This is a genomic window from Aquabacterium humicola, assembly GCF_030167915.1.
GTDB classification, from domain to species: Bacteria; Pseudomonadota; Gammaproteobacteria; order Burkholderiales; family Burkholderiaceae_C; genus Pseudaquabacterium; species Pseudaquabacterium humicola.
This window is the reverse complement of record NZ_JARGNB010000007.1, coordinates 109,059-222,262: the sequence shown is the minus strand read 5'-3', so window position 1 is coordinate 222,262 and position 113,204 is coordinate 109,059. Positions and strand designations below refer to the sequence as shown.

Sequence of the window (113,204 nt, the reverse complement as noted above, 5' to 3'; positions counted from 1 at the left end):
CGAAGCTGCCGGCGCGCGCCGCGCCCGGCTGCAGCGCGACCAGCGATTCGGCATGGCGCACGGCGCTGGAGACGCCGTCGACGCAGGGCACCGGCAGCCGGCCGCGTAGGTCGCGTGCCAGGCCGGCCAGCGGCGCGCCGGCGAGCACGATCACGTCGGCGCCGTCCTCGACGACGCAGGCCTGCGCCAGCTGCACAAGCCGTTCGCCCTGGTCGCCCTGCACGGTGCCGATGTCGGCCAGCGGCTCGTCGAGCGCTCGGATGCTGGCCAGGCGGCCGGCGAGGCCGTTGCTCTCGACGGTCTCGCGGTACCAGGTGCGGATGCGCTGCGAGATCGCGACGATCGAGAAGCGCCGGCCGAGCAGGCAGGCGCTGGCCAGCGCCGCTTCGGTGAGCCCGGTGACGGGGCAGGGCAGCACCTCGCGCAGCGCCGCCAGGCCGGGATCGCCGAAGGCGGCGACGATCACCGCGTCATGACGTTCGAAGTGCTCGGCCGCCAGCTGCGCGGCCGCGTAGGCGCCGAGCATCGCCTCGAAGCGCGTCTCGATGTAGGCGACGCCGAAGGGCGCCGTCAGCACCTCGATCTGCGTGCCCGGCGCGGCGCTGCGCTGGGCCTCGGCGCGGATCAGCGCGCTGACGCTGTCGGAGATGTTCGGGTTGATCAGCAGGAGTCGGGTCACGATCAAACTCCTTTCGGCGGCACCGGCAGCAGCGACGGCGGATCGCAGCGCAGGAAGCGGCCGCGGCCGGCGCGTGGATGGAAGTGCCGGCCGTCCCACACCACCTCGCCGCCGGCGAGCGTCAGCCCGGGCCACGCGCGCAGCGTCTGGCCCTCGTACGGCGTGTAGTCGACCGCGTGGTGCAGCATCGCGTTCGTCAGCACGAACTCGCGCTCGTCCCAGACCACGAGGTCGGCATCGGCGCCGATCGCGATCGTGCCCTTGCGCGGATGCAGGCCGTAGGCCTTGGCCGGGTTGGTGGACGTCAGCTCGACGAAGCGGTTCAGCGTCATGCGGCCGGCCAGCACGCCTTCGGAATACAGCAGCGGCAGCCGCGTCTCGATGCCGGGAATGCCGTTCGGGATGTGGCGGAAGCTCACTTCCTCGCCGCCCGGCTTCTTGCCCTCCGGCGCGTCGTAGCGGAAGGGCGCGTGGTCGGAGCTGAAGACGGTGAACAGGCCGTCGTTCAGGCCGGCCCAGATCACGTCCTGGTTCGCGCGGTCGCGCGGCGGCGGGCTGCAGACGCAGCGCGCGCCGTGGTAGCTGTCGTCGAGCCCCAGGTCGGCCGCGGTCAGGAACAGGTACTGCGGGCAGGTCTCGGCGAAGACCTTCAGCCCCTGCGCGCGCGCCCAGCGGATCTGCTCGACCGCCTCGCGGCCCGAGACGTGCACGATCAGGATCGGCACGTCGACCAGCTCACCCAGGGCGATCGCGCGGTGGGTGGCCTCGCGCTCGACCAGCATCGGCCGCGCATGCGCATGGAAGCGCGGCGCGGTGCGGCCGGCGGCTTCGAGGCGCTTCGTCAGCCACTCGATGCAGTCGGCGTTTTCCGCATGGATCATCGCCATCGCCCGATGCTCGCGCGCCACGGCCAGCACGTCGAGGATCTGGCCGTCGTCGAGCTTCAGGTCGTCGTAGGTCATGTAGATCTTGAACGACGTGTAGCCGCGGTTGATGAGGTCCGGCAGCTCGTGCTGCAGCACCTGCGGCGTGGGGTCGCTGACGATCAGGTGGAAGGCGTAGTCCACATGGGCGCGGCCCTCGGCGCGGTGGTGGTAGTCGGCCACCGCGGCCAGCAGCGACTGGCCCTTCTCCTGCGCCGCGAACGGGATCACGGTGGTCGTGCCGCCGCAGGCCGCCGAGCGCGTGCCGGACTCGAAGTCGTCGGCCATGCGCAGCGGTGGCGCCATCGGCTGGTCGAGGTGGCAGTGGGCATCGACGCCGCCCGGCGTCACGGTGCGGCCGGCGGCGTCGATCTCGCGCGCGCCTGCGGGCAGGCCTTGGCCGAGCTGAACGATCCGGCCGCCGGCGATGCCGATGTCGGCGTCGAAGACGTCCGCGGCGGTCGCCACGCGGGCCCGGCGGATCACCAGGTCGAAGCCGCTCACAGGGCCTCTCCTGAAAGGATTGTCGACAAGCGGGTGGTGGTCATGGCAGCAGGTGGTGTGAATGTCGTCTTCGTTGTCAACATAATCGTCGACAATCAAGTTGTCGCATTCAGTGTTAACACTAGTGTCGACAGTTTTGACCAAAATCGGCATGATCGGATGCAGGCCGTCGCCGAAGATGGCTGCACGACCTCCACCCTTGCCTGAGACACCCATGAACACCCCCGTCCGCCTCGGCGTGCTGACGCCGTCCTCGAACACCGCGCTGGAGCCGCTGACCGCCGCGCTGGCGGCGTTGGTGCCCGGGGGCAGCGCCCACTTCGCGCGTTTCCCGGTCACCGAGATCGCGCTCACCGAGCGCGCGCTCGGGCAGTTCGACGACTCGAAGATCCTCGCCGCGGCCGAGCTGCTGGCCGATGCCAAGGTGCATGCGATCGGCTGGAGCGGCACGTCCTCCGGCTGGCTCGGCTTCGAGGCCGACCGGCGCCTGGTCGAGCGCATCCACCAGCGCACCGGCATCGCCGCGACCACCGCGGTGCTCGCGCTCAACGAGCTGCTCGCGCTGCGCGGCATCACGCGGCTCGCGCTGGTCACGCCCTACACCGCGGACGTGCAGCAGCGCATCGTCGACAACTACCGCAGCCTCGGCATCGAGGTCGTGGCCGAGCGCCACCTCGGCATCCGCGTGAACCACGACTTCGCCGGCGTCGAGCCCGAGCGCCTGCGCACGCTGATGCACGAGGTGGCCGAAGCACGACCGCAGGCGATCACGACCTTCTGCACCAACCTGCGCGCGGCGCCGCTGGCCGAACGCATCGAGGCCGAGCTCGGCATCCCGCTGCTCGACACGGTGTCGACCACCGTCTGGGGCCTGCTGCGCGCGGCCGGCCGCGACCCCGCCGCGGTGCGCGGCTGGGGCCAGCTGTTCGCCTGGGGCTGAACACCATGGACCGCCTCGGCGACGACCCGCTGCGCACCGCGCTGGACGGCACGCTTCCTACAATCGCCGCCGCCGGTGCCTCGCACCTGCGCTGCAACCGCCCGCGCTGCGGCCACCCCGATCCCGTTGCCACGCCGAACGCCACGCCGACCCCAGCCATGCCGACCCGAACCGCGTCCCGCGCTGCCAGCACGCCGGCCCGCCTGCAGCGCGAGAACGCGCAGGACGAGATCTACGAGAAGATCACCGCCGCGATCCTCGAGCACCGGCTGCACCCGGGCACCAAGCTCGTCGAGGAGCGCCTGGCGGAGATCTTCGGCGTCAGCCGCGCGCGCATCCGCGAGGTGCTGGCGCGGCTGGCGCACGAGCAGATCGTCGAGCTCTACCCGCAGCGCGGCGCCTATGTCGCCAAGCCGACGATCGAGCAGGCGCGCGACGTGTTCGAGGCGCGCCGCCTGATCGAGCCGGCGGTGATCCGCCGCCTGGTCGATACGCTGACGCCGGACAAGCTGGAGCAGCTGCGCCGCCACCAGGACCTGGAGATGGACGCCCGCCGCCGCGACGACAAGCGCGCGGTGATCCGTCTGTCGGGCGAGTTCCATTCACTGGCCGCCGAGCTGGCCGGCAACAGCGCGCTCGCGCGCAGCATGCGCGAGCTCTCGGTGCTGACCTGCCTGATGATCTTCCTCTACGACGCGCCGACGACGACCAGCTGCCGCGCCGACGAACACTCGCAGATCATCGACGCCATCGCCAAGCGGGACGCGGCGCGCGCCGAGCGCCTGATGCTCGAGCACCTGGAGCACATCGAGGGCAGCATGAAGCTCGAGGCCGCCAGCGAAGAGGTCGACCTCGAGGCGATCTTCCGCTGACCGCCGGGCACGTGCGCGGCGCGCCGCGCACGCACGCTCAGCGCAGGCCCTTCCACCACGCCTTGTTCTCGCGCGGCTTGCCGACGGTGAGCACCTCGCCGATCTCCGGCGTCGCCAGCGGCAGCGCTTGCGCCTCGGCCAGCGCCGCGATGCGGTCGAGCGGGTCGCGCCAGGTGTGGAAGGCGAGGTCGAAGGTGCTGTTGTGCACCACGTAGAGCAGCTTCGCGCGCAGGTCCTTGAACGCCTGCACCGTCTGCTCGGGCGTGCTGTGCACCGCGGGCCAGTAGGCGTCGTAGGCGCCGTTCTCCATCATCGCCAGGTCGATGCCGGCGAAGCGCTCGCCGATCTGCCGATAACCCGGGAAGTAGCCGGAGTCGCCGCTGTAGAAGATGCGCTGGCCGCCAGAATCGATGATCCAGCCGGCCCACAGCGTGCGGTTGCGGTCCCACAGCGTGCGCCCCGAGAAATGCTGTGCCGGCGTCGCGGTCAGGCCGATCGCGCCGTGGCGGCTCGCCTGCCACCAGTCGAACTCCTCGATGGCCTCCGCGGCCACGCCCATGCCGCGCAGCCGCTCGCCGACGCCCAGCGGCACGAAGTAGCGCTGCACCCGGGCGGTCAGCGCCTCGATGGTCGCGACGTCGAGGTGGTCATAGTGGTCATGCGACAGGATCAGGCCCTCGATAGGGGGCAACTCGGCCAGCGTGATCGGCGGCGGGTGGAAGCGTTTCGGGCCGGCCCACTGCACCGGCGACGCACGCTCGCTGAACACCGGGTCGATCAGCCAGTAGCGGCCGTGCAGCTTCAGCAGGTGCGACGAGTGGCCGAGGCGGATGACGTGGTTCGCCGCCGGGTCCAGCGCGTCGAGCGCGGCGCGGTCGAGCTTGCGCACCGGGATCGCATCCACCGGCACCGTGCCGTCCTTCTTCTGGAAGAGAAAGCGGCGCCAGATCGTCCAGGCATCCTGCGACGGCCGCGCGTCCGGGTTGTCGAGGTTGCGGTAGAGGCCGTCGGGCCCGCGTTGCGCCGAGGAGGCGGCCGCGGCCGCGGGGGCGGTGCCGCTGCTCGCGCAACCGGTGCTGCCGATGCCCAGCGCGGCCAGCAGCAGGACCCAGGCGGCGACGCGCCGCAGTGAACGTCTCATCGTTTCCCTTCGCGTCCGGGCGGGGACAGCGGCGCGAGCTTAACCGCGCGGGCGGCCGGGACCCGCGGGGGGGCCGATGGGCGAAGCCGCGCGGACGAGAGCGGCCCGCGGCCGATCAATGCAGCGCGCGCTTGTCCGGTGCGGGCGGCTCGTCGTCGCGCTGCAGCGGCCCGTGTTCGACGCGCACGCCCTGCACGGGCGATGCGGGTCGCGCGGGCGTGCTGCCGTCGCCCCGCGACAACGCGCGCCAGGCCAGCGCCGCACCGGCACTGCCGAGCAAACGCGAGCGAACGCCCGGGTGGCCGAGGGCCCACGCGGCGAGTGCCCCGCCGACGACGGCGGCCAGCAGGCGGGGCCCCGGGGCCCAGTGCTGCTGCAGGAACTCCGGCCGCGGTCCGCTGCGCTCGTGTGAGCCCTGCAGCGCCGGCTCGCGGCCGATCTCGGCGCGCCAGTCGACGAGGTCCAGCACATGCTGCACGCCAGGCACCGCCTGCACGCCCAGCAGCAGCTTGGCGCGTTCACGCTCGAGCGCCAGCCCTTCGAGCTGCACCGTGCCCGCGTGCGCCTGCACGGCGATCGTGTGCGGATGCGAGATCAGCCGGCCCAGCCGCGCGCGCACCCGCTCGGCGAGCACCGGATCGTCGGGCGCCGGGCCGTGGCGCCCGCGCAGATCGGCCACCAGCCCGTGCGTGCGATGCGACAGGTCGCGCCAGCCGGCGTCGGCGAAGCGCATGACCAGCCGCTGGCCGTGCTGCCAGCGGTCCACCAGCAGCGCGCGGCGGCGCCGGCCCTGCTGCGGATCGAGCAGGGCCATGAACAACGCGCCGGCGCCCGCCGCAAGCAGCAGCGAGCCCGGTCCCAGGCCATGCGGGGGGCGGTGTGCCATCGTCGTCGCCTTTCGAGGGAGTCCGGGAACCGATTGGCGCGGCAAGCCGCGTTCCCGCGGCCGGGGCGACGGCCCTCAGGCGGCGCGTCCGATGCCGGTGCTCGCGGCCGCCCGCGGCGCCGCGGCCGCCGCCGCGCCGGCCCGCTTGTGCGCCAGCACCGCGGCGAGGATCAGGCCCATGCCCAGCCACTGCAGCGGCTGCGGCCAGGCGCCGAACCAGGCCAGGTCGACCAGCAGCGCAACCGCCGGGTAGACGAAGGACAGCATCGCCAGCGACGACGCCGGCAGGCGCTGGAACGCCGCGTACATCAGCGTGTACATGAAGGCCGTGTGCACGAGGCCGAGCGTGGCCAGCGCGCCGAGCGCGACCGCGCCGGCGGGCCAGGTGAACGGCCACGCGACGGGCGCCAGCAGCACGACCCCGAGCCCCATCTGCAGCGCGGCGATCTGCGCCGACGGCAGGTGCTGCAGCTTCTGCGTCGCGATCGTCGCCACGGCGTACAGCGCCGCCGCCGCGGCGGCCAGCGCGACGCCTGACCAGCTTGCGCCGTCGAGGCCGTCGGCCCCCAGCCCGCTCGACAGCAGCACGCCGGCCATCGCCAGCGCCAGCCACGGCAGGCGGCGCCCGTCCAGCCGTTCGGTGCCCAGCGCGGCGGCGAGCAGCAGCAGCATGAACGGCTGCGTGTGGTAGACGACGGTGGCCACCGAGATGGGGGTGAAGCGGTAGGCCGAGAACAGGCACAGCCAGTTGGCGACCAGCGCCGCACCGCCCAGCAGCAACCACGCAATCGCGCGCCAGGTGAGCGGCCGCCAGCCGCGCGTCCAGGCCAGCCAGGCCAGCAGCGCCGCGCCGCCGATCGCGCAGCGGAACAGCACCACCACCAGCGGCGGCTGGCCACTCTCGACCACCAGCGCGCCGATGGTGCCGGACAGCGCCATCGCGGCCAGCATGCGCCAGGTGCCGGATCGGATCGGGTGGTCGTTCATGGGGTCGCTTCGCCGGTCGGGGAGGGTGGCCGTACGATCACACGCGGCCTTCACGCGCACAATCCGCTGCTCGGGAACATCACTGATTCCTCTCAGGCAACAATCAGGCGGCAAGAACACCGACATGGACAACCTGCTGCTCAGCGAGATGGTGGTCTTCGCGCGCGTCGTCGAAGCGCGCGGCTTCGCGCCGGCGGCGAGGGCGCTGGGGCTGACGACGTCCGCGGTCAGCCGCAGCGTCGCGCGGCTCGAGGCGGCGCTGGGCTTGAAGCTGCTGCATCGCACGACCCGCGCGGTGTCACTGACCGAGGACGGCGCCGAGGTCTACCCCGGCTGTGCGCGCCTCTTGCAGACCGCGCGCGACGTGCAGTCGCTGGCCGGCCGCTTCGCGTCGACGCCGCGCGGCAAGCTGCGCGTCAGCGCGCCGCCGGTGTTCGGCGAACTGTGGCTGGCGCCGAAGCTGCCCGGCTTCTTCGCGCGCTGGCCGGAGGTGGAGATCGAGCTGGTGCTCGTCGACCGGGTGGTCGACCTCGTCGACGAGGGCTTCGACCTTGCGCTGCGCATCGTCGCGCCCGATGCGCTGGCGCCGGGGCTGGTCGCGCGGCGGCTGGGCGTGATGGGCTACGTGCTGGTCGCGTCGCCCGGCTACCTGCAGCGCCGCGGCCGGCCGGCCACACCCGCCGAGCTGGCGTCGCACGCCTGCATCTGGCTCGGCTACGGCGCCTTCGGCGAACGACTGCAGATGCAGCGCGACGGCGAGGCGCCGGTCGACGTGCAGTTGACCGGGCCTCTGACGGTGAACAACTCGGCCGCGATCCTGGCGACCGTCGAGGCGGGTCTGGGTATCGGCCTGGTGCCGGATTTCGCCGCCGCGGCCGGCCTGCGCGACGGGCGCCTCGAACGCCTGCTGGCCGACTGGCACTTCGCCGGCGGCTACGCGACGCGGGGCGTGCACGCGGTCTACGCGCCCACGCGCCACTTGCCGCGCAAGGTCCGGGCGCTCATCGACCACCTCGCCGAAGGGGGCACGGACGCGGCGGCGGAAGCGGCGATGATTCGGCCGTGAGCTCCGAACGTCCGCCGTCCCCACCGCCATCGTCGTCTTCCGCGACGGCCGAACCCCGCGAGCCGGGCGACATGCGCGCCGGCCTGCCGCCGCCGCCGTTGCCGACACCGAAGGCGGCGCTGCCGACCGCGCCGCTGGCCGGCCGCTACCGTCCCTTCACGCCGCGCCAGCGGCTGCGATTGCTGGGCGGCACGGTGATCTTCGTGCTCGTGCTGTGGCTGCTGCTGATCTACCAGCCGGGCCGCAAGCCGCCGCGACACTACCCGCCGCCGCCCGATGTCGCCACGTGCAAGCCGGGCCAGACGACGAACTGCGTCGGCGCGCCGGCCCAGGTGCTGCTGCTGCCGACGGCCTCGGCGCCGCCGGCGTCGGCGCCGGCACGATGAGCGCCTGTTGCGGAACGACCCGCGCTGAATCTTCCGTCACGCGGGTGCTCGAACGCCCCATGCCCGCTTTCCCTCTCCAGACCTCCGGCATCCAGCCCTCGCTGTTCGCCGACGACGACCTGCTGCTGCCCGAGGGCATGAAGTTCGTCGAGAACTTCCTGTCGTCCGCCGACGAAGCGCGCTGGCTCGACGTCGTGCGCGGCATCGAGACGCATGTCGTGCGCTACAAGCAGTACATGGCGAAGCGGCGCTCGGCCGCCTTCGGCGGGCGCTTCGACTACGACACCAATACGCTGCGCGAGGCGCCGCCGATTCCGCCCGCGCTCGAGCCGCTGCGCGCGCAGGTCGCCGACTGGCTGGGCGTCGAGCCGCAGCGCTTCACGCAGCTGCTGGTGGCCGAATACCGGCCCGGCACGCCGCTCGGCTGGCACCGTGACGCACCGGACTTCGAATCGATCGTCGGCGTGTCGCTGGGCGGCCCCGCGCTGATGCGCCTGCGGCCCTATCCGCCGCCGGCCAACGATCCGAAGGCGGTGCGCCACCTGCAGCTGCCGCCGCGCTCGGCCTATGTGCTCGAGGGGCCGGCGCGCTGGGCCTGGCAGCACAGCATCGCCGAGACACCCGGGCTGCGCTACTCGCTCTCGCTGCGCACCGCGCGCGGCACGCCGCGCCTGCTGGGATGAGGATCACGCCGTCGGTGGGTCCTTCGAGCGCGTGCGCGACACGCCGGTGATCACGCCCAGGCCGACCAGGATCACGCTGGCGATGCCGATGTACAGCGCCGGCACCCCGGCGATCGACAGGCCCCAGGCGATGCCGGCGATCAGCACCAGGAAGCCGATGAGGTAGAGCGAGAAGGACATGGTCTTGGCTCCCAACGAGTCCTTGCGAAAGCGGACGTCGTGGCATCGACGCCCGCGCTTCGCGCCACTGTAGGGAGCAGGCCTGCGCGCGCGCATCGGCCTGCGCGTGATCCGCGGGTCGGACCAGGCCTACGCCGTCTGCGCGGACACGGCGTTTTCCTGTAGGTACAAGCACCCCAGCGGATCAACCCCGACCGCGCGCCGGGGCTGTGCTTCGTAGCATCGGCCAGCAGCGCGCTCGAAGAGGCGCGCGACGGAGATCCGGCATGAAGACGTCGTGGAAAACGCGCCTGCGCAGGCAGGCGCTGTGCGGGCTCGTGGCCGCCTGCATCGGCACCGGCGCACGCGCCGCCGAGCTGGTGATCGGCCAGGTGGCACCGCTGTCGGGCGTGCTGGCGAGCTCCGGCCAGCAGATGGTGCTCGGCGGCAAGGTCTGTTTCGACGCGGTCAACGCCGCCGGCGGCGTGCACGGCGCGACGCTGCGCACCATCGTGATCGACGACGGCTACAAGGTCGACGACACGCTGAAGGCCACGAAGGCGCTCGTCGCGAAGCCCGAGGTGGTCGCGCTGTTCGGCTTCGCCGGCACCTCCAACGTCGGCAAGCTGCTGGAGCAGCAGGTGCTGGCCGATGCCGGCATCGCGCTGGTCGCGCCCTACACCGGCGGCGAGCCGCTGCGCAGGCCGTTCAACCCGTGGATCTTCCACTTGCGCGCCGGTTATGCCGACGAGGCCGAGCACATGGTCAAGCAGCTGGTCACGCAGGGCATCCGGCGTGTCGCGGTGCTGTACCAGGACGACGGCTTCGGCAAGGCCGGGCTGGCCGGCGTCGAGGCCGCGCTGGCGCGGCGCGACCTGAAGCTGGTGGCCGCGGCGCCCTACGAGCGCAACACCGATGCGGTCGGCGCGGCGGTGAAGCAGGTGCTGGCGGCCGAGGCGCAGTCGGTGGTGATGATCGCGGTGAACAAGCCGGCCGCGGCCTTCGTGCGCCAGTACCGCGAGGCCGGCGGCGGCGGCCAGCTCTTCAACATCTCGGTCGTCGATCCGGCGGAGCTGGTCAAGCTGGGCGGCCTGCAGAACGTGCGCGGCCTGGGCATCAGCCAGGTGGTGCCCTACCCCTATCAGGGCGCGCTGCCGGTGGTGCGCGAATTCCACGCGGCGCTCGCGAAGCATGCGCCCGGCCAGGCGGTGAACTACACCAACTTCGAGGAATACCTCGGCTGCAAGGTGCTGGTCGAAGGCCTGAAGCGCGCCGGCCCGGCGCCGACGCGCGCGAAGCTGATCGCGGCGCTGGAATCGCTGCGCGAGTTCGACCTCGGCGGCATCCGCATCAGCTACGGACCGAAGGAGCGTGTCGGCTCGCGCTTCGTCGAGGTCACGGTGATCGGCAGCGACGGCAAACTTCTGAAGTGAGCGGCCAGGCGCCACGGGCGCTGAGGACGCTCAGCGCCGCGCCTGGCGCAGCAGCAGCGCGGTCGTCTCGCGCGCCGGCAGCGGCATGCCGAAGAAGTGGCCCTGCGCGGTCTCGCAGCCGTGCTGCCGCAGGAAGTCGGCCTGCGCGGCGGTCTCGACGCCCTCGGCGACGACCTGCAGGTTCAGCGCATGGGCCATCGCGATGATGGTGCGCGCGATCGTCGCATCGCCGCCGGGGCGGCCGATGTCGGCGACGAAGCAGCGGTCGATCTTCAGCACGTGCACCGGGAAGCGGCGCAGGTAGCTCAGGCTCGAATAGCCCATGCCGAAGTCGTCGACGGCGATGCGGATGCCGCGGCCGGCCAGCAGCTTCAGCGCGGCGATCGTGCCGTCGGTGTCCTCCATCAGCACGCCTTCGGTGATCTCCAGCTCGACCAGCTCGCAGGGCACGCCGGCCTCGTCGATGGTGCGCATGATCGCGCCGGCGAGGTCGGGCTGGCGGAACTGGCGCGACGACAGGTTGACCGCGACGCTGCAGTCGCAGCCCAGCGCGCGCCAGCGGGCCAGCTGGCTGCAGGCCTCGCGCAGCGCCCATTCGCCGATCGGCACGATCGCGCCGACCTCCTCGGCGATCGGAATGAACTCCGCCGGCGACACCGCACCCAGCGTCGGATGCTGCCAGCGGATCAGCGCCTCGACGCTGCTCGCGCGGCCGCTGGCGAGCTCGACCTTCGGCTGGTAGTGCAGCTCGAGCTGGTGGCGCTTGAGCGCGTGGCGCAGCTCGCGTTCGAGCAGGTGCACCCGCTCGGCCTGGCGGCCCATGCCCGGCTCGTAGAACTGGAAGTTGTTGCGGCCGCGCTCCTTGGCGCGGTACATCGCGGTGTCGGCGCGCATCAGCAGCTCGGCGGGCTGCGCGCCGTCGTGCGGGCAGCGGCAGATGCCGATGCTGGCGGTGACGGTCAGTTCGTAGCCGTCGACGACGAAGGGCTCGGCCAGCGCCGCGATCAGGCGCCGCGCGACGGTCTCGACCGCGGCGCGGCCCTCGAGGCGGCACAGCACGGTGAACTCGTCGCCACCGAGCCGCGCGATGCAGTGGCCGCCACTGCCGCCGGCGTCCAGGCAGCCGCGCAGCCGCTGCGCGACCGCGCACAGCAGCTGGTCGCCCAGCGCATGGCCGAGCGTGTCGTTGACGATCTTGAAACGGTCGAGGTCGATGAACAGCAGCGCCAGCGCGTGGCCGCCGGCGGCCGCGGCGGCGGCGTCCAGGTCGAGCGTCGCATGCAGGTACTGGCGGTTGGGCAGCCCGGTCAGCGGATCGGTGTGCGCCAGGTGCTCCAGGTGCGCCTGGTAGCGCTGCATCGCGTCGGCCGCGAGGCGGCGGTCGGTGACGTCCTCGAAGATCCACACCACGCCGCGCAGCGGGTCGGCCCTGTCGACCGCACTGCCGCGCACGCGGCACCAGAACAACGTGCCGTCGGCGCGGCGCAGCTGCAGCTCCTCGGTCACCACCTCGCCGCGTGCCAGCGCCGGATAGGCGCGGCCGCCGAACGCGCTCCAGTCCTCGGGCGCCTGGAAGTACACCGCCGTGCCCAGGCGCCTCACCTCGTCGCCGCTGCGCTGGAACAGCGCTTCCCATTGCGGGTTGACCCACACCGGCTGGCGGTCGACGAAGAAGCCGACGCCGACCTGCAGGCCCTCGAGGATGGCCTGCTGCTGCGCCAGCGTCTGGCGCAGCGCCGCGTCGCCGCGCGGCACGGCCGGCGCGCCGCCTTGGCGGCGTTCAGGCCGCCTCGGCGCCAGCATCCTCACGCGACGACCGGTACGGCGTCGCCTCGCTGGGGTCGGTCTGCACGGGCGCCGAACGCCGCGCGCGCCAGGCCAGGAACTCGCCGACGAAGCCGCGCCGGAACGCGAGCACGCAGACGATGAAGGTCAGGCCGATGATCACCGTGACCCAGGCGCCGACGCGGTCGGCCAGGTAGTCCTGCAGGCCGATGATCGTCACCGCGCCGACCGCCGGGCCGGCGAAGGTGCCCATGCCGCCGAGCAGTGTCATCAGCACCACCTCGCCGGACATCGTCCAGTGCACGTCGGACAGCGTCGCGAAGCCGAGCACCAGCGTCTTCAGCCCGCCCGCGAGCCCGGCCAGCGCGGTGCTGAGCACGAAGGCCAGCAGCTTGTAGCGGTCGACCGCGTAGCCCAGCGAGACCGCGCGTGGTTCGTTCTCGCGGATCGCCTTCAGCACCTGGCCGTAGGGCGAGCGCACGATGCGCACGATGGCCGCGAACACCGCGACGAAGACTGCCAGCACGGCGTAGTACATCGTCAGGTCGTCGCCCAGCGGCAGCAGGCCGAAGAGCTTGCCGCGCGGCACGCCCTGCAGGCCGTCCTCGCCGCCGGTGAAGGGTGCCTGCAGGCAGACGAAGTACACCATCTGCGCCAGCGCCAGCGTGATCATCGCGAAGTAGATGCCCTGGCGGCGGATGGCGATCGCGCCGACGGCCAGGCCCAGCAGCGCGGCAATGAGCACGCCGGCCGCCAGCGCGAGCTCCGGCGGCCAGTGCGCCGAGGCCACCAGCCAGCCGGTGCCGTAGGCCGCCGCGCCCATGAAGGCCGCGTGGCCGAAGGACAGCAGCCCGGTGAAGCCCAGAAGCAGGTTGAAGGCGCAGGCGAAGATCGCGTAGCACAGCGCCTTCATCGCGAAGACCGGGTAGACGCCGAGGAAGGGCGCGGCGGCGAGCAGCGCGAGCGCGAGGCCCCAGGCCAGGCGTTCGGTGCGGGGTGGGAGCGCTTGCATCAGTGTTCCTTGCCGAACAGCCCCGCCGGCCGGACCATCAGCACGATCGCCATGATCACGAACACGACGATGTTCGACGCTTCGGGATAGAAGACCTTGGTCAGCCCTTCGATCAGGCCGAGCACCAGGCCGGTGAGGATGGCGCCGAGGATCGAGCCCATGCCGCCGATCACCACCACTGCGAAGACGACGATGATCAGGTTGCTGCCCATCAGCGGCGTCAGCTGGATCACCGGCGCGGCGAGCACGCCGGCCAGCCCTGCCAGCGCGGCGCCGCCGGCGTAGGTCAGCGTGACGAGCTTGGGCACGTCGATGCCGAAGGCCTGCACGAGCTGCGGGTTCTCGGTGCCGGCGCGCAGCGTGGCGCCCAGGCTCGTCTTCTCGATCACGTACCAGGTCATCCCGCACAGCACGAGCGACGCGAAGACCACCCAGCCGCGGTAGTTCGGCAGCACCATGAAGCCGAGGTCGGTGGCCCCCTGCAGCAGGTCCGGCACCGCGACCTGCTGGCCCGAGACGCCGAAGCGGTCGCGGAAGAGACCCTCGACCACCAGCGCGAGGCCGAAGGTCAGCAGCAGGCCGTACAGCGGGTCGAGCTTGTAGAGCTTGTTCAGCAGCGTGCGCTCGATCGCCGCGCCGAAGGCACCGACGACCAGCGGCGCGAGCGCCAGCGCGGCCCAGTAGTTGAGCCCCAGGCGCTCGAGCGCGATCCACGCGACGTACGCGCCGACCATGTACAGCGCGCCGTGCGCGAAGTTGACGATCCCCAGCAAGCCGAAGATCACCGCCAGGCCGAGGCTCAGGATCGCGTAGAACGAGCCGTTGACCAGGCCCAGCAGCAATTGGCCGAGCAGTGCGGGCAACGGGATGCCGAGGATCTCCACGTCATTGCTCCGTTATTTCCACATCTCGCAGCGCGACTCTTCCTTCGTCGTGAAGGCGTCCTCGCCCTTGATGGTCTGCACGACGTTGTAGTAGTCCCAGGGCTCGGTCGACTTCTCCGGCGACTTCACCTGCATCAGGTACATGTCGTGGATCATCCGGCCGTCGGCGCGCACGTAGCCGCCCTTGGCGTACATGTCGTTGATCCTGGTCTTCTTCAGCTCGGCCATCACCTTGTCGCCGTCGTCGGTGCCGGCGGCCTTCACCGCCTTCAGGAAGGTCAGCGCCGCGGAGTAGTCGCCGGCCTGCACCGACGAGGGCATGCGCTTGAACTTCTCGAAGAAGCGCTTGCTCCAGGCGCGCGTCTCGGGGCTGTGGTTCCAGTACCAGCTGTCGGTCAGGTACATGCCCTGCGTGGCCTTCAGGCCCAGCGCGTGCACGTCGTTGATGAACATCAGCAACGCGGCGAGCTTCATCTGCTTGGTGATGCCGAACTCGCTGGCCGCCTTGATCGAATTGGTCAGGTCGCCGCCGGCATTGGCCAGGCCCAGGATCTGCGCCTTGCTGCTCTGCGCGCGCAGCAGGAAGGACGAGAAGTCCGCCGCCGACAGCGGATGGCGCACCGAGCCGACGACCTCGCCGCCGGCGGCGCGCACGACCTTGGTGGTGTCGGTCTGCAGCGCGTTGCCGAACGCGTAGTCGGCGGTCAGGAAGTACCACTGCTTGCCGCCGGACTTGACCACCGCGGCGCCGGTGCCCTTGCTCAATGCCACGGTGTCGTAGGCGTAGTGCACGGTGTAGGGCGAGCACTTCTCGTTGGTCAGCACCGAGGTCGCCGCACCGACGGCGAAGAAGGGCTTCTTCTTCTCGGCCGCCAGCTGCGCGAGCGCCAGGTTGACGCCGGAGTTGACGCCGCCGATCAGCATGTCCAGGCCCTGGTTGTCGAACCACTCGCGGGCCTTGCCGGAGGCGATGTCGGCCTTGTTCTGGTGGTCGGCGAAGAGCACCTCGATCTTCTTGCCGTTGAGCGTGCCGCCGAAGTCGGCGATCGCCATGCGGATCGCCTCGACGCCGCCTTCGCCGTCGAGGTCGGAGTACAGGCCCGACATGTCGGTGGTGATGCCGATGCGGATCACGTCGCCGGAATACTGGGCCTGCGCGGGCGCCACGAAGGCGGCGGCCGCGGCGAGGCCGACGGCGGCGAGCTTGGATTTCAGTGCCATGGGGCTTGTCTCCTGTTGTCGGGGGTGAAGCGGGGGAAGCGGAAGGGGGCAGGGCGTCAGACGCCCAGCAGCTGCTGCAGCTGCTTCTCGTGCGCGGGCAGCTCGGACTGGCTGAAGGCCTGCGTGATGCGGCCGTGCTCCATCACCAGGAAGCGGTCGGCCAGCGGCGCGGCGAAGCGGAAGTTCTGCTCGACCATCACGACGGTGAAACCCTGGTCGCGCAGCGCCAGCACCATCTCGGCGAGCTTCTCGACGATCACCGGCGCGAGGCCCTCGGAGATCTCGTCGAGCAGCAGCAGCTTCGCGCCGGTGCGCAGGATGCGCGCGACCGCCAGCATCTGCTGCTCGCCGCCCGACAAGCGCGTGCCCGGGCTCGCCGCGCGCTCGCGCAGGTTGGGGAACATCGCGTGGATGCGTTCGACGCTCATGCCGCCGCGTGGCGTCAGCGGCGGCGGCAGCAGCAGGTTCTCGTGCGTCGACAGGCTCGAGAAGATGCCGCGCTCTTCCGGGCAGTAGCCGACGCCCAGCCGCGCGATGCGGTAGGTGGGCAGCCCGATCGTCTCCTGCCCGCGCACGCGCACCGAGCCCTTGCGCGCGCCGGTCAGGCCGAGGATCGCGCGCAGCGTGCTGGTGCGGCCGGCGCCGTTGCGGCCGAGCAGCGTGACCACCTCGCCCGCGTCGACATGGAAGTCGACGCCGTGCAGCACGTGCGATTCGCCGTACCAGGCGTGCAGCGCACGCACTTCGAGCATCGGTGTCGACATCAGTGGGCGCCCTGCAGCGTGGCGGCCGAGCTGCCCATGTAGGCCTCGATCACCGCGGGATTGGCCGAGACCTCGGCATACGGCCCTTCGGCCAGCTTGGCGCCGCGCTGCAGCACGGTGATCGTGTCGGCCAGGCTGCCGACGACGCCCATGTTGTGCTCGACCATCAGCACGGTGCGGTTGGCCGCGACCTTGCGGATCAGCTGGCGCACCCGGTCCACGTCCTCGGCGCCCATGCCCTGCGTCGGCTCGTCCAGCAGCAGCAGCTCGGGGTCGGCCGCCAGCGTCGTCGCGATCTCCAGCGCGCGCTTGCGGCCGTAGCTCAGCTCGACCGCGGGCAGGCGGGCGAAGGGCGCCAGGTCCACCGCGTCCAGCAGCTCGAGCGCGCGCGCGTCCAGCCGCTGCAGCGAGCGTTCGGGCCGCCAGAAGTGGAACGAGGTGCCGAGCTTGCGCTGCAGCGCGACGCGCACGTTCTCCAGCACGCTGAGGTGCGGGAACACCGCGGAGATCTGGAACGAGCGCACCAGGCCGCGCTGCGCCACCTGCGCCGGCGCGTCGGCGGTGATGTCGGTGCCGTTGAAGCGGATGCGGCCCGCCGACGGCTGCAGGAACTTCGTCAGCAGGTTGAAGCAGGTGGTCTTGCCCGCGCCGTTGGGGCCGATCAGCGCATGGATGCTGCCGCGCCTGACCTGCAGGTCGACGCGATCGACCGCGACGAAGCCCCTGAAGGCCTTGCTCAGTGCCGTCGCTTCGAGAATGATGTCGTTGCCCATGGCGCCCTTGTTCATCGCGGGGCCGAATCTTGGGTGGACGCGCCCCGCAAGGGCAGTCGCACGAATACCTCGGTGGCAACCCGTCGGCAGGACTACCTCGGTGGCAACCCCATCGCAGAACTACTGCAGTGAAAGCTCGGGGGTGGGCGGGCCGCGGCTTTAGGCTCGTCTTAAGCCGGCAGGCCGACACTGCCGACCCCTGAGAGCCTGTGAAGCATTCCGCCACGCCCGCTCGTGCGCCCCAAACGGCGCCGCTCGTCGTTGCAAATGCTCGTCGTAGCACGGGCTACGACTCGCATTTGCGTCTAGATCGGCACCGTTTGGCGCGCCCGCTCGGACGCGCCGGAATACTTCACAGGCTCTGACGCAGTCTTCAGGAGCGCGCATGAACGATGTCGACACCCCGGCCACCGACGTGGCGGCCGGCGCCCTGAGCGATGCCGACCTGGTGCTCGCATTCGACCTCGCGCCGGTCGGCCTGTGCGTGCTGCGCAAGCGCGTGATCCAGCGCTGCAACGACGCCTTCGCCCGCATGTTCGGCTACACGCCGGAGGAACTCGCCGGGCAGTCGATGTCGACGCTCTACCCGTCGACCTCCGAGTTCGAGAACATCGGCGAACGCGGCATCGCGGTGATGCGCACCAGCGGCCACTACGCCGACGAACGCATCATGAAGCACCGCAGCGGGCGGCTCTTCTGGTGCCATGCCTCGGGTCGCTCGCTCGATCGCGACGACCCGTTCGGTTGCTCGGTGTGGATGTTCGAGGACATCTCGGCCAAGCGCCCGGTGACCACGCCGCTGACCCCGCGCGAGCGCGAGATCGCACAGCTGCTGGTCGAGGGCAAGACCAGCAAGCTCATCGCGCGCGCGCTCGGCGTCAGCCCGCGCACGATCGATGCCCACCGCGCGCGGCTGCTGCGCAAGCTCAAGGTCAGCACGCCCACCGAGCTGGTGTCGCGGCTGGCCGGCCTGAGCGGCTGAAGGCCGCGCGCCCACCTTCCGTGGCGGGGCGCCGCGGCGCCCCGCCTCTCAGTTCGGCAGGTTGATCGTCGAGCCGCTGAAGGTGATCGCATTGCCCGCCGCCGGCGTGGCCGCGATGGCCGGCACGTTGGCCGCGGTGATCGCCGGCGCCGCGCCGGGCGTGCCGCCGCGCGGCGTCGTGCGCACCACCTGGCTCGGCGGCAACGCGGTGCCGCTCTTCAGCTTGGCCCACATCGCGTTCATCGCCTGGTTGAAGTACGCGTGCAGCGGCACGAAACGGGTGTCGAAGCCGGACAGCGGCAGGAAGGCATCGAAGTGCTGGGCGTTGGTGACCTCGATGTAGCTCAGCTGGCTGGCGGCGCCCTCGACGCCCTTGCTGAACGCGGCATAGGCGCGCGACGAGTGGTTGATCGCCACCAGCGCGTCGCTGCGGCCGGTGACGATCAGCGTCGGCTTGCCGCGCAGGTTGCCCGACAGCCGCACCTCGGCGACACCGGCCTGCACCGCCTGGCTCTGCGCCAGCGTGGGCGTGCTGGTGGCCGTCAGCGCGGCGCCGGTCACGGTGTCGCGGCCGGTGACCAGCGCGCGCTGGCACAGCGCGGCGTCGAGCGCGAAGTCGGCGCTGCCGGTCGACGGCGATACCGCGAAGGCCCAGGACTTCGCACCGCCGACCGAGTCGTTGTAGACCACGCTGGCCGGCGCGCCGTTGGCGGTGCCGTTGCCGATCGCGAAGCTGGCGGCCTTCACCGCCGCGGAGACGGGGATCACGTCGCCGGTGGCATTGACCTGCGCGAGGCTCATGCCGCACAGGTTGTCCGTCACCGAGAAGCGGCCGTAACCCGTCGTGTACATCATGCCGATGATCGCGGCGTTGCCCAGGCCGTAGTGCGCGTTGTGCATCGTGTCGTGCTGCGGCTCCCAGCCGTACTGGCGCAGCTTCGCCAGCGCGTCGGCGGCCTGCGCGGCCGTCGTCGCGCCGCTCACGAGGCCCTTCGCCGCCAGGCCGGCACATCGATTGGCCGCGCGCGCATTCATCGCGGTCAGCGTCATGTAGTTGTAGATCGAGGCCTCGGCCATCACCACGCTGTCGGCCAGCGCGGCGCAGGGCTGGTAGAGGTTGGCGACCGTGAAGTAGTCGATCAGCGGCTTGCCGACGGTGGGCACCGGCGTGCCGCCGACGTTCACCGTGATGCCGCTGTTGGCGGACGGCTGCGCGCTGGGCTCGCTGACCACCACGCCATCGATCAGGCCTTCGGTGTCCTGCTCGGCCGCGCGCAGCGCCGCGGCACCGCCGTTGGACACCGCGCCGGCGATCACGGTGGTGTTCGCCGGCGTGAAGCGGATGGTCTTCGCGTCGCCGTAGCTCGCGGCGTATTCCTGGTTCAGCGCGTACAGCGCGTACTTCGCCGCGGCCAGCGTATCGGTGCCCCAGTCCTTCTCGGGATTGATCTGCGAGTGCACCTGCTTCAGCGCCAGCCGGTTCGGGAACGCGGCGTTGAAGGCGTTGCGGGCGGCGTCCGAGAGGTTGGCCGCGAAGTGCGCCAGCGCGCCGGCGGCGCTGCGCGTCGCGCGCGTGCCGTCGATCTTGTTGACCGTGTCGTCGGTCGGGTCGTACAGGCCCATGCCCTTGCCGGCATCGGTCAGCGCGACGGCGCACCCGCGCTTCAGGCCCCATTCGCTGGCCGCGGCCAGCGCGCCGTAGACGCCGCGCGAGCCCGACGACGGCCCGACCACGATGCACGGGTTGTCGGGGTTGAAGCTCGTGGGGATCTGCACCGCCATCGCCACGCGCTTGCGGCCGCTGCCGTCGTCGAGCGAGCCGAGGTATTCCTTGCCCGGGATCAGGCCTTCGCCGAGCGTATCGCCGCCGTTCAGGTCGATGTTCGGGCCGTAGAGCCGGCCGTAGCCGCCGTTGGCCGTCGGGTCCGCCAGGCCGCGGTAGTTGGCGAACAGCGCGTTGCGGCGCAGTTCCGCGGCGGTCGGGTTCAGCGGGTCGGCATAGGCCGGCGCGGCGGCGGCGCCGAGGCCGGTGCGGCCGAGTCCGGCGGTCAGCAGGTCCTGCGTCGCGGCGGTGCTGCCGTTGCCGACGGCGGTGGCGCCGTAGACCGTGGTCGAGTGGTGCGTCGCGCCCGCCGGCAGCACGTTCAGCGGCGGCGGGTCGTCGCCGCCGCCGCAGCCGGCCAGCGTGGCGCCGAGGGCGGCCAGCACGCCCAGCGTGATGTGGTTGATCTTCATCGATTTGTCTCCTGTTTCATTGGCCCCCCAAGTCGCTTCGCTCCTGCCCCCGAGGGGGCTCAGCCGCCTTGGGGCGGCCCGGCGGCGGCTGGAACAGACAAGGCTCCGCCCGCCGGCGAATCGGGTCGGTTGATTGCCGCGTGGCGCGCTGCTAACGTGTTATTGAGCCGTCCATCCGCCGTCGACGGGCAGCGTGATGCCGTTGATGTTGTGGGCCCAGGGCCGGCACAGCATCGACGCCAGCTCACCGATCTCGGCCGGGCGCGACATGCGCAGGCTCGGCTGCTTCTCGCGCAGCAGGTCGGCCACCGCGGTCTCGCGGTCGCCGCCGACGATCGCCGCGCGCGCGGCGATCTGCGGCTCGATCAGCGTGGTCTCGGTCCAGCCCGGGGCGATGCAGTTGGCGGTGATGCCGCCCGAGTCGCGCGTGCCCGCGGCCGCGCATTCCAGCGCCGCGACGCGCGTCAGCCCGACCAGTCCGAACTTCGCCGCGACGTACGGCGCCTTGTTCACCGAGGCCACCAGCCCGTGCACCGACGCGATGTTGACGATGCGGCCGTAGCCGCGCGACAGCATGCCCGGCAGCGCGCGCCGCATCACGTGGAAGGCCGACGACAGGTTGACCGCCAGGATCGCGTCCCAGCGCTCGGGCGGCATCTCGACGATCGGCGCGGTGAACTGGATGCCGGCGTTGTTGATGGCGATGTCCAGCGCACCGCGCCAGCCGATCGCCTCGTCCATCAGCGCGTCGATCGCCGCCGGATCGCGCAGGTCGTGGCCGAGGAAGCGCACGTCCGGCGCGCCGGCCTCGCGCAGCGCGGTGGCGGCGCGGTCGGCCTCGGCGGGTGTGGCCAGGCCGTGCAGCACGATGGCGGCGCCGGCCGCGGCCAGCCGCTCGGCCACCGCGAAGCCGATGCCCTGCACCGAGCCGGTGACCAGCGCGGTGCGGCCTTGCAGGAAGGGGGCGTTCATCTGGGGATCTCGCGGAAGTGAAAGGAAATCGGGGCGGGCGCGGCGAATCAGTCGAGCGTGGCCAGGCGCGCGCGCAGTTCGGTCTTCAGCACCTTGCCGTAGTGGTTCTTCGGCAGCGCGTCGACGATGTGGTAACGCTTGGGCCGCTTGAAGCGCGCGATGCGCTCGCGGCACAGCGCGTCGAGCGCCGCGGCGTCGACCGCCAGGCCGGGCCGCGCGACGACGAAGGCGATCACCACCTCGCCCCATTCGTCGTCGCGCTGCCCGATCACCGAGACCTCGGCGACCGCCGGGTGCGCGAGCAGCGCCTCCTCGACCTCGCGCGGGTAGATGTTCGAGCCGCCGCTGATGATCACGTCCTTCGAGCGGTCGCGCAGCGTCAGGAAGCCGTCGGCATCGAGCGAGCCCATGTCGCCGGTCCACAACCAGCCCTCGCGCAGCGTCTGCGCGGTGGCGGCCGGATCGCGCCAGTAGCCGGCCATCACCGTGTCGCCGCGCACGATCACCTCGCCGGTGCCTTCGGGCGGCAGCGGCTGGCCGTCGGCGTCGACGATGCGCACCTCGACAGGCGACTGTGCGATGCCCACCGAGGCCAGGCGCGCATCGTCCGCGGACCGGGCCGCCTCGACGATCTGCGCGCGCGACAGCGCGGTGATCGTCATCGGGCTCTCGCCCTGGCCGTAGATCTGCACGAAGCGCGGGCCTAGCACCTGAAGTGCGCGTCGGATGTCTTCGAGGTACATCGGCCCGCCGCCGTAGACGATGGTCTTCAGGCCGTCGCCGTCGGCGCCGTCGGCCGCGGCCTGCTCGACCAGGCGCCGCACCATCGTTGGCGCGGCGAACATCGAGACGTCGCGCAGGCGCCGTGCGAGCGTGAGGATCTCGTCCGGCTCGAAGCCGCGCGATTCCGGCACGACGTGGCGCGCACCGGCCAGCACGTGCGGCAGCATGTACAGGCCGGCGCCATGCGACATCGGCGCGGCATACAGCGCGGCATCGCCGGCATGCACGCCGTCGACATCGCTGAAGTAGGCCAAGGTCATCGTCAGCAGGTTGCGATGCGTCAGCATCACGCCCTTCGGATGGCCGGTGGTGCCCGAGGTGTAGAAGAGCCACGCCAGGTCGCCCGGCGCACGGTCGGCCGGCTCGGGCAGCGGTGCGTGCTGCAGCAGCGCCGCGTAGTCCGGCGAATCGAGGCCGATCAGCGCACGCAGGTCCGGCAGCGGCAGGTCGGTGTTGCCGAGTCCACCGGCGTCGTCGCCGATGAATGCAGCCGCGGCGCCGCTGTGCGCGAGGATGTAGTGCGCCTCGCGGGCATGCAGCTTCGGGTTCACCGGCACGACCGCGAGGCCCGCCCACCACGCGCCGAACATCAGCTCGAGCACGGCCGGGTGGTTGGCGGTGAACAGGCCGATGCGGTCGCCGGGCTGCAGCTTCAGCCGCTCGCGCAGCGCGGCGCCGATAGCCGCCGCGCGCCGCGCGAGGCCGGCGTAGTCGTGCAGCACGCTGTCGCCGAGCAGCACCGCGGGCCGGGTGCCTGCGGCGCGCGCCGAACGCAGCAGCAGGTGCGCCAGGTTCAAAGGGCCCCCTTGGCGCTGCGCGCCGTCCCCCCGCGGGGGCGAGTGTGGACGCATGACGGCGCCTGCGCGCCGGCATGCGCCTCGCGAGCCGCTGCGGCATGCTTGCCGCAGCGTGGGTCCTTCGGACGGCCGTGCGGACTCACGTCGTCAGGCCTTCATCGCTTGCAGGATCGTCACGTACGACGCCACCGCCGAGCCGCCCATGTTGAACACCGCGCCGAGCTCGGCGCCGGGGCGTTGCAGCTCGCCGGCGGTGCCGGTGAGCTGCTTGGCCGCCATCACGTGCATCGAGACGCCGGTGGCGCCGACCGGGTGGCCCTTGCTCTTCAGCCCGCCGGACAGGTTCACCGGCAGCCGGCCGCCGGGCAGCACGGTGCCGTCGTCGAGCGCGCGTGCGCCGCGGCCGGTCGGCTGCAGGCCCATCGCCTCGTAGGCGAGCAGCTCGGCGATGGTGAAGCAGTCGTGCACCTCGGCGAAGTGCAGGTCGTCCACCGTGATGCCGGCGGCGGCATAGGCCTGCGCGAACGCGCGCGCCGGCCCTTCGAAGCGCACCGCGTCGCGCCGCGACAGCGGCAGGAAGTCGTTGACCTGCGACGTGCTGCGGATGGCGACGGCGCGGCGGTGCGTGCGGGCCGTGTCCACGTCGGTCAGCACGACGGCCGCGGCGCCGTCCGAGACCAGCGAGCAGTCGGTCTTGCGCAGCGGCGCCGCGATGATCGGGTTCTGCGCCGAGACGGTGTTGCAGGCTTCGAAGTCGAGCGCGCGCTGCAGGTGGGCCAGCGGGTTCTTCGCGCCGTTGGCATGGTTCTTCACCGCGATGCGCGCGAGCGCCGCCGAGTGATCGCCATAACGCGCGAAGTACTGCTGCGCGATGCGCGCGAAGATGCCGGGAAAGCTCAGGCCCTCGGCGCCTTCTTCCTTCCAGTAGCTGGCCGAGGCCAGCGCGCCGGTGACCTCGGCGCCGGAGACGGCCGTCATCTTCTCGGCGCCGACCACCAGCACGTGGCGCGCGCGGCCCGATTCGATCAGCGCCTGGCCATGCGCCAGCGCCGCGGCACCCGAGGCGCAGGCGTTCTCCAGCCGCGTGGCCGGCACGAAGCGCAGCGCCGGATCGGCCTGCAGCACCAGCGAGCTCGGGAAGGCGTCGCGCACCATGCCGGCGTTCAGGTGGCCGAGCGCGATCGCGTCGATGTCGGTGAAGTCGATCTCGGCGTGCTGCACCGCCTCGCGCGCGGCGGCGACGATCAGCGCCTCGAGGTCCTGGCCGTCGAGGCGTCCGAACTTCGTATGGCCCCAACCGATGAGGGCGGTCTTCATGCGCTGGCTCTCCCTGGCGTGCCCGTCCGACGGTCCGAACGGCTGGCCGCCAGCGTAGGGCGGCAGGCCCGCCCCCGGCAATCGCGAAGGATTACCTCAGGGTTGACCCTGGGCGACCCCGGGCGTGCGGCAGGTCAGCGCCCGGCCGTGGCCCAGTGCGGCGGCCATTCGCACAGCGCGGAGCGCTCGTCGCGGCCGGTCTGCCGCAGCCGCTGCAGCATCGCTTCGACCGAGGGCTTCAGCCGCTCGCCGTGGCGCACCGCGGCATTCAGCGCCGCGCGGCACAGGCGCTCGGTCTGCGGCGCCAGCGCCAGCGCGACGAACCAGGCCTGGCGCGCGTCGCGCTCGCGGCCGGTCAAGGCACTGGCGGTGGCCAGCGTGATCCAGTCCTCGAGCCGGCCGTGCGGATGGCGCGGCTGCAAGGTGGTCAACGCATGCAGCGCCAGCTGGCGCGCGAGCTCGGGCTGCAGCGGCGGCGCGCGCAGCTGCAGCGCCGCGAGGTCGCCGGCGATCTCGCCATCGAGCGGGTTGGCGGCGAAGGCGCGCGCCATCAGCGTGCGCGCGGCGGGCCCGTCGGCATCGCGCCGGCGGAAGGCCTGGTCGGCGGCGTCGTTGAGCTCGCGCGCCTGCGCGGCGGACACGGTCGTCAGCCGATCCGGCGGCGCCAGCCGCAGCGTGCCGGCGGCATGGCGGATCGCATCGTCGTCGGCCTCGGCGCGGCCGGCGGCGAACAGCACGCGCAGCACGAGGCGTTCGGCGCGCTCCGCCACGCGCGGCATGTCGTTCGACAGCAGCGCCTGCGCCCGCGCATCGAGGTCGATCGCCGCCGGGGGCGCGGCCGGCGCCGGGGCGGTGACGGGTGGGGGCGGCGCCGGCGGCGATGCCGGGGCCGGTGACGCGGCCGCCACGGCGACGGGAGAGGGCGCCGGGGCGGCCGAAGGCGACGGCAGCGGCGGCGGCAGGATCGGTGGCGCTCGCGTGGCCGTCACCGCTGCCGGCTTCGCCGCAGCGGGCTGGGCATCGAGCCGGGCGGTGCGCCGTTCGGGCGGGCGCCTGGCGGTGGAGGACGTGGGCTTGGCCGTGCCGACCGTCGTGCCCGGCCTGGCGGCGCCGACGGCTGGCGCCGCGCCGGGCGGCGTCGCGGTGGCGTCCGCGACGCGCGCCGGCGCCCGCGCCACCTTGGCCGGGCGAGGCTCGGGCGCGGCCGCGACGGCCCGCTGCGGCGCACGGGGCGTGGGCGCGGACGCCGCTGAAGACGCCGCTGCCGCCGGCGAGGGCGACGAGGCGGCCGCGGTGGCCGACGCCGCAGCCTGAACGGCCGACGCCGCGGGCGCCGTGGCCGCCGCCGTGGGCGCGACTGCCGACGCCGCGGGCGCGGTGGCCGACGTGGCCGCCATGTCCGCATCCGGCGCCGCTGCCACGCTGGCCACCGCCGTCCCGTCGGCGGCCACCGGCGCCGGCGCCGGGCCCGCCGGGGTCCACCACGCTTCGCCGAGGATCGGAATGGCGACGGCGGCCGCGGCCGCGAGTGCGATCGCCATCGACCACCCGGCGCGGCGCGGTACGTCCGCCTCCTTCGCGGTCGGCACCGGGGCGGTCGACGCACTCACCGGCGCCGGCCCGAAGCCGGCGGCCGCCGCCATTGGCGGGGCGATGCGCGTGATCGGCGTCGGCGACGGATCGCGCGCGAACAGCGCATCGCTGGCCAGCGTCCAGCCGCGTCGCAGCGAGGCGGCGAGCGCCGGCTCGTCGAGCGCGCGCGTGGCCTGCGCGATCAGCTCGGCGTGCGGGCGGCGCGCCGATCCGGCCGGCAGCGTGGCGTCGTGCACCTCGAGCAGGCGGCGCACGAAGCTGCGCGCGGCGCCCAGCCGGGGCAGGTCCCAGCCGGCTTCGAGCGGCGCGCGGCGGTCCGGCAGATAACGCTGCAGCAGCGCGGCCAGGCTGTAGACATCGCAGCGCCAGTCGAGCCGCCGCGTCGGTGCCAGGTCGCCGCGGCGCGAGGCCTCCAGCGCCGCCAGCAGCCGCGGCGACTGGTAGTCGTAGTCGGGCTGGCGCGCCAGCGGCAGCGGCGCGGCCAGCGGATCGCCGTGCACCAGCGAGAACGCGAAGTCGATCAGCGCCAGCGCCTCGAAGCGCGGCTTCAGCGCCTGGTCGGGCCGGCGCGGATCGAAGTCGGCCGGCCACGCCGGGATGCAGACGTTGTCCGGCTTCAGGTCCAGGTGCACCAGCCGCAGTTCGTGGATCGCGTCGAGCGCGCCCAGCAGCGCGCGCGCCAGCGCCCACCAGTGGGCGCAGTCGGCGAAGACATGCGCCGATGCGTGCCCGTCGCGCTGCACCGGCAGCAGCGTGGCCCAGTGGTCGACGGTGATGCCGGCATCGTAGGTCTGCACCAGCGCGGTTTCGCTGGCACTGCCGCGGTCGAAGCGCACGACCTCGGCGACGCAGCCGACGCCGTGGCCCATCAGGCGCGCGAGCAGCCGGAACTCGCGCTCGGTCCAGTCGCGGAAGTCGCCGGCGTCGGTGGCCAGGAAGCGCTTGGTATAGCGGCGGCGCTCGCCGGGCCGGGCCGCTTCGCGGAAGACCTCGACATGGCGGCCGGTCACCATGCGCAGGCGTTCGCGGCCGAAGACGCGGTCGATGTCGGTGTCGGTCATGCCGATGGCCTCGTGTTCATCGGGGTCCCTTCGGGCTGCGGCCGCCGGCCATCGCCCTTCGAGCGGCGGCGCGGGCTCACGAATGCGCTCCGCGCCGCAGCCACGGCCAGGTGAAACCGCCGTGCTGCAGCAGCAGCGCCGTCGCGTCGTCGGCGCTGCCGTTGCGCCGCGCCAGCGCGAGCAGCGCGTCGCAGGCCGGGGCCAGCGGCGCCGGCGCGGCGAGCAGGCGGCCCAGCGCGGCCTCGTCGACATGCTTGTGCACGCCGTCGCTGCACAACATCAGCCGCTGGCCGGGTGCCAGCACGCAAGGCGCGAGGTTCGGGCCCAGCGTCGCGCCATTGCCGACCATGCGCGCCGGATCGTCGGGGGTGCTGCCGGGCGGCGGCGTCTCGTTCAGGTGGCGGAAGCTGTCGTCGCGCGTCAACGCCTGCACGGCGCCGCCGGTGTCGATGCGGTAGGCCCGGCAGTCGCCCACCCAGCCGATCAGCCAGCGCGTGGCGCGCAGGTTGGCCGGCGCCGCCAGCACCAGCGTCGCGGCGCCGGGGGCCTCGGCGCGGCGTTCGATGTAGCGGCGGATGGCGCGGTCGGCCTCGAGCACCGCCTGGCGGATGCGCTCGGCATCGATGCGCTGGCCGTCCAGGCTGCGGTGCAGCCGCGCGACGAGCTGGCGGCTCGCGGCGCGCGCGAGCGCGCCGCCGCCGACGCCGTCGGCGACGACGAAGAGCCGGCCCGCGCGTTCCGGCGGGCTGACGGCGTCCTCGTTGTGGCGGTGCAGGCTGCCGCAGCTGCTTGCGCTGGCGAAGCTGATGCGTGCCCAGGCGCTCGCATCGGCTTGGCAGTCGTCCAGCGCAGCCGCGCCCTGCGGCGGCGGCTCGAGCGGCGTGATCGGCGTGGTCTCCATGGCTTTTCGCCCGTCAGCCGCGCCGCAGCTGCAGCGTGCAGCCGGGCTCGCCGGCCACGGCGCCCAGCACCAGCGCCTGGCCGGCACGCCAGCGCAGGCGCGCGCCCGCGGCGTGGCGGATGCCGTCGAGCAGCACGCCGTTGTCGCCGTGCACCTCCAGCAGCACGCCGTCGGCGTCGAGCGCGATCACGTCGAGGTGGTGGCCCGACACGCCGTCGTGGCGGCGGTCGATCACCAGCGCCTGGTGGCGCGAGCGGCCGATGCTTGCGGGCAGCGTGTCGGCGCGCAGCGCGAGCACGACGGTCGCGCCCGAGGGCGTGGCCATCGCGATGCCGAAGGCCGGGCCGGCGGCGGCGGCGGGCGCATGGATCGCCGTCAGCGGCGTGCGCGGCACGGCCTGCACGATCGGCGTCGCCGGGGCCGATGCCGAGGCGCCGCCGGCGGCGCGCAGCGCAAGGCGCGGGTAGTCCGACGGCGGGCCATCGCCGCGTGCGGACAGCACCAGCCGCGCGCCATCGGCCAGGCGCAGCGGCGCGCTGCCCGCGGCGAGCCCGGCGGGGGCGGCGGGGGCGGCGTCGCGCTGCCCCGTGCCGCCTTCGACGCGGATGCCGTTGGTCGAACCCGCATCGCCGACCCACCAGCGGCCGTCCTCGTGCCACAGCTCGGCATGGCGGCGGCTGGTATAGGTGCCGCGCAGCACGATGTCGCAGCCCTCGCCCTGGCCGATGACGTAGCGCCGCCCCGGCAGCACCGCCGGCAGCACGATGCGGCGGCGCCCGTCGCCATCCTCGACGTCGAACTCGAAGCGGTGGCCCGCCAGCGGCGTCAGCGGCGCGGAGGACACGGCGGCCGCGCCGCGGGCCGGTGCGCCGGCGGCCGGGGCGGGGGGCACGGCGGCCAGCGGCGCGGCCGCGGCGTCGTTCTCGCTCCAGCGGCCGAGCAGGCTGACCTCGTAGGCCGGCGTGCTGCCGCCCGTGCGCGGGTCGGCCAATGCCGCGAGCAGCTCGGCGTAGTCGTCTTCGCCGTCGGCCGCGGCCAGCGCGCGCGCGTCGGCCAGGCCGCCGAACTGCGACAGGTCGATCGCCGCCGCGTTCGGCAGCCCTGCGATCACCTCGCGCGCGAGATAACGCTTGATCTGCTCGGGCCGGAACTCGCGCATGAACTGCTGCAGCCGCTCGCGCGCGGGGTGGTCGTCGGCCGCGCACTGCACCGCGATCGCGGTCAGCACGAAGCGGTCGCGGTCGGCGATCGCCAGGTGCAGCCGCAGCTGGCTGACGATGAAGTGCTCGAGCTCGCTGCGCACCGCGGCGATCAGCGGCGCGTAGGCCCCGAGGTGCTCGGCGGCGGACAGCGAGGGCTCGGCGCCGCGCTGCCCGGCCCGGCCCGCGCCGCTGGCGGCCGACGGCAGCTCGCTGTCGAGCGCGCTGAAGCCGGTGCCGGCGAACGAGGGCTCGAAGGTGGTGTCCTGCGTTCGGGTGCGTGACGGCGGCGTGGGCAGGTCGACCCGCGACAGGAGGCCGCGCAGGTTCGGCGAGCGCCGCAGGCGGCGGACCCAGGTTCGGAGCGTCATGGGGGTTCCTTCGAATCAGGTTCTGTAGGCGATCACCAGCGTGGCCAGCGGGCCGGCGGCGCGCAGGCGGCGCAGGCGTGGCGCGCCGGGCAGGCCGTAGCCCTCCAGGCGGGCGACGAAGCGGCTCCAGTGCGGCTGCAGCACATCGCCCTGCGCGACGCGGCGCTCGAGCGCCGGCAGCGACAGGTCGATCTGCAGCGCGATGCGCGACACGTCGCCGATGCCGACGATCGCGCGGCGCAGCGTGTCCTCCAGGTCGGCGAGGCAGCGTTCGAACGGGCCGTCGAAGGTCCAGACGAGCGGCATCGGCAGCGACGGCCGGGCCGGTGGGCGGGCGGTGGAGGGCGCACTCATTCGGCAGGCGTCGGGTGGGTGGGCGGGTTCATGGCGGGGGTCCGTTCGGTGCGCCGCTCGGATGCGCCGCTCGATGCGCCGCTCGGTGCGCTGTTCAATGCGCCGGTCAATGCGCCGACGTGCCGCCCGGCGATCTGCAGCGCGATCTCGGCGGCGGGATTGGGGCCGCGGTCGCCGGCACCGTGCACCTGGCCGGTGGCGCGCAGCCAGTTGCGTTCGGCCAGCACCGCGATCACCTTGGTCCACGGGCCGGCGGGGTCGCTGCGCACGGCGGCGACGTACCACTTGTACGGCCGCAGCGAGCTGCAGGCGGCCTCGCGGTCGGCCGCGGTCATTGGCTTCGCCGCCTTCGCCGCGGCCGCCGGCGCGCGGCGCTTCGCCGGTGCGCCGTGGCACAGCGTGGCCAGCTCGTCGAGGCTGGTGCCGTCGTTCGGAAAGCTCGGCGTGCCGGTCTTGCCCGCGAGCCAGTCGATCTGCCGGCAGCGCTTCGCGTCGAAGACCTGCTCGCAGGCCGTGCGCGCGGTGCCTTCGCGGTGGCTGTGGGACAGGCCGCTCAGGATCACCTCGGCGGCGTCGTGACCGATGCCGACCGGCTGCGGCGTGTCGAGGCGATAACGCGTGACCGCAGCGTCCAGCGGCCGGCCGCCGACGCCGTGGATGCGCTCGACCAGGTGCGGCCGGCGCACCGCGTCCAGGCCGTTGGCGGCCGCCGCGATGCGCGCCAGCATGCCGGCGACGCCGAGCGCCGTCGCCCGCGCATGGCCCTGTCCCCAGCCCTCGGCGACGATGTCGACGACGCGGCCGCCGCGGCACTTCTCCCAGTCGTCGTCGCTGCCGCGCGCACCGTCGGCGCCGGCGGCGCAGCGCTGCACCGTCGCCGGGTCGAGCGGACGCGGCGGCGCCAGGCGCATCGGCGCACCCAGCCGCGGCGCCGCCGGTTCGCTCATCAGCCGGCCGAAGGCGACCGGTGTCGCCAGCGGCTGCACCAGGCCGCCGTCGGCGCCGTCGGCACGCGCATCGATCGCGCGGCCGAACAGCAGGTCGTGGCGGCCGCAGTGCTCGCTGCCGGCGGCCGCGCCGCAGCCGGCGTTCCAGCCCAGTGCCGTCGCGGCCGCCTGCACGTCCCACGGACGCCGGCAGGGCTGCTCGCCGCTGCCGTCCAGGCACAGCATGCGGTCGAGGAAGCGTGCGGAATCGGACCGCAGCAACTCGCCGCGCAGGCTGCGCGGCGCGGGCGTTCCGGGCCGCTGCATCGCGCTGCGTTCGGCGGCGAGCAGGCGCCGGCCGGCCGGCGTGTCGCCGAGCAGCGCGGTGGCGATCACCGGCTTGATCGTCGAGGCCGGCATCGCGTCATGCCAGACGGCCGGGTTCAGCAGCGCATCGGGCCGGTAGCGCACGGCCCAGGGCAGCCGGCGGTCGCAGCGCGCGTCGCGCCCCGGCCCGTCGACCTCCTGGCGCGCGCAGGGCGACAGCGCGCCGGCCAGCGCGTCGATGCGGCCGCTGGCGACGTCGACCACCGCCACCGCGGCCATGCGCACCATCGCGCCTTCGAGCAGGCGCTGGCCGGGGGGCTGCCCGCCGTCCTCCGCGCGGTGGACGCCGAGCGCGCGGCAGGCGGGGGCATCGCCGGTGTAGCAGGCGGCGGTCTTCTGCGACAGCGCCTGCAGCGCCGGGTCGATCGTCAGCTGCAGCGAGAAGCCGACATCGATCGGCGTGCCGTCGAGCACCAGGCGGTTCGGTCCGAAGCGGTAGGCGGACGGGTCGGCCCCGTCGTCGCCGCCGTCGGTGCCGGGCTCGGTGTACAGCCGGTAGAGCCCGCGCGAGGGTTGCCGCAGCGCGTCCAGCGGCGCGAGCATTGCCGACAGCGACGGCGGCACGCCCCAGCGGGCGTCGCCCGCGGCCAGCGCCGTGGTCGGTTCGCCCGGCAGGTGCTGCAGCGGCGGTAGCGGCGTTGGCGAGGCCGCGCGCATCGCCGGATCGCTGCAGGCGCGCGCCTGCGCCGCGCCGGCCGCGGCGACCAGGTGCGTCGCGGCGCCGCCGGCGCCGAGGTAGACGCAGCCGGCCAGCCCGCTCCACGGGTTGCGCCGCATCACATGGCGCGCGGTGATCTGCACCTGCTGCTGCGGCGCCCAGCGCGCTAGCGTCGCCGCCGGCACCGTGCCGCGCCAGGCCAGCGCGTCGAGCATGCGGGCATCGGCACGGGCCAGCGCGGCGACGGCGCCGGCCAGATCCGCGCAACCGAGGCGGAAGCTGCGGCCGGGGTATTGCGGCGCTTCGAGCGACGCCGCGAGCGCGTCGCGTGCCGCATCGCTCCAGCGGCGTGCATCGATGCCCAGCGCCGACTCGACGCGCCGGTTGGGCCGTGTCGAGAAGCGCTGCAGCGCCGCGTCGATCGAGGCCAGCTGCGCGGCGACGCGGGCCGGCTGCGGCGTGTCCTGCCAGTCGCGGCGGCATTCGGGCAGCGCCTGCAGCAGCGCGTCGGCATCGGCCGCGCGCGGCGGCGCGAAATCCGCGCTGTCGCGGCGCACGATCGCGGACTCGAAGGTCTTCAGCGCCGCGACGTGGCGCACGCTGACATGGCGGTCGTCGGCCGCTGCGTCCCCCGTGGACAGGGTGTCGCGGCCGGGCCGGATCACCGCGACCAGCAGCAGCACGCCCAGCAGCACCGGCAGCACCGCGAGGCTGGCGGCGATCGCCAGGTCGAGCATCGAGCGCTGCTCACGCATGCGCGGTCTCCGCCGCCGGCAGCTCGACGTTGATTGCCAGCGCCAGGAACGCGAGGTTCACCAGCAGCGAGCTCATGCCGTAGCTGACGAAGGGGAAGGTCACGCCGGTCAGCGGCAGCACCGCGAGGTTGCCGGCCACCGTCACCGCGAGCTGGCCCAGCGTCAGCACGACCCAGCCCAGCACCAGCCAGCTGATGAGCGCCTGCGACTCGGCCGCCAGCCGCCCGTCGGCCTGCACCACCAGCCGCGGCTCGCCGCGCGTGACGCGACCGTGGCGGCGCACCAGACGGTGCAGCCACAGCGCGGTGCCCAGCGTCACGCCCCAGGCGACCGTGGGGCCGAAGACGCCGACCAGCGCGGTGAAGGTGTAGTCGCTGTGGATCTGCGCCGGCACGCCGCTGCACGAGGCGACCGGCGCGTGGCCGCACCATGGCACCGCGCCGAGGCCGTGGCCCTGCGGCGGCGCCGCGCGCTGGAACCACGACACCAGCGCCAGCTGGTCGTTGGCCGACGCCAGCGGCGTGCCCAGGCTCTCGAGCCGCGCGGCGGTCACCGGATCGACCTCGCCGGCCTGGAAGAGGGCCGCGGTGACGGCGACGATCCAGCCGATGAAGACCGCCAGCGCGAGCACCGCGGCCGCCGCGCCGCCACCGCCGCGCAGCTGCCACCACATCGCCAGCGCCGCGCCGACGAAGGCGCCCGAGCCGTAGGCGGCGATCAGCAGCGGGCCCATGTCGCGCGTCAGCACCATCGCCGCGACCAGCATGCCGACGACGAAGAAGAGCGGCCAGGCATAACGCCAGATCGACACGTCCATGAAACGCCGACCGGGACGTTCCGCCAGCCGCGCCGCCAGCGGCCCCGCGCGCAGCAGGAAGAACCAGGCCGCGCCGACGATCAGCCAGACGCGGCCGAGCTCGCTGGTGAACTGGCGCAGGTTCGACAGCAACCCGCCGAAGGCCGCCAGCGCCGCCGCGGCGGCCAGCAGCAGCGCGAGCGCGCCGACCAGCGGCGGCTGGCGGTTGCCGAGCCGGCGCCGCCACGTGCCGGCGGCGGCCAGCGTGCGGGAGAGCCCGCGCGCGAGCGGCCGGCGTGCGAACAGCAGCAGCGAGAACAGCAGCAGCCCGAGCCACAGGTGGCCCTGGTGGTACAGCGCGAGGTAGCGGTTCAGCGCATGGCCATGGGCCGACAGGTCCAGCAGCACCAGCCAGCCCAGGCCGGTGGCGGCGGCGAGGCCGGCCATGCCGAAGCGCGAGCTCGGGGCCATCGGCGCCGGCGCGGCGGGTGGCCGGCCACGCAGCAGCGCCATCAGAGCGCAGGCCAGCCCGAGGCCGCCCAGCACCAGCATCACGCCGGACGGCGCCCCGAACCAGCCGGCCTCCAGGCGCGCGGGCTCGAAGCCGCGCGGGCCGGCCAGGGGCCACGGCACGCGGGCGGCCCACGCCGCGAGCGACCAGGCGAGCAGCGCCGCGCCGACGCCGGCCAGCGCCGAACGCGCGCGCCGGCTCCACAGCAGGAAGCCGTAGGCCAGCGCCATCGCGCCGGCCCACTGCCAGCCGGCCGTGGCCTGCAGTGCGCGCATCGCGTCGTTCTTGCGCGCGCGCAGCAACGACTGGCGCGCGTCGGCCATCAGCGCCGCGGTGGCGGCCAGCGCGGCGGCGCCGTCGTCGTCGCAGGCGGCGGCCTGCAGCCCCGGCGCGGCCATCGCCGCCGGCAGCGCGCGGCCGTCCAGCGTGGCGGCGTAGGCCAGCAGCAGGTCGGCGTTCAGCTCGCCGGCGGCGGCGCGCTGCTGCAGCCAGGTCCACGCGCAGCGCAGCGGCCGCGGGCCGGCGTCGGCATCGATCTGGAAGCGCGCGACATAGGGCTGCAGGTCGGCCTCCAGCGCATTCACGGCATCGGCGGTGTCGCGCAGGTCGCCCAGGCCTTCATGCTGCTGCAGACGCAGCGCATCGGCGCGCTGTTGCGCGTCGCGCAGCGGCGCAGCAAAGGCGCGCTGCGCCTGCTGGGTGGCGGCCTGCAAGGGGGGCGGCACAGCGTTGGTGGGCGCGTCACCGCGCAGCCAAGGAAGCCAGCGCGGCGCGCACCAGGCGTCGGCGAGCGCAGGCGCTGCCAGCGCGCCGTGCGCCTGGCAGATCGCGGGCAGCAGCGGCGCCGGCAGGCCGTTCACGTCGACGCCGCGCTGTGCATACCGGGCGCCGCGGCCGTCGCCGAAGCCGGCGATGCGGTCGAAGGCCGGCCACAGCAGCACGATCACCCCGATCAGCGCCAGGGCCTCGAGCGCCGGCGCGAACCACGCGCGGGCGGCTCGTCCGTGCGCTCGCGCGATGCGTCCGCCGCGCGCCGGCGGCCCGGCGGTGGTCGCTGCGGCGTTCGCCATCTACGGTTCCCGGCGTGCCGTGCTCGCCGGCTCGTCGAGCAGGCGTTCGGAGCGCGCCCCGCCGAGGTTCGGGCCCAGCGGCACGATGTCGCCGACCTTGAAGGCCGGCGCCTGCTCGTAGCTGCGCAGCAGGCGTTCGCCGCTGGCCAGCCGCAGCACGACCTCGTGGCGCGGCCCGGCGCGCTGGCGGCCGACCGCGCGGTCCAGCGGCGCCTGCAGGCGGGCGAAGTGGCGGTCCAGCTCATTGGCGACACGCTCGCCGAACAGCGTCGCGATCAGGCCGCCGCTGGCGGCGCCTTCGGGCTCGATGCGGCGGATCGATTCGACGCGCGCGCAGTCGTCGCACAGCGACGGCGCGGCAGCCGGAGACGGCCTGGTGAAGGGCGGCGGCAGCACCACCGGCGGGGGCAGGGCCATCGGGGCGGGCGGGGAGTCGGCCGGCAGGGCCGCACCCGGCCGCTCGGCCGGCAGGGTCATCACCGGCGGGCCGGCGGGTGTCGCCGCGGGCGCGCGCGCCTCGACCCCGAGCAGCAGTGGCTCGGCCAGCAGCGCCTGCGTGCTGCGCTCGCCGATGCGCAGCGTGGCCACTACGCGCGCATGGGCGCCGATGCGGTCGCGCGCATCGATCACGTGGCTGCCGTCGTAGATGCCGGGCTGCAGCTCGCGCAATTCCAGCGCGCGCTGCGCACCGTCGATCTGCAGCCACGCGCTCCCGCCGGCGGTGCCGAAGAGGCTGAAGTTCAGCCGCGTGCCGGGCGCGAGCGACTCGACGCGCTCGACGTCCAGTGCATCGATGTGCGGCTGCGGCGCGCGGGGCGCGGCGGAGGCGCCCGCAGCGGCGAGGCCGGCCGCGAACAGCGCCGATGACACACCCACGACCAACCGGCGCAGCACACCCATGACCCCTCCCTTGTTGCAAGGGAACCCGATTCAAGCGTCCGCACCCGCGCGAACCGTCCTGCTTAGCGTTCGAGGGGGCCTGGCGGCCGACAGGACTTACACCGCCAACCGAAGGCGGTTGCGATCGTTCCACCGTGTTGCGGCTGCTTCACGCTTCGCTGCAATGTGTCTGCGGCGAGCGGGCCGTGCCGGGGTCAGCGCGGTGCCGTGCGGCCGGGCCAGTAGGTGCCCGCGTAGCCGCGGTACGGATTGCCGTAGACCGGGCGGCCGGCGGCGCGGTGGGCCTGCATGAACGCCTCGACCGCGTCCGGCGAACCGCCCTTGAACATCTCCTTCAGGATGCCCTCGGGCAGCAGTTCGCGGTAGCGCACCGGCAGGCCGGCGTAAGCCGCACCTTCGGCGAGGTCCGGCGGCAGCTCGGTCGGATCGAGGAAGCGCGCTTCGCCGAACTCGCTGTCGTGGTGCGCGCGCACGCGCTTCGCGGCATCGAGGATGCCGCCGATGACGTCCGACAGCGTGCGGCCGGACAGCTTCGCGCGCCACGACGCGCGCAGGAACAGCAGCTCGTCCGGATCGACGCCGGGGCATTCGCCCTGGTAGGCCGCGGTGAGGCAGTGGTCGCTCGCGGCGAGCAGGCGCTGCGTGCCGGTCGGCTCACGCTCGAGCAACTCAAGCACCTGGCCGAGCGACGAGCCGCGCAGGTAGTGCGCCGGCGTCACGTCATAACCGGCGTCGCCCGGATGGTGGTGGTCCACCCGCGCGATCGGCTCGTGGCCGCGCAGCAGGCACTCGACGAACACGGCCGGGGCTTTCGGCGCCAGCACCGCAGGGCGCGGGATCAAATCGGCCCCGACACGCACCACCGCGTCGGCCTCGTAGGCGGTGCGCGGCGTGCAGCGCCGCCGGCCGCGCGCGGCATGCACCCAGGCGTGGCCGGCGTCGCCGACGACGCGCTCGATCTCGCGCATCTCGGGGTCCTGTGCGCCGAGCACGAAGGTGGCGTCCTTGTCGATCACGAGGGGCAGGCGGGCAATCCGAGCGCCCGAGTCTGCCCCAGCGCGGCGGCGGCCGTCGGGCGCGTCGCTGGCCGCCTGGGCAGCGCTGGGGCGCCGTCAGGGGCGGTCACGGCTGGCGGCCGAGCAGCCAGCGCTGGTCGAAACGCGGCGCCGCCGCCTCGGCCGGCGGCTGCGGATCGCCCGCCTCGACGAACTGCTTCAGGCGCCGCAGGTCGCCGCGCAGCTGCTCGCGCGGACGGCGGCCGGCGAGCGAGGCGACCACATGGCCGAGCACGCCCTCGGGCGGGCGGTAACTCAGGCGAAGCCCGAGCCAGGTGCCACCGCCGGCGGCCGGTTCGAGTCGCAGGCGGCCCGACTGCTCGATCTCGGCGTCCGGCAGGCTGCGCCAGGCCAGCAGTCGCGGCGGCACCCGGTCGGTCAGCTGCGAGATCCATTCCAGCTGCACCCCGCCGGGGCCTTCGACGATCCAGTGCCAGCGCTGGTCGCCGAGTGGGCGCACTTCCTTCACATGCGACAGGAAACGCGGCAGGCTTTCGCCTTCGGACCACAGCGCGAACACGCGCTCGGGCGACGCGGCGATCAGGATCGTCTGTTCGACGTCGATGCCGTCGGGGCGTTCGTCGCGGCGCCGGCGGCCGAATGCACGCCCGCGGTCGCTGAGGCCGGCCAGCGCGAGCAACGCACCGGCGGCGATGGCCACGGTGCCGGCGTGGTCATGGCGGCGAAGGCCGTAGAACGCCAGCGCGGCGCCGCCACCGGCCAGCAGCAGGCGGGTCGAGCGCGACCAGCGTCGCGGTGCCGCGGCCACCGGCGCGGCCGAGCGCCCGAGCCGGTTGTCGATCTGTCGCACGCCGTTCAGTTCGCCGATGCCGCCCAAAAGGCGCGGCAGCTCGTCCTCGGGGACCTCGCCGCGCAACAGCACGCAGCCGCCACTGCAACGCACGTCGATCGCGCCCGGCCGAGCGGTCCAGCGGCCGAGCGACGCACGCACGCGGCGTTCGAGGATCGCATCGCTCGCGGTCTGGGAGGGGGCTGACAGGACCATGACGTTCCTTCGGCAATCGCGACGGCGATCCGGACATCAGGGCAAGCCGCGTACCGGCCTGGCGCGCGAGCGCCGCCGGGCGCGTTCGCAGCACGGTGCGCGCTCAGGCCGGCGGCTGCAGAGCGGCGGGTGGCCGGTGAATGGGCAGCCCGGGCGAATCGAGTTCGGCGCGCAGGATCGAGCCGCTGACCGATTCGGTGCAGAAGAGCGTGCGGCGCTCCGGGCCGCCGAAGGCCAGGTTGGTCAGCGACGCGCCGGCCGCGCTGCGCAGCACCAGCTCGGGCTCCGCGCGGTGGTTCAGGACCCAGGCGACGCCGAGTCCGGGGTTGGCGACGATCAGGCGTCCCTTCTGATCGACCGCCAGCCCGTCCGGTCCGCTCGGCCCGTAGGAGGTGAAGAAGAGGCTGACCTTGGCGACGCTGCCGTCGTCCATCAGCGGCACGCGCCAGACCGCATTGCCGCGTGTCACCGCGAGGTAGAGCACGCGTTCATCGGGTGATAGCGCGACGCCGTTGGGACTCGGCACGTTGCCCAGCAGCAGGTCGAGCCGGCCGTCGGGCCGCAGGCGGTAGAGGCGCCCGGTCGGGTCGTGCAGGCCGGTCTGGCCCTGGTCGGTGAAGTAGAGGTTGCCGCGGCTGTCGAACACCAGGTCGTTGACGCCGCGGAAGCGTTCGCTGTTGCGCCGCTCCAGGTAGGGCCGCACCGCGCCGCTGCGGATGTCGCAGGCCATCAGGCCGTTGCGGTAGTCGGTGACCAGCAGCTCGTGCGCGTTCAGGAACTTCAGGCCGTTCGGCTCGCCGGCCCATTCGGCGACCAGCGCCCACTCGCCCTGCGGGTCGATGCGGAAGATGCGGCCGAACGGGATGTCGCTGACGTAGAGGTGGCCGGTCTCGTCGAACACCGGGCCTTCGAGGAAGGAATCGGTCGGCTGGCCGCCGCGGTTCGCATCGGCCCAGCCGGAGCGGACGCCGGTGCGCCGGAAACGATCCGGCATCCGGGTGAAGACCTCGGTGTCGCGAACCGTCGGTGGCTGCAGCAGGAACATGGCCGGTCTCCGCGTCGTTCTGGCGCTACGGGCATTGCCGGCGTTGCAGGCTTACTGCCGTTCGAACGCCGTGTTCGCCGCGATCTTGCCCCAGGTGACGGTGCGCTCGGCGAGGTCCTTCGCGAAGGTCGCGGCATCCCAGTAGCCGGGCTCCGACGCGATGCTCTCGGCAAAGGCCTTCATCTCGGCCGAGGCCATCGCCGCGGCGATCTCCTTCTGCAGCCGGTCGGTGACGGCGGGCGGCGTGCCGGCCGGGGCCCACAGCCCGGTGAAGTTGATCAGGCCGAAGTTCTTCAGGCCCGCCTCGGCGAACGTCGGCACGTCCGGCAGCGCGGCCAGGCGCTTGCTGCCGCTGACGCCCAGGATGCGCGCCTTGCCGCCCTTGACCTGGCCCATCACGCCCGGCGTCGACGCCACCTGGAAGTCGATCGTGCCCGACAGCATGCCCAGCGTCGCTTCGCCGGCGCCCTTGAACGGCACGTGCAGGAACTTCGCGCCCGCGGCGATGCCCAGCGCTTCGCTGACGAAGTGCGGCGTCGTGCCGGCGCCGCCGGTGCCGTACGTCACCTTCTCCGGCTCGGCCTTGGCCGCGTTGAGCAGGTCGCCCAGCGTCTTGAAGCGCGATTCGGCCTTCACGACGACGCTCATCGGCGCGAAGACGAAGGCCGCGACCGGCCGCAGCCCGTTCGCATGGTCGAACGGCAGCTTCTTGAAGATGTGCGGCAGCAGCGCGTAGGTGGTGTCGTTGGCGACCAGCGTGTAGCCGTCGGCCGGCGCCTGCACCACCTGCGAGACGCCGATCGTGCCGGTGGCGCCGGGCTTGTTCTCGACGAAGAAGGTCTGGCCCGTCTGCTCCTGCAGCTTGGCGGCCATCTTGCGCGTGACCACGTCCACCGAGCCGCCCGGCGGGTAGGGCACGACGATCTTCACCGGCTTCTCGGGCCAGGCGGCATGGGCCGACAGCGTGGCGGCGGCGAAGCACAGCAGGACGGTCAGGCGGCGCAACGGCAAGAAGTGCATGCTCATCTCCAGGATGGTCGGTATGGGCCATACGCGCGACGGCCGACGAAGCCGTCGGGCCTCAGCGATGCAGCACCGCCAGCGCGTTCTGCGCTGCGGCCATGCCCATCTTCACGTAGGCGTCGGCGGTGACACCGCCGATGTGCGGGCTCAGCGTGATGCGGGCTTCGCCATGGAACGGATGCGGCGCGGTCATCGGCTCGACCGCGAAGCTGTCGAGGCCGGCGGCGGCGACCTGGCCGCTCTGGATGGACGATAGCAGCGCGGTCTCGTCGATCAGTCCGCCGCGCGCGGTGTTGACGATCAGCACGCCTTTCTTGCAGGCCGCCAGCGTCTGCGCGTTCAGCAGCCTGGCGTTGTCGGCCGTCAGCGGGCAATGCAGCGAGATCGCATCGGCTTCGCGCCAGATCGTCGCCAGGTCCACCGGCTGGACATACGCGGGCAGGTTCTTCGCGTACGGGTCGAAGCCGAGCACGCGCATGCCCATCGCATCGGCCATCTTCGCGAAGCGCAGGCCGATCGCGCCGAGGCCGACCAGGCCGATCGTGCGGCCCTCGAGCTCGATGCTCTTGTGCGTCGCCTTGTCCCAGTGGCCGGCATGCATGCGCTGGTTCAGGGGCACCACCGATTTCGCGCAGGCCAGCAGCAGCGCGAGCGCCTGCTCGGCGACCGCCGCGGCATTCGCGCCGACGGCGGCGACGACCTCGATGTCACGCGCGGCGGCGGCGGCCTTGTCGATCGTGTCGGTCCCGCTGCCGTGCTTGGAGATCACCTTCAGGCTCGGCGCCGCGTCCATCGCGGCGGCACCGACCTTGCTGTAGCGCACGATGATCGCCACCGGGTCGTGCGCGCGGCACAGCGCGACGATGTCCTCCTCGGTCGGCGTCTTGCCGGCGTAGACCACCGTGTAGTCGCCGAGCAGCGCCAGCGCCTGCGGTGCGAGGTCGGCGGCGGTGACCAGGAAGACCGGCTTCTCCGCGCTCACAGCGATTCCCCTTCCTTCAGCACGCCGGCCGCGCGCAGCGCACCGTCGAGCCAGCCCGGCCGCAGCGCCTTCTTGCTCTGGATGTCGGCGATGCGCTTCGTTTCCGCGGCCACCTTCTCGGCCGCCAGCGGCAGCATCGCGGCGGCCTTGTCGCGCTCGATCACCGTGACGCCGTCGGCATCGCCGACGACCAGGTCGCCCGGGTTCACCGTGACACCGCCGATCGAGATCGGGTGGTTGACGCGGCCGGGCACGAACTTGGTCGGGCCGTTCGGATTGAGGCCCGCGGCGTACATCGGGAAGCCGAGCGCGCGGATCGCCTCGCTGTCGCGCACCGCGCCGTCGATGACGACGGCCGCGATGCCGAGCGCCACCGCCTGCTGGCTCATGATCTCGCCCATCAGCGCGCTGCTGAGGTCGCCCTTGCCATCGACGAGGATCACGTCGCCCGGTTGGGCGATCGCCAGCGCGGCATGGATCATCAAGTTGTCCCCGGGGCGCACTTCGACGGTGATCGCCGGGCCGGCGAAGCGCATCGACGGCGCCAGCGGCGCGATGCGGCCGCTCAGCGCGCCGCGGCGGCCGGCCACGTCGGCGAGGATCGACGAAGGGTAGGCGGAGGCGGCGTGGACCGTGTCCACGTCGACACGTTCGATGTCGCGGATGACGTCCGGCAATGCGGCGGCTCGACTCATGGGAATCTCCTGGTGGCCGGCGCGGCCGGCGGCGTGAACTGGAAGGGGAGGGCGCGCGTGCGGCGCCGGGGGGTCAGGGGCTGAAGCGACCGATCAGTCGATGCGCGCGCCGGAGTCCTTGACGACCTTGCCCCAGCGCGGGATCTCTTCCTTGATCAGCGCGGCGAACTGCTCCGGCGTGCCGCCGACCGCGTCCGCGCCCTCGTCGCCGAGCTTCTTGCGCAGGTCAGGCTGCTGCAGGGCCTTGTTGAATTCGGCGTTGAGCTTCGTGATCACGTCCTTCGGCGTGCCGGCCGGCGCGAGGAAGCCGAACCAGGTGACGGCGTCGAAGCCCTTGAAGCCGGATTCGTTGATCGTCGGCACGTTCGGCAGGTCGTCGACGCGCTTGGCCGAGGTCACCGCCAGCGGGCGCAGCTTGCCTTGCTTGATCTGGCCCAGCAGCGTCGGCACCGACGACATATAGAGCTCGACGGTGCCGCTGATCACATCGGTCAGCGCCTGCGCGGCGCCCTTGTACGGCACGTGCTGCGTCTTGATGCCGGCGGCCTTCTGGAACAGCTCGCTCGTCAGGTGCGCGACGGTGCCGTTGCCGGGCGACGCGAAGTTCACCGCGCCGGGCTTGGCCTTCGCAGCGCCGATCGCGTCGGCCAGCGTCTTGTAGGGCGATGTGGTGGCGGTGACCATCACCAGCGGCGCATCGGCCACGCGCACGATCGGCGCCAGGTCCTTCTGCGAGTCGTACGGCATCTTCGCGTACAGCGTCGGGTTGATCGCCAGGTTGCTGGTCTGGCCCAGCACGATGGTGTAGCCGTCGGCCGGCGACTTGGCGACCGCGTCGACGCCGAGGTTGCCGCCGGCGCCCGGCTTGTTCTCGATCACGAAGGTCCAGCCGGTCGAGCCGGCGACCTTCTGCGTCACCTCGCGGGCAATGATGTCGGTGCCGCCGCCCGGCGGGAAGGGCACGATCACGCGGATCGGCTTCGTGGGCCAGGCCTGCGCGAAGGCACCGCCCCCAGCGCCGAGGAAGGTGGCGGCGCCGGCAAGGGCGACGAGGGTACGGCGGTTGATCGACATGGCTTTGTCTCCGGTCTGAGCCTCTGCAGCCGCGCAGGTTCACGGGCTGCTTGATGGACCGGAGTATTGGTGCCGCGACCGCCAGCGTCCAATCGATAGTTTTTCGCGATTCATTCGCGCGGCTTTGCCTGTCGGCCGCGCCGCGACAGCCCCTTGCCTAGCGCGCCGCCGTGGCGCCGAGCTGGAACACAGCCACTGCCTGCACCAGCTGCTTGGCTTGGTCCTGCAGCTCGGTGGCGGCCGTCGCGCTCTGCTGGACCAGGGCGGCGTTCTGCTGCGTCGTGCGGTCCATCTGCCCGACCGCATCGCCCACCTGCGCGACGCCCGAGCTCTGTTCGGCGCTGGCCTGGCTGATCTCGGCGACGACGTCGGTGACGCGGCGGATCGCGCGCACCACGTCCTGCATCGTCGCGCCGGCCTGGTCGACCAGTGCGCTGCCCTGCTCCGTGCGCTCGACGCTGGCGGTGATCAGCTGCTTGACCTCGCGCGCGGCCGCGGCGGAGCGCTGCGCCAGCGAGCGCACTTCGCCCGCGACCACCGCGAAGCCGCGGCCCTGCTCGCCGGCGCGCGCGGCCTCCACCGCGGCATTCAGCGCGAGGATGTTGGTCTGGAAGGCGATGCCGTCGATCACCGAAATGATGTCGCCGATGCGGCGCGCGCTGTCGTGGATGCCTTTCATCGTGTCGACCACCTGTGCCACCACCGCGCCGCCCTGCGCCGCGACATCGGACGCACCGCGCGCCAGCTGGCTGGCCTGCGCGGCATGGTCGGCGTTCAGGCGCACCGTGGCGCCCAGCTGTTCCATCGCCGAGGCCGTCTGCGCCAGCGCCGAGGCCTGCTGCTCGGTGCGGACCGACAGCTCGTGGTTGCGCCCGGCGATCGCGCTGCCGGCATCGGCCACCTGGTCGGCATTGCCGCGCACCGCGGCCACCGTGCCGGCAAGGCTGGCCTGCATCTGCGCCAGCGCGTCGAGCAGCCCGCGCAGCGGGCCGCTGCCCGCCGCCACGTGATTGCTCAGGTGGCCCTGCGCAATGCGGTGGGCCAGCGCAGTGGCGTGCGCGACCGGTTCGGTCAGCACGCGGATGATCCAGCCGGCCAGCACGCCGGCCACCGACAGCGCGACCAGGCTGGCCGCGATGACCCCCAGGCGCACGCGCGACGCCTGCGCATCCAGCTGCGTGTGCGCGGCCGCGGCGGCGCGGTTCTGCAGATCGATCTGCGCCTCGATCGCTTTGACCAGCGCAGCGCCGGTTGGTGTCGTGTGCTTTGCGCGATAGGCGCGCGCTTCGTCGTCCTGGCCGTCGAGCCGCAGCTTGAACCAGGCCGGCCGCACCTGCGCGTAGCGCTGCACCGCGTCGCGCAGCGCGGCCAGGCCCTGCGCCTCGTCGGCACCGCGGCCGGTGGCGCCGTAGCGGTCGAGCGCATCGTTGAGCGCCTTGAAGGTGCCGGCTTCGGCATCGGCGGCCTTGCGCACCGCCACCGCATCGGCCTGCGCGGCCATCGCCAGCGAGTAGCGCAGCTGCCACAGCGCGCTGTCGGCCTTGCCGAGCTCGCCGGAGCCGAGGGTATTGGCGTAGAGCGCCTGGAAATCGTGCTGCGCCTTCCAGGTGAACCAGGCCGCGACGGCACCGGCGGCGGCGACGAAGGCGATGATCAGGCCGAAGACGGCCAGCAGGCGGCGGTTGAGGGCGGCGTTCATGGGCGGGGACGCTCCGGTGGGCGGTGTCGTCCTGCTTATCGGCCGGGGCAGAGGGACCTGCAGATCGGAAGGCTTGATCGGTGCTGTCGGGAGGCCGTGACGCGGCGGTGGGGCCAGGTCGAGTCGCCCAGGACGGAAACCAAGGTGAAGACGCCAGTCTTGACTGCCGGTGGCGATGGCCTAAGGTGTGGCGGCGCGAAGGCCCGATCGCCGCGAGTCCTCTCGCGACAAGCACGTCGAATGTTCTCCATTGACGGGAAGAGCACCATGAGCACCGCCATTGCAAACCAGGTCTGCACCCAGCTCGATCAACGATTGACGGCCGCCGAGGCCGTGCTGGAAACCGGGGGCGCGGCGAGTCCGGTTCTGGCGGCGGTGGTCGCCGAGTTCCGGCGCAAGTTCGCGAAGACGCGACCCCTGATCGAAGGGGAGTCCGCCCCGGACCAGCGCGAGGCCATCGTCGAGCTCGAGCAGGCCGGCGACAGCGCCAAGTGGGCCGCGCTGGCCGACCCGGCGGCGACCGAGCAGATCAAGCTGGCGGTGGTCAGCGCGCACGACGCGATCTGCTGGTACAAGGCCACCGGAACGCTGCTGGACCGAATACGCCGAAGCGGACCCGCTGGGTCCGACAGGTTGAGGCCGCAGCGCACGCGCCATGGCGCCGGCCGCCTCGTGCTGGCGATGGCCTATGCCGCTGCACACCCCGACCGTGTCGAGCGCCTGATCCTGGTCGGCTCCGGCGGCCCGATGCTGGAATTCCAGCAGCGGTTCGGCGACAACATCGAAGCGCGCCTGCGGCCGGAAGATCTCGACCTTCGCAGCCATTGGCAGGCTGCCGCCAAGCATGGCGTGGACGCTGCCAAAGTCTCGATCGAATCGCTGCGGGAGCGCGCGGCTGCTGGCCGACGCTGCGGGCACTCGGACCCACTGCCTCACCCTTCGAGGAACTCGTCGACGCGCATCCTGAAGCTCCCCGGCAGTTCGATTCCGATCGCGCGGTGCGTGCGCAGGTTGACGACCAGGCGAAAGTGCCGTGGCAATACCACCGGCAGGTCGGCGGGCGACTTGCCGTCGAGGATCAGCGCGACGTAGCGGGCACTCGTCTCGTACTGTTCGATGTGCTCCGCGAAATAGCTCAGCAGCGCGCCCCTGCGCGCCGATCCGAGGGTCGGCATCTTGTGTTCTCTGGCCCAGGCGTATGCCTCGTCCGGGACACGGAACGGGTGGATGTACAGCGCCTGGACCTGAGCCTCGCGTGATGTCCGAAGGGATTCCGCAAGGTCTGCGGAGCGTGCGAGCGGCAGTGACGTGAACTGGATCCCCGCCTCGGCCGCGAGCCGCAGGAGTTCGGCGTGCACGAGGCTGACGGCGGGATTGCGCTGCGTCCACAGCATGCCAAGGCGGCGCAGGCCAGGGACAACTTCGCGCAGCAACTCGAGATGCTTGGCCACCATCGGCAGCACAAAATCGGCCGAACCGGTCACATTCCCGCCGGGCCGCGGCAGCGACGCCACCAAGCCCAGTTCGACCGGAGGCCCGACGAGATGCATCACGATCGGGATGGTTGTTGTCAGCGCCCGCAGCGCAAGGATCGCGCTGGACGTATCGGCCACGATCACGTCCGGGCGACTCGCCACGACATCCGCCGACACACGCGCTATCGAGTCGGCATCGCTCTCGAGCCGCACTTCCATCTTGAGGTTGCGGCCATTGATCCAGCCACGAGCGCTCAGCTCGCGGAAGAACGCGCCCCAAGGTGATTGCGGGGGTGGCGAGGGGGGCGGCGCGACAGCGCCAAGGAAGGTGATTCGGGCGGGGGCCGTGCGTTTTGCCGGCGCAGCCGCGAAACACTCGAGCGCCACACCGGCCAGTGCGACCGCAACCGTGCGCCGTGACGTGACGAGCGGAGTTGTGCGGCGCTGGGCGCTAGGCCAGTTCACGGTGCTGTTCAAGGCGCTTGGCCGACGCGGGGTGGTCGACCATCATGCTCGCGCCGGGTTGACACGGCAAGCGTCTTGGCGTTGCCGCGAAGCAGGGCCATAGCCCCTGTGCCGTCCCCCCATGACTCGTTAGGATGCCCCCGCAAGCGCAAGTACACCAGCGCACCCGCCTCGCTCGTATGCACGATCCCGGCACCAGCGACCTCGAACCCGCGGTGGTAAGTGCTGCCGAGATCCCGCCCGTGAACGTGCGCCAGGCGCTGGCCGCATTGGCGCGAACGCGGGGCGCGTCGGCGCGCGCCGAAGCGCTCGTCGGAATGGCGTTCTATGCCGACGCCAAGACCATCGACGCCGTGCTCGATGCGGTGGCAGCCCTGCGCGATCCGGTCTGGCGCGTCCGCACGCTGTTCAGTGCCATGCAGCAGATGCGTCCGGATTTCTTGCGCAAGCTTCCGGCATCGGCTCGGTCACGGGTTGTCGCAATCGTCACTTCGATCACGCGGGAGCGGCTGCGTGCCGCTGCCTTGATGGAATTGCCTCTCGACCTGCCACCGGTGTTGGAGCGCGAACTGCGAGCGATCGGTGCGGCCATGCGCGATCCGGCGCTGCGCATCGAGGTCGCGTTGCGACGATCGGCAGACCGCACGCAGCGGGCGCAACGCGCCCTTGTCGCCGATGTACTGGCGGCGCCGCCGCGCAAGCGCGCGGCGGCCTTGTTGGCCCTGGCGCCGGGGCTCGACGGGGATGCGCTCGAAGCGGCGTTCCGCGCGGCGCAGGCCATGCCGACCAGCGATGCTGCGGCACTGGCGTTGGCGCGCCTGGCATCACGCTGGAGCGAGCGCGCTGCGCAGGCGCAGCGCGACGTGCGCGATCGGGCCGCGGCGGTGACGGATCCGCGGGTGCGCTTCGATCTACTCGCCTCGGTCGACGCGCTCGATCGTTCGGAGCGCGCTGCGATTGCCAACGAGCTCTTCGGCCTTTCGGCGGCTTTCGAGAACGACGCGCTGCGGTGCCGCGCCCTGTTGACCGTAGGGGGCCTCGCCGATGAAGCCGCGCTGCGCGAGAGCGCGTCCAAGGCCGGGATTTCGGCGGCCGCTTGCGTTGTCGACGCGCGCGAGCGTGCCGAACTGCTGCTGTTGCTGCAGCCCTACGTTGCCCGACTCGGTGCCGAAGTGCGCATCGAATTGACGCAGGCTGTAGAGCGCCTGCCCGACGACTCGTTCAAGCAGAGACTGCGCACGCTGCTGGGGCGCTTCTTTGTCTACGAACGTGGCCACACCGAGGTCGAGGATGAACGGTGGGATCTGTTCGTCTCCCACTCGAGCGCGGACGCGGCGTTCGTCAGCAGTCTGGAGGACCAGTTGGCGTCGCGTGGGCTGCGCGTCTTCGTCTCCGGTCGCGATCTCGACGAGCACGTCGGCAGTCTCGGCTGGGCCGAAGCGCTGTACGCCGCTATCAAGTCCACCCGCGCCATGCTGGTGGTGGCCACGCCGCAGGCGCTGCTGTCCGGATGGGTCCGGGAAGAGTGGACCGCGTTCTATCGCCGCATCGTCGAGCGTCGGCGTGGCGCCCTGTTCACCGTCCGCCTCGGCGTCGACATGCACGCCTTGCCGGAGATCCTCCGGGGCCGGCAGGTCCTGGAGATCCTCGAGGGTCGGCCGCTCGAAGGCGATCTGCTGAATCGCATCCTGGCGCTGGTTCGCGGAGCCAATGCTGCGAATGTCAATTGACGGCTGTCTCGCGGTCGCTGCGAAGGCATCTTCGGCTTGCGCCGGCCCCATTCACCCGCACGCCCCCACATACCCACAAGCCGTACAGAACTCGCACCCATCCCGCCGAATCAACGCCGCATTACCGCATTCCGGGCAGCGTTCGCCATTCGCCTCGACCACCGCCGCATCCGGCAAGACGCGCGCCGATTCCGGCGCCTGGAGGATGCCCATCTGCCGCAGCGGGAAGCCGTCTTCGTCCAGCAGGCCGAGCATCGAATAGCGGTGGATGATCAGCCGCGCCAGATAGGCCACCGTCGACGGCCAGGTGCGCTGGCGGCGCTCGCCGGGTGGCAGTCCGGGCACGAAGGCCATGAAGTGGCCCAGCGGCTCGGCATAACTCAGCAGCTTGCGCAGTTTCATGCCGATCCACGCCGGGTCGAGCACGCGCATGTCGAGCGACAGGATGCGCGCCAGCCCGTCGAGCGCCTTCGGATAGTTGCCCGAGAAGGCGATCGCGCAGGGGCGGGTGATCGTCGCGCCGTCGGGGCTGCCGGGGCCTTCCTGGCCTGTGGGCAGCAGCACTTCCTTCAGCATCAAGGTCAGCGCCTCGCCGCTGGCGGGGTTGTGCACGTCGACCGACCAGGCCAGCGTGCCGTCGGGGCCGGTCTGCGGTTCGTCGCGGCTGAACATCGCGTCGATCACCGGGGTGGCGGCCTTGGCGTCGGCGTCGCGCCACAGGCCCAGCTGCTCGCAGCGCCAGCGGATCAGCGCCGCGGTGGCGGCGACCACGCCGGGGAAGGGCCGCGGATCGCCGTGCGGCGGGAAGGGCATCTCGAAGGCGCGTTCCTCCTGCACCGTGGCCAGCGCGTCGAGCTTGGCCTGCACCCAGGCCGCATCCTTCGTGCGCAGGTCCATCGACAGCGTCTTGGCCAGCGCACCCAGCCCGCGCGGCTGCTCGGCGCCGTTGACCCACACCTCGAACGGCCGCGCGCCGCCGCCGTCGTCATGCTCGCCGACGAAGAGCGCGAACTCGCCGTGCGGATGGCGCAGCATGTAGGTCCACGATGGATTGCCGCCGGGGAAGTTCGGCCGGCCCGGCCAGCGCAGGGATGCCAGCACCGGCTGCGGTGCGTGCGTCAGCGCCAGGCGGCGGTCGGCCGGGGCCACCTCGGCCGCGACCACCGGTGCCGTCGCCGGGGTCGGCGTGGCCGGCGCGCTCAGTACCGCGCCGAGCACGGCGTTCGGCCGGTAGGTCGACAAGCCCTTCAGCCCCGCCTGCCAGGCCTGCAGGTAGAGGTGCTGGAAGTCCTCGTACGGATAGTCGGCCGGCACGTTGACGGTCTTCGAGATCGCCGTGTCGATGAAGGGCGCCACCGCCTCGACCATCGCCAGGTGCTCGCCGGCCGACAGCTCCAGCGCGCCGACGAAGGCCGGCGTCAGCGGCGCATCGGCGCCCTTCAGGTGCCGGTACAGCCGCCATGCGTGGTCTTCCACGGCGATCTCGCGCCAACGGCCGTCCGCTTCGCGCTTGCGGCGCGTATAGCGCCAGGCGTAGGCCGGCTCGATGCCGTTGCTGGCGTTGTCGGCGAAGGCCAGGCTGATGGTGCCGGTCGGGGCAATGGCCAGCAGGTGCGAGTTGCGCAGGCCGTGGCGACGGATGCGCTCCTTCAGCGGCCCCGGCAGGCGCGATGCGAAGGTGCCGCGCGAGAGCAGCAGGTCGGCGTTGAACAGCGCGAACGCGCCGCGCTCTTCGGCCAGCGCGATCGACGCGTCGTAGGCCGCGTCGCGCATCGTCTCGGCAATGCGGCGCGCCATCGCACGCCCGTCGTCGCGGCCGTAGTGCAGGTTCAGCATCACCAGCGCGTCGCCCAGGCCGGTGAATCCCAGGCCGACGCGCCGCTTGCTGCGCGCTTCGTCGATCTGCTGCGGCAGCGGCCAGTAGCTGACGTCGAGCACGTTGTCGAGCATGCGCACCGCCGTGCGCACCAGTTGTGCGAAGCCGGTGTCGTCGAACGACGCGTCGGCCTCGAAGGCCTTGCGCACGAAGCGCGTCAGGTCGATGGAGCCGAGACAGCAGCAACCGTAGGGAGGAAGTGGCTGCTCACCGCATGGATTGGTCGAGCTGATCGCCTCGCAATACGACAGGTTGTTGTCGAGGTTGATGCGGTCGAGGAACAGCACGCCCGGCTCGGCATGGTCGTAGGTCGAGCGCATCACCTGGTCCCACAGCGCGCGCGCGGGCAGGCGGCGGTAGACCCAAAGCCCGTCCGCGCGCTGCACCACGCCGGCGGCCTGCTGCGCCGGCGACGGCTCGGCGCGGTGCACGAGCTCGATCTCGCGGTGATCGCGCACGGCCTGCATGAACGCATCGGTGACGCCGACCGAGAGGTTGAAGTTCGTCAGGTCGCCGCGGTCCTTCGCGTGGATGAACTCCTCGATGTCCGGATGGTCGCAGCGCAGCACGCCCATCTGCGCGCCGCGGCGCGCGCCGGCGGATTCCACCGTCTCGCAGGAGCGGTCGAAGATGCGCATGTACGACACCGGCCCCGAGGCCTGCGACTGCATCGTGCGCACCCACGCGCCGCGCGGCCGGATGCGCGAGAAGTCGTAGCCGACGCCGCCGCCGCGGCGCATCGTTTCCGCCGCCTCGGCCAGCGCGGTGTAGATGCCCGGGTGGCCTTCGTCGTCACCGGAAATCGCGTCGCCCACCGGCTGCACGAAGCAGTTGATCAGCGTGGCGGTCAGCGGCGTTCCCGCGGCCGAATTGATGCGGCCGGCCGGCACGAAGCCGGCGCGCAGCGCGTCGAGGAAGCGCGCCTCCCAGTCGGCGCGCACGGCCGGCGCTTCGGCTTCGGCCAACGCGCGCGCGACGCGGCGCCGCACGTCGTCGATGCTGCGCTCGTCGCCCTTGGCGTACTTCTCTCGCAGCACCTCCTCGCTGATCGGCTGCGGCGGCAGCGCGGGCGTCGATGTCGGCGGCACGGCGGGGGCGGTGGCGGGGTCGGGGTGGGCCATGGTGTCGTCGGGAACGTGGCGCGGAACGCCCAGCATAGGCGCGCGCCGAGACGCCCGCCTTGACCGCTGCCAAGGCCCGGATCGGGCCGGGGCCGGCCCAGCCCGCGGGCTCAGCCGGTGGACGACGCGCTGCCCGGCGTGCCTGGCGGCAGCTGGATCGTCAGCAGCAGCGAGCTGTCGATGTTCGCTCGCAGCCCGTGCTGCACGCTCGGCGACATCAGCAGCAGCTCGTGCGCGCGCAGCAGGCAGACCTTGCCGTCCATCGTCACCTCGACCTCCCCCTCGATGCACTGCAGCGTCAACTCGCCGCGCACCTGGTGCGGCGGCAGCACGTCGCCGGCGCGCATCACCAGGCGGATCAGCTCCAGCGACGGTGTCTTCAGCAGCGCGTGCGTGGTCACCAGCGCCAGCTGGGTACCGAGCGGCGCGACCGGCATCGCCTGCCCGGGTTTGTAGTGCATCAAGGCCATGGTTGGGGTCGGAACGGCAATCGACGGGCCCGTATGCTGCGCGGCCCGGCGGGTGGCGGGCTTTCAATCCCTTGGAGTTCGTGGGGTTCTTCCGGCCCGGTGCCGACCCCCGGGGGCTTCAAAATCCGTCCTGCATGCAAATCGATCTGTTGTGGCGACGGGCTGCGGCCCTGCTCGGGGCCGCCGGCGTGGCGGTCGTGTGCGCGCCGGCGCTCGCGGCGCCCGGGGCCGTGGTGCGGACCGACCAGGTGCGCGCCGAGCTCGTGGCGCACGCGCCCGAGGGCGTGGCACCCGGCAAGCCCTTGCAGCTGGGCCTGCTGATCGAGCACCAGCCGCATTGGCACACCTATTGGCGCAACCCCGGCGACTCCGGCCTGCCGACGACACTCGCCTGGCAGCTGCCGGCGGGCCTGGTGGCCGGGGAGATCCAGTGGCCGCGGCCCCACCGCCTGCCGGTCGGTCCGCTGGTGAACTACGGTTTCGAAGGCCGGCTGCTGCTGCCGGTGCCGGTGCAGGTGACGCAGGCCCCGGCGGGCGCGAACCTGACCATCGACCTGCGCGCCGACTGGCTGGTCTGCAAGGAGGTCTGCATTCCCGAATCGGGCGAGTTCCGGCTGCAGCTGCCGGTGCAGGCGGCCACCGCGGTGCATGGTGCGCTGTTCGAGGCCGCGCACAAGGCACAGCCGAAGATGCTGGCGGCGACCGGCTCGCAGGCGCGCATCGACGGTGCCACGCTCGCTCTGGACATCGGCGGCCTGCCTGCCGCCTGGCGCGGCCAGCCGGTCGACTACTTCGCCGGCGATGCCGGCGTGATCGAGCATGCCGCGCGCATCGAGCAGCGCTGGCAGGGCGAGCGGCTGCTGCTGCGCGTGCCGCTGTCGGCGCAGCGCAGCGCGAGCCCGGCGGTGCTGGACGCGGTGCTGGCCCGGCCCGGCTCGGACGACGCGGTGCAGCTGGGGCTGAAGGTCGCAGGCGCCTGGCCGGCGCCGGGCGCCGCAACGCCGGCGGCCGAAGCCACCGCGCCGGCGTCACCCGCCGTGCCGCCGGCCGACACCGCGCGTGTGCCGTCGCCCGCGACCGCTTCGGAAGCCGGCGGCACGTCGCTCGGGCTGGCGTGGCTGCTGGCCTTCGCCGGCGGCCTGCTGCTCAACCTGATGCCCTGCGTCTTCCCGGTGCTATCGCTCAAAGTGCTCGGCTTCACGCGGGATGCCGGCCATCGCGGCCAGCTGCTTGCCGGCGGCCTGGCGTACAGCGCCGGCGTGATCGCCTCCTTCGTCGTGCTGGCTGCGCTGCTGCTGATGCTGCGTGCCGCCGGCGCGGGCCTGGGCTGGGGCTTCCAGCTGCAGTCCCCGGGTTTCGTCACCGGGCTGGCGGTGCTGTTCACGATGCTCGGGCTGAACTTGTCGGGCCTGTTCGAGTTCGGCAAGTTCGCGCCGAACAGCGCCTGCACCATGCACGCGCGCAAGCCGCTGGCCGACCACGCGCTGACCGGCGTGCTGGCGACGCTGATCGCGTCGCCCTGCACGGCGCCGTTCATGGGGGCGGCGCTGGGCGTCGCGCTGACGCAGCCGACCGGCATCGCGCTGGCCCTGTTCGCCACCTTGGGCGCCGGCATGGCCACGCCCTACCTGCTGCTGACGGCCGTGCCGCGCCTGACCGCGTGGCTGCCGCGTCCGGGACCGTGGATGGCGCACTTCAGGTCGGCGATGGCCTTCCCGATGTACGGCACCGTCGTCTGGCTGCTGTGGGTGCTGGGCCAGCAGGTGGGCGTGGACGGCGCCGCGGCGCTGCTGGCGGTGCTGGTGCTGCTGGCCTTCGTCGCGTGGGTCTTCAAGGCCAGCCGGGGTGGCGCGCGCCGGTGGGCCTGGCGGGGGGGCGCCGCGGCGCTGCTGCTGCTGGTGTCGAGCTGGGCCGCGCCGTGGCTGCTGCGTGCCGATGCGTCGCTGCAGGCGTCTGCCGTGCCGGCATCGGCCAGCGCTTCGGCCTGGCAGCCCTGGAGCGCCGAAGCGCTGCGCGAAGCGCGCGACGCCGGCCGGCCGGTGTTCGTCGACTTCACCGCCGCGTGGTGCGTGACCTGCCAGTTCAACAAGCGCGTCGTGCTCGCGCAGCGCGAGGTGATGGCCGACTTCGAACGCCGCAACGTGCTGCTGATGCGCGCCGACTGGACGCGTCGCGACGCGCGCATCACCGCGGCGCTGAGCGAGCTCGGCCGCAGCGGCGTGCCGGTGTATGCGTTGTACGGGCCGGGCGAGGCGACGCCGCGCCTGTTGTCCGAGATGCTGTCGGTGGCCGAGGTGCGCGACGCGATCGCCGCCTGGCCGGCCGCGCCCGCAGGACCCCTGGCGCCGAAAGCCACCGGCACGCCGGTGGCCTCGGCCGCCCCCTGACCTTGGAAGCAGCGTCATCAAGGAGCGAGTCATGAAGCACGGGACGTTGATCGCGGTGGCGGCCAGCCTGGCCTTCGCCGCCGGCGCCGCGGCGGCGCAGCAGGCCGTCGTCAACCAGCCGGCCCCTTCCTTCACGGCGCAGGACACCAGCGGCAAGACCGTGTCGCTGGCCGACTTCAAGGGCAGGTACGTGGTGCTGGAGTGGACCAACCCCGGCTGCCCCTTCGTGCAGAAGCACTACAACAGCGCCAACATGCCGGCGACGCAGAAGGATGCGCTGGGCAAGGGCGCCGTGTGGCTGACGGTGTCGTCGACCGCGAAGGACGCCGGCGACTGGCGGCCACCGGCCGAGCTGATCGGCTGGCTGCAGTCGAAGTCCGCGAAGACGACCGCGACCCTGCTCGACGAGGACGGCAGGATCGGCCGCAGCTACGGCGCGCGCACGACGCCGCACATGTACTTGATCGATCCGCACGGCAAGCTGGTCTATGCCGGCGCGATCGACAGCAAGCCCACCGCGAATCCGGCCGACATCTCAAGCGCCACCAACTACGTGCGCCAGGCGCTCGACGAGGTGCTCGCCGGCAAGCCGGTGTCGCAGCCGCAGACGCGGGCCTACGGTTGTTCGATCAAGTACGCGAGCGCCGGCTGAGTCAGTGGCGCAGCGGCCGCTCGGCCGCTGCAGTCGGGTCGGCCAGCGCGGCCACCGCCGCCTGCCGGGCGCGTTCTCCGAGCAGGCTGCGTTCGCGGGCATTGCGCGCGAGCGACGCGGCGCGCTCGAATTCACGCTGTGCTTCGGCCGCGCGCCCCAGCTTCATCAGCAGGTCGCCGCGCACGCTGGGCAGCCAGTGGTAGCCGGCGAGCGCTGGCTCGTCATTCAGCGCATCGACCAGCTCCAGGCCCGCGGCGGGTCCGAAGGCCATCGCCACCGCCACGGCGCGGTTGAGCTCGACCACCGGCGACGGCGCGGTCTGTGCCAGCGCGTCGTACAGCGCGGCGATGCGGGGCCAGTTGGTGGCGTCGGGCGTGCGGGCGCGCGCGTGACAGGCAGCGATCGACGCCTGCAGCGCGTACGGCCCCAGCGATCCCGCCCCCGCGCCGGCGGCCAGCGTTTCGGCACGCTGCAGCGCTGCGAGGCCGCGGCGGATCAGCAGCTGGTCCCAGCGCGCGCGGTTCTGCTCCAGCAGCAGCACCGGCTTGCCCGATGCGTCGGTACGCGCGGCGGCGCGCGAAGCCTGCAGTTCGAGCAGCGCGCTCAGCCCGTGCACTTCCGATTCGTCGGGCGCCAGCCCGGCCAGCACGCGGGCCAGCCGCAGTGCTTCGTCGCACAGCGCGGGGCGCATCCAGTCGTCGCCGGCGGTCGCGGTATAGCCTTCGTTGAAGATCAGGTACAGCACCTCGAGCACCGACTGCAGCCGCGCCGCGAGATCCTCGTCGCGCGGCAGGTCGAAGGGCACCTTCGCGGCGCCGAGCGTGCGCTTGGCGCGCACGATGCGCTGCGCGATGGTCGGCTCCGGCACCAGGAACGCACGCGCGATCTCGTCGGTGGTCAGCCCGCCGAGCAGTCGCAGCGTGAGCGCGGCGCGCGCCTCGGTCGACAGCACCGGATGGCAGGCGGTGAAGATCAGGCGCAGCAGGTCGTCGCCGATGCGATCGGCGCGGGCCGCGTCGAGGGCGTCGACGAAGTCCGGCACGATCAGCGCCTCCCGGGCTTCGAGGTCATGGCCGATCTCTTCATGCTTGCGCTCCTGCAGCTGAAGATGGCGCAGGTGGTCGAGCGCGCGGCGCTTGGCGGTGGCCACCAGCCAGGCGCCCGGGTTGTCGGGCACGCCGGTGGCGGGCCAGTGCTCGAGCGCGGCGATCAGCGCGTCCTGCGCCAGTTCCTCGGCCACGCCGAGGTCGCGCGTCATGCGCGCGATCACGGCGACGATCTTCGCGGCTTCGATGCGCCAGACGGCTTCGATGGCCTTGTGGGTCAGGGTGGTGGAGGACGCCATCGACACGTCTGCGCTCAGCGGCGGCCGATGCCGATCTCGCGGAAGCGCTCGACGTCGGGGCTGTCGAAGTCTTCCAGCTCGTACAACTGGCGCACCTCGATCTCGCACTCGTCGTTGCCGAAGGGCGACGGGAAGCGGCGCGACCACTCGAGCGCTTCTTCGCGCGAGTTCACCTGGATGAGCGTGTAGCCGGCGATCAACTCCTTCGATTCGGCGAACGGGCCGTCGATCACCCGGCCCTTGCCCTGGGTGTAGTGGATGCGCCAGCCGGAACGGCTGGGCTGCAGGCCATTGCCGTCGAGCAGCACGCCGGCCTGGGCCAGGGCTTCGTGGTAATCGGCCATGGCGGCCATGACGGCCTGGTCCGCGTCCGGCGAGCGTTCGCTCTCGGACAGCGCATTGGCGCGCACCATGATCATGAATCGCATCGTGGGGCTCCTTCGTGCGAGGGGTTTGGCGCCGGAAATCAGCGGCCTTCAGCTCACACGACGAATGAACTGGCGTCGATTCGACACGCTGCGCTTCGGTATTAACCCGAGGAGCGATGTCAAAGCGAATCCTCGTAACAGGCGCCGACGCGTCGCACTTCCACCGTCGCCCATTCGGTCGCCGGGCATTCGCGGGCCAGCGCCATCGCCTCTTCCTGCGATTCGCAATCCAGCAGGAAGAAGCCCCCGATGATCTCCTTCGCCTCGGCGAACGGACCGTCGAGCACGCGGGCGCGGCCGTCGCGCTTCTCGACCCGTTGAATCCGGTCGTCGATGCGCAGCGATTCCGCCGCCTTCAGCAGCCCACGGCGCTGCAGGTCGCCGGCGAAGCCGGTCATGCGGTCCCAGGCCTCGCGGGCCTGGTCTTCGGTGCGTTCGCGGCGCTGGGCGGGCGGCTCCATCACCAGAAGCATGTAGGACATCGAAGGACTCCTGTCGTCACGAGCGGCGCATGTTACTGAGGCTGCCCGACCCTGCGGGCAGGCGGGCCCCATGAGGCCGCTGGCGCTCCAGCGCTGAGCCTGTCGCTGGCGCCTGGCGCCAAACCAGCCCAAGCGGCCCACCATGGAAAACGAACCAACGGCAGGACGCGGGTTTTGAAAGCGTTGGCGGTGCGGTATGGGTGGGGTGGCGAGGGGTGGTTGCAGTGGTGGGTTGGTAAGATTGAGCCTATGCCGTTGGTTCATTCTGAAACTGGAGACCTCTTCGACGACGCTCGTTCGCCGCTGCCCGCCTTTCGCGACGGCTTCGAGCGCTGGCTCGCGCAGGCCCGGCGCTCCGGCGCGTTGGCCCGGGAATCGTCCGAGGAGGTCTACCGCCACCTCTGGACGGTGTTGACGAAGTGGTGCGTCTCCCAAACCCCGCCCGTGCACCTCGAGTCGATCCAGGCCGCCGATCTCGAAGCCTTCATCGCCTCGCGCAGCGGCGCATCCGGTCCGGACCAGGCGCTGTCGCCGCGCTACGTCTGGCGCCTGCTGCACCTCGTCGACCGGGTGCTGAACCAGCGCCATCGCCGGCTCGGCCTGCCGGCGAACACGGCCGCATCGGACCTGCTCGACAGCCGTCCCGACTGGCGCTATGCGAACGCCACCGAAGCCGACCCGCTGCCGGAGCACCTCGACGCGTCGCAGGCACGGCAGCTCGTGGACTACCTGTCGCAGGCGCGCCCGCGCTCGACGGCGTCGCAGCGGCCGGCCGTGCAGGGCTGGCAGGACCTTCGCAATCGCAGTGCCGTCGCGCTGCAACTCGGCGCGGGCCTCGGGCCGGGCGATGTGCGCTCCCTGACGCTGTCGGACGTCGTCGTCGCAGGCGGCCGCCGGAAGGACCTGCCCTGGAAACTGCAGGTGCCGGCCACCGGCAGCGCGCCGGCGCACGAAGCACCGATCGCCGGCTGGGCCGGACTGCTGCTGAAGCACTGGCTCGACGTGCGCAGCGCCAATGCCATCGCCGGGGAACAGCTGTTCCCGTCGACGAAGACCGGCAAGCCCTGGGGCAAGGTGGCGCAGTACCAGGCGGTGCGCCAGGTGCTGCAGGCCGCCGGTTTCGACGACGACGTGGTGCGGGGCGGCTCCTTCCGCCTGCGCCACACCTTCGCATTGCGCCAGCTGCGGCGCGGCCGCTCGGCCGACGAGGTGGCGCGATGGCTCGGCATCGTCGATGCCGCGTCAATGACCCGTTATCAGCGCGTGTTGTATGCGCCCGTCGACGACGTGGTCTGACGCCGCGCGGCCGGCCGCCGCGGCGGCGCCGTCGCTCAGTGCACCAGGCCCAGGCTGAGGGCGATCAGCAGCGCAGAGCCGACCACCAGCGCCGCGCCGAGCAGCCGCACGGCCACCGAACGGCGGCGCCGGAACAGGTGCCGGTCGCTGGGCCAGAACAGGCCGCTGTTGCTGAATCGCCCGCTGGTATCGAGTCGCCCGTCCATGTCAGTGCCGCCCGGCCGCCCGAAGGCCCTGACGCGTCCCCTCGGGGGGCAGCGAACGAAGTGAGCTCAGGCGCCTTTGCATTCGGTTCATCTTACGCAGGCCGTCCCGGCCGATAACCCCTCGTTCGTGGCATCCCCCACGCGTTGTGCGTGATTTGCGCACACCCGCGGCACGCGGCATGTGTTGCAGGGCACATGAAACGCCGCCGCGACGACCCGGCGGCACAATCCGGGCCATGAACGACGCCTGCGCCTTCACCGCCGACGACGAAAGTCACATGCGGCGCGCGCTCGCGCTGGCGGCCGAGGCCATCGGCCTGTCCGATCCCAATCCGCGCGTCGGCTGCGTGATCGCCGGCGACGGCTGGACCGTCGAAGGCCATACCCAGGCCGCCGGCCAGGCGCACGCGGAAGTGATGGCGCTGCGCATGGCGCGCGAGCGCGGCCTGCCGCTCGCCGGCGCCACCGCCTACGTCACGCTCGAGCCCTGCGCGCACCATGGCCGCACGCCGCCGTGCTGCGACGCGCTGATCGCTGCCGGCCTCGGGCGCGTCGTCGTCGCGCTCGGCGATCCCCATCCCCAGGTCGCCGGTGAAGGGCTGCGCCGGCTGCGCGCTGCCGGCATTCACGTCGACACCGGGCTCTTCGCCGACGAATCGCGGGCACTCAACGTCGGGTTCCTGTCGCGCATCGAACGCGGCCGCCCCTACGTGCGCCTGAAGATCGCCGGCTCGCTCGATGGCCGCAGCGCGCTCGAGGACGGCCGCAGCCAGTGGATCACCGGACCGGAGGCACGCGCCGATGGCCACCGCTGGCGCAAGCGCGCCGGCGCGGTGCTGAGCGGCATCGGCACCGTGCTCGCCGACAACCCGCGGCTCGACGTGCGCGAAGTCCCCACCGCACACCAGCCGCTGCGGGTGATCGTCGATGCACGCCTGCAGACGCCGCCCACCGCGCGGCTGCTCGATCCGCCCGGCACGGCGCTGATCGTCGCCGCACACGACCAGGGACCCGCTGCCGACGCCCTGCGCGCCCGCGGCGCCGACGTGCAGGCCGTGCCGACGACGCAGGGCCGCATCGACCTGCGCGCGTTGATGTCCATGCTCGGCGGGCGCGGCATCAACGAATTGCATGTCGAGGCCGGCCCGGCCCTCAATGGCGCACTGCTCGCTGCCGGCCTCGTCGACGAACTGCTGCTCTACCAGGCGCCGCTGCTGATCGGCCCGGGCCGCGGACTCGCCGCGCTGCCGCCGCCGGCGCAGCTGGGCGACGCGCTGCGCTTCCAATTCATCGACGTCACGTGTGTCGGCCCGGACCTGCGCGTGCGCGCGCGCCCCATTGCCTTTCAGGAGTTCCCGCAATGATCGCCTTTCGGATCGACGACATGAGCTGTGGCCATTGCCAGGCCGCCATCACCCAGGCCATCAAGGCACTCGACGCCGACGCCCAGGTGCGCGTCGACCTGCAGACCCATCGGGTCGAGATCGACAGCCCACGCGTGAATGCCGATGAATTGGCCGCCGCCATTGCGGACGCCGGCTATACCCCCGTTCCTGCCTGAGTTTCGCCGCCGGCAGTCTGCCGGTGTGGTATTCGAATGACGCGCCGGCCCTTTCGGACGCCGGAATCGCGATAAAACCCGTTTGCGGAATCAAATCGCACGCCAATTGAGGTAAAACTCCGCCCCAGGCATTACTTCGTGATGCCGCGGCATTCCGATCCTCGCGGTTTCGGAAACTGGTAGTCGAATAGAAGGACCCCGAATGAAAAAGATTGAAACGTATGGCGCAGTGCTGGCCGAGATCTCGCGACTGCAGCAGCGTGCTGCGGACCTGCGCAAATCGGAGCTCCCGGGCGTGATCGAGCGCATCCGCGATGCGATCGATGCCTACGGCCTGACGGCGGCCGATCTCGGCTTCGGCGGCGCTGCCGCCAGCCCCGCCAGCAGCGCGAAGGGGCGCGCGCCGAAGGCCGCGGGTGCCAAGCGCGTGGCCGCGCCGGCAGCGCCGGGCAAGCTGCAGGTCGGGGTGGCGAAGTACCGTGATCCGAAGAGCGGCAAGACCTGGACCGGCCGCGGCAAGCCGCCGCTGTGGATCGTCGGCGTCAAGGACCGCACGCCGTTCCTGATCGAGGGGGCTTCGGCCGCCGCCGCTGCCAGCGCCGAGGCCGCACCGGCCAAGAAGCGCGGCCCGAAGCCGGGCGCCAAGCGGGGCCGCAAGGCCGCTGCACCAGCCGGCCGCAAGCGTGGCGGCCGCAAGGCGGCCTCGGCCGTGCAGAGCGGGGACCAGGCCGCGCCCGCCGCCGCCTGATGGCCTTCGCGGGCCCGTGCGGGCCCGTCGTGGGCCCGTCCTGGGTCCGTCGTCAGCGTGACCCGGCGCCGGCCGCGGCCGCTCAGGCCGCCGCAGGCGCCGCGTGCGCCCGCAGCAGCGCTTCGCTGGCTGCGTCAGCGGGATAGAACAGCTCCACGCACAGCTCCTCCAGTGTGACGTCGCGCGGCGTGCCGAAGGTGGTGAGCGTCGTGAACAGCGACAGCGTGCCGAAGGGCAGCTTCATCACACACGGCACCAGCAGCGGTGGCGAACCGCTCGCGGCCTGGCGTTCGGCCGCCTCGCGCAGCGGCGCGACATTCGGATAGGCCAATACCTCGGCTTCCAGGTCCGCGAGCGCGCGGTCGCCGGTCGATTGCACGGCGCGCCGCAACGCATCGATCAGATAGCTGCCCCAATCCTCGAAGTTGAGCGTCAGCGCGGCCATGCCTTCGGGATGCAGACTGGCCCGGAAGATGTTCATCGGGTGCGTGGACAGCCACGCCGGCAGCATCGCCACCAGCGCCTTGGCCGCGCCATTGGCCATCACGACATTCCATTGCCGGTCGAGCACGACACCGGGATACGGGTGGTGCGCATCGAGCAGGCGCTGCAATGCGGCACGCACCGGTGCCATGGCCTCCGATTGCCACTCGCGTTCGGCATAACGCGGCGCGTAGCCGCCCGCCAGCAGCAGCCGGTTTCGCTCGCGCAGCGGCAGCTCCAGCGTCTGTGCCAATGCCATCAGCACCTGCGCGCTGGGACGCGAGCGCCCGGTCTCGATGAAGCTGAGGTGCCGCGCCGAGATGCCGACGTCGAGCGCGAGGTCGAGCTGGCTGCGACGGCGCTGCGAGCGCCACTGGCGCAGCAACGGCCCGAGCGCCGGGCCGGGCGAGGCGTGGGTGCGATCGTGCATCGGGCCGCACGATAGCACCGCGCCGGCGCGGCCTGGCCGCGCCTGCAGCCGCCGAGGGCCGGCCCGCCGCATCGGGCCCACTACCTCCGACGTAATCGCTTTCCAGCGGCGGTCTCGCGACACTGATTCCGAACCGAACGATCCACCACCGCCTAAGGAGAATGCGATGAGAACCGTGCACCCGTCCCCGCTGCTGAAGCTGGCCCTGCGCTTCGACGGCGCCGCCACCGGCGCAATGGCCGCGCTGCAACTGCTGCTGGCCGCCACCGTCGCCAGCCTGACCGAGCTGCCGCGCGCCCTGATCGTGGAGAGCGGCCTCTTCATGGCCGTCTATGCGGCGGCGCTGTTCCTGATCGCGCGCTCGCCGCGCGTGTGGTCGGCGCTGGTGCTGTTCATCGTGATCGGCAACCTCGGCTGGGCCATCGCCAGCATCGGCCTGTGGGTCACCGGCGCCGTGGCGCCCAGCGGCGCCGGCATCGCTTTCCTCGGCCTGCACGCGGCCAGCACGCTGCTGTTCGCGGCTTGGCAAGGCGTCAGCCTGCGCGGCTCGCGCGAGGCCGATGCATCGCCGCTGGCGACGGCCCATTGAGCCATCCAAGCCCCCCTCGAATCCTCCACTCCCACGAAAGACTCGACATGAGCACCGGCACTGACCTGCTCCCGCTGGCCGTCGCACTGCTGATTGGCATCCCGGCCTTCGGCTCCTGCCTCGGCATCGGCCTGGCGACGATGAAGTTCCTCGAAAGCTCGGCGCGCCAACCCGAACTGATCCCGACGCTGCAGACCAAGTACTTCCTGTCGGTCGGCGTCACCGACGGCGCGTTCATCATCGCCACCGGCATCGGCCTGTGGTTCGCGACGGCGAATCCGTTCGCCCGCTGACCTTCGCCAACGCTGCCGCCCCTGCAGCGTCAATGCGGCGGCGGGTCCCCGATCAACCGCCGCCAGCGTTCCGCGCCGATCCACCGCTGCAGCGCCGCGGCACCCGGCGGCGTCAAGCCCAGCGCGCGTGAATCGCCGGCCCGACGCAGCCAGCCGCGCTGCAGGCACTCGTCGAGGATCAACGCGCCGAGCCGGCCGGCCACGTGCGGGCGGCGCTCGCCCCAATCCAGGCAGGGACGGCACCCGGGCCGCTTGCTGACCGTGGCCAGTGCATCGGTCGAAAAACCCAGCCGGCCGAGCGAGGCCGGCAATTGCTCGGTCATGCGCCCGCTCTCGTCGTCGAAGACGATGGCGCCATCGGCCTGCAGTGTCTCGGCGATCGCCGTGCTCAGCTGGCCGGCGAGGTGGTCGTAACAGCTGCGCGCGAAACGCAGCGCGGCGTCGCGCGGGCCGGTGGGGATGCGTCGCGCCGGCGCAGCGGCCGGCTGCTGCGCCGCGATCTGCATGATGCCTTCGAGCAGCCGCGCCACCTCCGGCGACGCCAGCCGGTGGTACCGATGCCGCCCCTGGCGCGCCAGCTGCAGCAGGCCGGCGTCGACCAGCAGCGCGAGGTGCCGGCTGGCGGTCGGCGCGCCGATGTTGGCGGCCGCGGCCAGCTCCAGCGCGGTGAGTGCGCGGCCATCCATCAGCGCCAGCAGCATTGCCGCGCGCGCCGGTTCGCCGACGAGCTGCGCGATGCGGGCGATGTCATTGGTATTCATGCAATCACCATAGCAGGCGCATTCATCGCGACACTTCGTCCTGCAGCGAAATGTCGGATCGCCGATCGCCGCGACGATGCCGACCTGTCCAGCCGCACAACGAGGAAACCGAATTGATCACCTGCTTCATCCGCTACCAGATCGACCCGTTCCAGCGCGAGGCCTTCAAGGCCTATGCCGAGCGCTGGGGCCGCATCATCCCGCGCTGCGGCGGCCACCTGATCGGCTATTTCCTGCCGAGCGAAGGCACCAACGACATCGCCTGGGGGCTGATCGGCTTTCCGAGCCTCGCCGACTACGAGGCCTACCGTCGCCGACTGAAGACCGATTCCGAAGGCCGCGCGAACTTCGAGACCGCGCAGCGCGAGCGCTTCATCCTGCGCGAGGAGCGCACCTTCACCGAGCTGGTCGAAGGCACGTTCAACGGCCTGCCGCACGCCGCGGAGGCCGCACGATGATCGCCGTGATCTTCGAGGTGATGCCGCACCCGGAGCACCGCCAGACCTACCTCGACGCGGCTGCCGCGCTCAAGCCGACGCTGGAGGCGATGGACGGCTTCATCTCGGTCGAGCGCTTCCAGAGCCTGGCGAATCCGGACAAGCTGCTGTCGCTGTCGTTCTGGCGCGACGAGGCCGCCGTCGCCGGGTGGCGCAACCTCGAGCAGCACCGGCGCACGCAGCGCCTGGGCCGCGAGACCGCCTTCGCCGACTACCGGCTGCGCGTCGCGCACGTGCTGCGCGACTACGGGCTGCACGAGCGCGACGAAGCCCCGGCCGACTCGCGCGCGGTGCATGCGCCGCATCCCGCCCCGTCGGCGGGCGATGCCGGCGGCGCTTGACTCCGTAGCGGCTCCAGGCTTTTCAATCACGGCATCCAGACCACTCCGGAGCTGCCCGATGGGCCACGCCTGCTGCCATGCCGACCCGGCCACCCCGCCCCAGGCACCCCCGCCGCGGATGCGGCGCGTGCTGTGGATCGCGCTGATCGTCAATGCCGCGATGGCCGCGGTGGAGATCGGCGGCGGCCTGCAGTCCGCATCGGTATCGCTGCTGGCCGATGCGGTCGATTTCTTCGGCGACGCCGCGAACTACGGTCTGTCGCTCGCGGTGCTGAGCCTGGGCCTCGCATGGCGCGCCCGCGCCGCGGCCGTCAAGGGCTGGTCGATGGGCCTGTACGGCGCCGGCGTGTTGCTGCACGCGCTGTGGAACGCGGCCAACGGCCGCACCCCCGAGCCGATCATGATGGGCCTGATCGGCACGCTCGCGCTGACCGCCAACCTCGGCGTCGCCGCGCTGCTGTACCGCTGGCGGGACGGCGACGCCAACATGCGCTCGGTGTGGCTGTGCACGCGCAACGACGCGATCGGCAACCTTGCGGTGCTGGCCGCGGCGGCGGGCGTGTTCGGCACCGGCACGCGCTGGCCGGACCTGCTGGTGGCGGCCGTCATGGCGCTGCTGGCGCTGAGTGCAGCGTTCAGCGTCGTGCGCCAGGCTCGCGCCGAGCTGGCCCGCGCGGCGTGAACGGCGGTCTAACCATGAATGCCCCGGCCGCCACCGTGCTCGCGCCCACGCCGCTGCTCGACTTCCACCACCCGGCGATCGAGGCCCTGGTCGCCGCCCGCGGCTGGCGTTCGCTGCCGGTGGCGGAGCGCATCGGCGCCGTCTACGAGTTCGTGCGCAATGAGATCCCTTTCGGCTACAACGACGGTGACGAATTGCCGGCGTCGCGCGTGCTCGCCGATCGCCTGGGCCAGTGCAATACCAAGGGCACACTGCTGATGGCGCTGCTGCGCGCGGTGGGCATCGGCTGCCGCTTCCACGGCTTCACGATCCACAAGGCGCTGCAGAAGGGCGCGGTGACGGGCCTGTTCTACCGGCTGGCGCCGCCGCGCATCATCCACAGCTGGGTCGAGGTGTGGCTCCACGAGCGCTGGATCGAGCTCGAGGGCTTCATCCTCGACGAGGCCTACCTGCGCAGCCTGCAGCGCCGCTTCCCGCAGGCCATGGCCTTCTGCGGCTACGGCGCGGCGACGCGCGACCTGTCGTCGCCCGGCGTCGCCTGGTGCGGCCGCAGCACCTACATCCAGAAGGAAGGCATCGCCGACGACTTCGGCGTCTTCGACAGCCCGGACGCGTTCTATGCGCGTCATGGATCGAACCTGAGCGGCTTCAAGCGCCTGCTCTACCGCCACGTCGTGCGGCATGCGATGAACCGCAACGTGGCGCGCATCCGCGCCGGACGGTGGTGAGGGCGCCGCTGGATCAGTAGGTCTCGAGGTGCAGCCGCCCGTCTCGCTTCAAGGCGGCGGCGGTCGCGTCCCAGTCGAGTCCCGCTTGCACGGCGACATCGCGCAGCGCCAGCACCACGCCTTCTTCCATCGCCTTCAGCCCGCAGACGTAGAAGAAGGCATTCGAATCGGACAGCAGCGCGGCGACGTCGGCCGCGCGCTCGCGCATCAGGTCCTGCACGTAGCGCTTGGGCCGGCCGGCCTCGCGCGAGAACGCGAAGTTGATGTCGATGAAGTCCTTCGGCAGGTTCTGCAGCGGGCCGAAATAGGGCAGTTCCTCGCGCGTGCGGGCGCCGAAGAAGAGAAGCAGCTTGCCGCCTTCGAACTTGCCAGACTGGCGCAGCCGGCGCCGCCATTCGGTCATCGCCCGCATCGGCGCCGAGCCGGTGCCGGTGCAGATCATCACGACGTGGCTCTTCGGATGGTTCGGCATCAGGAAGCTCGAACCGAACGGGCCGATCACCTGCACCTTGTCGCCGACCTGCAGGTCGCACATGTAGTTCGACGCGACGCCGCGCACCGGCCGGCCCTGGTAGTCCTCCAGCACGCGCTTGATCGTCAGCGACACGTTGTTGTAGCCGGGCCGCTCGCCATTGCGCGGGCTGGCGATCGAGTACTGGCGCGCATGGTGCGCGCGGCCCTGCGCATCGACCCCCGGCGGCACGATGCCGATCGACTGGCCCTCGAGCACCGGGAAGGGCATCAGGCCGAAGTCGAGCACGACATGGTGGGTGTCGTACTCCTTGCCGACCTGGGTCACGCGCACGTTGCCGGTGACGGTGGCGGTCACCGACTTCTGCGCCGCCTTCGGGCCGTAGAGATTGCAGTACGGATGCGCGGCCGACCAGGGCGGCAGCGTCGCGCCGTATTGCGCGGCATTGAAGGCCTGCACGGTCTCTTCGGCCCGTGCCACCGCCGCCGGCGCCGTCTCGATCGCCGCGGCGGCCACCGCTTCCACTGCCGCCGCTTCGCCCATGCCGGCCTCGACCGCCGCCTCGGCCAGCTGCCCGGCGCTCCACTCGGCCGGCAGCTCGTCCCAACCCAGCTGCTCCTCGACGCTGTAGACCCGCGCCTTCGGCAGCGTGCGCCAGTTGTCGATCGAGCCAGTGGGGCAGGGCGCGATGCAGGCCATGCAGCTGTCGCACTTGTCGGCCATCACGACGTAATTGCGGTCGTCGTGCGTGATCGCGCCGACCGGGCAGGTGGCCTCGCAGGTGTTGCAGCGGATGCAGATCTCGGGGTCGATCAGGTGCTGCCTGATCAGGCCGGCCACCGGCATGTCCATGGCGAAAGCCTCTAGTTGAAGCGGACGTATTCGAAGTCCACCGGCTGGCGATTGATGCCCATCATCGGCGGCGCGATCCAGTTGGCGAACTTGCCTGGCTCGACCACGCGGCCCATCAATGATGCAACGAAGGCGCGGTCCTCGGCGCTGGGCAGCCATTCATGCTGCTTCGCCTGCCATTCGGCATCGCTGACCACGCGCCCGTCCGGCGACAGCTTGATGCCGGCCAGCGTGCCGATGTTGCGGTGGAAGGCCTTGTGCGGCACGGTCAGGCGCTGCGGCAGCCCGGCCTTCTCCAGCACCTTGTTCCAGCGGCCGACGCCGGCGACCGAGTCCTTGATGTAGTCGTCGCGCAGCACCTCGTTCAGCGCATTGAGCATCGGCACCTGCTTGTCGACCAGCGCGCCGTTCTGGACTTCCAGCACGGTGTAGGTCTGGCCCTTCAGCACATGGTCGTCGGTGCGCTTGCCTTCCTCGAAGCGGCCCTTCAGGCCCGACGAATAGAAGATCGCCGCATTGCTCGACTGGTCGGCGCCGAAGAGGTCGATGGTCACCGAGTAGTGGAAGTTCAGGTAGCGCTGGATCGTCGGCAGGTCGATCACGCCGGCGGCGCGCAGCCTGGCCGGGTCGTCGGTCTTCAGCTCGTTCATCATCTGCGCGGTGCGCTGGATGACACGGCTGATGCCGGATTCGCCGACGAACATGTGGTGCGCTTCTTCGGTCAGCATGAACTTCGTCGTGCGCGCCAGCGGATCGAACGCGCTCTCGGCCAGCGCCGCGAGCTGGAACTTGCCGTCGCGGTCGGTGAAGTAGGTGAACATGAAGAAGGACAGCCAGTCCGGCGTCTTCTCGTTGAAGGCGCCGAGGATGCGCGGGTTGTCCTGGTCGCCCGACCGGCGCTCGAGCAGCGCTTCGCCTTCCTCGCGGCCGTCGCGGCCGAAGTACTTGTGCAGCAGGTAGACCATCGCCCACAGGTGCCGGCCTTCCTCGACATTCACCTGGAAGAGGTTGCGCAGGTCGTACTGGCTCGGTGCGGTCAGGCCCAGGTGGCGCTGCTGCTCGACCGACGCCGGCTCGGTGTCGCCCTGGGTGACGATGATGCGGCGCAGGTTCGCGCGGTGCTCGCCGGGCACGTCGGACCAGGCCTTCTCGCCCTTGTGGTCGCCGAAGTGGATGGTGCGATCCGCATCGCCCGGGTTCAGGAAGATGCCCCAGCGGTAGTCCGGCATCTTCACGTGCCCGAACTGCGCCCAGCCCTGCGGATCGACGCTGATCGCGGTGCGCAGGTAGACGTCGAAGTTCTGCGAGCCTTCGGGCCCCATGTCGCCCCACCAGCTCAGGAAGTTGGGCTGCCACTGCTCGAGCGCGCGCTTGAGCGTGCGGTCCTCGGCGAGGTTGACGTTGTTGGGGATCTTCTCGCTGTAGTCGATGGTGGACATGTGTTTTACCAGTTAGACCTAAACCCGGTTCCAGTCGAAGCCGGCCTTCTGGCCGGTGCCGTAGACCTTGAGCGCCCCGTGCTCGCCGACCGCGTTCGGGCGCTGGAAGATCCAGTTCTGCCAGGCGGTCAGGCGGCCGAAGACCCGCGTGACCATGTTCTCCCGGCCGTTGAAGCGCAGGTTCGCCTCGAGGCCGGTCAGCGCGTCGGGCGACATCGCCGCGCGCTCCTCGATCGCGATGCGCACCTCGTCGTCCCAGTCGATGTCGTCGGGCGCCGCCGTCGCCAGCCCCAGCGCGAATGCCGCGTCGGCATCCAGCGGGGCGCCGATGCGCGCGCGCACCGCGTCCAGCGCCGGTGCTTCGTCGTAGAAGCGGCGCGCCAGGCGCGACTGGCCGGTGGCCATCGGATAACGCCCGAAGTTCGCGTCACCGGCGGTCACCTTCGGTGCACGCGCCTCGTCGTCGGGCAGCGCCAGGTGGTAGATGCGGTCGCAGGCCAGCGCCAGTTCCAGCAGCGTGCCGGCGAAGCAGGAGCCCGGCTCGATCAGCGCGAAGAGGCTGCGCGACGAGACGTCGAGCCGGCTGAACGTGCGCCGCAGCGCACCGACCGTCTCTCGCACCAGCCAGTGCTGCGCGTGGCGCGCCAGCGTCTCGTCCAGCGCCAGCACCGCGGCGCCTTCGCCGGCCGTCTTCATGAGCCATGTGCCGATCTGCGGGTCGTTGGTGCGCATCGTGAGGATCGCATCGTCGAGCTCGCGCGCCAGCTGCAGCGGGTACCACGCGGCGCCGGCGGCGACGATGGCCTCGACGGTCGACGGCTGCTCGCCGGCCGGACCGCGCACGGTCCACGTGGCGGTGCGCTTGGTGCGGTCGATCTCGACGTCGACAAACGCATAACGCAGCGCGTCGGGTTCGTCGCGGCGCTCGATCGGCGTCAGCGCGATGCCTTTGGCATCGGCGGGCCGGTCGCTCTGCGCGGCGAGCTGCAGCGCACGCTCCTGCACCTTCTGTGCGAAGACGGCGGGCTTGGCGATGTCGTCGACCAGGCGCCAGTCCTTCGCGCGCTGGCCGCGCACGCCTTCGGTGGTGGTGCAGAAGACGTCGGCCAGGTCGTGGCGCACGCGGCGCTTGTCGGTCACGCGGGTCAGGCCGCCGGTGCCGGGCAGCACGCCCAGCAACGGCACCTCGGGCAGGCTGACGGCCGACGAGCGGTCGTCGACCAGGATGATCTCGTCGCAGGCCAGCGCCAGCTCGTAGCCGCCGCCGGCGCAGGCGCCGTTGACCGCGGCGATGAACTTCAGCCCGGAATGCGCCGACGAGTCCTCGATGCCATTGCGCGTCTCGTTGGTGAACTTGCAGAAGTTCACCTTCCATGCATGGCTGGACACGCCGAGCATGAAGATGTTGGCGCCCGAGCAGAACACCTTGTCGCGCGCGCTGGTGAGCACGACCGCGCGCACTTCCGGATGTTCGAAGCGGATGCGGTTCAGCGCGTCGGCCAGCTCGATGTCGACGCCGAGGTCGTAGCTGTTGAGCTTGAGCTTGTAGCCGGGACGCAGGCCGCCGTTCTCGTCGATGTCGGCGGCCAGCGTGGCCACCGGGCCCTCGAACTTCAGCTTCCAGTGGCGGTAGCGGCTGGGGTCGGTCCGGTAGTCGACCGGGACAGGGGGCGTGGAGCTCATCGGCGGCCTCCGTGGATGGATTGAGAGGCAGAATAGTGCACTATGATGCTTTGAGTCAAGCACTCAAATGCATTTTTATGCACATCGCTCAGGCCGGCAGTGCCAGCGTCTCGCGCACCATCGTGCGCAGCGCTTCGAAGGTCGGCGCCAGCGGCTGGGCGCTGGTATCGAGCTGCAGGTCGGCTTTCGAATAGAAGGCCGCGCGGCCGGCAAGGATGCGGCGCAGGTCGTCCATCGCCTCGGAGCTCGCTGCCATCGGCCGCATGTCGCCCTGCGCGATCACGCGCTGCATGTGGTCCTCCGCGTCGGCCTTCAGCCACACCGTCGTGCAATGCGCGAGCAGCAGGTTGAAGGTGGCGGCGTCGGACACCAGGCCGCCGGGCGTGGCGATCACCGCCTCGGGGTAGATCTGGATCGACTCCTCGAGCGCCCGGCGCTCGTAGCGGCGGTAGGCATTGGTGCCGTAGAGCGCCTGGATCTCCGAGATGCTGCAGCCGGCGAACTTCTCGATCTCGCGGCTCAGCTCGACGAAAGGGAAGTCGAGGTCGTCGGCCAGCATCTGGCCGAGCGTGGACTTGCCCGCCCCGCGCAGCCCGACCAGCGCGATGCGCGACTGCCGCACCGCCGGCGCCGCCCCGCCGCCCGCGCCCAGCAGTTCGCCCACCGCGATGCGCACGCGGCGCAGCGTGGCCTCGTCGCGCTGCTCCAGCAGCTCGCGGATCAGCAGCCACTCGGGCGACGAGGTCGTCACGTCGCCGAGCAGTTCCGCCAGCGCGCATTGCAGCGCCTGCGCCACCTGCAGCAGCACCAGGATCGATGCGTTGCCGATGCCGTATTCCAGGTTCGCGAGGTGGCGCTCGGACACGTCGGCCGCGGCGGCCAGCGCCTTGCGCGTCATGCCGCGACGCGCGCGCAGCGCACGCACCCGCTCGCCCAGCGCGACCAGGAACGGGTTCTTGTCGCCGTCGGCCGCCGCGACGGCCGCGGCCGGGTCCGCGCCCCCGTTGACGCCTGGGGTATACCCGTCCTCCTGAACTATAGTGCTTGACACGCTCTCTCCATCGACCTATCGTGCATTGCAAGCACAATAATTCATCAGGCCCTGGTCTGCAACCGCGTCCGCCACCGGACGCGAACGGGATGAAAGACGTCGATGGCGAGTCCCCTGCTGAACAACGTCCTTGCCGGCCGCGCCGTCGCCGGCCGGGGCCCCGGCACCCCGCTGTTCGATCCGGTGCTCGGCACCGAGCTCGTGCGGGTGGATGCTTCCGGGCTCGACCTGGCGGCCGGCTTCCGCTTCGCCCGTGAGCAGGGCGGTGCGGCACTGCGCGCGCTGAGCTACCGCGAGCGCGCCGGCCTGCTCGGCGCGGTGCTGAAAGTGCTGCAGCAGCACCGGGACACTTACTACGAGATCGCCACGGCCAACAGCGGCACGGTGAAGAACGACTCGGCGATCGACATCGACGGCGCGTTCTACACGCTGGGCCAGTACGCGAAGTGGGGCGAGGCGCTCGGCGACCGCCGCACACTGCTCGACGGCGAGCCCGCGCGGCTGGCGAAGGAGCCCAACTTCCAGTCGCAGCACCTGCAGGTGCCCATCCGCGGCCTCGCGCTCTTCATCAACGCCTTCAACTTCCCGTCCTGGGGCCTGTGGGAGAAAGCCGCGCCGGCGCTGCTGTCGGGCGTTCCGGTGGTGGTCAAGCCGGCCACGGCCACCGCGTGGCTGACGCAGCGCATGGTGCAGGACGTGGTCGACGCCGGCGTGCTGCCGGCGGGTGCGCTGTCGGTGATCTGCGGCAGCCCGGCCGGGCTGCTCGATGCGCTGGAGCCGTTCGACGTGCTCAGCTTCACCGGTTCGGCCGCCACCGCGGCGACGATCCGCGCGCACCGCGCGGTCGCGCAGCAGTCGGTGCGGGTGAACATCGAGGCCGACAGCATCAACAGCGCGCTGCTGCTGCCCGGCGAGGCGCCGGACAGCGACGCCTTCGGCCTGCTGGTCAGGGAAGTGGTGCGCGAGATGACGGTGAAGTCCGGCCAGAAGTGCACCGCGATCCGCCGCATCTTCGTGCCCGAGGCGCTGTACGCGCCGGCGGCCGAAGCGATCGGCGCGAAGCTCGGCAAAACCAGCGTCGGCAACCCGCGCAACGACTCGGTGCGCATGGGCTCGCTGGTCAGCCGCGCGCAGTTCGATGCGGTGCGCGAGGGCCTGGCCGCGCTGCAGCGGCAGGCCGAGACGGTGCACGACGGCACGCGGGCGCCGCTGGTCGATGCCGATCCGGCGATCGCCTGCTGCATCGGGCCGACGCTGCTCGGCGTTCGCGATGCCGACGCGGCCGCCGCCGTGCATCACACCGAGGTCTTCGGTCCGGTCGCCACGCTGGTTCCCTACCGCGACACCGGCCACGCGCTGACGCTCATTCGACGCGGCCAGGGCTCGCTGGTCGCTTCCCTCTACGGCAGCGACGCCGCAGCGCTCGGCGCCGCGGCCGTCGAGCTCGCCGACAGCCACGGCCGCGTGCACGTGGTGTCGCCGGACGTCGCCGCGCTGCACACCGGCCACGGCAACGTGATGCCCCAATCGCTGCACGGCGGCCCCGGCCGCGCCGGCGGCGGCGAGGAGCTGGGCGGCCTGCGGGCGCTGAACTTCTACCACCGCCGCGCCGCGGTGCAGGCCAGCACCGCGGTGCTCGCCACCTTGTGAACAGGAGACTGGCGATGAACCCCGAGACCCCGGACGTCGCAGCGCCGCCGTCGCACTTCAACTTCGCGCGCCACCTGCTCGAGCGCAACGCCTGCCGCGCCGAGAAGACCGCCTTCATCGACGACCACGGCCGCCTGAGCTACGGCGCGCTCGCCGACCGCATCCGCCGCTGCGCCAGCGGCCTGCGCGCACTGGGCCTGCACCGCGAGGAACGTGTGCTGCTGCTGATGCACGACAACAACCACTGGCCGGTGGCCTTCCTCGGCGCGCTTTACGCGGGCATCGAGCCGGTGGCCGTCAATACGCTGCTGACCGCGGCCGACTACGCGTTCATGCTGCAGAACAGCCGTGCGCAGGCCGCGCTGGTGTCCGCGGCCCTGCTGCCCACGCTGCAGGCGGCGATCGACGCGACGCAGGGCCGGCACGAACTGCAGGCCATCGTCGTCTCGCGGCCCGATCCGGCGCAGCAGCCGGCCTTGCCGAACGACGCGCTGGACTTCGAGGCCTGGCTCGCCGCGCACGCGCCGATGGCCGAAGCGGCCGACACGCTGGCCGACGACCCGGCCTTCTGGCTCTACTCGTCCGGCTCGACCGGCCAGCCCAAGGGCACGGTGCACACCCACGCCGCCCCGTACTGGACCGCCGAGCTCTATGGCCGGCACGTGCTGGGCCTGCGCGAGGACGACCTGTGCTTCTCGGCCGCCAAGCTGTTCTTCGCCTACGGCCTCGGCAATGCGCTGACCTTCCCTCTGAGCGTCGGCGCCACCACGCTGCTGATGGCCGAGCGGCCGACACCGGATGCCGTCTTCAAGCGCTGGACCGGCGAGCCGAAGCCGACCGTGTTCTTCGGTGCGCCGACCGGTTATGCCGGCATGCTGGCGTCGCCGAACCTGCCGAAGCGCGAGGACGTCGCGCTGCGCCTCGGTTCGTCGGCCGGCGAGGCGCTGCCGGCCGAGATCGGCCAGCGCTTCGGTGCGCACTTCGGCCTGGAGATCATCGACGGCATCGGCTCGACCGAGATGCTGCATGTCTTCCTGTCGAACCGCCCGGGCGACGTGCGCTACGGCACCACCGGCCGGCCGGTGCCCGGCTACGAGATCGAGCTGCGCGGCGACGACGGCCGCCCGCTGCCGCCCAAGCCCGACGGCTCCACCGACACCGGCGACCTCTACATCCGCGGCCCGAGCGCCGCGCTGATGTACTGGGGCAACCGCGAGAAGTCGCGCGACACCTTCCAGGGCGGCTGGACCAAGAGCGGCGACAAGTACCAGCGTAACGCCGACGGCACCTACACCTACGCGGGCCGCAGCGACGACATGCTGAAGGTCAGCGGGATCTATGTCTCGCCCTTCGAGGTCGAATCGACGCTGATGCAGCACCCGGCGGTGCTCGAGGCCGCGCTGATCGGCGTGCCCGATGCCGAGGGCCTGACCAAGACCAAGGCCTACGTCGTGCTGAAGCCGGGCGCGCAAGTCGACGGCCCGGCGCTGCAGGCCTTCGTGAAGGAGCGCCTCGCGCCGTACAAGTACCCGCGCGCGATCGAGTTCATCGCCGAGCTGCCGAAGACCGCCACCGGCAAGATCCAGCGCTTCCGGCTGCGGGAGCGCGAGGCATCGGCCAGGTCCGCCGGCCAGTGAGCACGTCGTTCGTCGACATCGACTGGCGCGGCCGCCGCGTGCGCATCGAGCACGCGTGGCTGGCGCCCGAACGCCGCGGCCGGCCGCTGATGGTGTTCCTGCACGAAGGCCTCGGCTCGCTGTCCGCGTGGAAGGACTTCCCCCGATCGCTGGTCGATGCGCTGGGCTGGCGCGGCCTCGTCTATTCGCGTCCCGGCTACGGCCGCTCGACGCCGCGTGCCGCGCAAGAAGCCTGGCAGCTCGACTTCCTGCACCGCCAGGCCCACGAGGTGCTGCCGGCGCTGCTCGCCGCGCTGGACATCGACACCGCCGCGGACCCGCCGGTGCTGTTCGGCCACAGCGACGGCGCGTCGATCGCGCTGCTGTTCGCCGCCCGCTTCCCGCGCCGGGTGCGCGCGCTGGTCGTCGTCGCGCCGCACATCGTCGTCGAGGACCTGTCGGTGAGCAGCATCGCGCAGGCGCGCGAGGCCTACCTGACCACGGACCTGCGCGACAGGCTGGCCCGCCACCACGACGATCCGGACTCGGCGTTCTGGGGCTGGAACGACATCTGGCTGCACCCGCCGTTCCGCGAGTGGTCGATCGAGGACGAGATCAGCTCCATCGCCTGCCCGGTGCTCGCGGTCCAGGGCGTCGATGACCAGTACGGCACGCTGGCGCAGGTGCACGGCATTGCCCGCCGCGTGCCCGGCACGCGGGTGGTCGAACTGCCCGACTGCCGCCACGCCGCCCATAAGGACCAACCCGAGGCGCTGATCGCGGCAGTTGGCAGCTTCGCGAAATTACTTTAGAGTTAAAGCAAATAGAGCCCTCGGCCCGGACAACCACCGCTTCAGGAGACCTTCGATGACCCCGCGTATGCACCTCCTGGCCGCCTGTGCGGCCGCCACCTTCGCGCTGATGGCCGGGCCCGCGGCGGCCCAGAACACCGGCAAGCTCAAGGTCGGCCTGATGCTGCCCTACACCGGCACCTTCGCGGCGCTGGGCAATGCCATCGAGAACGGCTTCCGCCTCTACGTCGCCGAGCAGGGCGGCAAGCTCGCCGGCCGCGAAATCGAGTTCTTCAAGGTCGACGACGAGTCCGATCCGTCGAAGGCCACGGACAACGTCAACAAGCTGATCAAGCGCGACCAGGTCGACGTGCTGGTGGGCACCGTGCACTCCGGCGTCGCGATGGCGATGGCCCGCGCGGCGAAGGAAACCGGCACCCTGCTGATCGTGCCCAACGCCGGCGCCGACGCGGTGACCGGCGCGATGTGCGCGCCGAACATCTTCCGCAGCTCGTTCTCGAACTGGCAGCCGGGCTACGCGATGGGCGAGGTGGTGGCCAAGAAGGGCCACAAGAACGTCGTCACCATCACCTGGAAGTACGCGGCCGGCGACGAATCGGTCAAGGGCTTCAAGGAAGCCTTCGAGAAGGGCGGCGGCAAGGTCACGAAGGAGCTGAGCCTGCCGTTCCCGAACGTCGAGTTCCAGGCGCTGCTGACCGAGATCGCGGCGGCCAAGCCCGATGCGGTCTACACCTTCTTCGCCGGCGGCGGCGCGGTGAAGTTCGTCAAGGACTACGCGGCCGCGGGCCTGAAGGGCAAGATCCCGCTCTATGCCGCGGGCTTCCTGACCGACGGCACGCTGGAAGCGCAAGGCGCCGACGCGGCCGACCTGCTGACCACGCTGCACTACGCGGACAGCCTGGGCACGCCGCGCGACAACGCCTTCCGCCTCAACTACGCGAAGACCTACAAGCTGCAGCCCGACGTCTATGCGGTGCAGGGCTACGACGCGGCGCAGATGCTCGGTGTCGGCCTCGGCGCGGTGAAGGGCGACGTGAGCAAGAAGGACGCCTTCGCCGACGCGCTGCGCAAGGCGAAGATCGACAGCCCGCGCGGGCCGTTCACCTTGTCGAAGGCCCACAACCCGGTGCAGGACATCTACCTGCGGCAGGTCAGCGGCAAGGAGAACAAGTCGATCGGCGTGGCGACCAAGTCGCTCGCCGACCCGGGCCGCGGCTGCAGGATGTAGCCGACCTTCCACGCCCCTCCGCCCGATTTCGCTGGTCCCGCATGAACCGGCGGCCGCGCTTCGGCCGCCGAGGGAAGGTCTTGCCCGATGGATGTCGCGACGTTCCTGATCCAGTGCCTCAACGCGCTGCAGTACGGCCTGCTGCTGTTCCTCGTCGCGTCCGGCCTGACGCTGATCTTCGGGATCATGGGCGTGATCAACCTCGCGCACGGCAGCTTCTACATGATCGGCGCGTACATGGCCTACGCGCTGGCGCCGGTGGTGGCGAACACCTTCGGCGGCGGCTTCTTCGCGACGCTGTTCGCCGGCCTGGTGCTGTCGGTGCTGCTGGGCTACGTGCTGGAGTGGGCGTTCTTCAGCTACCTCTACCAGCGTGAGCACCTGCAGCAGGTGCTGATGACCTACGGCCTGATCCTGGTCTTCGAGGAACTGCGCAGCCTGCTCGTCGGCGACGACGTGCACGGCGTGCAGCCGCCGCCGTCGCTGGCCGGCAGCGTGCCGCTGGGCGAGCTGATGACCTACCCGGTCTACCGGCTCTTCGTCTCGGCGATGTGCCTGCTGCTGGCGCTGGGCATGTACCTGGTGCTGTCGCGCACCCGGCTGGGCATGATGATCCGCGCCGGGTCGACGAACCGCGAGATGGTGCAGTCGCTGGGCATCGACATCCAGTTCCTCTACCGCGTAGTCTTCGCCGCGGGCGTGGCCATCGCGGTGCTCGCCGGCATGCTGGCCGCGCCGGTGTCCTCGGTCTACCCCGGCATGGGCAACAGCGTGCTGATCGTCTGCTTCGTCGTCGTCGTGATCGGCGGCATCGGCTCGATCCGCGGCGCGCTGCTGGCGGCATTGCTGATCGGCATCGTCGACACCTTCGGCAAGGTCTTCCTGCCGCAGGCGGCGGGCGTGCTGGTCTACGTGCTGATGGCGCTGATCCTGCTGTGGAAGCCGCAGGGCTTGTTCAAGGCGGCTTGACCCCACAACGGATGAAGACGATGGACACCGAAGACCGCGGCAAGCTGCTCTTCACCGGCGCCGTGTTCGCCGCGCTCGCGCTGTGGCCGGCCGTCGCCGGCTCCTACGGGCTGGACCTGGTCGGCAAGATCATGGTCTATGCGATCTTCGCGCTGAGCCTGGAGCTGCTGGTCGGCACCACCGGCCTGGTGTGCTTCGGCCAGGCGGCCTTCTTCGGCATCGGCGCGTATGCGGTGCCGCTGCTGGCGCCCGATGCCGACCCGGCGTCGATTGCCTGGCTGCTGCCCGCCGCGGTGCTCGCCGCGGGGCTGTATGCGCTGGTGGTCGGTGCACTGTCGCTGCGCACGCAGGGCGCCTACTTCATCATGGTCACGCTGGCCTTCGCGCAGATGGCCTACTACGTCGTGCACGACACCCCGCTGGGCGGCGGCACCGACGGCATCTACCTCACGGCCAAGCCGGTGCTCGGCTCGTTGATCGACCTCGACAGGCCGCTGGTGATGTACGGCTTCACGCTCGGCTGCCTGGTCGCCGTGTTCGCGCTGCTGGCGCTGGTCGGCCGCTCGCGCTTCGGCCGCGCGCTGGCCGGCATCAAGGCCAACGAGCAGCGCATGCGCGCCACCGGCTTCTCGACCTACCCGTACAAGCTCGCCGCGTTCACGCTGTCGGGCGCGATCGCCGGCCTGGCCGGTTTCCTGTTCGCGGTGAAGGACGGCTTCGTGAACCCGGAGCTGATGGGCTGGCACCTCAGCGGCGCGGTGCTGATCATGATCATCCTCGGCGGCCTCGGCCACCTGCGCGGCGCGCTGATCGGCGCCTTCGCCTTCGCGCTGCTGCAGGAGTTCTTCAAGTCCGAGGCGATCTTCGGCGGCTTCGCCAAGCACTGGCACCTGGGCCTCGGGCTGACCATCATCGCCAGCGTCGCGCTGCTGCCGAAAGGCCTGGTCGGCCTGCCGGCGCAGTGGCGCGCCCGCTTGATCGGCCGCCCCGCCGCCACCCCGGTGATCGCGGAGGCGCAAGATGCCTGACATCCTCATGCGCGCCGACGCGCTGACGCGCCGCTGGGGCGGCCTCGTCGCCGTCGACCAGGTCTCGCTGGCGCTCGAGCGCGGCGCCGTGCACGCGGTGATCGGCACCAACGGCGCCGGCAAGTCCACGCTGATCAACCTGCTGTCGGGCGAGATCCCGCCCTCGGGCGGCCGCGTCGAGCTGCTCGGCCGCGACGTCACCGCCTGGCCTCAGCCGAAGCGCGCCCGCGCCGGCCTCGGCCGCAGCTACCAGCGCAATACGATTTACCCGCAGTTCAGCGTCTTCGAGAACTGCCGCCTTGCCGCGCAGGCCCGGCACCAGAAGCCCTGGGCCTGGTGGCAACCTGCCACGCGCTGCGAGCAGACGCAGGCCGCGGCCGACGCCTCGGCGCGCCGCGCCGGCCTGCACGGCTTCTTCGACCGCACCGCCGGCAGCCTGTCGCACGGCCAGAAGCGCCAGCTCGAGATCGCGATGTGCCTGGCCACCGGCCCCGAGGTGCTGCTGCTCGACGAGCCGCTGGCCGGCATGGGCGCAGAGGAAACCGAACGCATGCTGGCGCTGCTGGACGAGCTGCGCGCCGGCCACGCGATCCTGCTGGTGGAGCACGACATGGACGCGGTGTTCCGCATCGCCGATCGCATCACGGTGATGGTCAACGGCGCGGTGATCGCGAGCGGCACGCCGGACGAGGTGCGCGCCGATGCGCAGGTGCAGTCGGCGTACCTCGGCGGGCACTGAAGGGGACCGACATGCACAGCGACACGATCCTCTCGGCCCGCGGCCTGCATGCCTGGTACGGCTCCAGCCATGTGCTGCACGGCATCGATCTGAACATCGGCCGCGGCGAGACGCTCGGCCTGCTCGGCCGCAACGGCATGGGCAAGAGCACGCTGATCCGCACGCTGCTGGGCCATGTGACGCAGCGCGAAGGTCGCATCACGCTGTTCGGGCACGACGCGTCGACGGCGAAGCCGCACGATGTCGCGCGCCAGGGCATCGCCTACGTGCCGGAAGGGCGCGGCGTGTTTCCGAACCTGACGGTGAAGGAAAACCTGGTGATGGCCGCGCGCCCGGCCGGCAAGGGCGGGGCACCGCGTGCCTTCACCAGCAGCGGGGCGCATCCCGGCGACGCCTGGACGCTCGGCCGTGTGCTGGCCACCTTCCCGCGCCTCGAAGAACGCCTGAACCACCTCGGCGGCCAACTTTCCGGCGGCGAGCAGCAGATGCTGTCGATCGGGCGCGCGCTGATGACGCACCCGGCGCTGGTCATCCTGGACGAAGCCACCGAAGGCCTGGCGCCGCTGATCGTCGCCGAGATCTGGCGCGTGATCGGCGAGATCCGCGCCAGCGGCATCGCGACGCTGATCGTCGACCGCGACTACCGCAAGGTGCTGTCGCGCAGCGACCGCGCGCTGGTGCTGCAGAAGGGCCGCGTCGTGCTGCAGGGCAGCGCGGCCGAGGTGGCCCGCGATCCGGCGCTTGCCGGCTGCCTGGGCGTGTAGTTCACTGTTTCTTGTTGGAACCCGCGGGAGCGCTTGATGGCCGACTTCTTCGACGACCCCGAACAACTCGCCCCGCCGCGCACGCTGTGCGAACGCCGGCCCGACGGCAGCCTGCTGCTGCGCAGCCCCGAACCGCTGGGCGAACATGCGCGCTGCATCGGCGAGTGGGTCGAACGCTGGGCGGCCGAGACGCCCGACGCGCTGGCGCTGGCCGAGCGCGATCGCGCCGGCGACTGGCGGCGGCTGTCGTACGGCGAACTGCGTCGCCAGATCGGCGCGCTGGCGCAATCGCTGCTCGACCTGGACCTGCCGGCCGGCCGCCCGGTCGTCGTGCTGTCGGACAACGCCGTCGACCATGCGCTGCTGCTGCTGGCGGCGATGCACGTCGGCCGGCCGGTCTGCACCGTCTCCAGCGCCTATTCGCGGCTGACCCGTGACCACACGAAGCTGCGCGGCATCCTGAAGGCGCTGCAGCCGGGGCTGGTCTACGCCGCCGACCAGGCGGTGTACGGCGCGGCCATCGAGGCGAGCGACGTCGATGCCCCGGTGCTCTACAGCCGGGGCGCGTCGGACGCCCCCGGTGCGCTGGACTTCGGCACGCTGCTGCAGGCCGAAGAGACCGCGGCGGTGATGAACGCCTTCCGCGCGATCGAACCCGATCACCACGCCAAGTACCTGCTGACCTCGGGCTCGACCGGCCATCCGAAGGTGGTGATCAACACCCACCGCATGCTGTGCGCCAACCAGCAGATGATCGCCCAGACCTGGCGCTTCCTGCGCCACACCAAGCCGGTGCTGCTGGACTGGCTGCCCTGGAGCCACACGTTCGGCGCGAACCACAACTTCAACCTCGTGCTCGCGCACGGCGGCGCGCTCTACATCGACGAGGGCCGGCCCGCGCCCGGCCTGATCGAGAAGACGGTGAAGAACCTGCGCGAGGTGAAGCCGACGCTGCACTTCAACGTGCCGCGCGGGCTGGACATGCTGCTGCCGCACTTCGAGGCCGACCATCACCTGGCGCGCGACGCGATGTCGCGGCTGCAGCTGATCTTCTACGCCGGCGCGGCGCTGCCGCCGGCCAGCTGGCAGCGGCTGGAATCGATAGCGTCCAAAGTGCGCGACACGCCGCTCTGGCTCACGACCTCCTGGGGCTCCACCGAGACCTCGCCGGCGGCCACCAGCGCGCACTGGAAGCTCGAAGGCGCCGGCAACATCGGCGCACCGCTGCCGGGCGTGGACCTGAAGCTCGTGCCGAACGGGGAAAAGCTCGAGATCCGCGTGCGCGGCGTGTCGGTCTTCCCCGGCTACCGCGACGCCCCCGAGCTCACCGCCGCCGCCTTCGACGACGAAGGCTTCTACCGCATCGGGGATGCCGGCTTCCTGGCCGATGCCGAGCGGCCCGAGCGCGGCGTGATGTTCAACGGCCGCGTCGCCGAGGACTTCAAGCTCGGCAGCGGCACCTGGGTGTCGGTGGGCACCTTGCGCGTCAAGCTGGTATCGGCCTTCGCGCCGTATGCGCAGGACGTGGTGCTGACCGGGCACGACCGCGACCAGCTCGGCGCACTGGTCTTCCCGAGCCCCGCAGCCGCGGCCGCCGACCCGCAGGTCGTGGCCGCGGCGATCCGCGATGCGCTCGATCGCCTGCGCGCCGAAGGCGGCGGTTCCTCGCAATGCCCGACGCGCGTGATGCTGCTCACCGAGCCCCCCAGCGCCGATGCCGGCGAGATCACCGACAAGGGCTACGTCAACCAGCGCGCGGTGCTGGCACGGCGGGCGCAGGAGGTCGAGACGCTGTATGCCAGTCCGGACGACGCGCGGGTGATCCGCGCCCGCTGAGGCCAGCGGCCGCACAATGCGGCCGATGCAACAGGCCGACCTGCACCGCCTGGCCGTCGATGCGCTGCGCGCGCGCGGCCTGCTCGACCACTTCGCGCCGCAGGCGCTCGCCGAGGCCGAGGCACTGCGCAGGCAGGGTCCGCGCGCGCAACGCGGCGCGCTGCGCGATCTGCGCGCGCTGGCCTGGTTCTCGATCGACAACGACGATACGCGCGACCTCGACCAGCTGAGCTGGGCCGAGCCGCTGCCCGGCGACGGCGCGCGGCTGCTGGTCGCGGTGGCCGACGTCGAGGCCTTCGTCGTGCACGCCGGTGCCATCGACAGCCATGCGGCGGCGAACACCACGTCGGTCTACACCGCCGCCGGCGTCTTCCCGATGCTGCCGCTGGCGCTGTCGACCGACCTCAGCTCGCTGCACGAGGGCCAGGACCGGCTGGCGGTGGTGGTCGACATGCAGCTGGATGCCGAGGGCATGGTGACCGCCAGCACGCTTTATCAGGCCCGGGTGCACAACCACGCCCGGTTGACCTACAACGACGTCGCCGCGTGGATGGACGATCCTGCGCACGCGGCACCCGGCCTTGCCGCGGCACTCGCCCGCGTGCCCGAGCTCGAGGCGCAACTGCGGCTGCATGAACGCCTGGCCGACCGGCTGCGCCGGCAACGCGTGCGACGCGGCGCCCTCAGCGTGCGCACCACGCAGGCCCGGCCCGTGTTCGACGACGCCGGCCAGCTGGTCGACCTGCGGCCGGACGAGAAGAACCGCGCGATGGACCTGATCGCCGACCTGATGATCGCGGCCAACAGCGCGACCGCCCGTTTCCTCGCGCAGCAGAAGTTCCCGTCGCTGCGCCGCATGCTGTCGGCACCGCGCCGCTGGGACCGCATCGTCGCGCTGGCCGCCTCGCATGGCGTCACGCTACCGCCGCAACCCGACGCGCTGGCGCTGGACCACTTCCTCGCCGAGCGCCGCGCCGCCGATCCGGCGGGCTTCAACGACCTGTCGCTGACCGTCATCAAGTCGCTGGGCTCGGGCGAGTACGCGGCCGAGCAGGGCAACGGCAACGGCGGCGCCACGGGCCATTTCGGCCTCGCGGTCGCCGACTATGCACACTCCACCGCGCCGAACCGCCGCTTCCCCGACCTCGTGACCCAGCGCCTGCTGAAGGCCGCGCTCGCCGGCGAGCCGCCGCCCTACGATGCCGGGCAGCTGGCGCTGATCGCGCGGCACTGCACGCTGCAGGAGGACAACGCCAACAAGGTCGAGCGCCAGGTGCTGAAGGCCGCGGCCGCGCTGCTGCTGCATGCGCGCATCGGCGAGGTCTTCGATGCCATCGTCACCGGCGCTTCGCCGAAGGGCACCTTCGTGCGCATCGCCAGGCCGATGGTCGAAGGGCGGCTGGTGCGCGGGCTCGAAGGCGCGGACGTGGGCGATGCGCTGCGCGTGCGCCTGCTGCAGGTCTCCGCCGAGCTCGGCCACCTGGACTTCGAGCGGGTCTGAGCGTGCCCTATGACCGCGACACCCTGTTCGCGACGCCGCTGATCAGCTGGCAGCAGGTGCGGCTGCTCGCGCCGCAGCCGCAATGGAGCGACGGCTACCGGCCCGCCGGCGCACGGCTGCTGCTGCTGCAGCAGGACCGGCTGGAGTGCGAGCTGACGCCCGAAGTCAGCGGCCACGGGGCCGGCGGCCGGCGCTTTCTCTGCGACGGCACCAGCGCGCTGTGGCTGACGCCGTCGCGCCCCTACCGCATGCGGCAGCCGGGCGCCGGCGTGCGCGGCCACCTGCTGTGCCTGCACGGCGACGAACCGTCGCACGCCGGCCGGCGCGCGGTGTCCCTGCAGCAACACCTTGCGCTGCGGCGCTGGCAGCGCGCGCTGCACGACGGCCTGATCGAGCCGCTGGCCCTGGAAGAGGCGCTGCTGGCGCTGCTGCAGGACGTGCTCGCGCAGCGGGTGGACGATGCCGGCGCCGCGCCGCGCGCGGTCGAGCGCACGCGCGAGCTGCTGGCCGCCGACCCGGCGCGCGGCGACACGCTGGCCGAGATCGCACGGGCGGTGCACGCCTCGCCCTACCACCTGGCGCGCCAGTTCCGGCGTCACACCGGCAGCACCGTGCACGGCCACCGCACGCGCCTGCGCATCACGCTGGCGCTGCAGCGCCTGGCGCAGGGCGCATCCGACCTGACGCAACTGGCGCTGGACCTCGGCTTCGCGAGCCACAGCCATTTCAGCGCCGCGTTCCGCCGCGCGACCGGCACGACGCCGAGCGCATTGCGCACGATTTCGACAGCGCGCGCTGGCGCCGGCGCCGCAGACTCGGCGCGATGAGCTCGCCCGATGCGCCCCGAGACCACGACCGCCGCCGCCTGACCGCCGGGCTGCTGTTCGGCCTCGCCGCCGCGCTGATCGGCGGGCTGTGGCAGGTCGCCACCCGCCATGCGGTGACCACCTCGCTGCCGCCCGCCGAATTGGCCTGGCTGCGCTACGGCATTCCCGCGCTGCTGCTGGCGCCGGTCACGTGGCGCTGCGGGCTGAAGCCGCCGACGCTGGCACCCCGCCACGCGCTCTTCCTGCTGCTGGGCGCGGGGCTGCCGTTCGGGCTGATCGCGATGAGCGGCACCCGGCTCGCGCCGGCCGCGCACATGGGCGTGCTGATGGCCGGCGCGACGCCGCTGTTCGCCAGCGCGCTCGGCTGGCTGTTGTGGCGCGAGCGCATCGATGCCGCGCGCGGGGCCGGGCTGGCGCTGATGGCCGCGGGCGTCGTGCTGCTCGGCGGACGCTCGCTGGCCGAGGCCGGCGCGGGCGGCTCCGCGTCGACGGTGTGGCAGGGCGATGTCCTGCTGCTGCTCGCCGCGCTGCTGTGGGCCGGCTACACGCTGGCCTTTCGCCGCTCCGGCCTGAACGCGTGGCAGGGCGCGGCGCTGGTCAACACCTGGTCGCTCGCGCTGCTCGTGCCGCTGGTGCTGGCGGTGGAGGGGGCCTGGCCGCAGCAGCTGTTCACGCTGGACGCCGGCACGCTGGCCTGGCACGCGCTGTCGCAGGGCGTGGTCGCCGGCGTGCTGGGCCTGTGGACCTTCTCGGCCACGGTCGAGCGGCTCGGTGCCGCCGGCGCCTCGGCCTTCGGCGCGCTGGTACCGGTGGTCTCGGCCGTCGGCGGCTGGTGGTGGCTGGACGATCCGCTGGGGCCCCTGGACGCACTGGCCGTCGCCGCCGCGGTGGCCGGCGTCGTGCTGGCCAGCGGCGCGCTGGCGCTGCGCCGCGCGGCGCCCGTGCGCGCCACCTGATCCCCCGCATTCGGGGGGCACGGACCGCCCTCGCGGCGCGTGGACAATCCCGCGTTCGACCCGAGGAGAGGGCTTTGCGTAACAAGCCGCTGGAGATGCGCAGGACGTCCCGACAGAGCGTGCCGCTGTGGCGCAAGCTGCCGTCGCTGCTGCGCCGCCGCGGCGCGCCCGAGGCGGCCGAGGCGCCGGCCACCGTCGCCGCGCCCGAAGCCTTCTGGGACCGGCTGAACGCACTGCTCGACGACTGCCGCTACGGCGAGGCGATCGCCGCGCTGAAGGACGCGCTGCGCTCGTCGCCGCACGATCCCGAGCTGAACGACCAGCTGCATGCGCTGTACACCGAGGTCGGCGACACCGTGTCGGTGCTGGCGCACGGCCCGCAGTGGGTCGCCGCCCAGGCGCTCGACGGCCGCGGCCGCGCCGCGCTGGCGGCGCTGAAGACGCTGCAGAAGATCGATGCCCGCTTCGAGCTGCAGGACGCCGATGCGCTGCTGCCGCTGGCCAAGGCCGCCGTGCAGCACGGTGAGCAGGCGCTCGCGGTGCAGCTGCTGCAGGGCTTCGACAAGCGCTTCCCCGAGCACCCGGACCTGCCCGGCGTCTACTTCCTCGGCGCGCAGCTGATGAGCGAATACGGCCGCCGCCACGAGCAGGCCACCAAGCTGCTGAAGCGCCTGCTCAAGCGCTATTCCGGCCACGCGCTGGCCGGCGAGATGCGCACCTACCTCGAGCTGCTGCAGCGCGTGCAGGTGCGCTGACGGCCCGCGGGCCACGCGCGGCGGCGGCGCGCGCGGCCGAGCGAACGACGCGTTTTTCCTATCCGGCGGCGTACCGGCCCGCTAGCCTTCGGCCATGACTTCGAACCGCGCATCCCGGGTCCTGCTGCTCGTCCTCGCTCTTCTCGGCCTGCTGGTGCCCTGGAGCTACAACCTGCAGTACTTCGCGGCCGGGGGAAGCGTGCTGCCGGGGGCCTTCTTCGGCAGTGCATTCGCCAATCCGCTCACCACGGCCATCACGCTGGACGTCTACCTCGCCGCCGGCGGATTCAGCGTCGGTGTCGCCGGAGACCGGCAGGCCGGGCGCTGGCGCTGGTGGGCCATTCCGGCGACGTTCCTCGTGGGGCTTTCGTTCGCGCTGCCAGCCTATTTGTGGTGGCGCACCGCCGAGCCGTCCGCGTCCGGTTGACGACGACCCGCGGCAGCGCTGCGCAGCTCACGCGGGCCCTGCCCGGGCACGCTCCAAGGACGCTCAGCCTCCGAGCAAGCGGCGGGCGGCCAGCGGCCACCACGGCGAATCGGGCAGCGCGGCGGACAGCAGGGCGCCCATCGGCGCGCCGGCCAGATGGCGGGTTTCGCTGGCGAAATGCGATTGGTCGTAGTACCCCGCTTCCAGTGCAACGTCCACCATCCGCGCGGGCCGCGCGGTCAGGGCCGTCGACAGCGCCCCGTGGAATCGCGTCAGGCGTTGGAACTGCTTCGGCGTCACGCCGAGGATCTCCCTGCAGTGCCGTTCCAGCTGCCGATGCCCCAGGCCCAGGTGCCAGCCGGCCTGCGCGCCATGCCGACCCACCGCATCGCACAGCCGCGCATGGCCCGCTTCCCGGCCTCGCGACACGATCGCCATCGTGCGGCGGAAGCTGGCCGCGAGCGCCCGCAGGCATTCGATGTCCGTGCGCGAGCGATCCACCGCCTCCTCGACCCGCAACGCCTCGTGCGCGCCAGCAACAGTGTCCCAGCCGAGCACCTGGTCGGCGACGGCGCCGGTCGCATGGCCCAGCAGGCACGCCGCCGCCGACGGCCGCACCAGCAGTCCCAGCGCCGCAAATTCCCCGGCATGCGGATGGAACACGGGCACGGTGCTCAGCGTGTGGAACGTGATCGGCGGACAGAGCACCCGGCGCGCGGGGAACCGATCGGCGACCTGCGCGAGCCGCAGTGAGAGCATGCCGTGGGGAATGGCGGGGAAGTGCGACCCGGCCGCCGAAGCCAGCCGAACGATGACGGCGCCGTCGATCCAGTGGGCCATGTCCGGCGGCGGCGGTAAGACCTGCAGCATGGCCGCCATTGTCCGGCCGCGCGCCGGGCACAATCGCCGCCGCATCGACGGAAGGGAGGCCAGGGATGCACGACGACAAGCTCGAGGTTCGCGTCGAGCAGGCGCACATCACGCCGTTCTGGCACAAGCTGCCGTTCTTCTTCACGTTCCCGTTCCGCATCGGCCCGCTGGTCTTCATGGCCTGCCTGGTGCTCGCCAGCGCGCTCGCCGGGCTGGTGCTCGGCAGCTTCGGCCTGCTGTTCAAGGGCCTGCTCGTGTACCTCGGGCTGCGCTACGGCTTCAACGTGCTGGAGCTCTTCGCCAGGGGCCGCTTCGAAGGCGAATCGCCCGACCACACGCTGTGGGGGCCCGAGAAGCGCCCGGCCAAGCTGGGCCTCGTCATCCTGCTGTTCATCCTGGTCGGCGGCCTGCTGGGCGACCGGCTGGTCGATTCGCGCATCGCGCGCGACCCGGCCGTGCAGTCGCAGATCCTCGCCACGGCCGCGCGCGACCGCGACCTCACGCTGCCGTCGCCCAGTGCCGCGAAGGCCGCTGTCGAGCCCGTCGCACCCGCCGCCCCGGCCGCCGCCGGCGCTGATGCCGACAACGACACCGACGACGAACCCGCCGGCGTCGCGACCGCCGACACGGCAACCGGCGTCGCCGCCGCCGCCGATCCGGCAACCGGCGCCGCGAACGCCGCCGAGGCGGCCACCCGTCGCGCCGAGCTGCTCGAGGCCTACCGCCCGGAGGCCTTCGAGCCGGCCTGGTTCCGGCTGCTGCCGGCCTGGTACTGGCTGGTGATGCTGCTGCTGAGCCTGATGCTGCCGGCCGCCACCATCGTCATCGCGCTCGACGACGCCTTCTTCCGCTCGCTGAACCCGCTGAACGTGCTGCACTACGCCGGCACGATGCGCGGCGCCTACTTCGTGCTGTGGGCCTTCTTCCTGCTGATCGCCGGCGCCCGGCACCTCGTGCTGACGGTCGGTGCCGGCTGGCCGACGGTGCTGCGGCTGCCGGTCGAGCTGGGCCTGGCCACCTACCTCGGCCTGGTGCTGTGCGCGCTGCTCGGCTACGCGCTGTACCAGTTCCACCAGGAGCTGCGGCTCGACGTCGAGGTCGACTTCGACACCCACCGCCGGGCCGGTGGCGCCGAGCGCATCGCGCGCACGGGCTCCACGCATGCCGCGCTGCGCGAGGCCGCCGGCCCGCAGGACAAGCTCGAGCGCAAGCTGCAGCCGCTGCTGGCCGAAGGACGTTTCGCGGAAGCGATCGCCGAGGTGAAGGACGAGATGCGCTACGCGAAGCTCGACCCCGAGCTGAACGACCGGCTGCATGCGATCCACGTGCAATCGGGCGACCACGCCGCAACGCTCGCGCATGGCCAGCAGTGGGTCGCCGCGCTGGCGCTGGCCGACCGCGGCAAGGCCGCGCTGGCGGCCCTGCGCTCGCTGCAGCAGCTGGACGCCGGCTTCGTCGTGGCCGAGGGCCGCGCGCTGCTGCCGCTGGCCAAGGCGGCGATCAAGCAGGGCGAACACGCGCTGGCCGTGAAGCTGCTGCAGGGCTTCGACAAGCGCTTCCCGGACCACGCGGACCTGCCGGCGGTGTACTTCCTCGGTGCGCAGCTGATGAGCGAACACGCGCGCCAGCACGACAAGGCCGCGAAGCTGCTGCGCGGGGTGCTCGCCCGCTACCCCGGCCACGCGCTGGCCGGCGAGGTGCAGACCTACCTGGCGGTGCTCGAGCGCCTGCCGCAGGCGCCGCGCTGACGCCGGAAGGACGCGGCGCGCCGGCGCGTCAAGGCCCCACGCGCAGCCGCGCGATGCCGTACAGCGGCACGCCGAAGCACCAGCGGAAGAAGGGGTCCAGCGTCGTGTACGGCCAGCCGTAGCCCTGCATCACGCGGTGTTCGGCCTCGAACACCAGCCGCGGGTGCAGCGCGGCCAGCTCGTCGCTGCGCCGCACGCCCCAGCGGAACTGCGCGCCGGTGCGGCGCACGCTGGGATGCCACTGCGCATGGCCGACGGCCATCGCGCAGATGAAGTCGAACAGCAGCAGCGACCCCGGCGGCGCATGCTCGCCGACCTCGTCCATCAGCGCCTGCACTTGCGCCGGCGACAGGTACATCAGCACGCCTTCGCAGACCAGCAGCAGCGGCGCGGCATGTTTCGCCCGCTCGGGCAGCCCGAGCGCCCGCCACCAACCCGGCCGGGCGAGGTCGATGCCGCAGTTGCGGCGCCGCGGCTGGCTCGGCAGCAGCGTCTCGCGCAGCGCGATCACCTCGGGCAGGTCGGCGTCGATCCAGCGGTTGCGGCCGCGGTCCAGCCACTGGAAGTAGTGCGCCAGGCCGCAACCCAGGCTGACGCCCAAAGCACGCGGGTGCGCGTCGAGGAAGGCCTCGGCCTGGGCGCGGAAAGCGCGGGTGCGGGCGAGCACGCCGTACAGCGTCGGCCGGTCGGCCAGGAAGGGCTGCACCTCGGCGCCCAGGGCCTGCATCAGGCGCGCCGCGTGGCGGTCGCCGGCCGCCACCTCGGGAAACAGCGCGTCGCCGCCGGCGCGCGCGGCCAGCGGGATCAGCAGCGTCGAGGCCACTGCGCCGAGGCCGGGCATCTGGCAGCCGGCGGGCGCGTCGACGGGGCCAGGGCGTTCGTGCACGTGCGGCGACATGGGACCCGCGACTCTACGCTGCGATGACGCCGCCCCGGCGCCACGCTTTCGACTGGTCACCAAGCGCGCAAGGGGCCGGTATCCATGTGCACGAACGCGTCGCGCGGGTAGTAGCCCACGCCGCCGCCGCGCAGCTCGAGCGCCGCATCGCGCAGGTCGGCCAGCTTGACGCCGCGCAGGCGCACGTCGATCGCGCGGCCGTCCATGTGCAGGCTGCGGCGCGCCACGCCGCCGCCGCCCGATTGGCGCAGCCGCTCGTTGGTGGCGGCGCAGCGGTAGCCGGAGATCACTTCGAAGGGCGCGGCCGAGCCGACGAGGCCGCGCACGCGGTGCAGCATGTCGAACAGCCGCGGGTCGATGCGGCCGACCTCGCCGGTGTAGTGGTCGCGCAGGAACCGGTTCAGCGCGGACAGCGCATCGGGCAGCAGATCGGCGCCGACGGCGAAGACCAGGCTGATGCGTTCGCCGGTGTGGGTGTGCACGAAGTCGAGCGTGCGCGCGCCGGCCGGGGCGGGCACTGCCGCACGGGTGGCGCCGGCAGCGCCCAGGCCGGCCAGCGCGGCAGCGCCGGCCACCGTGGTGCGGTGCATGAAGCGTCGGCGGGCGGGATCGAGGGGAGAGGTCACGATGGTCGGCGCGGGAAGGTGGAGCGAGGAGCGGGCAGCGTGCAGCGGGATCGGGCGGCGGTGCGGTGATCAGGGTCCGGCCTCGGCGGTCGAGGCCCGCTGCAGCGCGGCGTCCAGCCTGCGGTCATGACCATACACGTCGTCGAAGAAGTGCATGCGACCCTGTTTCACCAGCGCGGTTCCGTAGGCGATGAGCACCGGCAGCGGCTGCGCGAGTACCACCGTGCGCGACGTCTCGCTCGCCATCGCGTCGCGGATGGCCGCGGCATCCCAGCCGGGCAGGCCGTGCAGCACGAAGGCGGCGAGCGCCACCGGGTCCTCCACGCGGATGCAGCCGTGGCTGAAATCGCGCCGCTCGCGGGCGAAGAGGCCGGTGGCCGGCGTGTGGTGCAGGTAGATGGCGTCCCGGTTCGGGAATACGAACTTGATGGCGCCGAGCGCATTGCGCGGCCCCGGGCGCTGGCGCAAGCGCCAGCTGCCCGCGGCCACCGCGGCCAGCCGCTCGGGCGTGGGCACGCGCTCGACCACGCCACCCGGCCCGACGAACTCGAAGCCTTCGCGATCCAGGTAACCCGGGTCGGCACGCAGCCGCGGCACCAGCTCGGCGCGGGCGATCGACAGCGGCACGTTCCAGGCGGGACCGAACTCGACCTGCCGCATCGGCTCGTCGAACACCGGTGTCTCGTGGCGCATCGCGCGCCCCACGACCACCCGCATCTCGTGCCGCAGCACGATGCGCCCGTCCTGCACCTCGTAGGCCCGCAGGCGGAACTCCGGGATGTTGACGACGACCATGCGCGGCGCCTGCAGCAGCGGCGTCCAGCGCAGGCGTTCCAGCGACAGCTCGATCTGCCGCACCCGCTGCGCCGGCGGCACCTCGAGCTGCCGCCGCGTCGCCGGGCCGAGCACGCCGTCCTCGGCGAGGCCGTGCCGGGCCTGGAAGGCGCGCAGCGCCGCGACGAGCACCTCGTCCTCCGGCGGACCGATCGGGGCGGGCGGCTCGGGCGGCAGGTCACCCAGCGCCCGAAGGCGTTGGACCAGCACCGCGCGCGCGGGCGCCGGCAGCGCGGCGAGCGCCTCCGCAGGGCTCGCGCCGCGCGACACCGGTGTCGTTCGGGCCGCCAGCGCGGGCATGGGGGTCCGCCATGCCGGATCGGCCACCAGGGCCCGATACCGGCCGAGCATGGCGCGCAACTGCGCGTACTGCGGCAAGGCCGGCACCGCGGCGGCCACCGCGGCGTCGAGGCTGCCTGCAGCCATCGCCTGCCGCAGCGCCTGCGCCGGGTCGAACGGCGGCCGGCGCGTCGCGTCAAAGTCGTGGTGCACCTGGCGCGGATCGATCCGGCCCTGGTGCAGGTGCAGCAGGTAACGCATCAACGACGCGTCGAGGCGATCGGCCAGCGCCGCCGCGGCCGGCTCGTCGAGCGGCTGCAGCGCGGCGTTGCGCACCGCCGCGGCCAGCACGTCGGCGCCGTAGTCCGCGGGCACCAGCCCGTGCTCGGCCGCTCGCGACAGCAGCAGCACGGCCTGCGCGGCCAGCGCCGTCGGCCGGCCGGCCTGCATCCAGGGCGGCGCGGCGGCAGGGACGCTCGCTGCGGCGGCAGCCCGGCCCAGGCCGCAGCCCAGGGTGAAACGCAGGCCACCGCCGATGAGGTGTCGTCGGGAGATCGTCATTCGTCGTGCCCGCAGTATCGGCACCCGGCCGGACAGTGAACTTGATGGCGGGCAAGCGCGCGCGGAACGCCGGCCGACGGCGGCGCGAACGGATCGACGGCGCCGGCGACGAGACGATCACCCGTTTGACGTCCCACACCTCCCCGCCCAGGCCGCCGGTTAAAGTCGCCCGAGAAGCGCTGTTGGGGACGGGCATGGGAACCGGAGCCGATCGAAACGCCAGGCGTGGCGCGGCCTTCGCCGCGGCGGGCCTCGCACTCGCCGCGCTGGCCGCCGATGGCGCGCGCGCGCAGACCGCGCCCGTCGCGGACATGGACATCACCGAGCTGGTGACCGTCCGCCTGTCGCCGTTCGACGTGGCCGCGCACCTCGACCGCGGCTACCGCGCCTCCAATGCCGTCTCGGGCTCGCGCTTCGATGCGCCGATCCGCGAGCTGCCGTTCGCCATCCAGGCCTTCACCGGAACCTTCATCGAGGACCAGAAGCCGATCGCGCTCTTCGATGTCGCGCGTTATGCCCCCGGCGTGACCTACCGCAGCAACGACTTCAACGAGGGCAACGCCAACCTCGCGATCCGCGGCTTCGCCGTCAGCTCGACCCCCGGCGCCACCCAGGTGCTGCGCGATGGCTTCGGCGGCCCGTCCATCCTCGACCTGAGCAACGTCGCCCGCGTCGAGGTGGTGAAGGGCCCGTCCTCCTTCCTCTACGGTCAGGTGGCGCCCGGGGGCATCGTCAACGTCATCAGCAAGTCGCCGCAGCGCCGCTTCGGCGCCAGCGGCGAGGCCGGCTACGGCTCCCATGGCCGCTACCGCGTGCTGGCCGACGTCACCGGCCCGGTGAGCGACAGCCTGTCGCTGCGCCTGACCGGTTCGCACGAGCAGGACCTGCACTACTGGAAGCCCTACGACGCGCACTCGCGCAACATCGCGCCCTCGCTGCTGTGGCAGCCCAGCTCCGGCGTCAGCGTCGCGCTGAAATACGAGCGCTTCCACAAGCTCGAGTCGCCGCAGGTCATGCAGAAGCCCGGCTACGGGCGCCAGGCCGGCCTCGTGCCGACGGCCACCGACCCCAACCGCCAGGGTGTCGAGGTGCCCGGGCTGCCGGACGACTGGAACAGCATGTCCGACATCGACTTCCGCCGCAGCGACACCGAGGCCATCAGCGCCTGGGTGGACGTCGAGGCGTCGCGCCACTGGAACCTGCGGCTGAGCCATGCACGCCAGCGCTACACCATCGACGCGCTCGCCTCGGGCAACCTCGGGATGTCGGACAACACGACGCTGCTGCAGGGCCGGCGCCTGCGGCGGCAGACCTACATCAACCACGGCGAGACCCTGGCGGCCGATGCAGTCGGCCGTTATCAGCTGGATGGCATGAGCCTGCGGCTGCTGGTCGGCGCGCAGCACGTGCGACGCCGCTTCGACAACCGCGCGGGCCAGGCGCCCAACGATCCGGCGCTCGGCAGCAACCCCATCGGTTCACCGCTGCCCCTGTGGGACCTGGCGAACCCGTCGACCTGGAACCGGACGGTGCACATCCCGCTGTCGGCGCTGACCGCCAATGCCGCCGACCGCAGCACCCGCGGCAGCGACCGCTCCGTGCATGCCGGCAGCACCTTCGGCTTCCTCGACGACCGGCTGCTGCTGCTGGCCGGCTGGCGCGTGACCTCGACACGCAACGACCTGGAAGACCGGCTGGCGCAGCGCCACGACCGCATCGAGGCACGCCGCACGACGCCCCAGTACGGTGTGCTGTACCGGATCAACCGCGGGCTGTCCGTGTATGGCTCCTACGCCGAGTCCTTCGTTCCGGGCACCCAGGTGCTCGCGCGGCCGGACGGCACGTCGGCGCCGGCCGCGCCGAGCCGGGGCCGCGGCTGGGACGCCGGCTTCAAGGCCGAGCTGCTGGACGGGCGCATCTCCGGCACGCTCGGCCTCTTCGACCTGCGCAACACCGGCATCGTCAACGACGTGGCGCAGACCGCCGCGAACGGGGCGGTGGTCATCACCAGCGTGCAGAGCGGTGAACAGCGCTCGCGCGGCGTGGAGCTGGACACCACCTTCACGGTATCGCCGAACTGGCAGGTCTACGCCTCCTACGCCTACACCGATGCCCGCATCACGGAGTTCAGCGGCAACGATGCCGCGGTGCTCGCGCAGGACCCGGCCACGCTGGACCCGGCGGGCCGGGTGAACTACAAGAATGCGCTGCTGCTGCACGGCGCCCGCCTGCAGATGAGCGCGCCGCACGTGGCCAACCTGTGGACGCGCTACGACGTCGCCGGCCGCGACGCCGGCGGCCTGTTCGTCGCCGGGGGCGCGAACATCGTGCGCGATCAGACCCTGCTGCCCGACGGCCCGGCGTCCTCGCGCCAGAGCTACACGCTGCTCAATGCGATGGCGGGCTGTTCGTGGTGGCTCTCCGGCGGACGCCGACTCACCGTCGATCTCAGCGGCCGCAACCTCGGCGCGGCGCGCTACCGGCCGTCCCAGTCCACCCGCGCCCGCCCGCGCGAATGGCTGCTGTCGCTCAGGGTCGACCTGTGAGATTCGCCCCGGCGTCGGTCCGCGCGTGGCTCGCCGCGGGTCTGCTGCTGGGCGGCCTCGCGCTCGTCGCGCCGCCCGGCCGGGCCCAGGACACCGGCGCCGCCACGCTGGCCAGCCTGGAGTCCGCCTTCCTGCGCAACTTCGCGCGGTACGTCACCTGGCCGAGCGCCGCGTTCGCCAGCGAGCGCGCGCCCTGGCGGGTCTGCGTGCTGGGCGCCGAGCACCTGGACGACACGCTCGAGAAGACCCTGCAGTCGCGCACCGAGCAGGGCCGGTCGTTCGCGGTGATCCGCGGGGTGGCGGCACAGCAGCTGCCCACGTGCCAGATCGCCTACATCGGCTACCGCAACGCGGCCACCCGCAGCGCGGCGCTGGCCGAGCTGAAGCGGCAACCGGTGCTGACGGTGGGCGACGCGCCCGAATTCCTGAACGAAGGCGGCATCATCCGCCTGCGCCCGGGCGAGCGCCTGGAGATGAGCATCAACCTCGACCAGGCGCGGGCCGCCTCGCTGACGATCCCGACCAAGATGCTGGAGGTGTCGCGCGACGTGGTCGAGAACGGGACGCTGCGGCGATGGCGCTGAAGCTGGCACCGGCACGATCGGTCCGCAGCCTGCTGGTGCTGGCCCTGGTGGCATCGGCCATCCTGGCCTTCGCGGCGGCCGGCGGTGCATTGCTGCTCTACGAGCGCTGGACGCTCGAGGACCGCGTGCAGGCCATGGCGCAGCCGTATGCGCGGCTGGTGTCGGTCGGCGCCGAGGCCGCCGTCGCCTTCGCGGACGTCACGCGGGCCCAGGAGATCCTGCAGTCGCTGCGCCGCGATCCGCAGGTGCTCGAGGCGAGCATCGTGCTCGCCGATGGGCGGCTGCTGGCGCGTTATGCCGCAGGGGCCTCGCCGCAGGCGCTGCCGCCGGCGGCCACCGACGGCACCGACGCCGGCGCGGCGCTCGCGATCGCGCGCGGCACCGCGCGCCTGTCGCACCCGTTGAACGACGGTGCCCGCCTGCTGCTGACGATGGACCTGTCGGAACTGCAGCGCCGCACGCGCGACACGCTGCTGGTGTATGCCGCCGGCACCGTCGTGCTGCTGGTCGTGGTGGCGCTCGGGCTGCTGCTGATCCTGCAGCGCACGATCACCGGTCCGGTCGCCACGCTGGCGCAGGCGGTCGATCGCGTGCGCACCGCGCCCGACGACGGGCAACGCGTTCCGGTCGCCGGCGCCGACGAGCTGGCCCGGCTGGCCCAGGCCATCAACGCGATGATGGCCACGATCCAGGACCGGGAGGCCGAGCTGCGCCGGCTGACGATCATGCAACGCACCATCCTCGACAACGTCGGCTCCGGCATCGTCTCCACCTCGCCGACGGGGGTGATCACCAGCTTCAACCCGGCCGCCGAGCGCCTGCTGGGTCGCGCGGCAGCGGACGTCATCGGCGCGCCGGCGGCGGCCGACTGGATCGACGCCACCGAGCTCGCCGACCGCGCCCGCGAACTCTCGACGCAGCTGGGCGAACCGGTGGCCGCCTCCTTCGACGCGCTGACCGCGCTGCCGCGCCGCGACGGCGCAGAGGAGCGCGACTGGACCTTCGTGCGGCCCGACGGCACGCGCGTGCCGGTGCACCTGTCGGTCAGCGCGATGCACGGCGAGCCCGGCGCCCTCAAGGGCTTCGTCGCCGTGGCGCACGACCTCACCGATCGCAAGCACGCCGAAGAATCGCTGCGGCGGCACAAGGACGAACTGGAGGCCATCGTCGAGCAGCGCACCGCGGAACTGCGATCGGCCCGCGATGCCGCCGATGCCGCCAACCGGGCCAAGAGCGCCTTCCTCGCCAACATGAGCCACGAGATCCGCACGCCGATGAACGCCATCCTGGGCATGTCGGCGCTGGCCCTGGACTCGGAGCTCGCGCCGCGGCAGCGCAACTACGTCGCCAAGGCCCACGCCGCGGCCGAATCCCTGCTGGGCATCATCAACGACATCCTCGACTTCTCGAAGATCGAGGCCGGCAAGCTGGCGCTGGAGCTCACGCCGTTCAGCCTGCAGCAGGCGCTCGATGGCGTCGTCGACCTGCTCGCCCCGCAGGCCGAGCGGGCGGGTCTGGAACTGGTGCTCGCGGTGCCGCCGGGCCTGCCGGCGAGCCTGGTCGGCGACCCCGGCCGCCTGCGCCAGGTGCTGATGAACCTGTGCCACAACGCCATCAAGTTCACGCCGCAGGGCGAGGTGGTGCTGGAGATCCAGGAAGTGCAGGCGCGCGGCGCCACGGCGCGGCTGCAGTTCGAGGTGCGCGACACCGGCATCGGCATGAACGACGAAGAACAGCGGCGCCTGTTCCAGCCGTTCTCGCAGGCCGATGTCTCCACCAGCCGCCGCTACGGCGGCACCGGCCTGGGCCTGGCCATCAGCCGCCAGCTGGTGCAGCTGATGGGCGGGGAGCTGCAGCTGGACAGCATGAGCGGCGTCGGCAGCCGCTTCCGCTTCACGCTCGAGTTCGCGCTGCCGCCCGCGGCCGCGCCCGTGGCGGCCGCGGTGCGCCGGGCGCCCACCCAGGGCGTGCGCGCGCTGGTCGTCGACGACAACGCCTGCGCCCGCAAGACGATTGCCGACATGTGCAGCGCACTGGGCATGGACACCGACACCACCGCCGACGGGCAGACGGCCTGTCGCCGCGCCACCGGGGCCGATGCGGCCGACGAGCCCTACCAGCTGGTGCTGCTCGACTGGACCCTGCCCGGCATGGACGGGCCGCAATGCGCGCGAGCGTTGGCCGCTCACCCATGGCGGCATCCGGCCCCGCTGGTGCTGATGATGGCCGCCATGCCGGCCGACGATGCGCGCACGCAGCTGGCCGCGCTCGACGTGCACGTGAGCGCGCTGCTGGGCAAGCCGCTCACCCCGTGGGCGCTCGACGAGGCGGTCGACGGCGCGCTCCGCCCGGCCGCGACGGCGCCGCCAGCCGCCGCGGCCCACGCGCAGGCCGCGCCCGGCTGGCAGCAGGACCATCCCGCGCTGAAGGGCGCGCGCGTCCTGCTGGTCGAGGACAACGAGATCAACCAGGAGCTGGCGGTCGAGCTCCTGCGCCGCGCCGGCGTGCTGGTCAGCGTCGCCGGCGACGGCCAGCAGGCGCTCGACATGCTGGCGCAGGACCGCTTCGACGCCGTGCTGATGGATTGCGAGATGCCTGTCCTGGACGGTTACGCCACCACGCAGGCGCTGCGCCAGCGGCCGTCGCTGATCGCCCTGCCGGTGATCGCGATGACCGCGCATGCGCTGGTCAGCCAGCGCGAGCAGGCCATCGCGGCGGGCATGAACGACCACATCACCAAGCCGATCCGGGTCGACGAGATGCTCGGCACGCTGGCGCGCTGGGTGCGGCCGCAGGGGGATGGCGGCAGCCCGCCGACCCTCGGCTGAGGAGACCCGGCCATGAACGACTTCCCGATGAAGCGACACCCCGGCACGATGACCGACCACGACAGCGACCACCGCAACGACAGCGACCCCCAGGAAAGCGCCGAGTGGCGCGACGCGCTCGCCTCGCTGCTGGCGTCCGCCGGCCCCGGGCGCGTGCGCGAGATCCTCGACCTGCTGGCCGCCGAAGGGCGGCATCCGAGGATCGGCTGGCAGCCGGCGCCCGGCACGCCCTACCTCAATACCATCGCCGCCGAGCGCCAGCCGCCGTTTCCCGGCGACCTCGCCATCGAGGAGCGGCTCGCGTCGCTGATGCGCTGGAACGCGCTGGCGATGGTGGTGCGCGCGAACCAGGCCTACGGCGAACTGGGCGGTCACATTGCGAGTTATGCCAGCGCGGCCGACCTGTTCGAGGTCGGCTTCAACCACTTCTTCCGCGGCGGCCCGGCGCGCGACAGCGACCTCGTCTTCTACCAGCCGCATTCGGCGCCGGGCGTCTACGCGCGGGCCTTCCTCGAGGGCCGGCTCGGCGAGCACGACCTGGCGCACTATCGGCAGGAGATCGCGGCGAAGCGCTCCGGCGCGCGCGGGCTGTCGAGTTATCCGCATCCCTGGCTGATGCCCGACTTCTGGCAGTTCCCGACCGGCTCGATGGGGCTGGGCCCGATCAGCTCGATCTACCAGGCGCGCTTCATGCGCTACCTGAAGCACCGCGGGCTGCTGGACACCTCGTCCCGCACCGTGTGGGGCGTGTTCGGCGACGGCGAGATGGACGAGCCCGAGAGCATGAGCGCGCTGACGCTGGCCGCGCGCGAGAAGCTCGACAACCTGGTGTGGGTCGTCAACTGCAACCTGCAGCGGCTGGACGGCCCGGTGCGCGGCAACGGCCGCATCGTCGACGAGCTGGAAGCGCTGTTCGCCGGCGCCGGCTGGCGCGTGATCAAGCTGGTCTGGGGCTCGGACTGGGACGGCCTCTTCGCCCGCGACACCGAAGGCGCGCTGGCGCGGGCCTTCGCGAAGACCGTCGACGGCCAGTTCCAGACCTTCGCCGCCAAGGACGGCCGCTACAACCGCGAGCACTTCTTCGGTCAGGACCCAGGACTCGCCGCGCTGGCGCAGGGGCTGACCGACGAGCAGATCGACCGACTGAAGCGCGGCGGCCACGACCTGGTGAAGATCCACGCCGCGTACCACGCCGCGCTGCACACCACCGGCCGGCCGACGGTGATCCTGGCGCAGACCAAGAAGGGCTACGGCATGGGCCATGCCGGCCAGGGCCGCATGACGACGCACCAGCAGAAGAAGCTCGAGCGCGACGACCTGATCGCCTTCCGCAACCGCTTCGCGCTGCCGCTGAGCGACGAGCAGGCAGCGAGCCTCGAGTTCTTCAAGCCCGCCGAACACAGCCCCGAGATGCGCTACCTGCACGCGCGCCGCGCCGCGCTGGGCGGCTTCGTGCCGGCCCGCCGCTCGGACGCCGCGCCGCTGCCGGTGCCGCCGCTGGCGCGCTACGCCGAGTTCGCGACCGCCGCCGACGGCAAGGAGATGAGCACGACGATGGCCTTCGTGCGCCTGCTCGGCGGCCTGCTGAAGGACCCCGCGCTCGGCCCGCGCATCGTGCCCATCGTCGCCGACGAGGCACGCACCTTCGGCATGGCCAACCTGTTCAAGCAGATCGGCATCTACTCGTTCAATGGCCAGGCCTACGAGCCCGAGGACATCGGCTCGGTGCTGAGCTACCGCGAGGCGATCGACGGCCAGATCCTCGAGGAAGGCATCAGCGAGGCCGGCGCGATCAGCAGCTGGACCGCCGCGGCCACCAGCCATTCGGTGCATGGCCTGGCGATGCTGCCGTTCTACATCTACTACTCGATGTTCGGCTTCCAGCGCGTCGGCGATCTGATCTGGGCCGCGGCCGACCAGCGTTCGCGCGGCTTCCTGCTCGGCGCCACCGCGGGCCGCACCACCCTGGGCGGCGAAGGGCTGCAGCACCAGGACGGCGCCAGCCTGCTGCAGGCCTCGACGGTGCCGAACTGCCGCGCCTACGACCCCTGCTTCGCGGGCGAGCTGGCGGTGATCCTCGACCACGGCATGCGCGCGATGCTGGAGCGGCAGGAGGACGTCTTCTACTACGTCACGCTGATGAACGAGAATTACCCGCAGCCGTCGCTGCCGGCGGGGGTCGAGACCGACATCGTTCGCGGCCTGTACCGCTTCGCGACGCACGCGCCGGCCGCGGCGCCGGTCGGGCGCGTCCGGCTGCTCGGCAGCGGCACGATCCTGCGCGAGGTGATCGCCGCGGCCGAATTGCTGGCGTCCGAATGGCGCGTCCAGGCCGAGGTCTGGAGCGCCACCAGCTTCAGCGAACTGGCCCGCGAGGCGCGCGAGGTCGAGCGCTGGAACCGGCTGCATCCGGCCGAGCCGCCGCGCAGCAGCCACCTCGCGCGCTGCCTGGCCGGCAGCGAGCCGGTGATCGCCGCCAGCGACTACGTGCGCGCCTGGCCCCAGCTGGCCGGCGCGCACGTCGATGCACCCTTCACCGCGCTGGGCACCGACGGCTTCGGCCGCAGCGACACACGCGCCGAGCTGCGCCGCTTCTTCGAGGTCGACCGCGGCCAGGTCGTGCTGGCCGCGCTGAGCGCGCTGCGGGCGCAGGGCCGCGTCGATGCGGCGGCCTGCGCGCGGGCGATCGAGCGCTTCGGCATCGATGCCGAGGCGCCGTCGCCCTGGAGCGTCTGACCAGCCCCGCCTACAGCCGCGCCAGCGACGGCCCCTCCTTGGCGCCGAACCACGTGCGCGCATAGGCCGCGCGCGCGGCGCGCTCGGCGGCCGCATCGCCGCGGCGCTTCTCCACCTCGACCAGCGCCGCCAGCGCCCAGCCGTTGTTGCGCACGCGGCCGAGCGCGTCGCGCAGCACATCGCGCGCCTCGTCGAGCCGGCCCTGGCGCAGCCGCAGCGCGCCGAGCGACTGGCGCACCGGGAAGTACCAGTAGGGCGGCTCGGTGTAGCTCAGCGAGTCCTCCGCCGCGATCGCCGCCTCGTAGCTGCGGGCCGCGGCATCGAGGTCGCCGCGCGCGTCGGCCAGCCGCGCCTGGGCCACGTGCAGCGCGGTCTGCAGGATCGCCGGCGCCGGCACGCCGTAGGCCTCGAAGGGCTTGAAGTCGGCGTTCTTGCTCAAGCCCGCCAGCGCGTCGATCTCGCGCTGGGCGCCCACGAAGTCCTTCGCCGCGGCCAGCGCGACGGCACGCGCGTAGAAGTACATCGCCCGCGGCAGCAGCAGCGATTCGTCCGGCGCCGGCAGCGCGAGCACGGTCTTCGCGTCGCTGAACTGCGCATGCGCGGTGAAGGGCGCGGCCTTGATCGGCTGCATGATCGCGAAGGCCTTCACCACGTCCACCGGCATCGCCGCGTCCAGCTTGGCGGCGGCGTCAAGCGCGGTGCGCGCGTCGCCGCCCATCTGCGACGACACCATCACGAAGTGCAGGTTGTGCGGGTAGTAGGCCGACTTGTACAGCGGGTCCGACGGCGAGGTCCTGAAATAGCGCTCGTCGACCCGCACCGCCCGCTGGTTCGATTGCAGCGACTCCTTGTACATGCCGAGCCGGAAGTAGATGTGCGCCGGCATGTGCACCATGTGGCCGGCGCCGGGCGACAGCGCCTCGAGCCGGCGCGCGGGCGCCAGCGCCTTCTCCGGCTGCGTCGAGGCCTCGACGGCATGGATGTACAGGTGGATCGCGCCCGGATGCACCGGGTTGCGCTTGAGCACGCGCTCCAGCAGGTCCAGCATCGCCGCGCCGCGGCCTTTCGGATTCGCGCCGCCGGCTTCCCAGTAGTCCCAGGGCTGGGTGTCCATCGCGGCTTCGGCGGCCAGCGTGAGGATCGTGTCGTCGGCCGGGAAGCGCGCGGCGATCGCCGCCATCGCGTCGGCATAACGCGCATCCAGCGCGGCCCGGTCGGCCGACGCATCGGGCGAGTAGCGCGTCTCCAGCGCCTCGATCAACGCACGTTCGCGGTCGCTGGCGCGCTCCTTCAGCGCGCTGGCCCTGGCGAGCGCCGCCACGGCCGGCGCATTGGCCTCCGGCATCATCGGCACGTTGATGTTGGGGCCCAGCACCAGCGCCTCGCCCCAGAAGCACATCGCGCAGTCGGGGTCGAGCTTCTGCGCGGCCTGGAACGCGCGCTGCGCCTCCGCGTGGTTGAAGCCGAAGGCCAGGCGCAGGCCCTGGTCGAAGTAGGCCTGGGCGCGCGGCACCGAGGTGCGCACCTTGTAGCCCAGGCGGCCGAGGTCGCGGTAGAGCGGCACCTTGGCCGCGGTGGCGGTCGGCGCGGAGGGTGTGGTACTGACGGCCACCAGCGAACGCAGCAGCGCCGGCGGCCCCGAAACCACCGGGCCGCAGGTGCGGGCCGCGGGCCCCGCGGCGAACAGCGGATCGAAGGCCGGTTTCCGAGCCTCGGACCGCCACGACGCACCGGCAGCCGCCAGGCCGCCGAGTGTCACCAGGACGCCGGCCGCGACGACGAGCCGGCGCGGCGTGATTCGACGATGCAGGGACATGGGCACTCCTTCTCGAACAGCTTCGAAGGCGCGGGCGGGTCCGCCCGCTGACAGGTCAGTCGCGCCAGACGGCGCGTTCCTGACAGGGCTGCGGCGGCATGGTCACACCCATTCGTAGCGCTCCAGCCGTCCGGCCTGGTTCAGCACGACCCGCGGCCCGAGGGCGCGCAGGGTCTGCAGCAGCTGCGGCGGCTCGATGCCGGTCAGCGCGTTCAGCGTCGCCAGCGTGCAGGGGCCGGAGCGCAGCGCGCGCTCGACTAGGCGCCGGCGCGCCAGGTCCACCGCGGCGTCGATGCTCAGGAAGGCCTGGCCGCGCCGGCCGGCAGGGCGCGCGGCAGCTTCGAGCAGGCGGCGCACGCCCAGCGGCGTCAGCGTCGGCAGCAGCGACCAGGCCAGCACCGCCGCGGCCACCGCGTGCAGGGCCGCGAAGCTGCTGCCGCGCAGCGGCACCGGCGCGCCGGGCTGCGCCGGGTCGGCCCCCATCGGCCGCCGCAGCGCGCCGGCCAGCGGCGTGTTGTCGAGGTCGTCGTCCATGAAGAGGTCCGGCTTGCCCAGCCGCGCCGACCAGCTGGCGTAGCGCCGCACCACGCCCTCGCCGCTGGCCGCGCCGATCTGCAGCACCGGGCTGTAGGCCCCCGGCACCGGCGCGGTCGACGCCCCCGCGCCCTCGTTGCCGCCGGCGCCGATCAGGAGGCTGCGGTGCGCCATGCCGCGCAGCAGGTGGGCCTGGTAGTCCGAGCGCTGGAAGGCCGGCAGCTCGCCCACCGGCACTTCCTGGCCGTAGTCCAGCAGCACCACGTCGGGCCGGCTGCGGAACAGCCGCTCCAGCCAAGCCAGCACCTGCGACTCGGCGATGCTGCCGTCGTCGTCGAAGGGCATCGGCTCGTCGACGACCATCGCCAGCGCGCCTTCGGCGAGCCCGTCGGAGACCACGCGGCCGGCGACGCCGTGGCTGATGGCGGTCTGCGTCAGCGCCGCCGCGGTCTCGGCCGGGCCGATCAGGTGCGGGCCGGCCACCGCGATGCGCAAGGGCCGCTCGCCGCGCCGCCAGCGCTGCGCCGGCCGCGCGTTCATCTGCGCCGGCAGCGTCGGCGGCACGATCTGCTGCACCTCGCGCTCCAGGTCGATCACGCCGCCGCGCTGGCGGATCACGCGGCGCTCGAGCTCTTCCCACAGCTCGGCGCGCGCACCCAGGCGCATCCACTGGCGCGACAGGAAGTCCTCGCCGTAGCGCAGCAGCCCCGGCAGGCTGCGGCGGATCCAGCGCCAGGTGTCGCTCCAGGTCAGGTGCGCCAGGCGCAGCTCGAACAGCTCGTCGCGATCGAGCTCGACGAAGCCGCGCAGCGAATGCGGCGCCACCAGCGCGACGCGGATCAGCCCGCGCCGGTCGACCAGCAGCTGCAGCGCGGCCACCGATGCGCGGCGCATCGCCTCGAGGTGCTCGATCAGCCGCACGATGACCGCGATGTCGACGCTGCCGGCGAGCTGGCGCGCGAGGCGCTCGAAGCGCTGCTCGAAGCTCGCGCGGGCGGCATCGTCGCCGGCGCGGCGGGCCAGCCCGGCCATCGCGTCGTCGGGCGCCGAGACATCCAGCAGCACCTGCCCGAGCGCGTCGGCGAGCTGGCCCTGCAGCCGGCGCGGCAGCCCGGCCAGGCGTTCGGCCAGCTGCGCCAGGCCATCGCCGAGGCCGTGCTGCGGATCGCCGTCGTCGTGCTCGCCCGGCCACTCGGCATCCTCCAGCATCAGCTGCACGCGCGCCAGCAGCACCTCCAGGTCCTGCTCGATGCGCGGCGCGTCGGCCTCGCCGCGGCGGCGCACGATCAGCTCGCGCAGCCACAGCCCGACGGCCGCGCGCAGCAGGCCGCGCTGCAGCACGTCGATCTGGCCGACCTCGTCGATGGCGATGACGCAGCGCCAGCGCGCCAGCTCGCCGACCAGGCGTTCCCACCATTCCAGCGCGGTCCATTCGGGCTGCCGCGCGGGCCGCGCGCCGGCGCGCGCCAGCAGCTCCTCGACGAAGCCGGCCATCTTCAGCACCAGGCCATCGGCCGGCAGCGCGAACAGCGCGTCGACGTCCGGCCCCTGCGCGCTCTCGGCGGCGGTGCAGGCTTCGTCCAGCGCCGGCGCGATCGTGCGCGCATGCACGCACAGCACGATGCCGATCTCCGGCGGCAGCTCCTCGATCGCGCGCTCGACCAGCGTCGATTTGCCGGTGCCGGTGGGTCCGGTGATCGCGACCACCCGCTCGCGTGCGCTGCCGCCGAGGATCTCGACCACCTGGCGCAGCGCGAGGTCGCGCGCCAGGAAGCGGCCGCCCTGCGTGCGCAGGCCCAGCTTCAGCTCGATGCGCCGGGGCGCCTCGACCGGCTGCGCCACCGCGCCGCGCGGCAGCAGCGGGCCGGGCTCCTCGCCGCCGACGAAGAGCACCGGCACCGACCAGTCGAGCAGCAGCGAGCCGTGGCGCGGATCGCCGTGCACCGCGCCGCGCGCGATGCGCAGCGCATCGACCACCGAGTAGCCCGATGCCAGGCCCTGGTAGAGGTAGCGGGTGAAGACGCGCTCCGTGGTCAGCGGCAGCACCGCCTGCATGCCGATGACGATCGGGCAGGCGCCCTGCACGCAGCGGTCGGCCAGGCTCAGCAGGTCGCGCCAGCCGACCGCCGTGTCCTTGCCGAAGGCCAGCGGATCGTCGCGGGCGCGCGCGGTCTCGCAGCCGGCGAAGATCGCCAGCCGCAGGTCCGGGCACAGCCGCAGCAGCTCGACCAGGCGCTGGCTCTCGACCTCCAGCGCGTGGCCGCCGTCGTCCTCGAGGATCAGCTCGTCGGGCAGCGCATGGCCGACGTAGTGGAAGACGTGGTAGCCGCGCGGCCGCGACGCGATGCGCCGGCGCAGCCGGTCGATCGTCGGCCGGTCCTCGACGTCGACCTCGAGCAGCCCCGCGCGCTGCAGCGGCGCCAGCTCGGCGAGCAGGCTGCGCTTGACCTCGAAGACGTCGAACTCGTGCCCGCCCTCCTGGTCGGCGGAAAACCGCGGGCTCGACAGCACCAGCAGCAGGTGCAGCGGCGGGCGCACCGTGCGCGGCCGCGACGAATAGCTGCGTCCGCGCGCCTGGCGCACCACCTGCACGTCCGGCGCCAGCGCCAGGAAACGCGGCTGCTGCGGCGTCGGCGGCGCGATCGGGTCCGGCAGCAGCTCCCACGGCAGCGCCGCGAGGTGCGGCGACGCCAGCACGCGGAACAGGATCTTGCGGCGCCGGTCGGCGGCGATGCCGCGCGTGGCCTGGAACAGCTGCACCACCATCTCGTCGCCGAAGACCAGCGTCCTCAGGTGCGCGGCGAGCTCCGGCGCCGGCTCGGGCTCGGCGAAGGCGATCGCGTCGGCATAGTCCCAGACGAGGTCGAGCAGCTCGTCGAGCGCGGGCAGCGCCGGATCGCGCCGCGGAATGCCGTGCACGAAGCCGGCGCTGGACTGCGCGGACAGCCACGGCAGGCCCTCGGGGCCGAGGCTGATCATGACGTCGAAGGGCTCGAACTCGCTGCCGCCCGCGCCATCGCCGTCGTCGGGGGCGTTCGGCACGACGCTCATCGCAGCTCCAGCGTCAGGCCTTCGCCGGCGCGACCCGCGGCCGCGTTCTTCGGCGGGTAGACCACCGACCAGCCGCCGGCCGCCGCGCCGTCCTGCAGGCGCTCCGTCGTCTCGCTGCGGTAGTTGCAGTGGAATGCCGCGCGCTTGCCCGCGGGCATGCAGCGCGCGACCAGCTCGGCCGTCTGCACGTCGGGGTGACCGAACACCGCGCCGTTGGTCGAGACCAGCCAGCGGTCGCAATCCACGCGCGACAGCCAGTCGATGTTGACGTTGCCCATGCTGCCGTGGTGCGGCAGCTTCACCGCATCGAGCTTCAGCCGCGACACGCCGCGTTCGGCGCAAAGCCGCGCGAGGTTCGCGGCCAGCGTGCGCGCATGCGCGTCGGCAGCCAGCAGCACGGCCTGGCCGTGCACTTCGAGCAGCAGCGAGATGCTCGAACCGTTGGCCGGCGCGCGGTCGTCGCCGTAGGCGCGCGCGGCGAACACCGCCGGACCGGTCGGCGGCCGGTACTCGCGGCGCTCGAGCAGGCGGCGCTTCGCTTCTTCGGCGTCGCCGGGGGTGAAGTCGCGGATCGCCGCGCTCCAGCGCGCGCGCAGCCGCCGCAGGTCCGGCGGGTTCGGCCCCAGCAGCGTCAAGCGTGCGCCGCCGGCCAGCTCGACCACCGGCAGCGGCGGCACCGGCGCCGTGGTGTCGGCCGGCGGGGGTGGCACGACCACCGCCTTGCGATCGAAGCGCTTGTTCAGGGTCTGCGCCAGTGCCGCATCGAGGCCGATCAGCGCGCCGAGGAACTCCCCCTGCAGCGGCGCGAAGTCGTCGCGCGCATGCGCCGGCAGGTGCGCCCAGGTGTTGAACCACACCTCGCCGATCTGCAGCTGCAGCCGCGCCCGGTCCTGCAGCAGGATCAGCGCGCCGTCGATGTGGTCGGCATCGATGTGGCTGACGACGACCAGCTCGAACCGGCGCTGCGCGGGCTTCAGCTTCTCCAGCCGCGCCTGCAGCGCCGGGTAGGTGTGCGCCGGGCCGGCGTCGATCAACAGCCGGCGCCGGCCACGCGCCGGACCGTATTCGATCCACAGCGCGTCGCCGTGCGCGGCGGGCAGCAGCGTGAGGCTGAGCATGGTGTCGGCGCCCGGCCCCGTGGGCGAGGCCGGTCACCGGCGCGAAGTGCAGCGCGAAACCCGCGCGGCGTCAATCGCCAGTTTGTCGGCGGACCTTCAAGCGGCCCGCCGCACGCGCAGTAAGCTCGTGGCCATCAGCAGGAGTCCCCATGGCCCGCCACCGCTACCGCCGCAAGCCCGGCACCCCCGTCATCGCCATTCAGCTGAAGCTCGACATGCCCGGCTTCAGCTACTTCAAGTGGAAACGCGACCAGCGCTGCAAGGCCGGCGACTGGCTGGTCGACAACGACGGCGACGTCTACACCGTCGATGCCGACACCTTCGCGAAGACCTACCGCGAGCAGCAGCGCGGTTCCTACGTGAAGACCGGCTGCGTCTGGGCCGAAGAAGCCACCGAGGACGGCCAGGTCGCGACCAAGGAAGGGCACACCGCGTACGCGAAGGGCGACTTCCTGGTCTCGAACAACGAGGACGGCAGCGACGCCTACGCGATCGAGGCGGCGAAGTTCGGGCAGCTGTACGAGCGGGATGAGTGAAGCGCTGCAGTGCCGCCGGGCGCTCGCCGAGGACTACCCCGCGCTGGCGCAACTGCTGGAGCTGTACCAGTACGACCTGTGCGAACTCTGGCCGCAGGAGATGGATCCGCAGGGCCGCTATGGCTACAACCTGTCGCGCCACCGGCTCGGTGAACGATTCCATGCGCACATCGCGTTCGACGGCCCGCAGCCCGTCGGCTTCGCGCTCGTCGCGCCGGCCCTGGTGACGCGCCAGGAGGGCGCCTGGATGGAGCAGTTCTTCATCCACCGGCGCTGGCGGCGCAGCGGCGCGGGGCGGCGGCTGGCCGAACACGTCTTCCGCAGCCATCCGGGCTGCTGGGAAGTGGGCCAGGTCCCGGGCAACGTCGCGGCGCGGGCCTTCTGGCGCCGCGTGATCGGCGAGCTGACCGCCGGCGCGTTCGTCGAGCTGGAGGTCACCGAAGGCTGGTGGCACGGCACGGTGCAGCAGTTCGAGATCCCCGCCACCGCCTGAATGTCGTGCGCACGCGCTTCGGGCCCGGCGCCGCAATGCGCTCCAATACGCCCCCATGCCTGCCGCTGACCGCGACACCCCGAACCCCCCGCTGCTGACGCTGACCACCGATGAACGCGGCCGCGTGCTGTGCCTGTCCGGCGCGTGGCGGCTGGCGCGCCTGGTGGCGATCGAGGCCGCGCTGCGCGAGGTGCAGGAACCGCCGGCGGCGGTCGACGGCAGCGCGCTGACCGAGCTCGACAGCGCCGCGGCGCTGGTGCTGCTGCGCGCGCTGGGCGAGACGCCGCCGCGCTTCGAAGGTTTCGCGCCGGCGCACGAGCGCATCCTGGCGCCGCTGCGTGCGCGCACCGTGCCGCCGCCGGCACGCCCGGCGCGGCGGTCGAATCCGCTGTCGCGCTTCGGGCACCACGGCGCGGAGGTCGGTACGCTGCTGCTCGGGCACCTGCAGTTCTTCGGCCGCGTGGTGCTGGCCTTCGGCGAGCTGCTGCGGGCGCCGCGCCGGCTGCGCATGCGCGAGCTGGTGGTGCAGATCGAACAGTCCGGCCTGGACGCGGTGCCGGTCGTGATGCTGGTCAGCGCGCTGATCGGGCTGGTCTTCACCTACCTGCTCGGGCTGCAGGCCGAGAAGTACGGCGCGCACATCTTCGTCGTCGATGGTGTCGGCATCGGCGCGACGCGCGAGCTGGTGCCGATCATCGTGGCGGTGATCGTCGCCGGCCGCTCCGGCGCCGCGTTCGCCGCGCAGCTGGGGGCGATGCGGCTGGCCGAGGAGATCGATGCGATCCGCACGCTCGGCTTGTCACCCGACCAGGTGCTGGTGATGCCGCGCGTGCTGGCGCTGATGTTCGTGCTGCCGCTGCTGGTGTTCGTCGGCGACGCCGCGGCGATCGCCGGCTCGATGGCCATCGCGCGGCCGATGCTCGACCTCGGGCCGACGGCCTTCCTGGCGCGCCTGCGCGAGGCGCTGGAGCTGCGCCATGTGCTGATCGGCCTGGGCAAGGCGCCGCTGTTCGCGCTGGCGATCGCGCTGATCGGCACGCGCATGGGCATGACGGTGGGGCGCGATACGCGTGCGGTGGGTCTGGCGACGACCTCGACCGTGGTGCAGGCGATCGTCGCAGTGATCGTGATCGACGCCATCGCGGCGGTCGTGCTGCAGGGGCTGGACCTGTGAACACCACCACCGAGGGGCCTGTGATCGAGGTCGACGGCATCGTCAGCGCCTTCGGTGCGCAGCGCGTGCACGACGGCGTCAGCTTCACCGTGCAGCGCGGCACGCTGGTCGCGCTGATCGGCGGCAGCGGCACCGGCAAGTCGGTGCTGCTGCGCGAAATGATCGGCCTGCACCGGCCGACCGCCGGCCGCATCCGGCTGCTGGGCACCGACATGTGGGCGTCGACCGAAGCCGAACGCGATGCGGTGCGACAGCGCTTCGGCATGCTGTTCCAGGACGGCGCGCTGTTCTCGTCGCTGACGATCGCGCAGAACGTCGCGGTGCCGCTGCACGAGCACACCACGTTGTCGCAGGCCACCATCGACGCGCTGGTCGCGCTGCGGCTGGAGCAGGCCGGGCTGCCGCCCGATGCCGCGGCCAAGCGGCCGAGCGAGATCTCCGGCGGCATGCGCAAGCGCGCCGCGATCGCCCGCGCGATCGCGCTGGAGCCCGAGATCCTGTTCCTCGACGAGCCGACCTCGGGCCTCGACCCCATCACCGCGCGCGGCTTCGACCGCCTGGTGCGCTCGCTGGTCGACGACCTCGGGCTGACGGTGTTCCTGGTCACGCACGACCTCGACACGCTGCTGGGCGTCGTCGAGCGGCTGATCGTGCTGGCGCGCGGCCAGGTGATCGCCGATGGCCGCGTCGCGGACGTGATGGCGGTCGACGACCCGTGGATCCGCGACTACTTCTCGGTTCGTAGGATGATCGGCGCAGGAGAGAGCAATGGAAGCTGAAGCGCGCTACACCTGGGTGGGTGCGGCGGTGTTGCTGCTGGTGGCCGCGCTGGTCGGCACGCTGGTGTGGCTGCGCAACGTGGGTGCGCAGCGCGACTTCACGCACTACACCATCCACTTCGAGCACCAGTCGCTCGAAGGCTTGCAGATCGGCGCCGACGTCGAGCTGCGCGGCATCAAGGTCGGCCGGGTCGAGGACTACGCGCTGGCCGACAACACCGACAACCGCGTCAGCGTCGACATCCGCATCCATCGCAAGGCGCCGGTGCGCAGCAACACCGTCGCGATCGTTTCGCGCAACCTGCTGACCGGCATCGCCTGGATCTCGCTGGTCAATGCCGACCCGCAGGGCGCGCCGCTGACCGAGGTGCCGCCGGGCGAGCGTTACCCGGTGATCGCCGAAGGCCGCTCGAACCTCGAGGAGATCACCGGCCGCGTCAATCAGGTCGGCGAGATGGCCAGCCAGGTGCTGGCCAACCTGAACCAGCTGCTGCAGGCCGATAACCGCGACGCGTTGATGGGCACCGTGCGCAACCTGCGCACCCTGACCGCCGGTCTGAACGGCCGGCTGCAGACGCTGGACGGCACGCTGCAGCAGGTGGGCAAGGCGGCGGGCGAGGTCGGCGGCGCGGCCGAACGCATCGGCGGCGTCAGCGAACGCATCGCCTCAGTCGCCGAACGCGGCGGCGCGCGGCTGGACACGACGCTGGTCGAGGTCGAACGCACGCTGGCCGAAGCGCGCCAGGCCCTGGCGCAGCTGGCCAAGGCCACCGACGGCCTGCAGCAGCAGACGGTGGCCACCGCGAAGCGGCTGGAAGCCGTCGCCGCGAATGCCGACGACCGCCTCGAATCCACCGCCGCCGAGCTGCGCGTCTCGATCGATGCGGCCACCCGCGTGCTCGAACGCCTGCACGAGCCCCGCGCCGCGCTGCTCGGGCCGGCGAAGCGCCAACTCGGTCCTGGAGAAAGCCTGAAGTGAGCCCCACCCGCCGTTCGTTGTTCGCGCTGCTGCCGCTGCTGCCGGCCTGCCTGCCTGCCTGCGTGTCGGTCGACATCGGCCAGGATGCGCCCGCGCATGCCTACCATGGCCTGCACGACGAAGGCTCGCGTCCCGTCGAGCGCCGCACGAAGCCGCTGGTGCCGGCGCTGCTGATCCAGGCGCTGCCGGGCGATGCGCTGGCCGAGACCGCGTCGATCGCCTACTCGCCGAAGCCGCACCAGTTCGCCTACTACCAGCTGGCCTCGTGGACCGAACGCCCGGTGCGCCAGGTGCCGCGGCTGCTGCAGCGCCGGCTGGAGGCGCGCCTGGTGGCCGGCGCGGTCGGCGTGCTCGGCGACCCGCTGCGCGCCGACTGGCTGCTGGCGCTGACGATCGACGCGCTGTACCACGATGTGAGCGTCAGCCCCGGTCGCGCGAAGGTGATGCTGGGCGCCGAGCTGATCGACCGCCGCCAGCGCCAGCGCATCGCCAAGCGCCGCTTCGACGCCGACGTGGCGGTCGAACGCGGCGACTCGGCGGCCGCCGCGCAGGCGCTGTCGCAGGCGCTGGGCCAGGCCTTCGATGCGCTGCTGCCGTGGCTCGAAGCGGCGCTGCCGGCCTCGGCGGAAGGGCCGGCGACCTCATGAGCATGGACGTGCTCTGGTGGATTCTCAGCGTCGCGCTGATCGCGCTCGGCGTGGCCGGCACGGTGCTGCCGGCGCTGCCCGGCACCTTGTTCGTGCTCGCCGGCATCGTGCTCGGCGCCTGGATCGACGGCTTCACGCGCGTCGGCTGGCCGAGCGTGACGGTGGTCGCGGTGCTGGCCGTGGTCGCCTGGGTGCTCGACTACGTGGCCGGCCTGATGGGCGCGAAGAAGGCGGGCGCGAGCAAGCTCGCGCTGCTCGGGGCGGCGATCGGCACGGTGGCCGGCCTGCTGATGGGGCTGGTCGGCGTGTTCTTCATGCCGCTGGTCGGCGCGGCGATCGGCGAATACCTGGCGCAGAAGGACCACGGCCGCGCGGTGAAGGTCGGGGTCGCCACCTGGGTCGGCATCATGCTGGGCATGATCGCCAAGGTGGTGATCGCCTTCATGATGATCGGCGTGTTCATCGTCGCGCTGCTCGTCTGACGGCCCTGAAGGAGGAAACGAACGATGCCCGAGACCACCCGCACCGTGAGCCTGCGCGAAATCACCGCCGACACCGTCATCCCGGTGTGCAAGCTGACCGCCGAGCCGCCCGGCTTCGTCGCGCCCAACGCGATCTCGATCGCGCAGGCGCACTTCCATCCCAACGCCTGGTTCCGCGCGATCTATGCCGACGAGGAACTGGTCGGCTTCGTGATGATCGACGACAGCGCGCTGCTGCCCGAGCCGCCGGCCGAGCCCGAGGTCGGGCTGTGGCGGCTGATGGTCGACGCGAAGCACAAGCGCCACGGCTATGGCCGCGCGGCGCTGCGCCTGGTGATCGAGCACGTGCGGCGCACGCACCCGACGCTGGAGCGCTTCTACACCTCCTGCGTGCCGGGCCCCGGCACGCCGCGGCCGTTCTACGAATCGCTCGGCTTCGTCTTCACCGGCGACGTCGACAACGGCGAGGAGGTGCTGGCGCTGGACCTGCACCAGCCCGCGCGTTGACGCTCAGGCGTCCAGGCGGCGCTCCATCGTCGCGGCGACCGCGCGCAAGGCCTTCGACACGCGCGGATGCGCGGCCAGCCGCTGCCAGAACGCCTGCGCGACCGGACGCGCCGGTCCCGCCGCGCTGACGGCATCGGGCTCGAACGGCGCGTAGTCCGCGGCACCACCGGCCAGCGCGTCCGGGCGCCAGCGCATCGGCAGCATGTCGTAGAGCGGCGCCAGCGTGAAGGACGGATCGGCCAGGACATCGCGCTCGACGTACAGGCTCAGGTTGCCCCCGTGCATGTCGGTGTTGCCGATCAGGCGCCCGAACGCGAACAAGGCCCGTGCGCGCGCGGCGTCCTCGGCCGAGAGCCGGCCCTGCGCGGCCAGCGCTTCGCAACTGGACGCCCAGCCGCCATACGGACCACCGAGCAAGCCCTCGTGCACCGCCGCGACGGCCACCGCATGGCGGCGGCCGGTGGTGCCGACACGGTCGAAGCGCGGCGACAGCAGGTAGCTGCGCCGCGCCGATTCCACGAGGCGGGCGGCCGCGACCGGCACGCCGTGCCCTGCGAGCACCGTCGCCGCCAGCGTCTCGGCGTGCAGCAGGTCATGCCAGCGCTCGCCGAAGGGCGTGCCGCGCTGCGGCGTGAACTTGACGACCAGCGCGGTGCCGTCGTGGTCGCGCACCAGGAACTTC

At 72.3% G+C, this 113,204-nt stretch carries 99 protein-coding genes (2 of these 99 cut by a window edge); 47 read left to right on the top strand and 52 right to left on the bottom strand.

Annotation, left to right across the window (positions count from 1 at the left end; genetic code table 11):
- Nucleotides 1-679, bottom strand: the 5' portion of a protein-coding gene (locus P1K89_RS26200; RefSeq protein WP_284619486.1) for an aspartate/glutamate racemase family protein. The gene continues 71 nt to the left of window position 1, outside the view; the window shows 679 of its 750 coding nt (coding positions 1-679); it begins with the start codon at nt 677-679; the stop codon falls past the left edge of the window.
- A gap of 2 nt (nt 680-681) precedes the next feature.
- Complete coding sequence (hydA, locus tag P1K89_RS26195; RefSeq protein WP_284619485.1) at nt 682-2,106, bottom strand: dihydropyrimidinase; 1,425 nt, start codon at nt 2,104-2,106, stop codon at nt 682-684.
- 214 nt (nt 2,107-2,320) lie between these two features.
- On the opposite strand from hydA, the gene P1K89_RS26190 reads away from it, so the two are divergent.
- Nucleotides 2,321-3,046 (top strand): maleate cis-trans isomerase family protein, encoded by a 726-nt coding sequence (locus tag P1K89_RS26190; protein ID WP_284619484.1) that lies wholly within the window; start codon nt 2,321-2,323, stop codon nt 3,044-3,046.
- Nucleotides 3,047-3,204: 158 nt separating this feature from the next.
- Nucleotides 3,205-3,918 (top strand): GntR family transcriptional regulator, encoded by a 714-nt coding sequence (locus P1K89_RS26185; RefSeq protein WP_439898036.1) that lies wholly within the window; start codon nt 3,205-3,207, stop codon nt 3,916-3,918.
- A 37-nt stretch (nt 3,919-3,955) separates the two neighbouring features.
- Here the strand turns inward: P1K89_RS26185 and P1K89_RS26180 are convergent, their stop codons facing one another.
- The 3 genes from P1K89_RS26180 to P1K89_RS26170 all read right to left on the bottom strand — a co-directional run bounded on the left by P1K89_RS26180 (nt 3,956) and on the right by P1K89_RS26170 (nt 6,932).
- Nucleotides 3,956-5,059, bottom strand: coding sequence for an MBL fold metallo-hydrolase (locus P1K89_RS26180; protein WP_284619482.1), 1,104 nt, complete (start codon nt 5,057-5,059; stop codon nt 3,956-3,958).
- 115 nt (nt 5,060-5,174) lie between these two features.
- Entirely contained in the window at nt 5,175-5,945 is a 771-nt protein-coding gene (locus P1K89_RS26175) for a BON domain-containing protein (protein ID WP_284619481.1), read from the bottom strand.
- A 75-nt stretch (nt 5,946-6,020) separates the two neighbouring features.
- Complete coding sequence (locus tag P1K89_RS26170; protein ID WP_284619480.1) at nt 6,021-6,932, bottom strand: DMT family transporter; 912 nt, start codon at nt 6,930-6,932, stop codon at nt 6,021-6,023.
- A gap of 124 nt (nt 6,933-7,056) precedes the next feature.
- On the opposite strand from P1K89_RS26170, the gene P1K89_RS26165 reads away from it, so the two are divergent.
- Genes P1K89_RS26165 through P1K89_RS26155 form a run of 3 tightly spaced genes read left to right on the top strand, consistent with a single transcriptional unit; the run spans nt 7,057 to nt 9,067 of the window.
- A complete protein-coding gene (locus P1K89_RS26165; RefSeq protein WP_284619479.1) occupies nt 7,057-7,998 on the top strand; it encodes a LysR family transcriptional regulator in 942 nt (313 codons plus the stop codon).
- Nucleotides 7,995-8,384, top strand: coding sequence for a hypothetical protein (locus P1K89_RS26160; RefSeq protein WP_284619478.1), 390 nt, complete (start codon nt 7,995-7,997; stop codon nt 8,382-8,384). Before P1K89_RS26165 ends, P1K89_RS26160 begins: the two co-directional genes overlap by 4 nt.
- Before the next feature lie 59 nt (nt 8,385-8,443).
- Nucleotides 8,444-9,067, top strand: a complete 624-nt coding sequence (locus tag P1K89_RS26155; protein WP_284619477.1) for an alpha-ketoglutarate-dependent dioxygenase AlkB — start codon at nt 8,444-8,446, stop codon at nt 9,065-9,067.
- A gap of 3 nt (nt 9,068-9,070) precedes the next feature.
- On the opposite strand, the gene P1K89_RS26150 is transcribed toward P1K89_RS26155, so the two are convergent.
- Nucleotides 9,071-9,247 carry a hypothetical protein gene (locus P1K89_RS26150; protein WP_284619476.1) on the bottom strand — a complete coding sequence of 59 codons (177 nt, stop codon included), beginning with the start codon at nt 9,245-9,247 and terminating at the stop codon, nt 9,071-9,073.
- Nucleotides 9,248-9,513: 266 nt separating this feature from the next.
- Between P1K89_RS26150 and P1K89_RS26145 the strand changes: the two genes are divergently transcribed.
- Nucleotides 9,514-10,659, top strand: coding sequence for an ABC transporter substrate-binding protein (locus P1K89_RS26145; protein ID WP_284619475.1), 1,146 nt, complete (start codon nt 9,514-9,516; stop codon nt 10,657-10,659).
- A 30-nt stretch (nt 10,660-10,689) separates the two neighbouring features.
- Here P1K89_RS26145 and P1K89_RS26140 read toward each other — a convergent pair whose 3' ends face one another.
- From P1K89_RS26140 to P1K89_RS26115, 6 genes are read right to left on the bottom strand one after another with little or no spacing between them, the layout of a single operon-like run.
- Nucleotides 10,690-12,414, bottom strand: a complete 1,725-nt coding sequence (locus tag P1K89_RS26140) for a putative bifunctional diguanylate cyclase/phosphodiesterase (protein WP_284619474.1) — start codon at nt 12,412-12,414, stop codon at nt 10,690-10,692.
- 25 nt (nt 12,415-12,439) lie between these two features.
- Nucleotides 12,440-13,456, bottom strand: a complete 1,017-nt coding sequence (locus P1K89_RS26135) for a branched-chain amino acid ABC transporter permease (RefSeq protein WP_284619473.1) — start codon at nt 13,454-13,456, stop codon at nt 12,440-12,442.
- Nucleotides 13,456-14,340 (bottom strand): branched-chain amino acid ABC transporter permease, encoded by an 885-nt coding sequence (locus tag P1K89_RS26130; protein ID WP_284619472.1) that lies wholly within the window; start codon nt 14,338-14,340, stop codon nt 13,456-13,458. Before P1K89_RS26130 ends, P1K89_RS26135 begins: the two co-directional genes overlap by 1 nt.
- A 12-nt stretch (nt 14,341-14,352) precedes the next feature.
- Entirely contained in the window at nt 14,353-15,561 is a 1,209-nt protein-coding gene (locus P1K89_RS26125) for an ABC transporter substrate-binding protein (protein WP_284619471.1), read from the bottom strand.
- 56 nt (nt 15,562-15,617) lie between these two features.
- A complete protein-coding gene (locus P1K89_RS26120; protein ID WP_284619470.1) occupies nt 15,618-16,325 on the bottom strand; it encodes an ABC transporter ATP-binding protein in 708 nt (235 codons plus the stop codon).
- Entirely contained in the window at nt 16,325-17,098 is a 774-nt protein-coding gene (locus P1K89_RS26115) for an ABC transporter ATP-binding protein (protein WP_284619615.1), read from the bottom strand. The genes P1K89_RS26120 and P1K89_RS26115 overlap by 1 nt, the downstream gene beginning before the upstream one ends.
- A 385-nt stretch (nt 17,099-17,483) precedes the next feature.
- Between P1K89_RS26115 and P1K89_RS26110 the strand changes: the two genes are divergently transcribed.
- Nucleotides 17,484-18,080 (top strand): PAS and helix-turn-helix domain-containing protein, encoded by a 597-nt coding sequence (locus P1K89_RS26110; RefSeq protein WP_284619469.1) that lies wholly within the window; start codon nt 17,484-17,486, stop codon nt 18,078-18,080.
- Nucleotides 18,081-18,128: 48 nt separating this feature from the next.
- Here the strand turns inward: P1K89_RS26110 and P1K89_RS26105 are convergent, their stop codons facing one another.
- The 20 genes from P1K89_RS26105 to P1K89_RS26010 all read right to left on the bottom strand — a co-directional run bounded on the left by P1K89_RS26105 (nt 18,129) and on the right by P1K89_RS26010 (nt 46,197).
- Complete coding sequence (locus tag P1K89_RS26105; protein ID WP_284619468.1) at nt 18,129-20,315, bottom strand: 3-hydroxybutyrate oligomer hydrolase family protein; 2,187 nt, start codon at nt 20,313-20,315, stop codon at nt 18,129-18,131.
- Between the two features lie 159 nt (nt 20,316-20,474).
- Nucleotides 20,475-21,287, bottom strand: a complete 813-nt coding sequence (locus P1K89_RS26100) for an SDR family oxidoreductase (RefSeq protein WP_284619467.1) — start codon at nt 21,285-21,287, stop codon at nt 20,475-20,477.
- Between the two features lie 47 nt (nt 21,288-21,334).
- Nucleotides 21,335-22,867, bottom strand: coding sequence for an AMP-binding protein (locus P1K89_RS26095; RefSeq protein ID WP_284619466.1), 1,533 nt, complete (start codon nt 22,865-22,867; stop codon nt 21,335-21,337).
- Between the two features lie 147 nt (nt 22,868-23,014).
- Nucleotides 23,015-24,184 carry an acetyl-CoA acetyltransferase gene (locus tag P1K89_RS26090; RefSeq protein WP_284619465.1) on the bottom strand — a complete coding sequence of 390 codons (1,170 nt, stop codon included), beginning with the start codon at nt 24,182-24,184 and terminating at the stop codon, nt 23,015-23,017.
- A 134-nt stretch (nt 24,185-24,318) separates the two neighbouring features.
- Nucleotides 24,319-26,838 (bottom strand): hypothetical protein, encoded by a 2,520-nt coding sequence (locus tag P1K89_RS26085; protein WP_284619464.1) that lies wholly within the window; start codon nt 26,836-26,838, stop codon nt 24,319-24,321.
- A gap of 76 nt (nt 26,839-26,914) precedes the next feature.
- Nucleotides 26,915-27,739, bottom strand: coding sequence for a PP2C family protein-serine/threonine phosphatase (locus P1K89_RS26080; RefSeq protein ID WP_284619463.1), 825 nt, complete (start codon nt 27,737-27,739; stop codon nt 26,915-26,917).
- A gap of 13 nt (nt 27,740-27,752) precedes the next feature.
- A complete protein-coding gene (locus P1K89_RS26075) occupies nt 27,753-29,309 on the bottom strand; it encodes an FHA domain-containing protein (protein ID WP_284619462.1) in 1,557 nt (518 codons plus the stop codon).
- 15 nt (nt 29,310-29,324) lie between these two features.
- Entirely contained in the window at nt 29,325-29,663 is a 339-nt protein-coding gene (locus tag P1K89_RS26070; RefSeq protein ID WP_284619461.1) for a hypothetical protein, read from the bottom strand.
- Entirely contained in the window at nt 29,660-32,389 is a 2,730-nt protein-coding gene (locus P1K89_RS26065; RefSeq protein WP_284619460.1) for a hypothetical protein, read from the bottom strand. Before P1K89_RS26065 ends, P1K89_RS26070 begins: the two co-directional genes overlap by 4 nt.
- Entirely contained in the window at nt 32,382-34,766 is a 2,385-nt protein-coding gene (locus P1K89_RS26060) for an FtsW/RodA/SpoVE family cell cycle protein (RefSeq protein ID WP_284619459.1), read from the bottom strand. Before P1K89_RS26060 ends, P1K89_RS26065 begins: the two co-directional genes overlap by 8 nt.
- Nucleotides 34,767-35,666 carry a hypothetical protein gene (locus P1K89_RS26055; protein ID WP_284619458.1) on the bottom strand — a complete coding sequence of 300 codons (900 nt, stop codon included), beginning with the start codon at nt 35,664-35,666 and terminating at the stop codon, nt 34,767-34,769. It lies immediately after the preceding gene.
- Between the two features lie 194 nt (nt 35,667-35,860).
- Nucleotides 35,861-36,682, bottom strand: coding sequence for a hypothetical protein (locus P1K89_RS26050; RefSeq protein ID WP_284619457.1), 822 nt, complete (start codon nt 36,680-36,682; stop codon nt 35,861-35,863).
- Between the two features lie 106 nt (nt 36,683-36,788).
- Nucleotides 36,789-37,727 (bottom strand): SRPBCC family protein, encoded by a 939-nt coding sequence (locus tag P1K89_RS26045; RefSeq protein ID WP_284619456.1) that lies wholly within the window; start codon nt 37,725-37,727, stop codon nt 36,789-36,791.
- A 103-nt stretch (nt 37,728-37,830) separates the two neighbouring features.
- Entirely contained in the window at nt 37,831-38,772 is a 942-nt protein-coding gene (locus tag P1K89_RS26040) for an SMP-30/gluconolactonase/LRE family protein (RefSeq protein WP_284619455.1), read from the bottom strand.
- Between the two features lie 51 nt (nt 38,773-38,823).
- The gene (locus P1K89_RS26035) at nt 38,824-39,792 is read right to left on the bottom strand and encodes a tripartite tricarboxylate transporter substrate binding protein (protein ID WP_284619454.1); all 969 of its coding nucleotides are present in this window, start codon (nt 39,790-39,792) and stop codon (nt 38,824-38,826) included.
- A gap of 61 nt (nt 39,793-39,853) precedes the next feature.
- Nucleotides 39,854-40,777, bottom strand: coding sequence for an NAD(P)-dependent oxidoreductase (locus P1K89_RS26030; RefSeq protein WP_284619453.1), 924 nt, complete (start codon nt 40,775-40,777; stop codon nt 39,854-39,856).
- Entirely contained in the window at nt 40,774-41,472 is a 699-nt protein-coding gene (locus tag P1K89_RS26025) for an RraA family protein (RefSeq protein WP_284619452.1), read from the bottom strand. Before P1K89_RS26025 ends, P1K89_RS26030 begins: the two co-directional genes overlap by 4 nt.
- Before the next feature lie 93 nt (nt 41,473-41,565).
- Nucleotides 41,566-42,546: a Bug family tripartite tricarboxylate transporter substrate binding protein gene (locus P1K89_RS26020; RefSeq protein WP_284619451.1), complete on the bottom strand. Its 981-nt coding sequence runs from the start codon at nt 42,544-42,546 to the stop codon at nt 41,566-41,568.
- Nucleotides 42,547-42,703: 157 nt separating this feature from the next.
- Entirely contained in the window at nt 42,704-44,245 is a 1,542-nt protein-coding gene (locus tag P1K89_RS26015) for a methyl-accepting chemotaxis protein (RefSeq protein ID WP_284619450.1), read from the bottom strand.
- A 932-nt stretch (nt 44,246-45,177) separates the two neighbouring features.
- Nucleotides 45,178-46,197, bottom strand: coding sequence for an ABC transporter substrate-binding protein (locus P1K89_RS26010; RefSeq protein WP_284619449.1), 1,020 nt, complete (start codon nt 46,195-46,197; stop codon nt 45,178-45,180).
- A gap of 167 nt (nt 46,198-46,364) precedes the next feature.
- On the opposite strand from P1K89_RS26010, the gene P1K89_RS26005 reads away from it, so the two are divergent.
- On the top strand, nt 46,365-47,915 hold the full coding sequence (locus P1K89_RS26005; protein WP_284619448.1) for a toll/interleukin-1 receptor domain-containing protein: 1,551 nt from the start codon (nt 46,365-46,367) through the stop codon (nt 47,913-47,915).
- Between the two features lie 51 nt (nt 47,916-47,966).
- Here the strand turns inward: P1K89_RS26005 and P1K89_RS26000 are convergent, their stop codons facing one another.
- Both P1K89_RS26000 and P1K89_RS25995 read right to left on the bottom strand, forming a co-directional pair.
- On the bottom strand, nt 47,967-50,912 hold the full coding sequence (locus P1K89_RS26000) for an adenosylcobalamin-dependent ribonucleoside-diphosphate reductase (RefSeq protein WP_284619447.1): 2,946 nt from the start codon (nt 50,910-50,912) through the stop codon (nt 47,967-47,969).
- A gap of 110 nt (nt 50,913-51,022) precedes the next feature.
- Nucleotides 51,023-51,382 (bottom strand): cupin domain-containing protein, encoded by a 360-nt coding sequence (locus P1K89_RS25995; protein ID WP_284619446.1) that lies wholly within the window; start codon nt 51,380-51,382, stop codon nt 51,023-51,025.
- A gap of 134 nt (nt 51,383-51,516) precedes the next feature.
- On the opposite strand from P1K89_RS25995, the gene P1K89_RS25990 reads away from it, so the two are divergent.
- Nucleotides 51,517-53,769 (top strand): protein-disulfide reductase DsbD family protein, encoded by a 2,253-nt coding sequence (locus P1K89_RS25990; RefSeq protein ID WP_284619445.1) that lies wholly within the window; start codon nt 51,517-51,519, stop codon nt 53,767-53,769.
- A 31-nt stretch (nt 53,770-53,800) separates the two neighbouring features.
- Nucleotides 53,801-54,421 carry a thioredoxin family protein gene (locus P1K89_RS25985; protein WP_284619444.1) on the top strand — a complete coding sequence of 207 codons (621 nt, stop codon included), beginning with the start codon at nt 53,801-53,803 and terminating at the stop codon, nt 54,419-54,421.
- A gap of 1 nt (nt 54,422) precedes the next feature.
- On the opposite strand, the gene P1K89_RS25980 is transcribed toward P1K89_RS25985, so the two are convergent.
- From P1K89_RS25980 to P1K89_RS25970, 3 genes are all read right to left on the bottom strand, one after another.
- The gene (locus tag P1K89_RS25980) at nt 54,423-55,766 is read right to left on the bottom strand and encodes an RNA polymerase sigma factor (protein ID WP_284619443.1); all 1,344 of its coding nucleotides are present in this window, start codon (nt 55,764-55,766) and stop codon (nt 54,423-54,425) included.
- Between the two features lie 14 nt (nt 55,767-55,780).
- Nucleotides 55,781-56,194, bottom strand: a complete 414-nt coding sequence (locus tag P1K89_RS25975) for a YciI family protein (RefSeq protein ID WP_284619442.1) — start codon at nt 56,192-56,194, stop codon at nt 55,781-55,783.
- 119 nt (nt 56,195-56,313) lie between these two features.
- Nucleotides 56,314-56,676 (bottom strand): YciI family protein, encoded by a 363-nt coding sequence (locus P1K89_RS25970; RefSeq protein ID WP_284619441.1) that lies wholly within the window; start codon nt 56,674-56,676, stop codon nt 56,314-56,316.
- Between the two features lie 255 nt (nt 56,677-56,931).
- Here P1K89_RS25970 and P1K89_RS25965 point away from each other — a divergent pair, with 255 nt between their 5' ends.
- A complete protein-coding gene (locus tag P1K89_RS25965; protein ID WP_284619440.1) occupies nt 56,932-57,972 on the top strand; it encodes a tyrosine-type recombinase/integrase in 1,041 nt (346 codons plus the stop codon).
- A 35-nt stretch (nt 57,973-58,007) separates the two neighbouring features.
- Here the strand turns inward: P1K89_RS25965 and P1K89_RS25960 are convergent, their stop codons facing one another.
- Nucleotides 58,008-58,178, bottom strand: coding sequence for a hypothetical protein (locus tag P1K89_RS25960; RefSeq protein WP_284619439.1), 171 nt, complete (start codon nt 58,176-58,178; stop codon nt 58,008-58,010).
- Nucleotides 58,179-58,414: 236 nt separating this feature from the next.
- On the opposite strand from P1K89_RS25960, the gene ribD reads away from it, so the two are divergent.
- The 3 genes from ribD to P1K89_RS25945 all read left to right on the top strand — a co-directional run bounded on the left by ribD (nt 58,415) and on the right by P1K89_RS25945 (nt 60,487).
- Nucleotides 58,415-59,542 carry a bifunctional diaminohydroxyphosphoribosylaminopyrimidine deaminase/5-amino-6-(5-phosphoribosylamino)uracil reductase RibD gene (gene ribD / locus P1K89_RS25955; RefSeq protein WP_284619438.1) on the top strand — a complete coding sequence of 376 codons (1,128 nt, stop codon included), beginning with the start codon at nt 58,415-58,417 and terminating at the stop codon, nt 59,540-59,542.
- Nucleotides 59,539-59,739, top strand: coding sequence for a heavy-metal-associated domain-containing protein (locus P1K89_RS25950; protein WP_284619437.1), 201 nt, complete (start codon nt 59,539-59,541; stop codon nt 59,737-59,739). Before ribD ends, P1K89_RS25950 begins: the two co-directional genes overlap by 4 nt.
- A gap of 202 nt (nt 59,740-59,941) precedes the next feature.
- Entirely contained in the window at nt 59,942-60,487 is a 546-nt protein-coding gene (locus P1K89_RS25945) for an H-NS histone family protein (RefSeq protein ID WP_284619436.1), read from the top strand.
- An 82-nt stretch (nt 60,488-60,569) separates the two neighbouring features.
- Here the strand turns inward: P1K89_RS25945 and P1K89_RS25940 are convergent, their stop codons facing one another.
- On the bottom strand, nt 60,570-61,400 hold the full coding sequence (locus tag P1K89_RS25940; protein WP_284619435.1) for a helix-turn-helix domain-containing protein: 831 nt from the start codon (nt 61,398-61,400) through the stop codon (nt 60,570-60,572).
- Between the two features lie 166 nt (nt 61,401-61,566).
- Between P1K89_RS25940 and P1K89_RS25935 the strand changes: the two genes are divergently transcribed.
- Together P1K89_RS25935 and atpE are read left to right on the top strand one after the other, a co-directional pair.
- Nucleotides 61,567-61,989 (top strand): hypothetical protein, encoded by a 423-nt coding sequence (locus tag P1K89_RS25935; protein ID WP_284619434.1) that lies wholly within the window; start codon nt 61,567-61,569, stop codon nt 61,987-61,989.
- Nucleotides 61,990-62,036: 47 nt separating this feature from the next.
- On the top strand, nt 62,037-62,282 hold the full coding sequence (gene atpE, locus P1K89_RS25930) for a F0F1 ATP synthase subunit C (RefSeq protein WP_284619433.1): 246 nt from the start codon (nt 62,037-62,039) through the stop codon (nt 62,280-62,282).
- Nucleotides 62,283-62,311: 29 nt separating this feature from the next.
- Here the strand turns inward: atpE and P1K89_RS25925 are convergent, their stop codons facing one another.
- Complete coding sequence (locus tag P1K89_RS25925; protein WP_284619432.1) at nt 62,312-63,043, bottom strand: ArsR/SmtB family transcription factor; 732 nt, start codon at nt 63,041-63,043, stop codon at nt 62,312-62,314.
- Between the two features lie 113 nt (nt 63,044-63,156).
- On the opposite strand from P1K89_RS25925, the gene P1K89_RS25920 reads away from it, so the two are divergent.
- From P1K89_RS25920 to P1K89_RS25905, 4 genes are read left to right on the top strand one after another with little or no spacing between them, the layout of a single operon-like run.
- Nucleotides 63,157-63,501, top strand: a complete 345-nt coding sequence (locus P1K89_RS25920; RefSeq protein WP_284619431.1) for an NIPSNAP family protein — start codon at nt 63,157-63,159, stop codon at nt 63,499-63,501.
- The gene (locus tag P1K89_RS25915; protein ID WP_284619430.1) at nt 63,498-63,881 is read left to right on the top strand and encodes an antibiotic biosynthesis monooxygenase family protein; all 384 of its coding nucleotides are present in this window, start codon (nt 63,498-63,500) and stop codon (nt 63,879-63,881) included. The genes P1K89_RS25920 and P1K89_RS25915 overlap by 4 nt, the downstream gene beginning before the upstream one ends.
- A 58-nt stretch (nt 63,882-63,939) precedes the next feature.
- Nucleotides 63,940-64,563, top strand: a complete 624-nt coding sequence (locus P1K89_RS25910) for a cation efflux transmembrane domain-containing protein (RefSeq protein WP_284619429.1) — start codon at nt 63,940-63,942, stop codon at nt 64,561-64,563.
- Nucleotides 64,564-64,577: 14 nt separating this feature from the next.
- Nucleotides 64,578-65,291, top strand: a complete 714-nt coding sequence (locus tag P1K89_RS25905; RefSeq protein ID WP_284619428.1) for a transglutaminase-like domain-containing protein — start codon at nt 64,578-64,580, stop codon at nt 65,289-65,291.
- Nucleotides 65,292-65,304: 13 nt separating this feature from the next.
- Here the strand turns inward: P1K89_RS25905 and boxA are convergent, their stop codons facing one another.
- The 4 genes from boxA to P1K89_RS25885 form a co-directional block, all read right to left on the bottom strand.
- On the bottom strand, nt 65,305-66,615 hold the full coding sequence (boxA, locus tag P1K89_RS25900) for a benzoyl-CoA 2,3-epoxidase subunit BoxA (protein WP_284619427.1): 1,311 nt from the start codon (nt 66,613-66,615) through the stop codon (nt 65,305-65,307).
- 11 nt (nt 66,616-66,626) lie between these two features.
- Nucleotides 66,627-68,054, bottom strand: a complete 1,428-nt coding sequence (boxB, locus tag P1K89_RS25895) for a benzoyl-CoA 2,3-epoxidase subunit BoxB (protein WP_284619426.1) — start codon at nt 68,052-68,054, stop codon at nt 66,627-66,629.
- Nucleotides 68,055-68,072: 18 nt separating this feature from the next.
- Entirely contained in the window at nt 68,073-69,737 is a 1,665-nt protein-coding gene (gene boxC, locus P1K89_RS25890) for a 2,3-epoxybenzoyl-CoA dihydrolase (RefSeq protein ID WP_284619425.1), read from the bottom strand.
- An 88-nt stretch (nt 69,738-69,825) separates the two neighbouring features.
- Entirely contained in the window at nt 69,826-70,788 is a 963-nt protein-coding gene (locus tag P1K89_RS25885; RefSeq protein ID WP_284619424.1) for a helix-turn-helix transcriptional regulator, read from the bottom strand.
- Nucleotides 70,789-70,890: 102 nt separating this feature from the next.
- Here P1K89_RS25885 and P1K89_RS25880 point away from each other — a divergent pair, with 102 nt between their 5' ends.
- The 14 genes from P1K89_RS25880 to P1K89_RS25815 all read left to right on the top strand — a co-directional run bounded on the left by P1K89_RS25880 (nt 70,891) and on the right by P1K89_RS25815 (nt 85,896).
- On the top strand, nt 70,891-72,438 hold the full coding sequence (locus P1K89_RS25880) for a 3,4-dehydroadipyl-CoA semialdehyde dehydrogenase (RefSeq protein ID WP_284619423.1): 1,548 nt from the start codon (nt 70,891-70,893) through the stop codon (nt 72,436-72,438).
- Nucleotides 72,439-72,452: 14 nt separating this feature from the next.
- Nucleotides 72,453-74,075, top strand: a complete 1,623-nt coding sequence (locus P1K89_RS25875) for a benzoate-CoA ligase family protein (RefSeq protein WP_284619422.1) — start codon at nt 72,453-72,455, stop codon at nt 74,073-74,075.
- Nucleotides 74,072-74,866, top strand: coding sequence for an alpha/beta fold hydrolase (locus tag P1K89_RS25870; protein ID WP_284619421.1), 795 nt, complete (start codon nt 74,072-74,074; stop codon nt 74,864-74,866). The genes P1K89_RS25875 and P1K89_RS25870 overlap by 4 nt, the downstream gene beginning before the upstream one ends.
- 55 nt (nt 74,867-74,921) lie before the next feature.
- Nucleotides 74,922-76,094 carry an ABC transporter substrate-binding protein gene (locus tag P1K89_RS25865; protein ID WP_284619420.1) on the top strand — a complete coding sequence of 391 codons (1,173 nt, stop codon included), beginning with the start codon at nt 74,922-74,924 and terminating at the stop codon, nt 76,092-76,094.
- A gap of 87 nt (nt 76,095-76,181) precedes the next feature.
- On the top strand, nt 76,182-77,063 hold the full coding sequence (locus P1K89_RS25860) for a branched-chain amino acid ABC transporter permease (protein ID WP_284619419.1): 882 nt from the start codon (nt 76,182-76,184) through the stop codon (nt 77,061-77,063).
- A 20-nt stretch (nt 77,064-77,083) separates the two neighbouring features.
- Nucleotides 77,084-78,091, top strand: coding sequence for a branched-chain amino acid ABC transporter permease (locus P1K89_RS25855; protein WP_284619418.1), 1,008 nt, complete (start codon nt 77,084-77,086; stop codon nt 78,089-78,091).
- Nucleotides 78,084-78,830: an ABC transporter ATP-binding protein gene (locus P1K89_RS25850; RefSeq protein ID WP_284619417.1), complete on the top strand. Its 747-nt coding sequence runs from the start codon at nt 78,084-78,086 to the stop codon at nt 78,828-78,830. Before P1K89_RS25855 ends, P1K89_RS25850 begins: the two co-directional genes overlap by 8 nt.
- An 11-nt stretch (nt 78,831-78,841) precedes the next feature.
- Complete coding sequence (locus P1K89_RS25845) at nt 78,842-79,594, top strand: ABC transporter ATP-binding protein (RefSeq protein WP_284619416.1); 753 nt, start codon at nt 78,842-78,844, stop codon at nt 79,592-79,594.
- A gap of 36 nt (nt 79,595-79,630) precedes the next feature.
- Nucleotides 79,631-81,430 carry a feruloyl-CoA synthase gene (locus P1K89_RS25840; RefSeq protein ID WP_284619415.1) on the top strand — a complete coding sequence of 600 codons (1,800 nt, stop codon included), beginning with the start codon at nt 79,631-79,633 and terminating at the stop codon, nt 81,428-81,430.
- 25 nt (nt 81,431-81,455) lie between these two features.
- The gene (locus P1K89_RS25835; RefSeq protein WP_284619414.1) at nt 81,456-82,931 is read left to right on the top strand and encodes an RNB domain-containing ribonuclease; all 1,476 of its coding nucleotides are present in this window, start codon (nt 81,456-81,458) and stop codon (nt 82,929-82,931) included.
- Between the two features lie 2 nt (nt 82,932-82,933).
- A complete protein-coding gene (locus tag P1K89_RS25830) occupies nt 82,934-83,758 on the top strand; it encodes a helix-turn-helix domain-containing protein (protein ID WP_284619413.1) in 825 nt (274 codons plus the stop codon).
- Nucleotides 83,755-84,714 (top strand): DMT family transporter, encoded by a 960-nt coding sequence (locus tag P1K89_RS25825; protein ID WP_284619412.1) that lies wholly within the window; start codon nt 83,755-83,757, stop codon nt 84,712-84,714. The genes P1K89_RS25830 and P1K89_RS25825 overlap by 4 nt, the downstream gene beginning before the upstream one ends.
- A gap of 74 nt (nt 84,715-84,788) precedes the next feature.
- On the top strand, nt 84,789-85,469 hold the full coding sequence (locus tag P1K89_RS25820) for a tetratricopeptide repeat protein (protein WP_284619411.1): 681 nt from the start codon (nt 84,789-84,791) through the stop codon (nt 85,467-85,469).
- A 94-nt stretch (nt 85,470-85,563) separates the two neighbouring features.
- Entirely contained in the window at nt 85,564-85,896 is a 333-nt protein-coding gene (locus tag P1K89_RS25815) for a DUF2834 domain-containing protein (RefSeq protein WP_284619410.1), read from the top strand.
- A gap of 63 nt (nt 85,897-85,959) precedes the next feature.
- On the opposite strand, the gene P1K89_RS25810 is transcribed toward P1K89_RS25815, so the two are convergent.
- Complete coding sequence (locus P1K89_RS25810) at nt 85,960-86,766, bottom strand: AraC family transcriptional regulator (protein WP_284619409.1); 807 nt, start codon at nt 86,764-86,766, stop codon at nt 85,960-85,962.
- A 65-nt stretch (nt 86,767-86,831) separates the two neighbouring features.
- Here P1K89_RS25810 and P1K89_RS25805 point away from each other — a divergent pair, with 65 nt between their 5' ends.
- Nucleotides 86,832-88,514 carry a tetratricopeptide repeat protein gene (locus P1K89_RS25805; protein WP_284619408.1) on the top strand — a complete coding sequence of 561 codons (1,683 nt, stop codon included), beginning with the start codon at nt 86,832-86,834 and terminating at the stop codon, nt 88,512-88,514.
- A gap of 28 nt (nt 88,515-88,542) precedes the next feature.
- On the opposite strand, the gene P1K89_RS25800 is transcribed toward P1K89_RS25805, so the two are convergent.
- The 3 genes from P1K89_RS25800 to P1K89_RS25790 all read right to left on the bottom strand — a co-directional run bounded on the left by P1K89_RS25800 (nt 88,543) and on the right by P1K89_RS25790 (nt 91,712).
- The gene (locus tag P1K89_RS25800) at nt 88,543-89,412 is read right to left on the bottom strand and encodes a class I SAM-dependent methyltransferase (protein WP_284619407.1); all 870 of its coding nucleotides are present in this window, start codon (nt 89,410-89,412) and stop codon (nt 88,543-88,545) included.
- 56 nt (nt 89,413-89,468) lie between these two features.
- A complete protein-coding gene (locus P1K89_RS25795) occupies nt 89,469-90,038 on the bottom strand; it encodes a YcbK family protein (protein ID WP_284619406.1) in 570 nt (189 codons plus the stop codon).
- Between the two features lie 69 nt (nt 90,039-90,107).
- On the bottom strand, nt 90,108-91,712 hold the full coding sequence (locus P1K89_RS25790; protein ID WP_284619405.1) for a L,D-transpeptidase family protein: 1,605 nt from the start codon (nt 91,710-91,712) through the stop codon (nt 90,108-90,110).
- Nucleotides 91,713-91,906: 194 nt separating this feature from the next.
- On the opposite strand from P1K89_RS25790, the gene P1K89_RS25785 reads away from it, so the two are divergent.
- The 4 genes from P1K89_RS25785 to mdeB are packed head-to-tail and all read left to right on the top strand — an operon-like array spanning nt 91,907 to nt 100,406.
- Complete coding sequence (locus tag P1K89_RS25785; RefSeq protein WP_284619404.1) at nt 91,907-94,258, top strand: TonB-dependent siderophore receptor; 2,352 nt, start codon at nt 91,907-91,909, stop codon at nt 94,256-94,258.
- Nucleotides 94,255-94,842 (top strand): YfiR family protein, encoded by a 588-nt coding sequence (locus P1K89_RS25780; RefSeq protein ID WP_284619403.1) that lies wholly within the window; start codon nt 94,255-94,257, stop codon nt 94,840-94,842. The genes P1K89_RS25785 and P1K89_RS25780 overlap by 4 nt, the downstream gene beginning before the upstream one ends.
- Nucleotides 94,833-97,670: a response regulator gene (locus tag P1K89_RS25775; protein WP_284619402.1), complete on the top strand. Its 2,838-nt coding sequence runs from the start codon at nt 94,833-94,835 to the stop codon at nt 97,668-97,670. The genes P1K89_RS25780 and P1K89_RS25775 overlap by 10 nt, the downstream gene beginning before the upstream one ends.
- Nucleotides 97,671-97,718: 48 nt before the next feature.
- Complete coding sequence (gene mdeB / locus P1K89_RS25770; protein WP_439898035.1) at nt 97,719-100,406, top strand: alpha-ketoglutarate dehydrogenase; 2,688 nt, start codon at nt 97,719-97,721, stop codon at nt 100,404-100,406.
- Nucleotides 100,407-100,416: 10 nt separating this feature from the next.
- Here the strand turns inward: mdeB and P1K89_RS25765 are convergent, their stop codons facing one another.
- The 3 genes from P1K89_RS25765 to P1K89_RS25755 form a co-directional block, all read right to left on the bottom strand.
- Nucleotides 100,417-102,222: a tetratricopeptide repeat protein gene (locus tag P1K89_RS25765; protein WP_284619401.1), complete on the bottom strand. Its 1,806-nt coding sequence runs from the start codon at nt 102,220-102,222 to the stop codon at nt 100,417-100,419.
- Between the two features lie 102 nt (nt 102,223-102,324).
- The gene (locus tag P1K89_RS25760; protein ID WP_284619400.1) at nt 102,325-105,807 is read right to left on the bottom strand and encodes a CHAT domain-containing protein; all 3,483 of its coding nucleotides are present in this window, start codon (nt 105,805-105,807) and stop codon (nt 102,325-102,327) included.
- Nucleotides 105,804-106,925, bottom strand: a complete 1,122-nt coding sequence (locus P1K89_RS25755) for a ComEC/Rec2 family competence protein (protein WP_284619399.1) — start codon at nt 106,923-106,925, stop codon at nt 105,804-105,806. The genes P1K89_RS25760 and P1K89_RS25755 overlap by 4 nt, the downstream gene beginning before the upstream one ends.
- A gap of 149 nt (nt 106,926-107,074) precedes the next feature.
- Here P1K89_RS25755 and P1K89_RS25750 point away from each other — a divergent pair, with 149 nt between their 5' ends.
- The 8 genes from P1K89_RS25750 to P1K89_RS25715 are packed head-to-tail and all read left to right on the top strand — an operon-like array spanning nt 107,075 to nt 112,522.
- Nucleotides 107,075-107,461, top strand: a complete 387-nt coding sequence (locus P1K89_RS25750) for a hypothetical protein (RefSeq protein ID WP_284619398.1) — start codon at nt 107,075-107,077, stop codon at nt 107,459-107,461.
- Nucleotides 107,454-107,954, top strand: coding sequence for a GNAT family N-acetyltransferase (locus P1K89_RS25745; RefSeq protein ID WP_284619397.1), 501 nt, complete (start codon nt 107,454-107,456; stop codon nt 107,952-107,954). Before P1K89_RS25750 ends, P1K89_RS25745 begins: the two co-directional genes overlap by 8 nt.
- A 55-nt stretch (nt 107,955-108,009) precedes the next feature.
- On the top strand, nt 108,010-109,128 hold the full coding sequence (locus P1K89_RS25740; RefSeq protein ID WP_284619396.1) for an MlaE family ABC transporter permease: 1,119 nt from the start codon (nt 108,010-108,012) through the stop codon (nt 109,126-109,128).
- Nucleotides 109,125-109,907 (top strand): ABC transporter ATP-binding protein, encoded by a 783-nt coding sequence (locus P1K89_RS25735; protein WP_284619395.1) that lies wholly within the window; start codon nt 109,125-109,127, stop codon nt 109,905-109,907. Before P1K89_RS25740 ends, P1K89_RS25735 begins: the two co-directional genes overlap by 4 nt.
- Nucleotides 109,897-110,886: an MlaD family protein gene (locus P1K89_RS25730; RefSeq protein ID WP_284619394.1), complete on the top strand. Its 990-nt coding sequence runs from the start codon at nt 109,897-109,899 to the stop codon at nt 110,884-110,886. The genes P1K89_RS25735 and P1K89_RS25730 overlap by 11 nt, the downstream gene beginning before the upstream one ends.
- Entirely contained in the window at nt 110,883-111,533 is a 651-nt protein-coding gene (locus tag P1K89_RS25725) for an ABC-type transport auxiliary lipoprotein family protein (protein WP_284619393.1), read from the top strand. Before P1K89_RS25730 ends, P1K89_RS25725 begins: the two co-directional genes overlap by 4 nt.
- Nucleotides 111,530-112,015, top strand: a complete 486-nt coding sequence (locus tag P1K89_RS25720) for a DUF456 domain-containing protein (protein WP_284619392.1) — start codon at nt 111,530-111,532, stop codon at nt 112,013-112,015. Before P1K89_RS25725 ends, P1K89_RS25720 begins: the two co-directional genes overlap by 4 nt.
- 24 nt (nt 112,016-112,039) lie before the next feature.
- Nucleotides 112,040-112,522, top strand: coding sequence for a GNAT family N-acetyltransferase (locus P1K89_RS25715; protein WP_284619391.1), 483 nt, complete (start codon nt 112,040-112,042; stop codon nt 112,520-112,522).
- Between the two features lie 3 nt (nt 112,523-112,525).
- Here P1K89_RS25715 and P1K89_RS25710 read toward each other — a convergent pair whose 3' ends face one another.
- Nucleotides 112,526-113,204, bottom strand: the 3' portion of a protein-coding gene (locus tag P1K89_RS25710) for a HipA domain-containing protein (RefSeq protein WP_284619390.1). 641 nt of this gene lie beyond the right edge of the window; 679 of the gene's 1,320 nt are visible here — the last part of the coding sequence; the start codon falls outside the window, past its right edge; it ends in the stop codon at nt 112,526-112,528.

Coding starts and splice junctions, on each gene's coding strand:
- P1K89_RS26190 (WP_284619484.1), top strand. CDS start 2,321: ATGAACACCCCCGTCCGCCTCGGCGTGCTGACGCCGTCCTCGAACACC.
- P1K89_RS26185 (WP_439898036.1), top strand. CDS start 3,205: ATGCCGACCCGAACCGCGTCCCGCGCTGCCAGCACGCCGGCCCGCCTG.
- P1K89_RS26180 (WP_284619482.1), bottom strand. CDS start 5,059: ATGAGACGTTCACTGCGGCGCGTCGCCGCCTGGGTCCTGCTGCTGGCC.
- P1K89_RS26175 (WP_284619481.1), bottom strand. CDS start 5,945: ATGGCACACCGCCCCCCGCATGGCCTGGGACCGGGCTCGCTGCTGCTT.
- P1K89_RS26170 (WP_284619480.1), bottom strand. CDS start 6,932: ATGAACGACCACCCGATCCGATCCGGCACCTGGCGCATGCTGGCCGCG.
- P1K89_RS26165 (WP_284619479.1), top strand. CDS start 7,057: ATGGACAACCTGCTGCTCAGCGAGATGGTGGTCTTCGCGCGCGTCGTC.
- P1K89_RS26155 (WP_284619477.1), top strand. CDS start 8,444: ATGCCCGCTTTCCCTCTCCAGACCTCCGGCATCCAGCCCTCGCTGTTC.
- P1K89_RS26150 (WP_284619476.1), bottom strand. CDS start 9,247: ATGTCCTTCTCGCTCTACCTCATCGGCTTCCTGGTGCTGATCGCCGGC.
- P1K89_RS26145 (WP_284619475.1), top strand. CDS start 9,514: ATGAAGACGTCGTGGAAAACGCGCCTGCGCAGGCAGGCGCTGTGCGGG.
- P1K89_RS26135 (WP_284619473.1), bottom strand. CDS start 13,456: ATGCAAGCGCTCCCACCCCGCACCGAACGCCTGGCCTGGGGCCTCGCG.
- P1K89_RS26125 (WP_284619471.1), bottom strand. CDS start 15,561: ATGGCACTGAAATCCAAGCTCGCCGCCGTCGGCCTCGCCGCGGCCGCC.
- P1K89_RS26120 (WP_284619470.1), bottom strand. CDS start 16,325: ATGTCGACACCGATGCTCGAAGTGCGTGCGCTGCACGCCTGGTACGGC.
- P1K89_RS26115 (WP_284619615.1), bottom strand. CDS start 17,098: ATGGGCAACGACATCATTCTCGAAGCGACGGCACTGAGCAAGGCCTTC.
- P1K89_RS26110 (WP_284619469.1), top strand. CDS start 17,484: ATGAACGATGTCGACACCCCGGCCACCGACGTGGCGGCCGGCGCCCTG.
- P1K89_RS26105 (WP_284619468.1), bottom strand. CDS start 20,315: ATGAAGATCAACCACATCACGCTGGGCGTGCTGGCCGCCCTCGGCGCC.
- P1K89_RS26100 (WP_284619467.1), bottom strand. CDS start 21,287: ATGAACGCCCCCTTCCTGCAAGGCCGCACCGCGCTGGTCACCGGCTCG.
- P1K89_RS26090 (WP_284619465.1), bottom strand. CDS start 24,184: ATGAAGACCGCCCTCATCGGTTGGGGCCATACGAAGTTCGGACGCCTC.
- P1K89_RS26085 (WP_284619464.1), bottom strand. CDS start 26,838: ATGACCGACACCGACATCGACCGCGTCTTCGGCCGCGAACGCCTGCGC.
- P1K89_RS26080 (WP_284619463.1), bottom strand. CDS start 27,739: ATGGAGACCACGCCGATCACGCCGCTCGAGCCGCCGCCGCAGGGCGCG.
- P1K89_RS26075 (WP_284619462.1), bottom strand. CDS start 29,309: ATGACGCTCCGAACCTGGGTCCGCCGCCTGCGGCGCTCGCCGAACCTG.
- P1K89_RS26070 (WP_284619461.1), bottom strand. CDS start 29,663: ATGAGTGCGCCCTCCACCGCCCGCCCACCGGCCCGGCCGTCGCTGCCG.
- P1K89_RS26065 (WP_284619460.1), bottom strand. CDS start 32,389: ATGCGTGAGCAGCGCTCGATGCTCGACCTGGCGATCGCCGCCAGCCTC.
- P1K89_RS26060 (WP_284619459.1), bottom strand. CDS start 34,766: ATGGCGAACGCCGCAGCGACCACCGCCGGGCCGCCGGCGCGCGGCGGA.
- P1K89_RS26055 (WP_284619458.1), bottom strand. CDS start 35,666: ATGGGTGTGCTGCGCCGGTTGGTCGTGGGTGTGTCATCGGCGCTGTTC.
- P1K89_RS26045 (WP_284619456.1), bottom strand. CDS start 37,727: ATGGTCCTGTCAGCCCCCTCCCAGACCGCGAGCGATGCGATCCTCGAA.
- P1K89_RS26040 (WP_284619455.1), bottom strand. CDS start 38,772: ATGTTCCTGCTGCAGCCACCGACGGTTCGCGACACCGAGGTCTTCACC.
- P1K89_RS26035 (WP_284619454.1), bottom strand. CDS start 39,792: ATGCACTTCTTGCCGTTGCGCCGCCTGACCGTCCTGCTGTGCTTCGCC.
- P1K89_RS26025 (WP_284619452.1), bottom strand. CDS start 41,472: ATGAGTCGAGCCGCCGCATTGCCGGACGTCATCCGCGACATCGAACGT.
- P1K89_RS26020 (WP_284619451.1), bottom strand. CDS start 42,546: ATGTCGATCAACCGCCGTACCCTCGTCGCCCTTGCCGGCGCCGCCACC.
- P1K89_RS26015 (WP_284619450.1), bottom strand. CDS start 44,245: ATGAACGCCGCCCTCAACCGCCGCCTGCTGGCCGTCTTCGGCCTGATC.
- P1K89_RS26005 (WP_284619448.1), top strand. CDS start 46,365: ATGCACGATCCCGGCACCAGCGACCTCGAACCCGCGGTGGTAAGTGCT.
- P1K89_RS26000 (WP_284619447.1), bottom strand. CDS start 50,912: ATGGCCCACCCCGACCCCGCCACCGCCCCCGCCGTGCCGCCGACATCG.
- P1K89_RS25995 (WP_284619446.1), bottom strand. CDS start 51,382: ATGGCCTTGATGCACTACAAACCCGGGCAGGCGATGCCGGTCGCGCCG.
- P1K89_RS25990 (WP_284619445.1), top strand. CDS start 51,517: ATGCAAATCGATCTGTTGTGGCGACGGGCTGCGGCCCTGCTCGGGGCC.
- P1K89_RS25985 (WP_284619444.1), top strand. CDS start 53,801: ATGAAGCACGGGACGTTGATCGCGGTGGCGGCCAGCCTGGCCTTCGCC.
- P1K89_RS25980 (WP_284619443.1), bottom strand. CDS start 55,766: ATGGCGTCCTCCACCACCCTGACCCACAAGGCCATCGAAGCCGTCTGG.
- P1K89_RS25975 (WP_284619442.1), bottom strand. CDS start 56,194: ATGCGATTCATGATCATGGTGCGCGCCAATGCGCTGTCCGAGAGCGAA.
- P1K89_RS25970 (WP_284619441.1), bottom strand. CDS start 56,676: ATGTCCTACATGCTTCTGGTGATGGAGCCGCCCGCCCAGCGCCGCGAA.
- P1K89_RS25960 (WP_284619439.1), bottom strand. CDS start 58,178: ATGGACGGGCGACTCGATACCAGCGGGCGATTCAGCAACAGCGGCCTG.
- ribD (WP_284619438.1), top strand. CDS start 58,415: ATGAACGACGCCTGCGCCTTCACCGCCGACGACGAAAGTCACATGCGG.
- P1K89_RS25950 (WP_284619437.1), top strand. CDS start 59,539: ATGATCGCCTTTCGGATCGACGACATGAGCTGTGGCCATTGCCAGGCC.
- P1K89_RS25945 (WP_284619436.1), top strand. CDS start 59,942: ATGAAAAAGATTGAAACGTATGGCGCAGTGCTGGCCGAGATCTCGCGA.
- P1K89_RS25940 (WP_284619435.1), bottom strand. CDS start 61,400: ATGCACGATCGCACCCACGCCTCGCCCGGCCCGGCGCTCGGGCCGTTG.
- P1K89_RS25935 (WP_284619434.1), top strand. CDS start 61,567: ATGAGAACCGTGCACCCGTCCCCGCTGCTGAAGCTGGCCCTGCGCTTC.
- atpE (WP_284619433.1), top strand. CDS start 62,037: ATGAGCACCGGCACTGACCTGCTCCCGCTGGCCGTCGCACTGCTGATT.
- P1K89_RS25925 (WP_284619432.1), bottom strand. CDS start 63,043: ATGAATACCAATGACATCGCCCGCATCGCGCAGCTCGTCGGCGAACCG.
- P1K89_RS25915 (WP_284619430.1), top strand. CDS start 63,498: ATGATCGCCGTGATCTTCGAGGTGATGCCGCACCCGGAGCACCGCCAG.
- P1K89_RS25910 (WP_284619429.1), top strand. CDS start 63,940: ATGGGCCACGCCTGCTGCCATGCCGACCCGGCCACCCCGCCCCAGGCA.
- P1K89_RS25905 (WP_284619428.1), top strand. CDS start 64,578: ATGAATGCCCCGGCCGCCACCGTGCTCGCGCCCACGCCGCTGCTCGAC.
- boxA (WP_284619427.1), bottom strand. CDS start 66,615: ATGGACATGCCGGTGGCCGGCCTGATCAGGCAGCACCTGATCGACCCC.
- boxB (WP_284619426.1), bottom strand. CDS start 68,054: ATGTCCACCATCGACTACAGCGAGAAGATCCCCAACAACGTCAACCTC.
- boxC (WP_284619425.1), bottom strand. CDS start 69,737: ATGAGCTCCACGCCCCCTGTCCCGGTCGACTACCGGACCGACCCCAGC.
- P1K89_RS25880 (WP_284619423.1), top strand. CDS start 70,891: ATGGCGAGTCCCCTGCTGAACAACGTCCTTGCCGGCCGCGCCGTCGCC.
- P1K89_RS25875 (WP_284619422.1), top strand. CDS start 72,453: ATGAACCCCGAGACCCCGGACGTCGCAGCGCCGCCGTCGCACTTCAAC.
- P1K89_RS25865 (WP_284619420.1), top strand. CDS start 74,922: ATGACCCCGCGTATGCACCTCCTGGCCGCCTGTGCGGCCGCCACCTTC.
- P1K89_RS25860 (WP_284619419.1), top strand. CDS start 76,182: ATGGATGTCGCGACGTTCCTGATCCAGTGCCTCAACGCGCTGCAGTAC.
- P1K89_RS25855 (WP_284619418.1), top strand. CDS start 77,084: ATGGACACCGAAGACCGCGGCAAGCTGCTCTTCACCGGCGCCGTGTTC.
- P1K89_RS25850 (WP_284619417.1), top strand. CDS start 78,084: ATGCCTGACATCCTCATGCGCGCCGACGCGCTGACGCGCCGCTGGGGC.
- P1K89_RS25845 (WP_284619416.1), top strand. CDS start 78,842: ATGCACAGCGACACGATCCTCTCGGCCCGCGGCCTGCATGCCTGGTAC.
- P1K89_RS25840 (WP_284619415.1), top strand. CDS start 79,631: ATGGCCGACTTCTTCGACGACCCCGAACAACTCGCCCCGCCGCGCACG.
- P1K89_RS25835 (WP_284619414.1), top strand. CDS start 81,456: ATGCAACAGGCCGACCTGCACCGCCTGGCCGTCGATGCGCTGCGCGCG.
- P1K89_RS25825 (WP_284619412.1), top strand. CDS start 83,755: ATGAGCTCGCCCGATGCGCCCCGAGACCACGACCGCCGCCGCCTGACC.
- P1K89_RS25815 (WP_284619410.1), top strand. CDS start 85,564: ATGACTTCGAACCGCGCATCCCGGGTCCTGCTGCTCGTCCTCGCTCTT.
- P1K89_RS25810 (WP_284619409.1), bottom strand. CDS start 86,766: ATGCTGCAGGTCTTACCGCCGCCGCCGGACATGGCCCACTGGATCGAC.
- P1K89_RS25805 (WP_284619408.1), top strand. CDS start 86,832: ATGCACGACGACAAGCTCGAGGTTCGCGTCGAGCAGGCGCACATCACG.
- P1K89_RS25800 (WP_284619407.1), bottom strand. CDS start 89,412: ATGTCGCCGCACGTGCACGAACGCCCTGGCCCCGTCGACGCGCCCGCC.
- P1K89_RS25790 (WP_284619405.1), bottom strand. CDS start 91,712: ATGACGATCTCCCGACGACACCTCATCGGCGGTGGCCTGCGTTTCACC.
- P1K89_RS25785 (WP_284619404.1), top strand. CDS start 91,907: ATGGGAACCGGAGCCGATCGAAACGCCAGGCGTGGCGCGGCCTTCGCC.
- P1K89_RS25775 (WP_284619402.1), top strand. CDS start 94,833: ATGGCGCTGAAGCTGGCACCGGCACGATCGGTCCGCAGCCTGCTGGTG.
- mdeB (WP_439898035.1), top strand. CDS start 97,719: ATGACCGACCACGACAGCGACCACCGCAACGACAGCGACCCCCAGGAA.
- P1K89_RS25765 (WP_284619401.1), bottom strand. CDS start 102,222: ATGTCCCTGCATCGTCGAATCACGCCGCGCCGGCTCGTCGTCGCGGCC.
- P1K89_RS25760 (WP_284619400.1), bottom strand. CDS start 105,807: ATGAGCGTCGTGCCGAACGCCCCCGACGACGGCGATGGCGCGGGCGGC.
- P1K89_RS25755 (WP_284619399.1), bottom strand. CDS start 106,925: ATGCTCAGCCTCACGCTGCTGCCCGCCGCGCACGGCGACGCGCTGTGG.
- P1K89_RS25750 (WP_284619398.1), top strand. CDS start 107,075: ATGGCCCGCCACCGCTACCGCCGCAAGCCCGGCACCCCCGTCATCGCC.
- P1K89_RS25745 (WP_284619397.1), top strand. CDS start 107,454: ATGAGTGAAGCGCTGCAGTGCCGCCGGGCGCTCGCCGAGGACTACCCC.
- P1K89_RS25740 (WP_284619396.1), top strand. CDS start 108,010: ATGCCTGCCGCTGACCGCGACACCCCGAACCCCCCGCTGCTGACGCTG.
- P1K89_RS25730 (WP_284619394.1), top strand. CDS start 109,897: ATGGAAGCTGAAGCGCGCTACACCTGGGTGGGTGCGGCGGTGTTGCTG.
- P1K89_RS25720 (WP_284619392.1), top strand. CDS start 111,530: ATGAGCATGGACGTGCTCTGGTGGATTCTCAGCGTCGCGCTGATCGCG.
- P1K89_RS25715 (WP_284619391.1), top strand. CDS start 112,040: ATGCCCGAGACCACCCGCACCGTGAGCCTGCGCGAAATCACCGCCGAC.